General features: G+C 33.1%; 104 protein-coding genes and 1 other RNA gene (2 of these 105 only partly in view). 55 read left to right on the forward strand and 50 right to left on the reverse strand.

Translation table 11 applies throughout. The annotated features are described in order from the left end of the window. Together E5167_RS08925 and E5167_RS08930 are read left to right on the forward strand one after the other, a co-directional pair. Positions 1-578: the end of a DUF3471 domain-containing protein gene (locus E5167_RS08925; RefSeq protein WP_136843205.1), read on the forward strand. 607 nt of this gene lie to the left of the window's left edge; 578 of the gene's 1,185 nt are visible here — the last part of the coding sequence; its start codon lies beyond the left edge, outside the window; it ends in the stop codon at positions 576-578. Continuing rightward, complete coding sequence (locus tag E5167_RS08930; RefSeq protein WP_136843207.1) at positions 575-1,234, forward strand: SDR family NAD(P)-dependent oxidoreductase; 660 nt, start codon at positions 575-577, stop codon at positions 1,232-1,234. The genes E5167_RS08925 and E5167_RS08930 overlap by 4 nt, the downstream gene beginning before the upstream one ends. A gap of 7 nt (positions 1,235-1,241) precedes the next feature. Here the strand turns inward: E5167_RS08930 and E5167_RS08935 are convergent, their stop codons facing one another. The 10 genes from E5167_RS08935 to mnmE all read right to left on the reverse strand — a co-directional run bounded on the left by E5167_RS08935 (position 1,242) and on the right by mnmE (position 11,123). Continuing rightward, on the reverse strand, positions 1,242-1,817 hold the full coding sequence (locus tag E5167_RS08935; protein ID WP_136843209.1) for a Crp/Fnr family transcriptional regulator: 576 nt from the start codon (positions 1,815-1,817) through the stop codon (positions 1,242-1,244). 87 nt (positions 1,818-1,904) lie between these two features. Further along, positions 1,905-2,534, reverse strand: a complete 630-nt coding sequence (locus tag E5167_RS08940) for an NAD(P)H-dependent oxidoreductase (RefSeq protein WP_136843211.1) — start codon at positions 2,532-2,534, stop codon at positions 1,905-1,907. A 2-nt stretch (positions 2,535-2,536) separates the two neighbouring features. Further along, the gene (locus E5167_RS08945) at positions 2,537-3,271 is read right to left on the reverse strand and encodes a GNAT family N-acetyltransferase (protein ID WP_136843213.1); all 735 of its coding nucleotides are present in this window, start codon (positions 3,269-3,271) and stop codon (positions 2,537-2,539) included. A gap of 7 nt (positions 3,272-3,278) precedes the next feature. Continuing rightward, positions 3,279-3,728 (reverse strand): DMT family transporter, encoded by a 450-nt coding sequence (locus tag E5167_RS08950; protein ID WP_136843215.1) that lies wholly within the window; start codon positions 3,726-3,728, stop codon positions 3,279-3,281. 10 nt (positions 3,729-3,738) lie between these two features. Then, the gene (locus E5167_RS08955) at positions 3,739-4,140 is read right to left on the reverse strand and encodes a DoxX family protein (RefSeq protein WP_136843217.1); all 402 of its coding nucleotides are present in this window, start codon (positions 4,138-4,140) and stop codon (positions 3,739-3,741) included. 10 nt (positions 4,141-4,150) lie between these two features. Beyond that, on the reverse strand, positions 4,151-4,771 hold the full coding sequence (locus tag E5167_RS08960) for a hypothetical protein (protein WP_136843219.1): 621 nt from the start codon (positions 4,769-4,771) through the stop codon (positions 4,151-4,153). Between the two features lie 76 nt (positions 4,772-4,847). Next, positions 4,848-5,417, reverse strand: coding sequence for a Crp/Fnr family transcriptional regulator (locus E5167_RS08965; RefSeq protein ID WP_239021968.1), 570 nt, complete (start codon positions 5,415-5,417; stop codon positions 4,848-4,850). Between the two features lie 33 nt (positions 5,418-5,450). Then, positions 5,451-6,128, reverse strand: coding sequence for a VOC family protein (locus tag E5167_RS08970; RefSeq protein ID WP_136843223.1), 678 nt, complete (start codon positions 6,126-6,128; stop codon positions 5,451-5,453). Positions 6,129-6,533: 405 nt separating this feature from the next. Further along, complete coding sequence (locus tag E5167_RS08975; protein WP_239021969.1) at positions 6,534-9,560, reverse strand: WD40/YVTN/BNR-like repeat-containing protein; 3,027 nt, start codon at positions 9,558-9,560, stop codon at positions 6,534-6,536. Positions 9,561-9,731: 171 nt separating this feature from the next. Next, entirely contained in the window at positions 9,732-11,123 is a 1,392-nt protein-coding gene (gene mnmE / locus E5167_RS08980; protein ID WP_136843225.1) for a tRNA uridine-5-carboxymethylaminomethyl(34) synthesis GTPase MnmE, read from the reverse strand. A gap of 132 nt (positions 11,124-11,255) precedes the next feature. Between mnmE and E5167_RS08985 the strand changes: the two genes are divergently transcribed. Further along, positions 11,256-12,395, forward strand: coding sequence for a TlpA disulfide reductase family protein (locus E5167_RS08985; RefSeq protein WP_169301406.1), 1,140 nt, complete (start codon positions 11,256-11,258; stop codon positions 12,393-12,395). Positions 12,396-12,494: 99 nt separating this feature from the next. On the opposite strand, the gene E5167_RS08990 is transcribed toward E5167_RS08985, so the two are convergent. Continuing rightward, on the reverse strand, positions 12,495-13,145 hold the full coding sequence (locus E5167_RS08990; protein ID WP_136843229.1) for a rhomboid family intramembrane serine protease: 651 nt from the start codon (positions 13,143-13,145) through the stop codon (positions 12,495-12,497). 56 nt (positions 13,146-13,201) lie between these two features. Here E5167_RS08990 and E5167_RS08995 point away from each other — a divergent pair, with 56 nt between their 5' ends. Then, on the forward strand, positions 13,202-14,092 hold the full coding sequence (locus E5167_RS08995) for a lysophospholipid acyltransferase family protein (protein WP_136843231.1): 891 nt from the start codon (positions 13,202-13,204) through the stop codon (positions 14,090-14,092). A gap of 118 nt (positions 14,093-14,210) precedes the next feature. On the opposite strand, the gene E5167_RS09000 is transcribed toward E5167_RS08995, so the two are convergent. Both E5167_RS09000 and glmM read right to left on the reverse strand, forming a co-directional pair. Then, entirely contained in the window at positions 14,211-14,696 is a 486-nt protein-coding gene (locus tag E5167_RS09000; protein WP_136843233.1) for a hypothetical protein, read from the reverse strand. Between the two features lie 25 nt (positions 14,697-14,721). Continuing rightward, positions 14,722-16,113 (reverse strand): phosphoglucosamine mutase, encoded by a 1,392-nt coding sequence (gene glmM, locus E5167_RS09005; protein WP_136843235.1) that lies wholly within the window; start codon positions 16,111-16,113, stop codon positions 14,722-14,724. A 73-nt stretch (positions 16,114-16,186) separates the two neighbouring features. On the opposite strand from glmM, the gene E5167_RS09010 reads away from it, so the two are divergent. The 3 genes from E5167_RS09010 to E5167_RS09020 are packed head-to-tail and all read left to right on the forward strand — an operon-like array spanning position 16,187 to position 18,172. Next, entirely contained in the window at positions 16,187-16,789 is a 603-nt protein-coding gene (locus E5167_RS09010) for an acyl carrier protein phosphodiesterase (protein ID WP_136843237.1), read from the forward strand. Between the two features lie 3 nt (positions 16,790-16,792). Continuing rightward, positions 16,793-17,458: a DNA alkylation repair protein gene (locus E5167_RS09015; protein ID WP_136843238.1), complete on the forward strand. Its 666-nt coding sequence runs from the start codon at positions 16,793-16,795 to the stop codon at positions 17,456-17,458. Continuing rightward, on the forward strand, positions 17,459-18,172 hold the full coding sequence (locus tag E5167_RS09020; RefSeq protein WP_136843239.1) for a hypothetical protein: 714 nt from the start codon (positions 17,459-17,461) through the stop codon (positions 18,170-18,172). 143 nt (positions 18,173-18,315) lie between these two features. Here the strand turns inward: E5167_RS09020 and E5167_RS09025 are convergent, their stop codons facing one another. The 3 genes from E5167_RS09025 to E5167_RS09035 all read right to left on the reverse strand — a co-directional run bounded on the left by E5167_RS09025 (position 18,316) and on the right by E5167_RS09035 (position 21,063). Beyond that, positions 18,316-18,846: a hypothetical protein gene (locus E5167_RS09025; protein ID WP_136843241.1), complete on the reverse strand. Its 531-nt coding sequence runs from the start codon at positions 18,844-18,846 to the stop codon at positions 18,316-18,318. A 130-nt stretch (positions 18,847-18,976) separates the two neighbouring features. Further along, entirely contained in the window at positions 18,977-19,375 is a 399-nt protein-coding gene (locus E5167_RS09030; protein ID WP_136843242.1) for a hypothetical protein, read from the reverse strand. Between the two features lie 11 nt (positions 19,376-19,386). Next, positions 19,387-21,063: an amidohydrolase gene (locus tag E5167_RS09035; protein ID WP_211242142.1), complete on the reverse strand. Its 1,677-nt coding sequence runs from the start codon at positions 21,061-21,063 to the stop codon at positions 19,387-19,389. Positions 21,064-21,204: 141 nt separating this feature from the next. On the opposite strand from E5167_RS09035, the gene E5167_RS09040 reads away from it, so the two are divergent. Further along, positions 21,205-21,753 (forward strand): LemA family protein, encoded by a 549-nt coding sequence (locus E5167_RS09040; RefSeq protein ID WP_136843243.1) that lies wholly within the window; start codon positions 21,205-21,207, stop codon positions 21,751-21,753. A gap of 3 nt (positions 21,754-21,756) precedes the next feature. After that, positions 21,757-23,490: a DUF2207 domain-containing protein gene (locus E5167_RS09045; protein ID WP_136843246.1), complete on the forward strand. Its 1,734-nt coding sequence runs from the start codon at positions 21,757-21,759 to the stop codon at positions 23,488-23,490. Between the two features lie 16 nt (positions 23,491-23,506). Here E5167_RS09045 and E5167_RS09050 read toward each other — a convergent pair whose 3' ends face one another. From E5167_RS09050 to E5167_RS09070, 5 genes are all read right to left on the reverse strand, one after another. Continuing rightward, entirely contained in the window at positions 23,507-24,691 is a 1,185-nt protein-coding gene (locus tag E5167_RS09050; RefSeq protein ID WP_136843248.1) for a TlpA family protein disulfide reductase, read from the reverse strand. Positions 24,692-24,730: 39 nt separating this feature from the next. Then, positions 24,731-25,369 carry a YceI family protein gene (locus tag E5167_RS09055; RefSeq protein ID WP_136843250.1) on the reverse strand — a complete coding sequence of 213 codons (639 nt, stop codon included), beginning with the start codon at positions 25,367-25,369 and terminating at the stop codon, positions 24,731-24,733. Between the two features lie 285 nt (positions 25,370-25,654). Next, the gene (locus E5167_RS09060; RefSeq protein WP_169301407.1) at positions 25,655-26,194 is read right to left on the reverse strand and encodes an REP-associated tyrosine transposase; all 540 of its coding nucleotides are present in this window, start codon (positions 26,192-26,194) and stop codon (positions 25,655-25,657) included. Between the two features lie 102 nt (positions 26,195-26,296). Beyond that, complete coding sequence (locus E5167_RS09065; RefSeq protein ID WP_136843252.1) at positions 26,297-26,728, reverse strand: hypothetical protein; 432 nt, start codon at positions 26,726-26,728, stop codon at positions 26,297-26,299. A gap of 80 nt (positions 26,729-26,808) precedes the next feature. Further along, a complete protein-coding gene (locus E5167_RS09070; protein WP_136843254.1) occupies positions 26,809-27,891 on the reverse strand; it encodes an AbiH family protein in 1,083 nt (360 codons plus the stop codon). Between the two features lie 197 nt (positions 27,892-28,088). Between E5167_RS09070 and uvrA the strand changes: the two genes are divergently transcribed. The 7 genes from uvrA (at position 28,089) to E5167_RS09105 (ending at position 40,478) form a co-directional block, all read left to right on the forward strand. Beyond that, positions 28,089-30,920: an excinuclease ABC subunit UvrA gene (gene uvrA, locus E5167_RS09075; protein WP_136843256.1), complete on the forward strand. Its 2,832-nt coding sequence runs from the start codon at positions 28,089-28,091 to the stop codon at positions 30,918-30,920. A gap of 32 nt (positions 30,921-30,952) precedes the next feature. Continuing rightward, positions 30,953-31,642, forward strand: a complete 690-nt coding sequence (locus tag E5167_RS09080; protein ID WP_136843258.1) for an LOG family protein — start codon at positions 30,953-30,955, stop codon at positions 31,640-31,642. A gap of 25 nt (positions 31,643-31,667) precedes the next feature. After that, a complete protein-coding gene (locus E5167_RS09085; protein WP_136843260.1) occupies positions 31,668-32,918 on the forward strand; it encodes a T9SS type A sorting domain-containing protein in 1,251 nt (416 codons plus the stop codon). A gap of 1 nt (position 32,919) precedes the next feature. Continuing rightward, positions 32,920-35,754 carry a gluzincin family metallopeptidase gene (locus E5167_RS09090; protein WP_239021970.1) on the forward strand — a complete coding sequence of 945 codons (2,835 nt, stop codon included), beginning with the start codon at positions 32,920-32,922 and terminating at the stop codon, positions 35,752-35,754. A 162-nt stretch (positions 35,755-35,916) separates the two neighbouring features. Then, complete coding sequence (locus tag E5167_RS09095) at positions 35,917-38,328, forward strand: alpha-ketoacid dehydrogenase subunit alpha/beta (protein WP_136843262.1); 2,412 nt, start codon at positions 35,917-35,919, stop codon at positions 38,326-38,328. Positions 38,329-38,414: 86 nt separating this feature from the next. Next, positions 38,415-40,025, forward strand: coding sequence for a class I SAM-dependent methyltransferase (locus tag E5167_RS09100; RefSeq protein ID WP_136843264.1), 1,611 nt, complete (start codon positions 38,415-38,417; stop codon positions 40,023-40,025). 75 nt (positions 40,026-40,100) lie between these two features. After that, complete coding sequence (locus tag E5167_RS09105; protein ID WP_136843266.1) at positions 40,101-40,478, forward strand: DoxX family protein; 378 nt, start codon at positions 40,101-40,103, stop codon at positions 40,476-40,478. 1 nt (position 40,479) lies between these two features. On the opposite strand, the gene holA is transcribed toward E5167_RS09105, so the two are convergent. Next, on the reverse strand, positions 40,480-41,484 hold the full coding sequence (gene holA / locus E5167_RS09110; protein ID WP_136843268.1) for a DNA polymerase III subunit delta: 1,005 nt from the start codon (positions 41,482-41,484) through the stop codon (positions 40,480-40,482). A gap of 129 nt (positions 41,485-41,613) precedes the next feature. Here holA and E5167_RS09115 point away from each other — a divergent pair, with 129 nt between their 5' ends. From E5167_RS09115 to E5167_RS09125, 3 genes are all read left to right on the forward strand, one after another. Next, complete coding sequence (locus E5167_RS09115; protein ID WP_136843270.1) at positions 41,614-42,060, forward strand: type I restriction enzyme HsdR N-terminal domain-containing protein; 447 nt, start codon at positions 41,614-41,616, stop codon at positions 42,058-42,060. Continuing rightward, positions 42,057-43,046 carry a glycosyltransferase family 2 protein gene (locus E5167_RS09120; protein WP_136843273.1) on the forward strand — a complete coding sequence of 330 codons (990 nt, stop codon included), beginning with the start codon at positions 42,057-42,059 and terminating at the stop codon, positions 43,044-43,046. Before E5167_RS09115 ends, E5167_RS09120 begins: the two co-directional genes overlap by 4 nt. A gap of 97 nt (positions 43,047-43,143) precedes the next feature. After that, entirely contained in the window at positions 43,144-44,004 is an 861-nt protein-coding gene (locus E5167_RS09125) for an OmpA/MotB family protein (RefSeq protein WP_136843275.1), read from the forward strand. Positions 44,005-44,061: 57 nt separating this feature from the next. Here E5167_RS09125 and E5167_RS09130 read toward each other — a convergent pair whose 3' ends face one another. Both E5167_RS09130 and E5167_RS09135 read right to left on the reverse strand, forming a co-directional pair. Beyond that, positions 44,062-44,682, reverse strand: a complete 621-nt coding sequence (locus E5167_RS09130; RefSeq protein ID WP_136843277.1) for an L-threonylcarbamoyladenylate synthase — start codon at positions 44,680-44,682, stop codon at positions 44,062-44,064. Next, positions 44,682-47,015 carry an ATP-dependent helicase gene (locus E5167_RS09135; RefSeq protein ID WP_136843279.1) on the reverse strand — a complete coding sequence of 778 codons (2,334 nt, stop codon included), beginning with the start codon at positions 47,013-47,015 and terminating at the stop codon, positions 44,682-44,684. The genes E5167_RS09130 and E5167_RS09135 overlap by 1 nt, the downstream gene beginning before the upstream one ends. A gap of 139 nt (positions 47,016-47,154) precedes the next feature. Here E5167_RS09135 and E5167_RS09140 point away from each other — a divergent pair, with 139 nt between their 5' ends. The 4 genes from E5167_RS09140 (at position 47,155) to E5167_RS09155 (ending at position 51,152) form a co-directional block, all read left to right on the forward strand. Then, positions 47,155-47,697, forward strand: a complete 543-nt coding sequence (locus E5167_RS09140) for a DsrE family protein (protein ID WP_136843280.1) — start codon at positions 47,155-47,157, stop codon at positions 47,695-47,697. An 11-nt stretch (positions 47,698-47,708) separates the two neighbouring features. Further along, on the forward strand, positions 47,709-48,980 hold the full coding sequence (locus tag E5167_RS09145) for an amidohydrolase (protein ID WP_136843282.1): 1,272 nt from the start codon (positions 47,709-47,711) through the stop codon (positions 48,978-48,980). Between the two features lie 15 nt (positions 48,981-48,995). After that, the gene (locus E5167_RS09150) at positions 48,996-50,540 is read left to right on the forward strand and encodes an FMN-binding glutamate synthase family protein (protein ID WP_136843284.1); all 1,545 of its coding nucleotides are present in this window, start codon (positions 48,996-48,998) and stop codon (positions 50,538-50,540) included. A gap of 90 nt (positions 50,541-50,630) precedes the next feature. Further along, positions 50,631-51,152: a DUF7935 family protein gene (locus E5167_RS09155; RefSeq protein ID WP_136843286.1), complete on the forward strand. Its 522-nt coding sequence runs from the start codon at positions 50,631-50,633 to the stop codon at positions 51,150-51,152. Between the two features lie 152 nt (positions 51,153-51,304). Here the strand turns inward: E5167_RS09155 and E5167_RS09160 are convergent, their stop codons facing one another. Further along, a complete protein-coding gene (locus E5167_RS09160) occupies positions 51,305-52,210 on the reverse strand; it encodes a patatin-like phospholipase family protein (protein ID WP_136843288.1) in 906 nt (301 codons plus the stop codon). Positions 52,211-52,396: 186 nt separating this feature from the next. Here E5167_RS09160 and E5167_RS09165 point away from each other — a divergent pair, with 186 nt between their 5' ends. From E5167_RS09165 to E5167_RS09180, 4 genes are all read left to right on the forward strand, one after another. Then, the gene (locus E5167_RS09165; RefSeq protein WP_136843289.1) at positions 52,397-56,764 is read left to right on the forward strand and encodes a PKD domain-containing protein; all 4,368 of its coding nucleotides are present in this window, start codon (positions 52,397-52,399) and stop codon (positions 56,762-56,764) included. Between the two features lie 13 nt (positions 56,765-56,777). After that, the gene (locus E5167_RS09170) at positions 56,778-57,779 is read left to right on the forward strand and encodes a PorP/SprF family type IX secretion system membrane protein (RefSeq protein ID WP_136843291.1); all 1,002 of its coding nucleotides are present in this window, start codon (positions 56,778-56,780) and stop codon (positions 57,777-57,779) included. Between the two features lie 57 nt (positions 57,780-57,836). Then, the gene (recG, locus tag E5167_RS09175) at positions 57,837-59,966 is read left to right on the forward strand and encodes an ATP-dependent DNA helicase RecG (protein ID WP_136843293.1); all 2,130 of its coding nucleotides are present in this window, start codon (positions 57,837-57,839) and stop codon (positions 59,964-59,966) included. 412 nt (positions 59,967-60,378) lie between these two features. Continuing rightward, positions 60,379-60,924, forward strand: a complete 546-nt coding sequence (locus E5167_RS09180; protein WP_136843296.1) for a hypothetical protein — start codon at positions 60,379-60,381, stop codon at positions 60,922-60,924. A gap of 94 nt (positions 60,925-61,018) precedes the next feature. On the opposite strand, the gene E5167_RS09185 is transcribed toward E5167_RS09180, so the two are convergent. After that, positions 61,019-62,227 carry a peroxiredoxin family protein gene (locus tag E5167_RS09185; RefSeq protein WP_136843298.1) on the reverse strand — a complete coding sequence of 403 codons (1,209 nt, stop codon included), beginning with the start codon at positions 62,225-62,227 and terminating at the stop codon, positions 61,019-61,021. A 119-nt stretch (positions 62,228-62,346) separates the two neighbouring features. Here E5167_RS09185 and pheT point away from each other — a divergent pair, with 119 nt between their 5' ends. Together pheT and E5167_RS09195 are read left to right on the forward strand one after the other, a co-directional pair. Next, on the forward strand, positions 62,347-64,776 hold the full coding sequence (gene pheT, locus E5167_RS09190) for a phenylalanine--tRNA ligase subunit beta (RefSeq protein WP_136843300.1): 2,430 nt from the start codon (positions 62,347-62,349) through the stop codon (positions 64,774-64,776). A 1-nt stretch (position 64,777) separates the two neighbouring features. Next, complete coding sequence (locus E5167_RS09195) at positions 64,778-65,632, forward strand: phosphatase PAP2 family protein (RefSeq protein WP_136843303.1); 855 nt, start codon at positions 64,778-64,780, stop codon at positions 65,630-65,632. 226 nt (positions 65,633-65,858) lie between these two features. Here the strand turns inward: E5167_RS09195 and E5167_RS09200 are convergent, their stop codons facing one another. From E5167_RS09200 to E5167_RS09230, 7 genes are all read right to left on the reverse strand, one after another. Next, positions 65,859-66,332, reverse strand: coding sequence for a YHS domain-containing (seleno)protein (locus E5167_RS09200; protein WP_136843305.1), 474 nt, complete (start codon positions 66,330-66,332; stop codon positions 65,859-65,861). Positions 66,333-66,352: 20 nt separating this feature from the next. Continuing rightward, positions 66,353-66,706: an SPW repeat domain-containing protein gene (locus E5167_RS09205; protein WP_136843307.1), complete on the reverse strand. Its 354-nt coding sequence runs from the start codon at positions 66,704-66,706 to the stop codon at positions 66,353-66,355. A 1-nt stretch (position 66,707) separates the two neighbouring features. Then, positions 66,708-67,061 (reverse strand): hypothetical protein, encoded by a 354-nt coding sequence (locus tag E5167_RS09210; RefSeq protein WP_136843309.1) that lies wholly within the window; start codon positions 67,059-67,061, stop codon positions 66,708-66,710. A gap of 90 nt (positions 67,062-67,151) precedes the next feature. Continuing rightward, on the reverse strand, positions 67,152-68,204 hold the full coding sequence (locus E5167_RS09215) for a helix-turn-helix domain-containing protein (RefSeq protein ID WP_136843311.1): 1,053 nt from the start codon (positions 68,202-68,204) through the stop codon (positions 67,152-67,154). A 93-nt stretch (positions 68,205-68,297) separates the two neighbouring features. Continuing rightward, positions 68,298-69,029, reverse strand: coding sequence for a sulfite exporter TauE/SafE family protein (locus tag E5167_RS09220; protein ID WP_136843313.1), 732 nt, complete (start codon positions 69,027-69,029; stop codon positions 68,298-68,300). A gap of 14 nt (positions 69,030-69,043) precedes the next feature. Continuing rightward, on the reverse strand, positions 69,044-70,180 hold the full coding sequence (locus E5167_RS09225) for a DmpA family aminopeptidase (protein ID WP_136843315.1): 1,137 nt from the start codon (positions 70,178-70,180) through the stop codon (positions 69,044-69,046). 11 nt (positions 70,181-70,191) lie between these two features. Next, positions 70,192-71,634: a pyridoxal phosphate-dependent decarboxylase family protein gene (locus E5167_RS09230; protein WP_136843317.1), complete on the reverse strand. Its 1,443-nt coding sequence runs from the start codon at positions 71,632-71,634 to the stop codon at positions 70,192-70,194. Between the two features lie 122 nt (positions 71,635-71,756). Between E5167_RS09230 and E5167_RS09235 the strand changes: the two genes are divergently transcribed. Then, on the forward strand, positions 71,757-71,987 hold the full coding sequence (locus E5167_RS09235) for a putative signal transducing protein (RefSeq protein ID WP_136843318.1): 231 nt from the start codon (positions 71,757-71,759) through the stop codon (positions 71,985-71,987). A gap of 85 nt (positions 71,988-72,072) precedes the next feature. On the opposite strand, the gene E5167_RS09240 is transcribed toward E5167_RS09235, so the two are convergent. Continuing rightward, entirely contained in the window at positions 72,073-73,698 is a 1,626-nt protein-coding gene (locus tag E5167_RS09240) for an ABC-F family ATP-binding cassette domain-containing protein (RefSeq protein WP_136843320.1), read from the reverse strand. Positions 73,699-73,953: 255 nt separating this feature from the next. Here E5167_RS09240 and E5167_RS09245 point away from each other — a divergent pair, with 255 nt between their 5' ends. After that, the gene (locus E5167_RS09245) at positions 73,954-75,363 is read left to right on the forward strand and encodes a thioredoxin-like domain-containing protein (protein WP_136843323.1); all 1,410 of its coding nucleotides are present in this window, start codon (positions 73,954-73,956) and stop codon (positions 75,361-75,363) included. 46 nt (positions 75,364-75,409) lie between these two features. On the opposite strand, the gene fsa is transcribed toward E5167_RS09245, so the two are convergent. The 3 genes from fsa to ffs form a co-directional block, all read right to left on the reverse strand. Next, the gene (gene fsa, locus E5167_RS09250) at positions 75,410-76,063 is read right to left on the reverse strand and encodes a fructose-6-phosphate aldolase (protein ID WP_136843325.1); all 654 of its coding nucleotides are present in this window, start codon (positions 76,061-76,063) and stop codon (positions 75,410-75,412) included. Between the two features lie 116 nt (positions 76,064-76,179). Continuing rightward, positions 76,180-76,983, reverse strand: a complete 804-nt coding sequence (locus E5167_RS09255) for an SDR family oxidoreductase (RefSeq protein ID WP_136843327.1) — start codon at positions 76,981-76,983, stop codon at positions 76,180-76,182. Positions 76,984-77,033: 50 nt separating this feature from the next. Continuing rightward, an RNA gene (gene ffs / locus E5167_RS09260) (signal recognition particle sRNA small type) lies at positions 77,034-77,132 on the reverse strand. Positions 77,133-77,221: 89 nt separating this feature from the next. Between ffs and E5167_RS09265 the strand changes: the two genes are divergently transcribed. The 3 genes from E5167_RS09265 (at position 77,222) to E5167_RS09275 (ending at position 80,416) form a co-directional block, all read left to right on the forward strand. Next, positions 77,222-78,256 (forward strand): glutaminyl-peptide cyclotransferase, encoded by a 1,035-nt coding sequence (locus E5167_RS09265; RefSeq protein WP_136843329.1) that lies wholly within the window; start codon positions 77,222-77,224, stop codon positions 78,254-78,256. A gap of 49 nt (positions 78,257-78,305) precedes the next feature. Further along, positions 78,306-79,913: a hypothetical protein gene (locus E5167_RS09270; RefSeq protein WP_136843331.1), complete on the forward strand. Its 1,608-nt coding sequence runs from the start codon at positions 78,306-78,308 to the stop codon at positions 79,911-79,913. A 68-nt stretch (positions 79,914-79,981) separates the two neighbouring features. Next, positions 79,982-80,416 carry a nuclear transport factor 2 family protein gene (locus tag E5167_RS09275; protein ID WP_136843333.1) on the forward strand — a complete coding sequence of 145 codons (435 nt, stop codon included), beginning with the start codon at positions 79,982-79,984 and terminating at the stop codon, positions 80,414-80,416. Between the two features lie 130 nt (positions 80,417-80,546). On the opposite strand, the gene glyA is transcribed toward E5167_RS09275, so the two are convergent. Beyond that, positions 80,547-81,836, reverse strand: coding sequence for a serine hydroxymethyltransferase (gene glyA, locus E5167_RS09280; RefSeq protein WP_136843336.1), 1,290 nt, complete (start codon positions 81,834-81,836; stop codon positions 80,547-80,549). Positions 81,837-82,039: 203 nt separating this feature from the next. Here glyA and fahA point away from each other — a divergent pair, with 203 nt between their 5' ends. Further along, positions 82,040-83,332, forward strand: coding sequence for a fumarylacetoacetase (gene fahA / locus E5167_RS09285; RefSeq protein WP_136843339.1), 1,293 nt, complete (start codon positions 82,040-82,042; stop codon positions 83,330-83,332). A 112-nt stretch (positions 83,333-83,444) separates the two neighbouring features. Further along, complete coding sequence (locus E5167_RS09290; protein ID WP_136843341.1) at positions 83,445-84,626, forward strand: hypothetical protein; 1,182 nt, start codon at positions 83,445-83,447, stop codon at positions 84,624-84,626. Positions 84,627-84,685: 59 nt separating this feature from the next. On the opposite strand, the gene E5167_RS09295 is transcribed toward E5167_RS09290, so the two are convergent. The 3 genes from E5167_RS09295 to E5167_RS09305 form a co-directional block, all read right to left on the reverse strand. Beyond that, positions 84,686-85,822: a serine hydrolase domain-containing protein gene (locus E5167_RS09295; RefSeq protein WP_136843343.1), complete on the reverse strand. Its 1,137-nt coding sequence runs from the start codon at positions 85,820-85,822 to the stop codon at positions 84,686-84,688. A 36-nt stretch (positions 85,823-85,858) separates the two neighbouring features. Next, entirely contained in the window at positions 85,859-86,980 is a 1,122-nt protein-coding gene (locus E5167_RS09300; RefSeq protein WP_136843345.1) for an alpha/beta hydrolase-fold protein, read from the reverse strand. A gap of 185 nt (positions 86,981-87,165) precedes the next feature. Next, positions 87,166-87,849: an ArsR/SmtB family transcription factor gene (locus tag E5167_RS09305; RefSeq protein ID WP_136843347.1), complete on the reverse strand. Its 684-nt coding sequence runs from the start codon at positions 87,847-87,849 to the stop codon at positions 87,166-87,168. Between the two features lie 91 nt (positions 87,850-87,940). On the opposite strand from E5167_RS09305, the gene E5167_RS09310 reads away from it, so the two are divergent. Both E5167_RS09310 and E5167_RS09315 read left to right on the forward strand, forming a co-directional pair. Next, positions 87,941-88,948 carry an alpha/beta hydrolase gene (locus E5167_RS09310; RefSeq protein ID WP_136843349.1) on the forward strand — a complete coding sequence of 336 codons (1,008 nt, stop codon included), beginning with the start codon at positions 87,941-87,943 and terminating at the stop codon, positions 88,946-88,948. Continuing rightward, positions 88,945-89,307: an antibiotic biosynthesis monooxygenase family protein gene (locus tag E5167_RS09315; protein ID WP_136843351.1), complete on the forward strand. Its 363-nt coding sequence runs from the start codon at positions 88,945-88,947 to the stop codon at positions 89,305-89,307. Before E5167_RS09310 ends, E5167_RS09315 begins: the two co-directional genes overlap by 4 nt. Before the next feature lie 95 nt (positions 89,308-89,402). Here E5167_RS09315 and ytxJ read toward each other — a convergent pair whose 3' ends face one another. Then, entirely contained in the window at positions 89,403-89,840 is a 438-nt protein-coding gene (gene ytxJ, locus E5167_RS09320) for a bacillithiol system redox-active protein YtxJ (protein ID WP_317130377.1), read from the reverse strand. Between the two features lie 91 nt (positions 89,841-89,931). Here ytxJ and clpB point away from each other — a divergent pair, with 91 nt between their 5' ends. Then, on the forward strand, positions 89,932-92,535 hold the full coding sequence (gene clpB, locus E5167_RS09325; RefSeq protein ID WP_136843353.1) for an ATP-dependent chaperone ClpB: 2,604 nt from the start codon (positions 89,932-89,934) through the stop codon (positions 92,533-92,535). A gap of 426 nt (positions 92,536-92,961) precedes the next feature. Next, the gene (locus E5167_RS09330; protein WP_136843355.1) at positions 92,962-93,822 is read left to right on the forward strand and encodes a TraB/GumN family protein; all 861 of its coding nucleotides are present in this window, start codon (positions 92,962-92,964) and stop codon (positions 93,820-93,822) included. A 51-nt stretch (positions 93,823-93,873) separates the two neighbouring features. On the opposite strand, the gene E5167_RS09335 is transcribed toward E5167_RS09330, so the two are convergent. The 4 genes from E5167_RS09335 to deoC all read right to left on the reverse strand — a co-directional run bounded on the left by E5167_RS09335 (position 93,874) and on the right by deoC (position 98,748). After that, positions 93,874-94,488: an OmpW/AlkL family protein gene (locus tag E5167_RS09335; protein ID WP_136843357.1), complete on the reverse strand. Its 615-nt coding sequence runs from the start codon at positions 94,486-94,488 to the stop codon at positions 93,874-93,876. Positions 94,489-94,642: 154 nt separating this feature from the next. Next, complete coding sequence (deoD, locus tag E5167_RS09340; RefSeq protein WP_136843359.1) at positions 94,643-95,347, reverse strand: purine-nucleoside phosphorylase; 705 nt, start codon at positions 95,345-95,347, stop codon at positions 94,643-94,645. A gap of 19 nt (positions 95,348-95,366) precedes the next feature. Next, entirely contained in the window at positions 95,367-97,754 is a 2,388-nt protein-coding gene (locus E5167_RS09345) for an aldehyde dehydrogenase family protein (RefSeq protein WP_136843361.1), read from the reverse strand. Positions 97,755-97,764: 10 nt separating this feature from the next. After that, on the reverse strand, positions 97,765-98,748 hold the full coding sequence (gene deoC, locus E5167_RS09350) for a deoxyribose-phosphate aldolase (protein WP_239021971.1): 984 nt from the start codon (positions 98,746-98,748) through the stop codon (positions 97,765-97,767). Positions 98,749-98,923: 175 nt separating this feature from the next. Here deoC and E5167_RS09355 point away from each other — a divergent pair, with 175 nt between their 5' ends. Next, the gene (locus E5167_RS09355) at positions 98,924-99,391 is read left to right on the forward strand and encodes a VOC family protein (protein ID WP_136843363.1); all 468 of its coding nucleotides are present in this window, start codon (positions 98,924-98,926) and stop codon (positions 99,389-99,391) included. Positions 99,392-99,422: 31 nt separating this feature from the next. Further along, positions 99,423-99,938 (forward strand): SixA phosphatase family protein, encoded by a 516-nt coding sequence (locus E5167_RS09360; protein ID WP_136843365.1) that lies wholly within the window; start codon positions 99,423-99,425, stop codon positions 99,936-99,938. Here E5167_RS09360 and E5167_RS09365 read toward each other — a convergent pair whose 3' ends face one another. Then, positions 99,939-100,679, reverse strand: a complete 741-nt coding sequence (locus E5167_RS09365) for a DUF6503 family protein (protein ID WP_136843367.1) — start codon at positions 100,677-100,679, stop codon at positions 99,939-99,941. It lies immediately after the preceding gene. A gap of 85 nt (positions 100,680-100,764) precedes the next feature. Here E5167_RS09365 and smpB point away from each other — a divergent pair, with 85 nt between their 5' ends. From smpB to E5167_RS09385, 4 genes are all read left to right on the forward strand, one after another. After that, positions 100,765-101,223: an SsrA-binding protein SmpB gene (gene smpB, locus E5167_RS09370; RefSeq protein ID WP_136843369.1), complete on the forward strand. Its 459-nt coding sequence runs from the start codon at positions 100,765-100,767 to the stop codon at positions 101,221-101,223. 74 nt (positions 101,224-101,297) lie between these two features. After that, complete coding sequence (locus tag E5167_RS09375) at positions 101,298-101,828, forward strand: hypothetical protein (RefSeq protein WP_136843371.1); 531 nt, start codon at positions 101,298-101,300, stop codon at positions 101,826-101,828. 5 nt (positions 101,829-101,833) lie between these two features. Next, complete coding sequence (locus E5167_RS09380) at positions 101,834-103,738, forward strand: Xaa-Pro dipeptidyl-peptidase (protein WP_136843373.1); 1,905 nt, start codon at positions 101,834-101,836, stop codon at positions 103,736-103,738. Next, a complete protein-coding gene (locus E5167_RS09385) occupies positions 103,738-104,229 on the forward strand; it encodes a GNAT family N-acetyltransferase (protein WP_136843374.1) in 492 nt (163 codons plus the stop codon). Before E5167_RS09380 ends, E5167_RS09385 begins: the two co-directional genes overlap by 1 nt. Position 104,230: 1 nt before the next feature. Here E5167_RS09385 and E5167_RS09390 read toward each other — a convergent pair whose 3' ends face one another. Continuing rightward, on the reverse strand, positions 104,231-104,872 hold the full coding sequence (locus E5167_RS09390; protein WP_136843376.1) for a protein-L-isoaspartate(D-aspartate) O-methyltransferase: 642 nt from the start codon (positions 104,870-104,872) through the stop codon (positions 104,231-104,233). Positions 104,873-105,002: 130 nt separating this feature from the next. Between E5167_RS09390 and E5167_RS09395 the strand changes: the two genes are divergently transcribed. Genes E5167_RS09395 through E5167_RS09435 form a run of 9 tightly spaced genes read left to right on the forward strand, consistent with a single transcriptional unit; the run spans position 105,003 to position 114,434 of the window. After that, positions 105,003-105,971: a Gfo/Idh/MocA family oxidoreductase gene (locus tag E5167_RS09395; RefSeq protein WP_136843531.1), complete on the forward strand. Its 969-nt coding sequence runs from the start codon at positions 105,003-105,005 to the stop codon at positions 105,969-105,971. Between the two features lie 8 nt (positions 105,972-105,979). Continuing rightward, positions 105,980-106,867 carry a 3-hydroxyacyl-CoA dehydrogenase family protein gene (locus E5167_RS09400; RefSeq protein WP_136843378.1) on the forward strand — a complete coding sequence of 296 codons (888 nt, stop codon included), beginning with the start codon at positions 105,980-105,982 and terminating at the stop codon, positions 106,865-106,867. 6 nt (positions 106,868-106,873) lie between these two features. Next, positions 106,874-108,100, forward strand: coding sequence for a DUF1015 domain-containing protein (locus tag E5167_RS09405; protein WP_136843380.1), 1,227 nt, complete (start codon positions 106,874-106,876; stop codon positions 108,098-108,100). Position 108,101: 1 nt separating this feature from the next. Next, positions 108,102-108,773, forward strand: a complete 672-nt coding sequence (locus tag E5167_RS09410) for a YggS family pyridoxal phosphate-dependent enzyme (protein ID WP_136843533.1) — start codon at positions 108,102-108,104, stop codon at positions 108,771-108,773. Between the two features lie 12 nt (positions 108,774-108,785). Next, positions 108,786-110,174, forward strand: a complete 1,389-nt coding sequence (locus tag E5167_RS09415; RefSeq protein WP_136843382.1) for an exonuclease domain-containing protein — start codon at positions 108,786-108,788, stop codon at positions 110,172-110,174. Next, entirely contained in the window at positions 110,158-112,152 is a 1,995-nt protein-coding gene (locus E5167_RS09420; protein ID WP_169301408.1) for a DUF3857 domain-containing protein, read from the forward strand. Before E5167_RS09415 ends, E5167_RS09420 begins: the two co-directional genes overlap by 17 nt. Positions 112,153-112,188: 36 nt before the next feature. Continuing rightward, entirely contained in the window at positions 112,189-113,025 is an 837-nt protein-coding gene (locus E5167_RS09425; RefSeq protein ID WP_136843385.1) for an ion transporter, read from the forward strand. Further along, complete coding sequence (gene miaA, locus E5167_RS09430) at positions 113,018-113,932, forward strand: tRNA (adenosine(37)-N6)-dimethylallyltransferase MiaA (protein WP_136843387.1); 915 nt, start codon at positions 113,018-113,020, stop codon at positions 113,930-113,932. The genes E5167_RS09425 and miaA overlap by 8 nt, the downstream gene beginning before the upstream one ends. Further along, positions 113,919-114,434, forward strand: coding sequence for a nuclear transport factor 2 family protein (locus tag E5167_RS09435; protein ID WP_136843389.1), 516 nt, complete (start codon positions 113,919-113,921; stop codon positions 114,432-114,434). The genes miaA and E5167_RS09435 overlap by 14 nt, the downstream gene beginning before the upstream one ends. A gap of 76 nt (positions 114,435-114,510) precedes the next feature. On the opposite strand, the gene E5167_RS09440 is transcribed toward E5167_RS09435, so the two are convergent. Further along, a complete protein-coding gene (locus tag E5167_RS09440) occupies positions 114,511-115,224 on the reverse strand; it encodes a response regulator transcription factor (RefSeq protein ID WP_136843391.1) in 714 nt (237 codons plus the stop codon). A 7-nt stretch (positions 115,225-115,231) separates the two neighbouring features. Then, positions 115,232-115,343 carry the end of a sensor histidine kinase gene (locus tag E5167_RS09445; RefSeq protein WP_136843393.1) on the reverse strand. 1,454 nt of this gene lie beyond the right edge of the window, so the window shows 112 of its 1,566 coding nt (coding positions 1,455-1,566); its start codon lies off the right edge, out of view; the stop codon is at positions 115,232-115,234.

Here is a 115,343-nt window from a genome sequence, read left to right on the forward strand (position 1 = left end):
AACATACCATTATTGTCTCAGGAAACACATCAAAAAACCCTCGTTTCTATTTTGGTAATAAAGATCAACTTATCACAAATAAAAAGGTTTATATCGAATTTGCTAAACGTGTTGCCCAATTATATAAAAAAGGATTACCTGCAAACGAGATGTCGTTGGATACTAAACTGAATGATATCGTTATGGGTTTAGAGGCTTATCCTAATTTTAAGCCTTATTTAAAATACCAAATAGAAGAATTACTGGAAGTAGATTTTAGCAAAAGTTATAAATTAACACATGCCGAATTGATGGCTTATGTTGGGGTTTACAAATTAACAGATACGACTATAATTGAAATTGTTCTTGAAGATGGGAAACTATTTGCAAGACAGGAAGGCGCATTTTATTTTGAACTGAAACCCATCAATAAGAATACATTCGATTTTAAAGGACCAACTTCCAATGATTATTTAAAATTTAAGGTATCTTCAAGTGGAGAGATATTAGGCGTATCACCTATTTTAGAAAAGAATGGTTGGTGGTATAATGTGATAACTCAAGGAAATTATAAAAAAATTAATACAAAAAGCTTATGAAACATGGAATAGTCACAGGAAGCAGTAGAGGTATTGGTTTGGCAACGGTTGAGTTGTTGACAAAGCAGCCAAGTTTTAAGGTAATTGGCTCCTCCACCTCAGGAAATAATCCATTAGATAATTCTAATTTTAAATGCTTAAAACTCGATTTATCTAGTAGTAATTCTATTGACAATTTCGTTGAAAATTTAGGTGATGTAAAGCTTGATTTTTTAATAAACAATGCAGGGGTATTACTAGAAAAATGGGATGCTTCAGAAATCAATATGGAACAATTGAAAAAGACATTCAATATCAATGTTTTTGGCACTATTGAACTCACCGAAAAACTCCTTCCAAGATTAAATCCTTATGCACATATTATTAATATAACATCTGATTGGGGCTCCTTTAGTGAACAAAACTTTGATGCCTTTCAACCACATTACAAAATGTCTAAAGCGGCCTTAAACATGTACACAAAATTATTAGCAAAACGATTAGAGGAAAAGCATATTACCGTATCGTCTCTAGATCCTGGTTGGACACAGACCGATATGGGAGGAAAAATTGCACCTCGATTACCTAAAGATGTAGCTGCAGATATTTTAAATTTATTAGATACTGATGTTAAAAGTGGGAAGTTCTGGCATCAAGGAAAGATTAGAGATTGGTAAGAAACTACTACTTGTCTGCAATACGTTTTCTTATTCTACTTAAAGATTCAGGTTTAACACCCAAATAACTTGCCAAATGATACTGTGGAACTCTTTGTAGTAAATCAGGTCTGGTTTCTAAAAGGTTTTTATAACGTTCTTCAGGGCTAGACGTTATAAATTTTGCTAAGGCTTCTTGCTGTTCTCCAAAATCATTTTCCATAGACATCCTGCACAAAGCTTCATATTTTGGAACGCGTTTAAATAACTCCTGTTCTTTGTCATAGTTTAAAACCGCAAGCCTGCAATCTTCCACACATTCAAAATAGTGGTTGGCTGGTGTCCTGTTTTTGTAGCTTTGTAATGAAGCTACAGATTCGTCTTCAACATAAAACTCTGTGGTACGTTCTTCACCATCAATAATATAATACTTTCTAATACACCCTTTAATAACAAAATAAGAATCTCTTGAAACTTGTCCTTCTCTTAAAAGGATGTCGCCCTTTTTAAATGTCTTAATAGGAATACATTCAGCAAAAGCAAACGTTTCTTCACTAGTAAGTTCAAGGTATCTGGATATTAATGTTACAATCTCGTTTTCCATTAAGGAGGATAATACGTTAAAACGAGACTAAATTAAAAAAGGTTTGGAGACTTACCCAAACCTTTAAAATAAAAAATGCAAATAAATTTAAATTGTATCAAAAAGTAACTCCATAGGCTTACGTACTTTTTGTTGTTCAATAGTGTGGTCTTCATCATGTCTATAACCTATTGGTGCGATTACAGCTGCATTAAGTCCTTGTTTATCAAGACCTAGAATTTTATTATAGGCTTCAGGTTCAAAACCTTCCATAGGGCACGCATCTATTTTTAATTCGGCGCATGCATTTAGTAAATTACCTAATGCTAAATAGGTTTGCGATTTTAGCCAACTTGTTTTTTCTTCAGATGTTTTTTCGTTTAGTTTTTCTTTTATAAAATTGCCATACCCATTGAGTCTTTCTAAGTCAAGATTTCGAGTTTCTGCTGTTTGTTCGATAAAAGCGTCAATAGCTTCAGGAGTAGCCTCTGTATAATTACAGAAAACAAATAAATGAGAAGCATCCGTAATTTGACTTTGATTCCAAGACACAGGTTTTAATTGCTCTCTAATCTCTGAATTTTCAATAATTAAAACTTTGTACAATTGTAATCCATAAGACGAAACCGATAATTGTACTACTTCTTTTAACTTTTGAAGATCATTAGCTGATACTTTTTTTGAAGCATCAAATTTTTTTGTGGCATAACGCCATTTTAAATTTTCTATAAGTTCCATTTTTATTGTGTTTTGAGTTTAAAGTTTCTCATTATAAATTCCGTGGTAAAGCCCATTTTTTCGTACATGGATTTAGCCATTTTGGATGCTTGTAAAGTAGCTAGATTACATCCTTGTTGTAGTCCTTTATTAAGAAGATGATGCATTATTTGTGTTGCATATCCATTACCTCGCATATTGGGTAATATACCAAGACTATGAATGCCAATGGTTGAAGCTGTTTGATGACTAATAACAGTTCCTATAATGTTTTCTTGATCATATATTAGATAGTAGTTTATATGATGATAAGTTTTATTAATGGTTTCTTCAGAAACTTTATAACCAAAGGCTTTGTGAAATGTTTGACTCCATTTTTGAGAATCTTCAATGTTAGTAACCAATTTAAACTTTAATTGTTTTGAGATCTTTACTTTTTCAGAAAGCTTTAATGACATTCCAAATTGTATAGAGGCTTCGTCAAAATCATGATAATCGAAAACTATTTTGTTTTCCTCTTTATCATCTATATCAAAATAAGAAAAGGTAAGACCATCTAATTCTGATTTTAGAAGCAATTTAATTTCATTTAAAATAGTAATATCATGTTCTTTTTTTAACCATATTTTATTAGGCCATTGTGAGTTCGGCACGAAACAGTAACCAATATTTTTATCTTCGTTATAAGTGTTAAAAGGCTTAGTTGCACTTTTCCATAATGAAGTTAGGTTTATAATATTTGATTCTATTGTTGTCATTTTTTTATTATTTAATATTAATCAATATAATACCTGCCACCATTGCAATAGCTCCAACAAGTTTTTTGGTAGTAATTGGCTCTACAGGTAGATTAAGCCAACCATATTTTCCTGCAATTAATGAAAACACAAGTTGTCCACAAAGTCCGAGAGCAATCATTTTAGAGATTCCAATTTTTGGTATATTATAGAAGTATATGGCAATGCCTACAACACTAAACAAACCGCCAATAAACCATAAGTACCATGGTACTTGGGTTGTTGTAATGTTTTGAATGCTCTCTTTGCTTATTAATAACAATAGTAAGCACCCAAACACTACGCTACTAATTGAACTAGCAATCACAGCAAGAATAGGCTGTTTTAGAGTACTCCCTAACTGAGAATTAAATCCAGCTTGAACTGCTAAAAAAACGCCTCCTGCTAATCCTAATACTGATAGAAAAAATAGTCTCATAGCTATGGTATTAATCCCATTTGTTTTTGGTTGACAGCGCATACTTGCCAGCACCTGTAAAGAATAATGCAATGCCAAACATCATGTAGATGAATATTAAACCAATTGCCCATCCACCAGATTCATTAAGTTTAAAAAGGTTTGGTAGTTGTACCATTAAAATAGCTACAAAACAGTTAATAGCAAATACAAGTCCTACTAGTTTAGTTCTATATCCAATTATAATGAGGATAGGTGCCAAAATTTCACCAATAAAAACTCCATAAGCTATAAAGGATGGTAGTCCATATTGGTTAAGTAAACCAGTAATAAAGTCAATTCCAAAAATTAGTTTGGTAATCCCATAAACTAACATGGTTAATGCAATGCTTACTCTTAAAATAAAAAGTCCAATGTGTTGTTTTGTGTTCATAATATATTGTTTAAAAGTTGAATTTTATAAATACTCCAAAGTTTTCGAGTGTTTTTTCTGCTTTGGCAAACTGGTCTAGATTTATTGCTACTCCAGTAATAAGCTGTTCTTTTTTCACACCAATGCGTAGCTGTTGAATACCTCTATCGAGTTCTTTTAAATTTGTACTTACTACAGCAAATAAGCTTATATAGCCTTGGATTTTTTTTCTTAAGATTGGTGTATAGTTCAGTATTAAAGTCTGCTCTAGTGTAAACCCGTTTTGATAGGTACTACCAATAGCATAACTTAGTTTAAAGTTTTGTTTAGCATACTGATATTGAGATGTTAAGGTTGCAAATGCTCCAGGATTTTTTACACCTAATGCTACATTGGCCTTAAAATGCTTGTTGAGATTATAAGACAACATATTTCTGATGAAGAAAATATTGTTTTTGTCGTTACTGTATTCGCTATCAAACAGTGATACATTATTAAAAGACCACTTGTTATTAATTTTATATCCAATAACATGTTGATAGCCTGTAGAACGATTTCCCAGCACCATTTCTGGAGAGAAACTAACACTTTGAGCAGTTAATGTTAATTGCCCAAATGTGATATAAAATAAAAAGTATATAAATCGTAACATAACCCATTTGTTATTGTATGGGTCAAAACTACATAGAGGTTAAAAGAAAAAACTTAAGGTATCTTAAGAAGCGAATTTAGGAGTGCTTTTTTCGTAAATAACTCAAAAATTCTGGAGTCACACCAAGGTAAGATGCAATGATGTATTGCGGCACTCGTTGTTCGATATCTCGATATGCTTTTCTGAAGTTTTCATAACGTTCATAAGCATCATCACTCATACTGTCAATGACGCGTTCTTGAACAGCCACATAAGCGTTTTGTATTTTTATACGAAAGAAATGAGACATTTCAGGAACCTCAATGTATAGCTTCTCCAATTCAATTCTTGGTATTTGGATAAGCAAGGTTTTTTCTAGTGCTTGTACATACATTCTGGATTTCTTCCTACTTAAATAACTATATAAATCATTTATCCACCATTGTTCAATACCTAATTGTAAGGTGTGTTCTTGAGCATTTTTATCTAGATAATAACTACGCATACAGCCTTGAACAATAAAATTCATGGTATTAGCAGCTTCTCCAGGTTTTATTAAAAATTCTTTTTTATTTAATTCCTTAAATACTAAAATTGAAGATAATTTTTTAAGACCAACCTCATCAAGTGTCACATCTTTATTAATGTGATTAATAAATAATTGCATATGTTGTTGACTATTATCCACAGGTTCCTAAAACTATTTCTTTTTGATTATTATATCTTCATTTAAAAATTCAAAATCATATAAAACTCTATTACATTCAATAACCGCTTTAAAAGGAGATGGCTCTACACGTAAATTTGTTGGAAACCATTTGCCTCGCGTTTTGTAATTAGGCAATAAAAACAAACCCTCTTGTGTCCCATTGGTTCCAAAGTTTAATGTATCTCCTTTCCAAAAATACGATCCTAATTCTTTATCTAAAAAGGTACTAGTATCTTTAATTGATGTTGTTGGTAACCCAATTTCATTAACACAAATAACATCATCAATACTAAACGGTTTGTTTGTTTGGTTATTTAAATCGTGCCTCACAATAAATTCCGCAATATTTCCACTAGCATCAAAAAAGTAAAAAGACTCTGCATTCCAAGTTTCGAAACGCTGTGTTTTTCTACCACTTTCAATGTCTAAAACAGTGGTTCTGTGTTCCATCCATATTAATGCTTCTTCAAGTTTATTTGTAGGTATTAAAAAGCAATAATGGTATTTATAAACTTCGTGTGATTTTAAGAACGTTAGTTTACTCCAGCCAATATTTAAGCTAAAGCTATTGGCAGACTGTTTAGTTATATTGAAACCAAGTAAGTTAGAATAGAATTCTTTTTCTAATTCTAAGCTATTAGTAAATAACGTTAATTCTCTTATTTTCATTATTGCTGTTATCAATATCAAAAATAAGTATTTTTCGCTTTTCAATAAAGTTTATGAGACTAACGCTAACAGTAAAGTAAAAAAATAAACTCTTATTAGAATGGAACAGAAAGCCCTATTACTAATCTTCCTCCATCAGCTGAACCAAAGTAGGCAATATTTCCTGCCAAGTAACCCATAACATTTATGTAAACTCCTCCACCATAAGAGTCGTGCCAACGAGTAGATTGATCCTTTGGATACCCTACCCTACTATAATCGTAGCTGTTTTATTAAAAAGATTACGTCGTCGTTACACTCCTGTAATGACGTGAAATTGTGCGTTAGTAACTATATAATAATAATAATAATAATAATACTAACGTAATTGCGAAAGAAATGAAGCTATCTGTTTATTTTTAGCTTTTATTTAGCTATCTTTTTCCACCGATTTAATAACTCCTTTACACGAGCATCTAATACATTTACTGCTTCAGTTGTTTTTACAGTTGGCATTGTATCAGCACTTTGAAGTACCTCTATGAGATACAACAGTTTGGATTGAAGTCCAACCAAAGTTTCATCTTCTAAATCACTCGCTTGAATACTTCCGTAAAAAAAGCTGATGCTTCTTGGCTTACCATTACCTCTAAAATTATTTAAAGCTACTTGCGAGTTCTTGTTTAGACTTTGTGTAGCAATTTTGTTATCAATACTTTCTCTTATTGTTTGCAATTTGTTATAATTATCATAGCAAAGCAAAGAAAGTTGGGTTTGTAAATCTACTGCTTCTGAGCCTATTTGTGAACGAGGATCGAGTTTTACCGTAATGCTACGTTCTGTAGTTGCACCATTTACAATTAATTGCACTTTATAAGTTCCAGGTGCTACAAAAGGCCCAACAGGTCCACTTGGTGTATTGTATTGTACTGCAGCAATACCATAGCTTCTCTGAGCTCCTCTAGGAGATTGGTAGCGTAGGTTCCATACAAAGCGTTGGTGACCTTCTTGTGTTGATAGTTTTTGTTCTGGACGCGCCCAATACGTTGGGTGGCGCATGGTAGTGGAATCTATTTCTTCGGCTACATCATCGCTAGAAAACGTTGAAACCAATTGATTTTTTTGATCGAGAATATTTAACTGAACTTTATTAACAGCCTTTCCCAAATAATAATCAATTAATGCACCATCAGGCGGATTTTGTGCAGTAGGTTCTTCTGGTGGTAATGGTGTATCTGTAAACACATTATGGCGTACACGTATGGCATCACTTGGTTGAAATAAATAATTATTTTGTGATTGCAGTTTTGTCAATTCACGTAGTGGGCTAAAATCATCCAAAATCCAAATAGAACGTCCATGTGTACCAATAACCAAATCATTTTGATGAATCACCAAATCGCGAATCGAAGACGCTGGCATATTTAGTCGTAAGGATTCCCAAGAAGCGCCATCATTATTTGAAAAATAGACTTCACGCTCGGTTCCCGCAAACAGCAAGCCTTCCTGTTTATAATCTTCACGAACAGTATTTACAGGTCCCGAAGGATTCATACCAGACACAATTTTTGTCCACGTTTCACCAAAATCATGGGTTTTATAGACATGAGGTTTCATATCATCTTTCCTGATAGCATTTACCGCGATATAAGCAGTACCCTTATTAAAATGACCAGCATCAATTTGTGAAATTTTATCCCAAGATGTCAAAGTTGGAGGCGTCACATTTTTCCAAGTGGTACCACCATTGGTGGTGATATGTACTAAACCATCGTCGGTACCAGCCCAAATAATATTTTTATCGATTGTAGATGGTGCTAAAGCATAAACAATAGCACGTTGTGGCATCTTTTTATGGGCATCAGTTGTATAGTTACCTACACTTTTGGGTACTTCAGGATTCTTCTTCGTTAAATCGGGACTAATTTGCTGCCAGTTTTGACCTCCATCCAAGGTTTTCCAAACGACATTTGTACCAAAGAGCAACATATTATCATCCAACGGATGAAACATAAGCGGCATCGTTCTAAGAAATCTCACTTTACCAGAACGTAGAACTTCTGGTCCCACAAATTGATTTTGCCCTGTTCTTTTATCAAAACGTGTTACGCGACCTCCATAAATTATATTAGGATCTTTGGGATCAGGTGCTACATAGGCATATTCGTCTGCGCCAACACCTATAAATTCCCTAAAGGAAATTTGACCTCCATTACTCCTACTTGCTACAGCAATGGCTCCACTTTCTTGTTGACCTCCATAGACCCAATATGGATATTGATTATCGGTAGCAACATGATACAGCTGAGATGTAGGTTGGTTATACCAAGAGCTCCATGTTTTTCCTCCATTTACAGTAATTACAGCACCTTGATCTGCGGAAAACAACCTAATGTCGGGTTGTAATGGATTAATCCATAATCGCTGGTAATCATCACCTCCAGGCGCTCCTTTTATAGACGTCCAAGTTTTCCCACCATCATCAGATCGATACGAAGCTACATTAGCAATAAACACAACGTTTTCATTATTAGGATGTACTTGTATGTCTCGTCCCAAAAGGCGTCTGTTAGTATGTATCAAATTCCAGCTTTCGCCTGCATCGTCACTTTTATAAATTCCTGAATTATTTCTAGCACTAACCATGGCATACATTCGTTGAGAATTGCTTAATGCAGTTGTTACCCATACCCTACCCAAGCCATCACTTGCTCCTGGTAAACCTTTGGTTATTTTTTTCCAGGTTTCCCCACCATCAGTTGATTTGTATAACCCACTATTGGTTCCTGAGAATTTGGCATTTTCCCAAGGACCTTCTTGGTGTTCCCACAGAGTGGCAAATACAATTTGCGAATTGTTTGGGTCAAGTGCGACTTGAATAGCTCCTGTTTGTGCATTTATATATAACGCTTTTTTCCATGTTTCCCCTCCATCTATCGATTTAAAAACACCACGCTCTGTATTGGCTCCATAAGGATGCCCCATTCCAGCTACAAAAACAATATCTGGATTGGTTGGATGTATAATAACCCGACCAACTTGTTGGACGTCTCCCAATCCAATATGTTGCCAGTTTTTCCCACCATCGATAGATTTAAACATGCCATCACCAACAGATAAATCAGGTCTATGCATTCCTTCGCCAGTTCCTACATAGATAATATTTGGATTGCTAGGTGATACTGCCAAGTCGCCAATAGAACCTGTTGGAGCTTCATCAAAAATAGGATTCCATGTTCGACCATAATCGTCTGTTTTCCATACACCTCCATTGTTTACTCCAATATAAAACACATTGGGTTGTGTAGGAACACCCACAGCACCTACTGTCCTTCCTGCACGGAATGGACCAATCATCCTATAATTTAGTTCTTGGTATTGAGATGGATTGGTTTGAGAAAAAGTTAGGGAAATAGCAAAAATTGTAAAGAAGTAACAAACAAAGCTGCGCATAATTAAAAGTATTCTGGTTGGTTCTTTAAAAATACAATTTTTTTTGTTTGGTACTGCTCTGCATTAATGCCTTTTATAGCAAAATCAAAGAGAAGGTATTATAAAAAACAAATAACTTGATTTATTTTATAATGGATTTCCGGTTTATTATATTGATGTAGTTTGTGCTAGTTACTTTCCGATACAAAAATTAGCAAAAATATTCCCTAGCAAATCATCACTGGTGATCTCGCCTGTTATTTCACCAAAATGATATAAAGCTTGACGAATATCGATGGCGAGTAAGTCTCCTGATAAATTAGCATCCATCCCTTGTTGCACTTTTTGTATTTCTTCCAGTGCTTTTAAAAGCGCATCATAATGACGAGAGTTAGTAACAATAGTTTCATTATTTCGCAAGGCTCCTGTATTTATTAAACTAAGCAATTTATCAGTTAATTGCTCTACTCCAAACCCTGTTTTAGCTGATAGTAAAATAGCCTGAGGAATATTGTTGGTGAGTTCTGCCAATTGGATATCATCCAATTTATCAATTTTATTGGCAATGATGATTAATGGTTTTTGTGGGTGCTTGTTTTTGATTTTTTCTATTTCAACAAGTACAATTCCTAAATTAGACACACTGGTTTCAGCATCAAACAAATAAATCACTACTTGCGATTGTTCTATTTTCTCAAAGGTTTTTTTAATACCAATACTTTCAACCACATCTTGCGTGTCTCTAATACCAGCAGTATCAATAAACCGAAATCCAATACCTCCAATAGTTAATTCGTCTTCTATGGCATCTCTGGTGGTGCCTGCAATATCACTTACAATCGCTTTTTCTTCGTTAAGCAATGCATTAAGCAAGGTTGATTTACCTACATTTGGCTCACCAACAATAGCTACTGGTATGCCATTTTTAATCACATTACCTACAGCAAACGAATCTATTAAATGCTTCAATACTTTTGTAATACGCTCTATAAGATCTTTAAACTGGTCGCGATTAGCAAACTCTACATCTTCTTCGGCAAAATCAAGTTCTAGTTCAATTAAAGAGGCAAAATTCATTAGTTCATCGCGTAGCGCCTTAATTTCATTGCTAAATCCTCCACGCATTTGCTGTATAGCCACTTGATGTGATGCTTCATTATCACTTGCAATTAAATCTGCTACAGCTTCTGCTTGACTTAAATCCAGTTTACCATTTAAAAATGCTCTCAAGGTAAATTCTCCAGGATTTGCAATTCGACAACCATGCCTTAAAAACAACTGAATAATTTCTTGTTGAATATAAGGGCTGCCATGACAAGATATCTCCACCACATTTTCACCTGTATAAGAATTTGGATCTTTAAAAACTGATACCAGCACCTCATCTAGTTCTTTCCCATCTTTTAAAATATGTCCTAAATGAATGGTATGCGTTCTTTGGTTGCTAAGCGACTTTTGGCTTTTTACAGATTTAAAATGCGCATCACACATGGTAATGGCATTGTCACCAGAAATTCTAATTACAGCAATAGCTCCAGCACCTGAAGGGGTTGCCAACGCAATTATGGTATCGTTATTAGTCACGAATTTAAATTTTAGACAAAAATAGGAAATTGACGACGGACTTTATACATATTGTCTAATTATAGCGCATCTCATCTACATAAATATCCAAGAACATAAAAAGAATGTATATTTGATAAAAATTTAATGAAAATGAAAAAGACAATCCTACTTTTAGTCTTAGTAATATTAAATTACAGTTGTAAAACTAACGAACAAGAGCCTCTTCCTCAAAATACATACGAAATAGCAGGAACAGCTAAAGGCGTTGTTAATGGCTTAAGAGCATATATCCATTCGGTTGAAAATAATAGACAAGTTACTATTGACACTGCCATTATAATGAATGAAGCATTTGTTTTTAAAGGTAAAACGGCAAACCCTTCTATAAAGACTATTACTATTAACAGCATTAAAGGTAGTTTACCTTTTGTTTTAGAATCAGGTAGGATTAACATAAACGTCAAAAGAGATAGTTTATATTATTCTCCAGTAACAGGTTCAAAAAATAACGAAGATTATAATGGGTATAAAGCTGAATATAGAAAACGAAGCAGTGCTATTAATGGTCTAAATGAGGAGTATAAAAACGCAACTACTCAAGAAGAAAGAAACGAAATTATTGCTAGAGCCAGAAAAATAACCACTGAACTTGATGCGTTTGGTATGGATTTTATTTCAAATAACCCAGACTCAGGTTTTTCATTATTATTACTTGAAACTCAAATTACAAATCCAGATATCAATCTTGAAAAGTTAAAAAGTAACTTTAATGCTTTGCAACCTGTAATTAATAAAAATGCAGCCTATAAATCGATTGGTGCTAAAATACAAAGCGAAATTGCTATTATTGAAGCGAGTGCTAATTTAAACGTTGGAAAAATTGCACCTAACTTTACAGCACCTTCTATTGATGGTGAAATGATTTCTTTAAACGACATTAAAGGAAAGGCAACCATCGTAGAATTTTGGGCATCATGGTGTGGCCCTTGTCGAAGAGAAAACCCAAACATTGTTAGAGTTTATGAAAAATATAAAGACAAAGGCTTAGAAATTATTGGAGTGTCTTTAGATAGACCCGGACATAAAGAACGTTGGAAAAAAGCTATTGAAGATGATAACCTAAATTGGCATCATGTAGGCAGCTTACAATATTTTAATGACCCAGTTGCTAGACTATATGATGTACATTCTATTCCTGCATCATTTATACTTGATGAAGATGGTAAAATTGTTGCAAAAAAACTCCGAGGTAAAGCCCTTGAAGAACAAATTTCAAAAATGTTAGATTAAATATATCGGCATTGCGAGAGCTATCAGTATGAGCTAATCAAAGACAAAGGACTAGGCAATCTGCTTGTTTTTGTTGGGTTGGGTCGGTTAGGTTTCCTCTTATATTCTTCCTGTTTTACGCATAACATATAAAAGAGCTATTGGAATAGCTAGTAAAACCACCATTATTAAATGTTCTTTAAACAACCAAGGTGCTAAAATTAATGTGATAACGTAACCACCTATGGCACCACCAAAATGAGCATCATGACCAATATTACCTACACGACGCTTCATTCCGTAAATGGAATACAATAAATAACCAATTCCAAATAAATAAGCTGGGATTGGGATTGGGATAAAAAACATGTACAGTTTCATACTTGGGTTTAACAAAATAGCCGCATACAATATACCTGTAACAGCACCACTGGCTCCTACTGCACTATAATGGTACTCTTCTTTATGAAAGTAAAGTGACAACAAATTTCCAAATACTAAACTCCCAAAATAAACCAGCACAAAATTAAAAGTGCCTAAATGAGCAATTACAGGATTTGCAAAAAAATACAAGGTAAACATGTTAAAAAACAAATGCATTTCATCAACATGCAAAAATCCAGAGCTTAGCATTCTAACTTGCTCACCACGTCTAACTCCTCCAATATTAAACTTGTACTTTTCAAAAAAAGAAAAGTCGTTAAATCCCTTTAAAGAGACCAAAACATTAGCTCCTATAATAATAATTGTAATTAAATCTATGTTTCCCATACCGTGTAAACGTAAAAAGCCAAATATAGCATATATTTGCCAAAACAAATTAGCTTTTGCAACTACTTGCTTACATTATAGTATATCCCATTTTATGGATTATTTCCATACTACCATTTAGACTTTTATATATGTTGTCTGATATAGTTTATATTATATTATACTATCTAATTGGATATAGAAAAAAAGTAGTAAAAGACAACCTTAAATTGGTATTCCCAGAAAAAAGCGAGCAAGAAATAAATCACGTTTCAAAGAAATTCTACCATCATTTTTGCGATATGATGTTTGAGGCAATTAAGTCTTTAACCATTTCGGAAAAAGAAATATTGAGACGTTTTAAGATTACTAATATTGAAGAGCTTAAACAATATGAAACTTCCAAACAAAGTGTTGTCCTTATGTGTGGACATTATGCTAGTTGGGAATGGTCTATGAGCTTACAAAAACATATTGATTTTATAGGCTACGCTGTATATAAACGATTAAGAAATCCTTATTTTGACCGATTGGTTAAACGCGTAAGAGGTAAACATAATAGTTATTTAGTTTCAACAAAAGACATCATTCCAACACTTATTGAATCTAAAAAAAATAACAAACTTTTTTTATGTGGAATGGCAGCAGACCAATCTCCAAAACTAAAAAAAGCCTATCATTGGACGGAGTTTATGGGAGTTAAAGTGCCTTGTTATACAGGTTCTGAAATGCTTGCTAAACGACTGGATTTACCGATAGTATTTATGGCTATAAAAAAGATAAAACGAGGATTTTACGAAGCAACTTTTAGCACAATTACAAAAACACCAAAAGATTTTAAAGACTACGAATTAACTGATAAGTTCCATAAACTAGTAGAAAAACAAATTAAAACAGCGCCTGAATATTACTTATGGACACATAAGCGTTGGAAGCATAAGGATAAAGCTCCTGAACAATTTCAATAAATAGTGATTTCAAACTATCCACAGTTAGTCAAAACTTTAATTAATAAATTCTTTCCAATTCTTGAATCCCCTAATTCTATAAATATTGGTCAAATAAGTAATACGTTAAACCTTGTTATTAATTATCAATATATGCCTCAGATGTTTTTCCTAATTCAACTCCGTTAACTATAAATTTTATTTCCTTTTTTGATTTTGGAATTTGAACAATCAAAAATGGTGATAATTCTTTATCATCATTTTTTAAATTTGAATTAATGGTGTTATATTTAATTTCAAGAGTACTCTCGCTCTCTTTTATTCCAATAAGTTCAATTTTATCTAATCCATTTTTTTCTTTGTCAGAGTGAAAAATCTCAATCAGCATTTTCTTTTTGTACAATGATTTATCATTTAGATTATATTTTTCTCTGAATTCATCTGGTAAATAATCCTTATTGAAGTATTTATTAAAACAAACTATTTGCAATTCAGAAATAGGAGAGTCAGTCCCTTCCGCAATCATTTTAAATTGAACATCATTCTGTATATTGCTTTGGGAATAAGATTTTATTGATAATAAAACTCCGAAAAATATACAGTAAAATAATAAACTTTTTTTCATTTAATAATTTTAATAATTAAATACACTAATCTATACCAGCAATCTCCTTAATCTCACTCATAATTTTTATTGCTAAATCATCAGCTTCTTGTTGCGACTTGGCTTCGGTATAAATTCTAATAATGGGCTCTGTATTACTTTTACGTAGATGCACCCAATTATCTGGAAAATCAATTTTCACACCATCAATGGTTGTGATATTTTCATGTGAATAGCACTTTTCCATTTCTTTTAAAATACCATCAACATCTAAACCTGGTGTTAATTGTATTTTATTCTTACTCATAAAATACGAAGGATATGTACTGCGTAACTCGCTCACTTTTATTTTTTTGTCTGCCAACAAGCTTAAAAATAGTGCCACACCTACTAAAGCATCTCGACCATAATGCAATTCTGGGTAAATAATACCTCCATTGCCTTCGCCTCCAATAATGGCGTTGTTTTGTTTCATTAATTCTACGACATTCACCTCACCTACTGCACTGGCTTCATAAACACCTCCATGTTTCTCGGTCACATCACGAAGGGCTCGTGTGGAACTCATATTACTTACTGTATTTCCTGGTGTATTACTCAACACATAATCGGTACAAGCCACCAAGGTATATTCTTCACCAAACATTTCTCCATCCTCACTAACAAAGGCTAGTCTATCAACATCTGGATCCACCACAATACCAAAATCAGCATGTTCTTTAACCACTTTTTCAGATAAGTCAGTTAAGTGCTCCTTTAAAGGTTCTGGATTATGAGGGAAATGTCCTGTTGGGTCACAATATAATTTTACAGCATGCACACCTAATCGCTCTAACAATAAAGGAATTGCAATACCTCCAGTAGAGTTCACACCATCTACCACAACTTTAAACTTGGCTTTTTCAATCGCCTTTTTGTTGACTAACGGCAAATTCAATACCTCATCAATGTGCATATCGATATAGGCTTGGTTAATCGTAATTTTACCTAAACTATCTACATCACTAAATTCAATAGTATCAGACTCAGCTAACCTTAAAATTTCTTTGCCATCAGTGTCATTTAAAAATTCACCTTTATGATTTAATAACTTAAGTGCATTCCATTGCTTAGGGTTATGACTTGCTGTTAATATAATGCCTCCATCTGCATGTTCCATAGGCACAGCAACCTCAACAGTTGGCGTGGTTGACAAGCCTAAATCTACAACATGAATTCCCATACCAACAAGCGTGTTCATTACCAAACTTTGTATCATTTCACCAGAAATTCTCGCATCACGTCCAACCACAACTGTGTAGTCTTTTTTATTACGTTGTTGCTTGATCCACATACCATAAGCAGATGCAAATTTAACCGCATCAATAGGTGTTAAATTCTCGCCTACTTGTCCTCCAATAGTCCCTCTAATGCCTGATATAGATTTTATAAGTGTCATAGTTTGTTTTTATTTTGAACAAATATAATATTTCAAAACTGTATTCCTCGTCACGAATTTGTAAATTCGACCAATGAATTTTTTAGCACATATTTATCTTTCAGGTGATAACGATTTAGTAACCATTGGCAATTTTATGGCAGATGGCATTAAGGGGAAAAATTATCGGAAATACGATAGAGAACTCCAAATTGGTATTTTACTACATCGTGAAATCGATACTTTTACAGATGCTCACGAAACTGTTAGAAAAAGCACCAAACGATTACATGAAAAGTACAGCCATTATTCTGGTGTGATTGTAGATATATTGTATGATCATTTTTTAGCCAAAAACTGGGATAAATATTGTGATACTCCTTTAGATGAGTATGTCGAGCATTTTTATGATTCACTAGAAGAACATTTCGATATTTTGCCTTTACGTATTCAAAAAATGATGCCATACATGATTACCAATAACTGGTTATTGAGTTATGCTTCTGTAGAAGGTATTGCAAAGGTTTTAGAGGGTATGAACCGAAGAACTCATAACAGATCACAAATGAATTTAGCCGTAAACGAACTTGAAGAATTTTACGAAGAGTTTGAAACAGAATTCACCTCATTTTTTGAAGAGCTCATTGCCTTTGCTAAAGAAAAATTAGACTATTTATATGCTCAAAAAACATTGTAATATATGTTTATAGAAGACCTCACCAACCTGTATCGTAAGCATGCCAATGCTGAAAATGCATCTCATATGAAAAACTACATGAGAGGTCAGTTTGAGTTTTATGGTATAAAAACCAAAGAGCGTCGTACACTTTTAAAACAAGCTATTGAAAACAACAAAGAGGAAGTAATAACAAATATTCGTGAGCTTACGTTTCAATTATATAAATTACCACAACGAGAGTTTCATTTAACTGCCATTGAGATTTTTGATAAATACCTTCGTAAAAAATACGTTGAAAGTGATATTACCTTAATTGAAAAACGCATCAGTACTAACTCATGGTGGGACACGGTTGACTTTATTGCTAAATGGATTTTAGGCAACTATCTAACCTTATATCCAAATATGGTAAAAACTACCATAACTAAGTTTTCAAACGTAGATAATATGTGGTTACATAGAAGTACTATTATTTTTCAACTAGGCTATAAACACAATACAAATGAAAAATTGTTGTTTAATCAATGTATAGCTCATAAAGACTCTAACGAATTCTTTATACAAAAAGCTATTGGTTGGGCACTTCGAGAATATGGAAAAACTAACCCTCAATCCGTATTAAATTTTGTAAATTCCACCAGTTTAAAACCGTTGAGTCGAAAAGAAGCTATTAGGAATATTATATAAATGCAATTAAAAAAAACTATAAAGATTATTGCTGGTGTAGTAGTGTTTTTTACATTACCTACCTTGCTCTTTATAGGCTACATTTATTTTAAATATAATGAAGATGTACCTGTTGGTATTCAAGATGAAGCTGCTGATGCCTTAGCTGATAAGATGCTAGATGTGCTAAACTTTGAAGCTTATAAAAAAACAGAGTATATTGAGTGGACCTACCAAAACAAACGTCGTTACGAATGGGATAAAGCCAATAACTTGTGTACTGTTCGTTGGAAAGAATATAAAGTAGATTTACATCTTGGCTTTCCTGAGCGTAGTAAAGCCTATGTACATAGTTTTAATATTATTGGCAAACAAAGAGATCAACTTGTTAACACAGCTATAAATTACTTTAATAATGACTCTTTTTGGCTAGTAGCTCCTTACAAAGTCTATGACGATGGTGTGAAACGTAGCCTTGTAAAACGAGATGGCAAAGATGCTTTGCTTGTCACTTATACACAAGGAGGCACAACTCCAGGCGATTCGTATTTATGGTCGTTTGATGCTTCTGGAAAACCAGTAAAGTTTAAAATGTGGACAGACCTTTTACCAATGGATGGCTTAGAAGCTTCTTGGAGTGATTGGACAACTACCACCACAGGAGCACAACTCCCAACGTTTCATAAAGTATTGTTCTTTGGTTTTGAAATAAACCATATTAAAACGACACGATAATGTTTATCCTCATTACGAGGAGAAAATCGACGAAGTAATCTTCTTAATCAGAATTAAAAACTAAACAGATTGCTTCACTGTGTTCGCCATGACGTTAGTGATATACAGATTGCCACGTCCTTTGTCCTCGCAATGACAATGTTTTACTTACTACTCTGTCCTGAAAACTGTTGCGTTTTTTGTTTAAACAATACATTAAATGTGGTTAAACTACCATAACATCTAGTAATGTATTGTTGCAAATCGATCTTTTCTTGTTCGTCAAGGTTTTTACTGGAATTTATTTTTTGCTCCATCACACGCAGTCTGTCACGAACCATCACTATTTTATGAAAAAATGTATCAATAGGTATTTCTTTACCTTGTAGCGCTGTATCTCCTGGTTCTAAAATAAGCTGCCCACCTTTCCATTTATCTGCAATAGGTACTACTTCACTCGCATCGCTCCATTTTTTAAGGATATCAACTAAACTACTTTCTACATCAAATAAGCTTACAGTATCTACATCGTCTGCATTTGCGCGTTCTATCACTTCAAACTCACTGTCTAGTTCTATGGTTTCTAAACCATTATCAATAAATGTTACCCAATAATGTCTTGAAGTAACATTGGTAACCACGCCTTTACCATAATCTGGATGGTTAATTCTGGAGCCTATGCCTAATAATCTCATTTTAAATTTATTTAAAGCTCCCACGAAAGTGGGAATCTATTGTAATCACTTCACAAGTATATTGATTTTTTAATTTATAGCAATTAAAAAATTTAAAAGACATTTAAAACTATAAATAGTGCTTTATAGATTATGCTTCTCTGTTAACATTTTGTTTCTTAAAAATTTGTTGCAAACAATTACTGTGATCGTCTAAAAACTCTTCTATCTCCTCTATAAAAGTTTCTTTTGGTTGCTGCCTGTTAATTGTTAAATGAATAATTACAGCCTCAGGATCTGGATTAAATCCTGTAGTAATGGTCCACGTTAAAGCATTAGGACATTCTAACAATGCAAAACGCAGTCCTCCTCTAATGTTATTTCTAGTTAAAGTAAATTCACCCCAAATACCACCAATGCTAGCTTCTGATTCGTTATTAGCATCAATAACAATCATTTCATTAGTCATTGACTCTAGATTTTCAAGCGTCAATACCTCTTGAATATCTTCACTTTGTGTCTCTACTTTTACAATTCTAAAAAACTCCATCTAAATCTTTTTTAATTATTTGAGTAGTCGTAAACTTTTTTACCTCCTACATAAGTCTCTAATATTTTTAAGTCCTTGATATTATTAGGGTTTACTGTTGTTAGATCGCCATTAATAATTACAAAATCTGCCAATTTCCCTGATTCAAGCGTGCCTTTTATATTTTCCTCAAATGAGCTATAGGCAGCATTTTTAGTATAAGCTGTAAGTGCTTGCTCTACTGTTATTTTTTGTTCAGCCACCCAACCTTCAGGGTTTTTATCATCTAAAGTTCTACGGGTTACTGCGGCATATATACCCATTAATGGTGTTGGTGGCGCTACAAACCAATCACTACCAAAGGCTAATTTTGCTTCAGCATCTAATAATGATTTAAAAGCATAAGTGGTTTTAATTCGCTCTGCACCTATTAATTTTTCTGCCCACCTACCATCGTCAATTGCATGATAAGGTTGCATGCTAGGTATGACATTAAGTTCTGAAAATCGCTTAAAATCATCTGGTGATATATGTTGTGCATGCTCTATTCTAAACCTTCTGTCTCTTTCTCCATTTTCTTCTTGAACGGTTTCAAAAGTATTAAGCAGATTATTAATTGCCTTGTCACCAATAGCATGTATCATCACTTGCAGTTCTGCTTTATCAGCTGCCTTTACATGTTTATAAATCGTATCGATTGGCATCACAAAAAACCCATTATCTGAAGGATTATCAGTATAAGGCTCAAAAAATGCAGCAGTATGCGACCCTAACGATCCATCTACAAATCCTTTTAAACCTCCAACCTTTAACCAATTATCGCCTGCTCCATTAGCATCTATTTCACTCTTTAAACGATTCCAATCTGTAAGAGGATACATGGCATAAATACGTGTTATTAGTTCATTTTTTGCTTTTACTTTTTTAAGCACATTGTAATGTCCTGCTGCAGACATATGATGTACCGAGGTTACACCGTTGGAAGCTAAGTAAGTCATTGCTGCCTGTAATGCTTTTTCATATTCTTCTTCAGTAGGCTCAGTCACAGAAGGCCAAACCAAATTTGCAGCATTGTCTTTTAACAACCCTGTAACATCTCCATTTTCAGCTCTAACAATATCGCCGCCTTCAACATCTAATGTTTTGTTTGTTACACCTGCCAACTCTAAGGCAACTGAGTTTGCTAACGACATATGTCCATCTAATCGTGTAATAAAAACAGGATGGTCTTTAGTAATATCATCAATCCATTCTTTGGTTGGTAATTCACCTCCCCAATTTTCATGATCCCAATCACCTCCTAGTATCCACGACCCTTTTGGAACTGTTTTAGCAAAGGCCTCAATCCTTTTTATAAACGCTTCAGGTGTTTTAGCATCTCTTAGCTGTACCGAATTTAAATTAAACCCTCCTGTTAATAAATGTACATGACTATCAATAAAACCAGGTGTTACAAACTTTCCGTTGGCGTCTTTAATTTTGGTGTTTTCTCCTATAAACTTCGACACGTCTTCATGGCTTCCTACAAAAAGAATGGTATCTCCAGATATAGCCATAGACTCGGCTATAGGCTGATTGTCGTTACCTGTCCATATAGTTGCATTGGTAATGACTAAATCTGCTTTTTGTACCTCATCTTGACACGAAATGCTAATTAAGGCTAACATGAAAAATGTAAACAATCGAGTAGCTCTATCTAATAATCTCATTTTTAGTTTGTTTAAAGTTTTAATTGCTACTACAAGTATATCAAATATTTTTGGGATAACGATTTACTGTTTCTTTTTGTTACAGCATTTTTCATTATTTTTTTTAATATCTTTAGTTCTTAAATATTAATAACAATAATTATGGTTTACGCATTAATTGGTTTTATAATTCTTGTAGTTTTTTATGGAATTGGAATTTACAACAGATTAGTAAAACTAAATACACTTGTAGCTGAAGCTTGGAGTGGTATAGACGTACAATTAAAAAAACGTTATAATTTAATTCCAAACTTAGTAGAAACGGTAAAAGGGTATGCAAGTCACGAGAAAGAAACCTTTGAAAATGTGACAAAGGCTAGAAACCAAGCACAAAGTGCCACAACCGTTGAAGGACAACAAGCCGCTGAAAATCAATTAAATAAATCTCTATTAAATTTGTTTGCAGTAGCAGAGCAATATCCTGAGTTAAAAGCCAATGAGAACTTTTTAAGCTTGCAAGATGAATTGTCTGTGATTGAATCTGACATTGAAAAATCCAGAAGATACTATAATGGAACCACGCGAGATTATAATATTTTAATAGACTCGTTTCCTTCAAACCTTATTGCTGGATTAACAAAATTTACTAAAGCTGCATTTTTTGAAATTGACACTGACGCAGAAAGACAAAATCCACAAGTTAAATTTTAAGCGTTGAAACAACTCTTTTTTATTATACTATTAGTTACGAGCTCTTTTTCTTTGTTTTCGCAAAGTGAAAGAGTTCTTTCTTTTCATTCAGATATAGAAGTAGATACCTCAAGTACCATTACTGTAAAAGAATCTATTAAAGTATATGCCAACGGAACTATTTTTAAAAGAGGCATTACACGTACTATCCCAACTGTAATGGTAGATAGTTCAGGCAATCGAGTAAAACTGGATTATAAAATAGTATCTGTGGAAAGAGATGGTAGCAAATCTAAATACCATACCGAAAAAAGCAGTAACAACATGACCATTTATGTTGGTGAAAGTGATGTATTTTTAAGCGAAGGCGAATACCATTATACCATTACCTATAGTATGAGTGGACAAATTCGTTTTTTTGATACTTACGACGAAATTTATTGGAATGTTAATGGTTTTGATTGGGCTTTACCTTTTGGTCAGGTGTCTAGTAAAATTACACTTCCTGATGGCGGAAACATTATTCAAAATGCCTGCTATACTGGAAGCTATGGTAGTAATAGTTCTAATTGTAACTCAACGACGCTCTCTAAGAATATCATAAGCTTTACAGCCGATAATTTAAGAGCTGGTGAAAACTTAACCATAGCTGTAGGTTTTAATAAAGGCATCGTTAATCAACCGCCGCCACCTCCACCTCCAACGTTTCTTCAAAAGTTTGGTGCACTAATTTTAAGTGGCTTCATTAGTTTAGCACTCCTGTTTTATTACGGATTTACTTGGTTAAAATTTGGTATCGACCCACCTAAGCCAACAGTATATCCACAGTTTGAAGTTCCAAACAACATGACACCTGCCTCTATAGGTATGCTAGATAAGTTCCGTTATCATGGCGATTTAATTACAGGTTCCATTTTAAATTTAGCAGTAAAAGGCTATCTTAAAATTGAAGAAGATAATGAAGACTATGTGTTTGGCTTGTTTAAAAGCAAACAGTTTACCATTCGCAAAGTAAAGGACGACTCTGGAGAACTTAACGATGAAGAGCGTATATTATTTAAAAAGTTGTTTTCAAGTGCATCTACGTTAGTATTAGATGGTAAGTACAATTCCAAAGTACAAAGTGCTGTGTCTGCGTTTAAATCCTCATTAAGAAAGCAACATAAAAGCTTAATTTATCAAGGTTTTAATTTTAAGTTTTGGCTAGTGCCTATTTTAACCATATTCGCTTATATCTTCATATTTATCTTTCTTACGACACAATACTTTCAAGGTGAACATGATGTATTAGTGCTCATTGTATTTCTGGTTGTTAATTTTACATTTTTCTTGATTTATCAATATTTAATTAGAAAACCTAGTGTTGAAAAACTGAAGCTCAAATCGTTGATCGATGGCTTTAAAATGTATATGAGTGCCGCCGAAGAAAAACAAATTGCCCATTTTAATCCACCTCATTTAACGCCTGAAATTTTTGAAACATTATTGCCTTACGCTGTAGTATTAGGTGCTGAAGATGTTTGGGGAGAAAAATTCCAAAATTTAATCGATAAATCGCTTATAGACCAAAGCTATCAACCAACATGGTACTCTGGAGGTCGTATTGGTAATTTCGCAGCCTTTAACCATACACTAAACTCATCGTTATCTAATTCCATTAGCAAATCTGCTACACCACCATCAAGTAGTGGCAGCGGTTCTGGTGGTGGTGGCTTCTCTGGCGGAGGCGGCGGAGGCGGCGGAGGTGGTGGCTGGTAATAGCCCACATGTTATTTTAATTCTGCATATAACTTTTTACCAAATCCACTAACGCTTTTCCGTGAATATTTTTGGCTATAACCACACCTTTATCGTCAAGAATAAAGTTGGCTGGAATGGTTTGAATGCGAATTTTTTTCAAGAAGGGTGCATCATCCCCTTGTAACTCCGATGCTTGTATCCAGCGGTCTGCTCCATCTCGCTCAACAGCGGTTTTCCATGCAGAGGCATCACTTTCTAGACTGTAAGCTATAATTTGCAATCCTTGGTCATGATAATCATCCCAAAGAGGGACTAAAATCTCACGGTTTTCGATTCGGCAAGGTGCACACCACGATGCCCACAAGTCTATAATAGTAAGCTTATTGCCCAATTGGTTGTTCACCAAAAGAGTGTCTTTGTTGATTGTGGGAAGCTCTAGGTTTGGGAATGTATTTCCTACCAATACTGGCAAATTAGAGAGTTCACTTTGTTTACAAAGCTGTTCTACCCAAGGATGTTCTGGTTGTTGCTTCCACTTTGTGCATTGTTCCACTAAAAATTCTGGTACACGTTCATAATCATTCACTGGGCTTACCCATCTTAAAGCCACTAGTGCTGGCATAAGGTACTTTGTGCTATCTGCAAACGTTATCAACTCATTTCGGTACTGTAATACAGCCTGTTCTTTTTCTAACAATTCCTTACCATCTTCTAATTGCCACTCCTTTCCAGCAAGATGGGTTTGGTAGGCATTCTGGTTGATATCTCTTAAATCTAGCAACGCTTTATTAACCTCAGAAGGTTGTTGTATAGACAAACTTTTTTGAAAACTCTCTAATTTAGCTGTCACATACAATGGCTCACCCAATTGCCATAATAGTGGCATGTAATTAGAGCTTGTTGGGTCGTCTGTTTGCTTATAGTTAGGTGTTTTTCCAGATGTTTGTATGACCAACTCCAGTAACATAGGATTTTTAGATGTTGGCAAGTTGCGGAACTCAAAGCTGCCATCAGGATATACTACAGCCGAATCTATAACCCGACCAAAATAGGAAGCAGCCACCTCGTTCAAAAGGTCTGGTTCAATGAGGTACAGCTTTACATCTTTTGTTATGCTACCTTCTATATGTCCTGATATATAGGCAGGAGAATGACAAGAAACCAGAGTTACTATCAATAAAGCAATACTTGTGATACTTTTTACAGAGAGGGTTCTCATATATTTATCGAGACATAGCCTATGGCTTCATTTAACTATTTAAAGTCTTTTAAGTAAAATATCGACATGTAAAGCCACTTCACTCCAAGTTTTACTAACACCATCTTCACCTGTATGTAATAGTTCGCAAGCTTTATGCAATGAAGCAAGTGCCTCCATGGCATCCCATTTTTCTAAATGCATAACACCATCAAAAGAAAGGTTGGTATCGCTAGAAGCGGTATATGTTAGTGGAATAGTCTCAGTGTTTCCATTTAACGTAACATCTATCGAGCAGGTATTATTGTCTGCTACCTTAAACACACCTGAAATAAATTCAGGGTCATTCATAACATTAAAAAAGAACTCCAAAATTTTAGGGTCCCTTGTATTGGTAATATCATTGGTAAATAAACTACTTACAGGAATACTGAATTTAGCTCCATTAAGGGCTTCTAAAGCCGTTTCGCCATTACCAATATTGGTGATGTTTACTTTTTTAAATTCACCACCAATAGCTATTTTATCCGTGGTTTTATAAGCGGTAAACTTTACTTTTGTAGAATCTTTTACCAAACTAAATGTGTTTTCTGAAGTTTGAGCTTCTTGTGTTTTAGTAGCATCATTTTTTTTAGACTCCTTGCATGCTAATACTGCTATAAGTAGAAAGCTTAAAGCAACTAATTTTAAATTTTTCATGTAACGTTGTTTTATTAAAACGGACTGTAAATTTACATATAAATACAACGCATTGCTAAATACATTGTTAAAGATTTTAGGTTTCGTTTAAGCACCCAAACCGCTATTTTTTATAATACTGTTGGAAAATCATTATTTATTCATCGATAGTCCAAGCCTTAACTATTTTAGGTAACCTTGTAATAACTTCTTTTCCAAAAATCACCTCAGTTACTAGTCAAATGTTACCGCGCGAATCTTTCGCGTGGTATTAACCCTTAAAATTCTGAAAGACACAAACATTATCTAACAATCCTTTTTCTCCAGCATAATCTGCCGCACTACTGCACTACTGTATTTATAATCTTCTGCTTTAAAAACAATGCCTTCCTTAACTGGATTATTATGAATGTAATTTATTTTTTGTTGAATAACCCCATTGCTCCATAGTTCAATAGGCTTATTGTCATGACGCCAGAATTGAAAATTAGTGGTATTTGAACTCTTTTGAGCTTCCTTTTTAAAACAAGCCAATAAAAACTCTTTCCTGCTTTCTCTTGGGTTTTCTTGAATGGCTTTAATAACAGATTTACTTGTAAATCGTTTAAAATCTCCTAATAATAATTCTGGTTTTTGATGTTCAATACTTCTAAAAATTAAATGAACATGGTTGGTCATGATGCACCAAGCATGTATTTCCATTCCTTTGTTTTTTTGGCAATAACTTAAGCTTTCTAAAAGTAAATCTTTGTATTGGTGCCTTGTAAAAACATCTAACCAACCTACTACAGCAAAACTCACAAAATACAAACCTTCTGGATTACGAAATTTATAATTTCTGCTCACTTATTTTAGCTTTGTTTAAAAATAGTAAAGCTTTTTAAATAGGAACTGGATTAAAAAAATTAAAAATCCACGCGAAAGATTCGCGCGGGAACAGGGGATAGCCTAGAGGATTAAGTTTTCAAGAATTTTTAATTCTGATGTTTCTAAATTTTTAGTTGGCAAGTACAGCTCTTGTTTAGAGGAAAGACTTAATTTATAATAGGCCTTTCTTTTATGAGCCTTATCAATTTCAGAGTAATCAACTTCCGATTTTATTTTCCCTTTTTGCAAAAGCAGTTTATCAGCTTGAATAGAAACCTCAACATCAAAATTATTGTACCAACTTTTTAAATAAAGCAACACAATAAATGGCTTAAGCATATAATAAACACCAAAGAAAATCATAAACCCTGCATAACCAATTCCTGCTTTTGTATTTCCGTTAGTATATTGGTTAATTCCCATAATGAGTATTAATGGTCCTGCTGAAAGTCTTAATATCATATAAGGGATACCATAGCCAAAGTAATACTCATTTAAGAATATTTTTGTCATTTCAATTTTAGATAGTTGTTGATTTTTCAAAGGTTCACACTTGTTTCTTTAAACTCAGTTCTTTGTTAGCAATAGTTAATCTATGGGAAAAATGTGCTCTCCTCATAGTTTTTGAGTTTTACTCTTAAATCTTTTTCATTATCAATTATTCGACTAATTGAATATATCTGCTTATTAAATGCTTCTCTAATATTGGATAAATCATTCTTTAAATCACTTCTTTTAAAAAGGTGAATTCTATTACACTTTTGATTATTTAGAATTTCTTTTAACAAGGTTTTATCTGTTTGTGCTAATGAGTGGCCAATAATTACAACATCATATTCGTCGAAATATTCAAGTGCATCTTCATAAACTGAATTATATTTGTTGTTATTGAGATATTCAAAAGTTTTGAAAAAACGCAGGAATTCGTCTATTTCAGTAGCTTTGATGTCTTTATAATTAGGATGCTGATCATTTCCATATCCAAAAATTATGTCTTTGGAATCAATGTCGCCATGTATGTAATTTATTTTTATTTTGTCAGATTGCTCTATATAGTTTTCAATTGAAATGGTGTAATTGAAATTTATAACATAAACATTTTGGAAAGAATCTATATTAATTGAATTAAAAAACTTCTTTACATATCTGTTAGGTTCAGTTTTTATGGTTTTTAAGTATTCAAAAAGAGTTTCTTTTATCTCAATAAGATTATTATTTAACTCTACAATTTCTTTTGTTTTTTGTGCTTTAGAATTAGTTGTTTTAAAAATTGAAATTAATTCAAAAAAATAAGCATTTTCTATATCAAACCAATTTTCGAACTGGTTGCCAAATAGTTTACCTAAAAACCTATTATTGAGTATTTGTTTTAATTGACTTGAAAATAAATTAAGTGTATCTGGTAATTTTTCAGGAGTTTTAAGAATTTTGTGAGCTGTCAGACGTTGAATGAAATTTCCATTTTCATTAAAAAGATGATTTCGATTAATTTCATTTAAAAAGCTTTTAAAGATAAATTTTGACTCTTTTACTGAAGATCCGAATTCCATTATTTCGGCAGAGAGTTTTTTATCAATAATGTGATTTGCAAAGTCATTATACGATGTCTTATAGTTGTGAGCTAGGTCAAAACCATTTCCTATGATAAGTATTAAATTTTCTGATTTAAAATTCACTGATTAATTATTGCCAACGGTTAAGATAAATTCAGCTTTAATTACAGTTTATCAACTGTCAAACGAAAGTAGTTATTTTTAGTAAGAAAATCAATACGTACTTCTACGTATATAAGCCTCATTTATCAACAATACCCTGTTAGTATGTTACTTCCTATTTACCTATAAAATCTGTACCTTTGCAACTTTGCCATGTTATGACCAATTTCGAAGAAAACATAGACGTACAAGGAGCACGAGTTCACAACCTTAAAAACATAGATGTGACCATCCCTAGAGAAAAACTAGTGGTTATTACAGGCTTGTCCGGGAGTGGTAAATCATCCTTGGCGTTCGATACGATTTATGCCGAAGGGCAACGACGCTATATTGAAACGTTTTCGGCCTATGCGCGACAGTTTTTAGGTGGCTTGGAACGTCCTGATGTCGATAAAATTGATGGCCTCTCGCCTGTGATTGCCATAGAGCAAAAAACCACGAGTAAGTCACCACGATCAACCGTTGGTACCATTACCGAAATTTATGATTTTTTACGTCTGCTGTACGCTCGTGCGAGTGATGCATACAGCTACAATACAGGCGAAAAAATGGTAAGCTATAGCGACGAGCAAATAAAAACGCTGATTATTGAGAGTTTCGCTGGTAAACGCATCAATATTTTAGCACCTGTGATTCGTTCTAGAAAAGGGCATTATCGCGAACTGTTTGAGCAAATTGCCAAACAAGGCTTTGTAAAAGTACGTACCGATGGCGAGGTTAAAGACCTTGTAAAAGGCATGAAGCTGGATCGTTACAAAACTCACGATATAGAGATTGTGATTGACAGACTTAAAATTGACGAGACTGTCGATAACGATAAACGCCTTACAGAAAGCATTAACACAGCTATGTATCATGGTGATAATGTGCTTATGGTGATTGATAACGACACCAACGACGTGCGCTATTTTAGTAGAAATTTAATGTGTCCTTCGTCTGGGATTTCGTATCCAAATCCTGAGCCAAATAATTTTTCGTTCAACTCGCCAAAAGGCGCTTGTAGTAAGTGTAATGGTATAGGTACGTTATACCAAGTAAATGAAGATAAGATAATTCCAGACCCAAATATATCCATAAAACATGGTGGTTTAGCACCGCAAGGCCCACAAAAAAACTCTTGGATTTTCAAACAATTAGAAGCCATAGCTATACGCTTTAAGTTTGATTTGGCAGACCCAATTAGCAAAATTCCAAAGGACGCCTTAGAGATGATTTTGTATGGTGGCAACGAAAAATTTACTGTGGATAGCAAAACGCTTGGTGTATCGCGTAACTATAACATCGATTTTGAAGGGATTGCTAATTTTATTGAAAGTCAGTATAAAAATGCCGAATCTACGTCCATAAAACGTTGGGCAAAAGACTATATGGATAAGGTAGTGTGTTCGGAATGCGAAGGCTCTCGATTAAAAAAAGAATCGTTGTACTTTAAAGTTAATGGTAAAAACATTTCGGAATTAGCCAATTTGGATATTGTTGATTTAGCAGCATGGTTTAAAGATTTAGACACCCATTTATCGGACAAGCAAAAAACCATTTCCGAAGAAATTATCAAAGAAATAAAAGCACGTATTCAGTTTTTATTGGATGTTGGCTTAACATACTTAACTTTAGATAGGAGCTCAAAATCCTTATCTGGTGGTGAAGCACAGCGTATTCGTTTAGCAACTCAAATAGGGTCGCAATTGGTTGGCGTGCTCTATATTCTAGATGAGCCAAGTATTGGCTTGCATCAGCGTGATAACGAAAAGTTGATAAATTCGTTAATCTCTTTGAGAGATATTGGTAATTCAGTCATTGTGGTAGAGCATGACAAAGACATGATTGAGCGTGCAGACCACGTGATCGATATTGGTCCTTTTGCAGGAAAACATGGTGGCGAAATTATTAGTGAAGGCACACCTGATGAGCTTAAAGCGCATCATACACTTACAGCCGATTACTTAAACGGCACCAAAGAAATTGAAATTCCAAAAAAACGTCGTAAAGGCAATGGGAAAACAATGACTCTAACTGGTTGTACAGGAAACAACTTAAAAAATGTATCTGTAAAATTTCCTTTAGGAAAAATGATTGGTGTGACTGGTGTGTCTGGGAGTGGGAAATCGACGTTAATTAACGAAACGCTCTACCCTATTTTAAACAACTATTACTTTAATGGTGTAAAAACACCAATGCCATATAAAAAGATTACTGGCTTAAAGCATATTGATAAAGTGATTGATATTAATCAGTCGCCAATTGGACGTACGCCACGAAGTAATCCTGCTACTTATACAGGTGTGTTTAGTGAAATACGTAGCCTGTTTGCTAAAATTCCTGAAGCAATGATTAGAGGTTATAAACCTGGTCGTTTTAGCTTTAATGTTGCTGGTGGACGTTGTGAAACCTGTAAAGGTGGTGGTTTGCGTGTTATAGAAATGAATTTTCTACCAGATGTGTATGTAGAATGTGAAACCTGTCAGGGTAAACGCTTTAATCGTGAAACTTTGGAAATTCGTTACAAAGGAAAATCGATTAGCGATGTATTAAACATGACGATTGACGAAGCAGTCCCATTTTTTGAACACATCCCAAAAATATACCGAAAACTAAAAACCATACAAGATGTTGGTTTGGGCTACATCTCGTTAGGACAACAAAGCACAACCCTTTCTGGTGGTGAAGCACAACGCATTAAACTAGCTACCGAATTAAGCAAACGCGACACAGGAAACACCTTCTATATTTTGGATGAACCAACTACTGGATTGCATTTTGAGGACATTCGCGTACTCATGCTAGTACTCAATAAGTTAGTTGACAAAGGCAATACGGTATTGATTATTGAACACAATATGGATGTTATTAAAACAGTAGATCATATTATTGATATTGGTTATGAAGGTGGAAAAGGTGGTGGACAAATAGTAGTTGAAGGCACTCCAGAAGCTGTCGCTAAGCACCCTAAGAGCTATACAGCTAAGTTCCTAAAAAAAGAACTAAATTAGCGTTTGGTATAAAATAAAATTGAAGCGAAAAGATGAATAAAAGTTTACATCCAAAAGGTTGGAATGAAATAAAAACAAACGACTCCTGGGCAATTTTTAAAATTATGGGTGAGTTTGTAAACGGTTTTGAAAAAATGAGTCGCATAGGACCTTGTATTTCCATATTTGGTTCAGCAAGAACAAAACCTGATAACAAATATTACAAATTAGCACAAAGCATTGCTAAAGAAATTGTGGAAGCTGGCTATGGTGTTATTACTGGTGGTGGACCAGGAATTATGGAAGCTGGTAATAAAGGCGCGCATTTAGGCGGAGGAACTTCGGTAGGTTTAAATATAGATTTGCCTTTCGAGCAACATGACAACCCATATATTGATAGTGACAAAAGTCTTGATTTTGATTATTTCTTTGTTAGAAAAGTAATGTTTGTAAAGTATTCACAAGGCTTTGTAGTGATGCCTGGAGGCTTTGGTACGTTAGACGAATTATTTGAAGCTATCACACTTATTCAAACCAATAAAATTGAAAAGTTTCCAATTATATTAGTAGGAACAGAGTTTTGGAGTGGCGTGATAAATTGGATTAAGGATACATTACTTGATAAATTTGGAAATATTAGCGCAACCGATTTAGATCTAATCAACCTAGTAGATACAGAAGCTGAAGTTATCGAGATTCTAGACTCGTTCTATAAAAAGTACGAATTGAGTCCTAATTTTTAATAAACCTAATTCTTTCTCCCTAAGAATGGTAAAAAAATATGTAGTAGCAATAGTAATGCTTACTAGCCTTTTTGGGTATTCGCAAGAAACCTTTAAGGCCATGTTTTACAATGTGCTAAATTTTCCTTTACAGGAACCAGTAAGTAGGATTCAGTATTTAGATGTTATTTTAAATGATTATTTACCAGATGTATTTATGATTTGCGAATTAAACAACGAAGACGGTGCCGATGATATTTTAAGGCTCATGCAAGATATAAACCCAAACTATCAAAGAGCCTTGTTTGTTGAAAACACTTCAGATGATACTATTGGGGATCAAAACGATTTACAGAATATGATTTTTTATGATAGTTCCAAGTTTATTCTAGAATCTCAAGCAGAAGTTACTACTATATATCGAGATTTTAATCATTACAAATTAAAATTAAACACTATAGACCAAGCCAGTAAACCAGTATATTTAGATGTGTTTGTAACACATTTAAAATCTTCCAGCGGTACAGATAATAAAAATTTACGTAAACAAATGGTCGATGCTTTTGTAGCCTATTTAAGCACCATGCCAAATGATAGTAATGTGCTTCTTGCAGGAGATTTAAACCTATATACTTCTTCTGAGCCAGCTTTTCAAGAACTAATTGACCAAACAAACAATATCACCTTGATGGATCCTGCGAATCGTATTGGAAGTTGGAGCAATAACACAAGCTATTTAGATGTGTTTACGCAGTCAACAAGAACAACAAGTGCTCTTGGAGGTGCTGGTGGTGGTTTTGACGATAGGTTTGATTTTATTATGACTTCCGAAAACATGGCTACAAACCCTGATATTTCGTTTGTTTCTGGTACATACCAAGCTTATGGCAATAACAACAATAGTAGCTGTTATAATGAAAATATTAATTCAGTAAATTGTAGTGGTCCAACATTTAGTCAATCTATTAGAGATGCACTTTATTATTTTAGCGACCATTTACCAGTAACTTTAACACTAGAAACTAACGAAACGCTAAGCAATAAAACATTAGAACCAGAATATGGCATAACCATTGAAGGAAGTAATTTAATAAGAGATAATATTACTGTGAAAATTCATCCACAACTAAACATTACTACATTGCGCATATATAATGTTTTAGGACAAAAAATGGAAGAATATAAAGTTGTTGATAGGAATTTTATTAACTTAAATGTTTCATACTTGTCAAGTGGCATGTATTATATTATAACAGATAAAAATATAACAGAGCCCTTAAAATTTATCAAGCACTAATTTGAGATATCGAATTCTACATATATTTATTGTTGCTTTAACATCAACAAGCTTGTTTTGTCAAGATAAAATTGATATTAAAGCTACATTTAATATAGATTTTGATCAAATACAAATCAACCAATTCATTTCATATAAAAACACATCAAACGATACATTAAGTACTATTTACTTAAACGATTGGAGTAATAGTTATTCTACAAAAAGCACACCGCTTGCAAAACGTTTTTCAGAAGAGTACGATGGTAAATTTCATTTTGCTAAAAGTGAAGAAAGAGGCTTTACAACAGTTACATCTATAATTAATCAATCAAACAATAGTTTGAGTTTTGAACGCCTAAAAGCACATCCAGATATTATAAAAGTAACTCTAGAAATGCCAATAGCTCCAAGCGAAAGCTACGAGATTACCTTAAAATATATAGTTAAAATTCCTAGTACGAAGTTTACCGATTATGGTGTTACGCCTTTAAAAGATTATAATTTAAAGTATTGGTATATTACACCTACTATTTATGATGGTAAATGGCACTATTACAGCAACAAAAATTTAGATGATCTTTTTGTACCGAAAGCTGATATTACGCTTCAAGTTGAATTTCCAAGAAACTATTTACTTACCTCTGAGCTCGATTTAGTAAACACAACACAAAACACTAATTCTCAAACTGCGCTTTTAAAAGGAAATAACAGAGTGGATTCTAGACTTTTTTTACAGAAACTACCTGTTTACAGAACCATTCAAACCGATAAATTTTCTATTGTTTCAAACTACACCGAAAAAGATTTGGAACCTTCTAAAAAAGCTGTTATTACCGATAAAGTTGTACAGTTTGTAACCAAGCACTTGGGATCTTATCCTCATAAAAAACTTATTGTTTCTAATATAGACACCAAAAAAGATCCTGTGTATGGATTAAATCAATTACCAGATTTTATTAGACCTTTTCCTAAAAATTTTCAGTTTGAATTACAACTATTAAAAAACACGCTTGGGAATTATTTAGATAATACGCTACTTATAAATCCGCGTAAAGAACAATGGTTAAAAGATGGTATTCAAATTTATTTTCTCATAAAATATATTGAAGAAAATTATCCAGATATGAAATTAGCTGGTTCTTTAGCTGATATTTGGGGACTTAGAGCGTTTCATGCTGCCTCTTTAAAATTTAACGAACAGTACAGTTTCGTGTATATGCATATGGCCAGAACTAATAGAGATCAGCCTTTAACTACCTCAAAAGATTCGCTTTTAAGATTCAATAGCGATTTAGCTAACAAATACAAGGCAGGTGTCGGATTAAAGTATTTAGATGATTATATAAATGCTCAAACTTTAGAAAATACCTTAAAAGAATTTTTAAAAACGTATGCTCTTAAAAACACAGACACAAATGCCTTTGAAACCTTATTAAAGTCTAAAACAGATAAAAATCTGGATTGGTTTTTTAAGGACTATGTTAATACCAATAAAAAAATTGATTTTAAAATAAAGAGCTTAAAAAAAACAGACGATTCTATTACATTAACCATAAAAAACAAAAGGCAAAACAGTATGCCTGTGTCTTTATTCACACTTAAAAATGATACAGTAACCTCAAAAATATGGATAGAAAATATTAAGAATAATAAAACCCTAACCATACCTAGGTTTGATACCAACAAACTTGTACTAAATTATGACAATTCAATCCCCGAATATAATTTAAGAGATAATTGGAAATCATTAAATGGGTTTCTTGCAAACAACAAACCTCTACAGTTAAGACTGTTTAAAGATGTAGAAGACCCTTCTAAAACACAAGTGTTTTTAATGCCTCTTATAGAGTATAGAAATATATATGATGGACTCGTTATTGGAAGTAAGTTTTATAATAAAACTTTATTGCGTCGTGGTTTTAACTATAAATTTGCTCCTAGCTATGGAACTAAGTCTAAATCGTTTACATTTTCAGCATCCATAAATTACACTCAAAATATCGAGAATAAAGACTTATACGGTATTACTTATGGTATGTCAGGAAAGTATTCGTCTTTTGGTCCAAACTTGTTTGCAAGAGTTATTACACCATATTTAAGATTCAATTTTAGAGATCACACCGATTATAGGTCTAACAAATTTCAATCGTTAAATTTTAGATATATAGATATTAATAAAGACGAAGATGTAAATAATATTACCAGTAATATCGATCCTAATTATAGTGTTTTTAACGCTCGTTATATAAACACAAACCCTGGTCTTATAGATTATTACAAATGGTTTACCGATTTTCAGCTTGCTAAAAATTTTGGTAAGCTCTCATTTAACTATGAGTATAGAAAATTATTTGAAAGCAACAGACAAATAAATTTACGTTTTTTCACAGGAGTATTTTTATATAACAAAAACCCATCAGACTTTGATTACTTTAGTTTTGCTTTAGATAGACCTACTGATTACTTATTTGACTACAATTATTTAGGACGCTCTGAAGCTTCAGGAATTTTTAGCCAGCAAATCATTATTGCTGAAGGAGGCTTTAAATCTAAATTAAACACACCTTTTGCCAATAGATGGATGAGTACTGTTAATTTTAGTACGACACTTTGGAAATACATTCAAGCTTATACCGATTTTGGTTTGGTAAAAAATGCATTGACTCCAGTTAAATTTCAATATGATACAGGTTTAAGAGTAAATTTAGTAACCGATTACTTTGAAGTGTACTTCCCTATTTATTCAAATCTTGGTTGGGAAATAGGGCAACCAAACTACGATCAAAAAATACGTTTTGTGTTTACAGTCGATCCTAAATCGCTACTTGGTTTGTTTAGGAGAAAATGGTATTAGTATATTTAATTATTCTTAATCAAAAATTGATTATTTAAGTTTTTTTGAATAATTGTTAATAATATTTGTTTTTTGTTGAGAATTTGTTAGTTTATTAACAACACACACCATTGCGCAACATACAAATATTTGCTAAATTTGCAGCAACTTAATCCTTATCAAATGCAAACAAATTCCGAGCTTACCAAGAACATGTCTTTTGATGATTTTAAAAGCGAAATCATTAGTGATTATACTATTGCAGTAACAAGCAGAGAGTGCAGTTTACTTGGTCGTCGTGAAGTTTTAACTGGAAAAGCAAAATTCGGAATCTTTGGTGATGGGAAAGAAATACCTCAATTAGCTTGGGCAAAAGCATTTAGAAATGGTGATTTTAGGTCTGGTTACTACAGAGACCAAACGTTTATGATGGCTATTGGGCAGCTAACAATTGAGCAATTTTTTGCAGGCTTATATGCACACACAAGCATTGAAGCTGACCCAATGAGTGCAGGAAGACAAATGGGAGGTCATTTTGGAACCCATAGTTTAGACGACAACTATAACTGGAAAGATCTTACCAAACAAAAAAACTCAAGTGCCGACATCTCTCCTACTGCAGGGCAAATGCCGAGGCTATTAGGATTAGCTCAAGCATCTAAAATTTATAGAAACGTAGAAGGTATTGATAGCTCAAATTTTTCAGTTAAAGGAAATGAAGTTGCTTGGGGAACCATAGGAAACGCTAGTACTAGCGAAGGGTTGTTTTTTGAAACTATTAATGCTGCAGGTGTTTTACAAGTCCCGATGGTTATAAGCGTTTGGGATGATGAATATGGTATTTCGGTACACGCAAAACATCAAACTACTAAAGAAAACATTTCAGAAATCCTTAAAGGGTTTCAACGAGACAAAAAAGGTAATGGTTACGAAATTATTAGAGCAAAAGGCTGGGATTACCCTAGCTTAGTAAATGCCTTTGAAGAAGCTTCAAAAATTGCCAGAGAAGAGCATGTTCCTGTGTTGTTACATATTGATGAACTAACACAACCACAAGGCCATTCTACTTCTGGTTCTCATGAGAGATATAAAAGTCCTGAAAGACTAACATGGGAAAAAGAGCATGATTGCATTGCAAAAATGCGTGAGTGGATGATTAGCAATAGCATCATCACCAATGAGGAAGCCACACAGTTAGAAAAGGATATTAAAAAGAAGGTTAGAGACGGTAAGAAAGCCGCTTGGAATGCCTTTATTTCGCCAATTTTAAATGAAAGAGCTGAACTTAATACACTTCTTGAAAAAGTAGCTCCTACAAGCCCTAATAAAGTATTTATTCAAAAAATCACAAACGACCTAAATGCTATTGATGAGCCTACTAGAAAAGATGTTATTTCGGCCGCAAGAAAAGTTTTAAGATATATCACTTTTGATGATTCTAAAGAAAAAACTGAATTGCAAAATTGGATAAATAGCTATTTCGATATCAATCAGCCAAAATACAGTTCACACTTATACAGCCAATCAAAACTAAGAGCCACAAACATTTCTGAAGTTACTCCAACATATGATGAAAGTCCAGAAATGGTTGATGGCAGAATTATCATAAGAGATAATTTTGATGCCATTTTCAGCAAATATCCTGAAGCCTTAATCTTTGGAGAAGACTCAGGGAATATTGGTGATGTAAACCAAGGGTTAGAAGGTTTACAAGAAAAGTATGGTGAATTAAGAGTTGCAGATGTAGGTATTCGAGAAGCTACCATTTTAGGACAAGGTATTGGAATGGCTATGAGAGGGTTACGTCCTATTGCCGAAATTCAGTATTTGGATTACATCATGTATGCACTTCAAATAATAAGTGATGATCTAGCTACTTTACATTACCGAACCTTAGGAAAGCAAAAAGCACCCATGATTGTGAGAACAAGAGGTCATAGACTGGAAGGTATTTGGCATTCGGGTTCACAAATGGGCGGTATTTTAAACTTAGTGAGAGGCATGTATGTTTTAGTACCTAGAAACATGACTAAAGCAGCAGGTTTTTATAATACTATGCTAGAAAGTGATCAGCCAGCACTTATAGTTGAGTGTTTAAATGGTTATAGATTAAAAGAAAAAATGCCAAGTAATATTGGTGAATTTAAAACTCCTGTAGGTGTTATCGAAACCGTAAAAGAAGGTAGCGATATTACGTTAGTTTCTTACGGTTCTACCTTACGAATGGTAGAGCAAACTGCCAAAGAATTATTGGAAGTTGGTATTGATGCCGAAGTAATTGATGTGCAATCACTAATTCCATTCGATATTAACCATGATATTGCAAAAAGCTTAGAAAAAACAAACCGTTTAATGATTATTGACGAAGATGTTCCTGGTGGTGCTTCGGCTTATATTCTAGATGAGATTATGAATACTCAAAAAGGGTATTTACATCTTGATAGTCAACCGCAAACATTAACCGCAAAAGAACACAGACCAGCCTATGGAACCGATGGTGATTATTTCTCAAAACCATCTTTGGAAGATATTTTTGAAGCGGTTTACAACGTAATGCTTGAGGTAAACCCAGAGGATTACCCAAAATTGCGTTAGTAACATAACCCTTATAATTTTATTAATACTCAAAAGCTCTATCAACTAGAGCTTTTTTTATATATTTAAGACACAACATCTTAAATATGCTCACCAAAAAAGACAAAGCACAACTTAGAAGTATTATTTTTCGTCATTTAGATGGTCTTGCTGTTGCTACAACCGCCTTTTGCTTACATAAAAAAGGTGTCACCAAGTATTTAATTGATAATCAAGAAACAAGTTTAAGCGAGCTTACAAAATCGTTTAACGCAAACGAAGGCTACTTAAATGTTGCCCTAAGAATACTATGCTCTCAGGGTTGGTTGGATAGAATTATTGATAACAAGACCAGTGAAATTTATTATTCAACAAATAAAAACAGCAACAAAGCTTTCCTCTTAATTCCATTGTATGAAGAAGCTGTTAACCTTATCTCCTATTCCATCAAATTTCCTGATGAACGTATTGGACCAGATGCTTTTAGTGTTTTAGAAAAAATATTCAAACAATATGAAGGTGATTTTGGCTTAAAAAATGTCAAAAAAGAGACTATTGAACATCAAGTACTCATGCACATTGAAGGCGTCATTATTGCGCCGATTATTGTGCTGCTTGGTGTAAATGGGCTGTTTCATAAGTATTTTATGGAAGCTTCTTTTAGAGCTCAAGAATATCACAAAAACCCAGAAAGTTTTAAAAAAATACTAGATTTCTTCACTTATTTAGGATGGTTTCATAAAAAGAATGACACCTATAGGTTTACTGACAAAGGTCTATTTTTTGCAAAACGTGCCAGTGCTTATGGTGTTACTGTTTCCTATTTACCTACATTTTTTAATCTGGATAAGCTTATTTTTGGAAATCCACTAATACTTAAAACAAAATCTCCAAATGACACCGAAAAACATGTACATCGAGAAATGAATGTTTGGGGAAGTGGTGGAGCACATTCAACATACTTTAAAATAGTAGATAAAATTATTATTGAGTTATTCAACAAACCAATAGACGAACAACCAAAAGGCATTTTAGATATGGGTTGTGGTAATGGTGCCTTTATTCAGCATATTTTTGATGTGATTGAACACCAAACACTAAGAGGAAAGCTACTTGAAGAACACCCTTTGCTGCTCGTTGGAGCCGATTTTAATCAAGCTGCTTTAAAAGTAACCAGAGCAAACCTTATTAAAGCAGATATTTGGGCAAAAGTAATTTGGGGCGATATTGGCAGACCCGATTTACTGGCAAACGATTTAAAAGAAGATTATAATATCGATCTAAAAGATTTACTGAATGTTAGAACCTTTCTAGATCATAACCGTATTTGGGAACCTCCAAAAAAAGCAACCAAAAGAACAAGTAAATCCTCAGGTGCCTATGCTTTTGAAGGAAACAGGCTTAGCAATAACTTAGTAGAATCTTCTTTAAAAGAGCATTTGGAAAAGTGGAAGCCTTATGTTGAAAAATTTGGATTGTTGATTATTGAGTTACACACTGTGAATCCTGAGCTTGTTGCAACCAACTTAGGAAAAACTGCAGCGACAGCCTATGATGCTACACATGGTTACTCCGACCAATACATATTGGAAGTCGATGTGTTTAACACTATTGCCAAAGACGCTGGTTTATATCCAGATGAACGTTACTTCACTAAGTTTCCAAATAGTGAGTTGGCCACTGTTAGCATTAACCTATTAAGAGGAAAAGAAAAATGAATAACTTAGTAGAAAATACAATTCTAATTAACAAACCTATAAATCAGATTTTTTAAAATCATTAAACTAACTAGCATGTTCACAAAAAACTACAACGACTTAGCCTTAGCCATTTTAAGAATTGGCACTTCAGCCATGATGCTTACTCATGGCATCCCAAAAATCAGTCGCTTATTTGCTGATGAAGTACAATTCATGGATTTTCTAGGTTTAGGAGCTACAACCTCTTTAACGATGGCTTTAATTGGCGAAGTTATAGCTCCAATATTTATCATTTTTGGGTTTAGAACAAAATTGGCCGCGATATTCCCAATAGCGACTATGTTAGTAGCGTTCTTTTTTGTGCATTTAGATGACCCTTTTGGAAAGCAAGAAAAAGCATTGTTGTTTTTAATGACTTATTTAGTGATATTTCTAGCTGGTCCTGGGAAGTTTTCGATAGATAGTAAATAAATTACCCCATAATCCTCACCATCAACTCTTTTAATAAATCGCCTTGCGGTACAGCATTGGCACCAACACCTTTACTCTTAACATCAAACTCACGTAAGGTAGCAATGACGCTACTTACTTTTTTCATTGGGTAATTTCTAGCAGCATTGGTGTATTCATTTACAAAATAAGGATTTACTCTAAGTTTAGAAGCAATATTTCTCGGCGATTTATCATTCAAACCATGTAAATGTAATAGTTGCGAAAAGAAATTAAATAACAACGACACTGTAACCACCATTGGGTTATCCTTTGGGTTATCAGCAAAATAATTAATTATTTGATGTACTTTAACTACGTTCTTCTCTCCTATCGCTTTTCGTAATTCAAAATTATTGTAATCCTTAGAAATGCCTATATTCTCTTCAATAAGCTCAGGAGAAATTTGAGTCTCTTTAGGTATGATTAACTGAAGTTTTTCCAGTTCATTGTTTATTTTACTTAAATCGGTTCCTAAAAACTCCACCAACATTTGAGCGGCTTTTGGCGAAATACTATAACCTTTTAGCGACAATACACGACGTATCCAATCGGCTACCTGATTTTCGTAAAGTTTCTTGCTTTCATAAACAACACCAACTTTTTTAATAGCTTTATACAAGGCTTTGCGCTTATCAATTTTTTTGTATTTGTAATTTACAACTAAGACTGTTGTTGGTTGCGGATTATCGGCATATACAGCTAGCTTTTCAATGGTTCGTGATAAATCTTGTGCTTCTTTTACAATAACCACCTGCTTTTCGGCCATCATTGGATAACGTTTAGCGTTACTAGCAATATCATCAATCGATACATCACGACCATACAACACCATTTGATTAAAGCCTTTTTCTTCTTCAGCTAATACATTAGCTTCAATAAAATCAGAAATCTTATCAATGTAATAAGGTTCCTCACCCATTAAAAAATAAATAGGTCTAATATTACCGCTTTTAATATCATTTACTAGTTGTTTAACTTCGTCCAAAACAATTAATGTTAGTGCGTTAAGTCAGTTCGAGTTAAGCTCGAAATCTCGAGCGAAATATCGAGAACTTCTCGATAAAATTTTCTTTAAAAATCACTCAAAGTGACATTATAATTATAAATTTGTGTTGTGCAAAAATTACATTTTCCTACATATACCTTTCGATTCAAAAATAGCGAAAATAAACCTTATATTTTTGATGAAATTCGCAAAAAATTTGTGGTTTTACAACCTGAAGAATGGGTACGCCAACATTGTGTACACTACCTTATTAATGAAAAAAAATATCCAAAATCATTAATTAACGTTGAGAAGGAGCTAAAAATTAACAACTTAAAAAAACGTTACGATATTGTAATATTTAATAGTGATGGCTCCATACATTTAATTGTAGAATGTAAAGCACCAAAAGTAACGATTAATCAAAATACATTCGATCAAATAGCACGTTATAATTTAGCTTTAAACGCAACGTATTTAATGGTTACTAACGGATTAAATCATTATTATTGCAATATTGATTTTGAAGAAGAACGCTATCAATTTTTAAAAGATATTCCTGAATACCAACTGTGAAAATAGCCATTATCATATTAAACTGGAACGGAAAAGCTTTGTTAGAGCAATTTTTACCATCGGTTGTATCGTTTTCTAAAGACGCTGATATTTATGTAGCTGATAATGCTTCTAGCGATGACTCAGTATCATTTTTAAAAGCACATTTCCCTCAGGTAAACATAATTCAAAACAGTGTAAATGGCGGTTATGCGAAAGGCTATAACGATGCATTAAAACATGTTAAGGCAGATGTTTATTGTTTATTAAACAGTGATGTAGAAGTCACAGAAAACTGGTTACTACCAATTCACCAAATTTTCTCAAACGAACTAAATACTGCTATCGTTCAACCAAAAATTCTAGACCAAAAGCAAAAAGATTACTTTGAGTATGCAGGAGCAGCTGGCGGATTTGTAGATAAATTTGGTTATCCGTATTGTCGTGGTCGTGTTTTTAATACCATTGAAAAAGACGAAGGTCAATATAATGATATAGTAGACATTTTCTGGGCTTCTGGAGCTTGTTTATTTGTAAGAAGTAGCGTTTATAAAACTTTAGAGGGTTTTGATGAAGCCTTTTTTGCTCATATGGAAGAAATAGATTTTTGCTGGCAAACAAAAAATCTAGGATATGATATTAAATATGTAGGCACCTCAACAGTATATCATGTTGGAGGCGCTACATTAAGTAATACAAGTCCCAGAAAAACCCATTTAAACTTTAGAAACAGCCTCTATACTCTTGTGAAAAATGCCTCAGGAAATATACTGTATTTAGTTTTTATGAGACTTGTGCTAGATGGAGTAGCTGGTGTAAAGTTTTTGTTAGAATTAAAACCGTGGCATACATTTGCCATCATTAAATCTCACTTTGCTTTTTACAGTCATTTAAAAACACTTCTTAAACAAAGAAGAACTCAAAACAAACTACCAAAATACTATACTTTAAAAAGTATTGTTTGGGCTTATTTTATTGCTAAAAAGAGATATTTTAATAGTTTATAAAATAGTTACTAAAAGTTTTGTTAATACTACACTTATTTAACGTTTTTTATATAGTTTTGTATCATTCGTCGAATAATTAATTAATTAACAACACATCATGAAGAGAATTTTATTGTTAAGCCTATCAGCTATGCTTGTTTTAAGCTCGTGCGTATCTAAAAAAGAATATGCAGCACTTGAGGCAAAACAACAAGAAACACAAGACTTATTAAACTCTGCAACAGTTAAATTAAACTCTTGCTTAGCAGATGCTGCAGCCGCAAATGCACGTGCTGAAACATTAAAAGATCAGCTTGCTGATATGCGTAAAAACCACGAAAGTCTTATTCAACAAAATAAAGATTTAACGATGCTTACTGCAAAAGGAGCAGATAATGTTGAAAGAACATTAGAAAGTATTAAAGAAAAAGATCTTAAAATTACTCGCTTACAAGATGCTATTAATAAAAAAGATAGTGTAACATTAGCCCTAGTAACTAGCTTAAAACGTGAAGTTGGAATAAACGACCCAGACATTGAAGTAAATGTTGAAAAAGGCGTTGTGTTTATTTCTATTTCTGATAAGTTATTATTTAGAAGCGGTAGTTATGTAGTAACATCAAACGCTAAAAATGTATTAGCTAAGGTTGCTAAAGTTGTAAACGACAAGCCAGATTTTGAATGTATGGTTGAAGGACATACTGATAGTCAATCTTACCAAAAAGGTGTGTTATTAGATAACTGGGATTTAAGTGTAAAACGCTCAACATCAATCATTAGAGTTTTAGAAGATTTAGGTGTAAGCTCAACACGTTTAATTGCAGCAGGAAGAAGCTACCACGTACCATTAGTTGATAATGATACTGCTGAAAACAGAGCAAAAAACAGACGTACGCGTATTGTTATTATGCCAAAAATCGATCAGTTCTATGACATGATTGAAAAAGAAATGAAAAATTTATCTGCTGGAGGAAACTAAAATCCAAAAAAGATAACCTTATAAAAAAAGCTCAACTAATTGTTGAGCTTTTTTATTTTAAAATATTTCTAAGCTTCCTTTACCTTGCCTTATAACCTCTGGTTCATCACCAGAAAAATCGATAATGGTTGATGGCTCATTATCGCCATAACCACCATCAATAACCAAATCTACGAGTTTATCCCATTTTTCTAAAATTAACTCTGGATCTGTAGTATATTCTAAAACCTCATCTTCATCATAAATTGATGTTGAAATAATCGGATTCCCTAATTGCTTAACAATTTCTAAGGCAATACTATTATCAGGAACCCTAATACCTACTGTTTTTTTCTTTTTAAAAGCATTTGGTAAACTTTTAGATCCTGGAAGCACAAACGTATAAGGCCCTGGAAGTGCTCTCTTTAAAACTTTAAAAGTAGAAGTGTCTATTTGCTTTACATAATCACTTAAATTACTCAAATCATGACAAACAAACGAAAAGTTAGCTTTATCTAACTTAACACCTTTTATTCTTGCAACACGTTCTAGGGCTTTTGTATTAGTAATGTCACAACCTAAACCATACACAGTATCTGTAGGGTAAATTATTAACCCTCCTTTTTTTAAAACCGAAACAACTTTTGCAATTTCTTTTGGGTTTGGGTTATCTTCGTAAATCTTAATAAATTCTGCCATTAACCAATTATTTTAAGTTTTGCAAAACGTAAAAGTAACTTTTTAGAGCCTCCATTTTCAAAATTTATTTCAGCTTTCATATCTGCACCTTTACCTTCAATTTTTATGATTTTTCCTTTTCCAAATCGCAAATGTTCCACCACATTACCAACCGTTAATTTACTGTCAAATAAATTGGTGTTCCCATTAGTATTAGATACTTTTTTAAGATGCTTAGGAGGCGTTATTTTAATACCTTCAGGTTTTGTTTTTGGAGCTCCTTTTTTTCGAGTATCACGAGATTTAGGAGGCTTAAATCTAATTTTATTTTGAGGAACGTCACCAAAAATATCAGGATCTAACATCGGATTAAAACGTCGTTCTTCTGGAGGCGTTACGATGTCTAAATATTGATCGTCTATTTCCTCTATAAATCTACTAGGTTCTGCATCAATTAATTTTCCCCATCGGTAGCGTGTTAAAGCATACGTTAAATAGGCTTGCTTTTCGGCTCTGGTTAAGGCTACGTAAAATAAGCGTCGCTCTTCCTCAAGTTCACTGCGTGTATTCATGCTCATTGCACTTGGAAACAAATCTTCCTCTAACCCTACAATATAGACATAAGAAAACTCTAATCCTTTAGCCAAATGTATCGTCATTAAAGCCACTTTATTATCATCTCCTTTGTCATTATCTAAATCGGTTGCTAAAGCAACATCTTCTAGATATTCAGCTAAGGATCCTGTTGCATCTGCAACTTCTATTTGTCCATCTACAAAATCTTTCATTCCGTTTAAGAGCTCTTCGATGTTTTCCATTCTCGTTACACCTTCTGGTGTACCATCTTTTTTAAATTCTCTAATTAATCCACTTGCTTTAGTGACATGGTCTGTCAGCTCAAAAACATTAGCAGTTTGATTCATTACTTGAAAGCTTTCTATTAGTGTTACAAAGTTTTGAAGCTTATTTTTTGTGCCTGAATTAATATTTACCTCTACTTTATCGAGGTTTTTTAAAACCTCAAAAATAGAACGATTGTAGCCATTAGCAGCCACAATTAACCTATCAATAGTGGTTTGACCAATGCCACGTGCTGGAAAATTAATAATTCGCTTTAAAGCTTCTTCATCTGCTGGATTAATAACCAAACGCAAATACGCCAACACATCTTTAATTTCCTTTCGTTGGTAAAACGACAAGCCTCCAAAAATTCTATACGGAATATCTCTCTTGCGTAAAGCATCCTCAATAGCTCTAGATTGTGCGTTGGTGCGATATAACACAGCAAAATCGCTATTCTGCAGTTGATTTTGCATTTTGTTTTCGAAAATAGAACTCGCAACGTAACGACCCTCGTCTCCATCGTTTATAGAACGGTGTACCTTTATCTTCGCACCTTCTTCATTTGCTGTCCAAACGACCTTATCTAACTTGGTTTGGTTTTTATCTATAATAGAATTGGCTGCATTTACAATGGTTTTAGTTGAGCGATAATTCTGCTCAAGCCTAAACACTTTAACATCATCATAATCACGCTGAAAGTTTAAAATATTATTGATATTAGCACCTCTAAACGCATAAATACTTTGTGCGTCGTCACCAACGACACAAATGTTCTGGAATTTATCGGACAAAGCCCTAACAATTAAATACTGTGAGTGATTGGTATCTTGATACTCATCTACCAAAATATACTTAAATCTGTTTTGATACTTTGCCAATACCTCTGGAAAACGCGTAAGCAACTCATTGGTTTTTAAAAGCAAATCATCAAAATCCATAGCTCCTGCTTTAAAGCACCTATCTACATATTCTTTATAAATATCACCAAGTCTAGGTCGTCGCGCCATAGTATCAGCTTCGATAAGCTCAGGGTTTTGAAAATAAGCTTTTACAGTAATTAAACTGTTTTTATAAGATGAAATTCTGGAATAGATTTGCTTATACTTATACACCTCTTTATCAAGTCCCATTTCCTTAATAATGGCAGAAATAAGTCGTTGAGAGTCTTGTGTATCGTAAATAGTAAAATTGCTAGGGTAACCCAATTTATCGGCCTCAAATCGTAAAATTTTAGCAAAAATCGAGTGAAACGTTCCCATCCATAAATTTTTGGCTTCACTATCGCCAACAATTGTGGCAATTCTGCTTTTCATTTCACGAGCAGCTTTATTGGTAAATGTGAGTGCTAAAATGTTAAATGGGTCAATTCCTTGACTCATTAAATAAGCAATTCTAAACGTAAGTACACGTGTTTTTCCTGATCCTGCTCCAGCAATGACAATCATGGGACCATCTTTTTGCAAAGTTGGTGCTAATTGCGCTTCATTTAATTGACTTAAATACTTATCCAAATCTGTGATTTTTAAAGCGTGAATTTAGCCAATGTTATGGTGATTTCTTAATGATATTACTAATAATTATAAACAATTATAATTGGAGTTATAGTTTTAGTAAAAATTAAATACCTTTAAGGCTCTTAATTTATTTTTTATGAAAAAAACTGAACTTTTCTTATCTATTTTCATGCTGAGTGTATTTATAGTGTTTGCACAAGATAATCGTGAAAAAGGACTCATTGTTAAAAATTTTGGTGAAACCTTTAAAGTAGAACACCAAGACATAAAAACAGACACGTCTGCCGAGTTTAAAGTGATTTTTGATGTCTCTCAATCATCTGCCGACAAAAGTGTTGTAAATAAATATATTGTAACCGCAGCTAGGTTTTTAAATATGCACGCTAGCGAAGGCATGAAAAAAGAGCAACTAAAAGTTGCCATGACCATTCATGGAGGCGCGTGGCAAGACGTATTAAATAACGAAGTTTACAAAGAAAAATACGGTGTTGACAACCCAAACTTTAAGTTAATAAACGAACTTACCGAAGCTGGAGCAGATATTATTATTTGTGGTCAAACAGCAGGATTTAGAGGCATTACAAAAGATAACGCTAACCCAAATGTTAAATTTGCTTTATCCGCAATGACAGCGTTATTACAATACCAAAGCGAAGGCTATACTTTTATTAAATTCTAAAAATGCATCACATGAAAAAATTAATACTATCTCTTTTGCTATTACAAAGTTTTATAGGATTCTCACAACACGGTTTAGACAAAGAGGTAACAGCTATAGAATCTAAGGTTATAGAATGGCGTCGTTATTTTCATCAAAATCCTGAATTATCAAATAGAGAATTTAAAACTGCTGAAAAAATTACTGAACACCTAAGGTCGTTAGGTTTAGAGGTTCAAACTGACGTTGCACATACAGGTGTTGTTGCCATACTAAAAGGAAAAAAACCTGGAAAAGTATTAGCACTTAGAGCAGATATTGATGGATTACCAGTTCCTGAACGTGCTGATTTACCTTTTAAATCGACTGCAAAAGGAGAATATAATGGCGAAGAAGTTCCTGTAATGCATGCTTGCGGACATGATACTCACATAGCAATTTTAATGGGTGTTGCTGAAATTTTAACCAATCACAAAGATAAAATTAATGGTACTATTAAGTTTATTTTTCAACCTGCTGAAGAAGGTGCTCCAACTGGAGAAGAAGGTGGTGCTAAACTCATGGTTAAAGAAGGTGTTTTAAAAAATCCTGATGTAGATGCCATTTTTGGACTTCACATTAGTTCTGGTCAAGCTGTAAACACCATAGGCTACAAACCTGGTGGCAGTATGGCTGCTGTAAACAGCTTTGTTATCAATGTAAAAGGAAAACAAACACATGGCTCCATGCCTTGGGGAGGAATTGACCCTATTATGGTAAGTGCTAAAATAATTGATGGATTACAAACACTTGTGAGTCGTGAAATGCCTCTTACTGAAGAAGCCGTAGTATTATCTATTGGCAAAATAACCAGTGGTGTACGTAGTAATATTATTCCTGAATCAGCTGAAATGGTAGGAACTCTACGTACCCTCGATACTAATATGCAATCTCACATCCATAAGCGTATGCGAGAAATGGTTACAGACATAGCTAAAGCTTATCGTGCCGAAGCAACCATTGATATTGATGAAGGCTACCCTATTACCTATAACGATCCAGCACTGACTTCAAAAATGCTACCTTCATTAGAAAAAGCAGCTGGAAAAGACAACGTAATACTTATGAAAGCTATTACTGGAGCTGAAGACTTTTCTTTCTTCCAACAAGAAGTTCCAGGACTATACTTCTTTTTAGGTGGTATGACTCCTGGTAACACGCAACCATATCCACACCATACTCCAGATTTCTTTATCGATGAAAGCGGAATGATTCTAGGCGTTAAAACCTTTATTCAATTATCATTAGATTATTTAAAAAAATAGCGAAACTCTAAATAAATGACCTTTATCTCTCAAATAACGTGGTGGATGTGGATACTTATTATACTAATTATATTAGCTATTCGCGATATTTTACAACGCAAACATACCATAAGTCATAATTACCCAATAGTAGGCCATTTACGCTATTTATTTGAGAAAATTGGCCCAGAAATACGTCAGTATTTTGTAGCTAACAATCGTGAAGAGCTTCCTTTCAATAGAATTGAACGTGGTTGGATTTATGCTTCAGCTAAAAAAGAAAATAACTACGAAGGCTTTGGAACTGATAGAGATATTTACCAACACCAGCATATCTTTATCAATAATGCAATGATGCCTTTTAGAATAGATAAAGATCATCCAAATACTATAGATAAGTGCTTTTTACCGTGTGCTAAAATTATTGGAGCATACAACAAACGCAAAAAACCTTATCGTCCAGCGTCTATCATTAATGTATCCGCAATGAGCTTTGGCTCGCTTTCTGCAAAAGCAATAGAATCATTAAACAAAGGTGTTAAAATTGCAGGTGCTTATCATAATACAGGAGAAGGTGGTTTGTCTCCTTATCATAGTAATGGTGGTGATGTTGTATTCCATTTTGGAACCGGTTATTTTGGAGTAAGAGATAAAGACGGTAATTTTTCTATGGAAAAATTAAAGCAACTCGTACAAGACAATCCATTTATTAGAGCTATTGAAATTAAGTTATCGCAAGGTGCTAAACCTGGAAAAGGAGGTGTGCTTCCTGGTGCAAAAATTTCCAAAGAAATTGCTAAAATACGTGGTGTAGAAGTCGGTAAAGACGTGCTATCCCCACCTAGCCATTCGGCTTTTTCAAATGTAAAGGAATTACTAGATTTTATAGAAGCTATTGCCGAAAACACAGGACTTCCTGTTGGTATTAAAGCCGCCATAGGTAAACTAGACGAGTGGGAAGAACTCGCAGATTTAATGTTGATTTCCAATAAAGGCCCTGATTTTATTACTGTTGATGGTGGCGAAGGTGGTACAGGTGCTGCTCCTCCAAGTTTTGCGGATCATGTGTCATTACCTTGGGTTTACGGATTTAGTGATTTATATAAAGTATTTCAAAAGCGAAAACTAGCAGAGCGCATTGTATTTATTGGAAGTGGCAAGTTAGGGTTTCCTGCAAAAGCAGCCATGGCATTTGCTATGGGAGCAGACTGTATAAATGTAGCTAGAGAAGCTATGATGAGTATTGGCTGTATTCAAGCACAAGTTTGTCACACCAATCGTTGTCCTAGTGGTGTAGCTACGCAAAATAAATGGCTACAAAACGGAATTGATGTTCCGCTTAAATCAGTAAGGTTAGCACAATACTTTAAAACCTTTAGAAAAGAATTAATAGAGATTACACATGCAGCAGGCTATGAGCATCCATGTCAATTTAATATGAAAGATATTGATGTTAATGTTGATGATCATAATCTATCGGAAGAATTAAACAAAACTTACAACTACGAAAAACACCCTGTACCATTTAATAATATGCAAGAATTAAAAGAATGTATATATTTGGGTGGAAAGAGTCAGTAAGCAGTGTTCAGTTACAGTATTCAGTTTAAAAAGTTATAGTATTTTTATAACCAAAACCAAACGATTAATAAACGCCTAAACTAATAACCTATGGAAATTGAAAAAATTTTTGAAGCAATACTATATGCTGTTCCTGCTTTAATTACTGGAATGATTGCCTATTACTTTTTTAAAGAGCACACTAAGAATGAAGATGGTCGCAGACGCTTTTTATTACATAAAGACATACAAGTAAATACGCTTCCAATCCGCTTACAAGCCTACGAACGCATGGCTTTATTTTTAGAGCGCATTACACCATCAAAACTACTAATTAGAGTAAGTCCAACTAGTTCAGATGAAAATACTTATGAATCATTACTTGTAGCAACCATTGAACAAGAGTTTGAGCACAATTTATCACAACAAATTTATGTAAGTGACGAATGCTGGAACATAATTGTAGCTGCAAAAAATGCTACAATTCAACTTATTAGAAAAGCTGGTTTGTTAGAAAAAACCGGAACAGCCGATAAGCTTAGAGAGGTTATTTTAACCGAAATGATGGAAAAAAGAGCGCCAAGTGACGCTGCTTTATCTTTTATAAAAAATGAGGTTGGCGAATTATGGTAGTTTAAATGTTACTTCGAGTGAAATTTTATCAAAATTTTGCATCGAGAAGTGAATTTTATATTTTGAGATTTTCTTGTTTTGATACTTTCTAACAACAAAAGCCAGCACACTCAAAATGACGACAACTCTTTATTAGCTATTTTTTTAAAACATTATTTCAACTCATTCGACAAAGGATCTAAATGTTTCTTTTTTGCATAATCATAACCTTGTTGCCACCAATTTACCATTAAGCGTTTGCTAAAAATCAAGGAGTTTTCGGTTAAGCTCGTTGGCGTATAATACAAATTAAGCTCTACATTATTATTTTTAGCTGCTAATTTCCCTATGGTAATATCGTTTTTTTCAACCTGATTTAATAAATGACCAAACAATCCCAACATTAATGAAAATGGATTTTTTCCCAATACTTTTTTCTTTTCCAAGCTTTCAGCTTCCAACACAATAGCATCTACCTCTGTAGCACCTCTTAAAATAGCTTCACGTATTGGTATTACACAGCCTAAACCTCCATCAGCATACTCAAAACCATCAACTGTAGCAAGCGACATAAACGGAATGTAATTACATGAAATCCATATCCAATCACAAAATTCTTCATAAGTACAATCTTTAATAGACTTATACTCTACCCTGTTTTTAGACAGGTTAGACACTGTTACCACCACATCTTCTTTCGTTGCTAGAATAGTTTTAAATTCATCTCTTGTAAAATTACGTCTGATATTTCTCTTTAAGTGCTTACTCTCTCCAAAGGTTCGTTTCATTCTAATAAATTGCCATAGTGAATTTATAAAGTCAATAGACACAAATTCGCGATCTCCTTTTTTACGCTGCACAAAAGGGCTAACGCTAAATATGTCACGCTGTGTAACATTGGTAAATAACTCATAAACCTTATCTATCTTGTTTAATGATAGATGCGGAATCAACAAACTACCTGTTGAAGTTCCTAAAAACATATCGTATTCCCTACCAAGGTCTTGCATTAAATATTGCGCAACACCTCCAGCAAAAGCGCCTTTACTTCCTCCTCCTGATATAACTAGTGCTTTCATAAATATTTACTATAATACAATTTATTAACAAAAAAACTACTACATAAAACACCTTAAAACCTAACCTACCTAACAACAGAGTTTTATAGGTTATTCTTTAGAATTTTATGCTATAATTTACTTATAAAATTTGTTGATTAAAAATTTTACTTATTTTCGTGTAAGAATTAACCTAAATATAATTTAATGAGTAAGAATAAAACCCATGTTTTTACTGCTTTATTTTTCTTAATTATAGTTATATCTATTTTTGGGCTTAGCAAAAAGAACTTAACCGACCATTTAAAAGCACTCAACTCTCACTTTAAAGTTTTTGCTCCTGTTGTTGATTTTAATTTTAATAATGATGGTGCTTGCTCTGGAACACCTATCACATTTACACCTAACGTTGTTGGTGACGCACCATTTATCTACGATTGGGATTTCGGAAACGCAAATACCTCAACCGAGAGCAACCCTAGTCACACTTTTGAAGCCTTAGGATGCGGCACCCTAAACCAAAATGTCACTCTTACTGTTACAGACTCAAACGGATTAAGTGCTTCTGTAACCAAATCCATTTCTATTCAAGAGAAGCCTGATTTAGCCTTTACAAATTTAAATGCTCCTGGAGGATCCTCAGCTCCTTTTGAAAAATGTGGAGACAACAACTTTGATTTAGAATACACTATCAATGTTGACAACGTCTCTAATTCTACTGCTTGTATCACTTCCTATAACATTGACTGGGGAGATGGCAGCACTGAAACAAACATCGCTTTTCCTATTGCGCACACATACACACAATTAGGTTCTTTTAATATGACGATTACTGGGATTGGTGCTAATTGCAACAACTCCATAACCTATGTTGTAAAAAATTCCAACAACCCTATTGGAGCTTTAGTAACACCTGGAAATACAACAAATTTATGTCTCCCTGTCGCACCTATGGAATTTGCTATTGGATCATGGGCTTTAAATCCTTCAGACACGAATTACCGTGTAGATTATGGCGACGGAACAGTAGTAAATTATTCGCAAGCTCAATTAGAAAGTTCAATATATTACAATTCATCAAACCCACCAGCTTCTCAAGATTTTCCAATACCTCATACTTTTACAAGTTTTAATTGTCCTAGTGGAGATATAGTCACTTTAACAATTACAACTTCTTGTGGTCAATCTGTTTTAACTGCTGGCCCAATAATTATATTAGATGCGCCTATCACTAATTTTAGCGTAACAAACATTGCGTGCGCTAATACTCCTGTTTACTTTAACAACACCACTATTGCAGGCTACACCAACGACTGTAGTACTGTTGATGTATATACTTGGGACTTTGGTGATGGTAGCCCTACATCAAACGCAGTAAATCCAAGTCATGTTTATACTACTCCAGGAACCTATACTGCTACTTTATCTTCTGTAACACCCTGTGGTATTGGAGCAACAGTTTCAAGAACTATTTGCGTAGAACCAATTTTAGAACCAAATTTCACCTTTGATAATGCATGTGTCTCCGAAGTATTTCAAATTACCAACACCACAGACACAAGTCAAAGCTGCGGAACAGAAACCTATAGATGGGAAATGATTTCCTATTCAGAAGCCTATTGTGGCGAAGAACCCGAACGATGGTATTTTACCAATGGCACAAATAGCTACTCAAGAGAGCCTGCTATTAACTTTATAACTCCAGGCATTTATTACCTTAGGTTAACTACTAGAAATTCTTGCGGGATTGACAGACACATTACAAAGAGGATTGATGTAAAGAAAAAGCCAGTAATTTCATTAGAACCTATATCAAATTTTTGCGAATCAGCTACCATCTATCCAGTAGGAAGAATTGAAGAAACCTGCTCTCCTAGTTCAGAAATAACATACTCTTGGAGCTTTCCAGGTGGCTCACCTTCAACATCAAACCAATTAGATCCAGGACAAATCAACTACTCTTCTAGCGGCAATTACACTGTAACATTTAGTGTATCTAACAGTTGCGGCACTACAACTGTAAGCGATACATTTTCGGTAGATTTAGATTTATCTCCAATTATTTCAGATAAATCCATCGAAATTTGTAGCGGAGAGACTTTTGTTGTAAATCCTAACAACTCAGGCACAGATAATGTTCCTGCAGGAACAAGATACACATGGTCCACTCCAGTTGTATCTCCGGCTGGAGCTGTTAGTGGTGCTTCAGCACAGTCAACTCCAAGATCTAATATTAGCCAAACATTAATTAACAATACAAATTTTCCTGCTACAGTAACATATACCGTATCACCTGTTTCAGGCGCTTGTCTTGGTCCAGATTTTACAATAACCGTTACTGTAAACCCTACAATAAATGTAGATTCTACCATAATTAATAATTCTTGCTTTGAATCAGACGACGCTTCAATAAACATTACAATATCTGGTGGCATACCTTTTAGTACAGGAAATCCATATAATATTACATGGACTGGCCCAAATGGATTTACAAGCACAAATGAATACATCACTAATTTAGAGCCCGGAAACTACACACTCTCTATTACCGATGATGGCAATTGTCCATTTACCACAACTTACACTATCACAGAACCAGGGTTATTTAGGTTCACAGGAAACAAAACAGACATTTCGTGTTTTGGAGCAAATGATGGCAGAATTAATTTAAATGTGTATGGCGGCGTTCCTGCATATACTTATTCTTGGACAAAAGATGGCAATCCGTATGCTATCTCTGAGGATTTGAACAATCTTGGTCCTGGAGTATATGAAGTCACAATTACTGAAACCAATAATTGTGGCATTTTAACCGAAGCATACACGATAATTGAACCTCCTTTACTTCAAGCTAGCTTAGTAAATCAAGTTAATATTGAATGCTATGGTGCTTTTACAGGCGAAATCTCTGTAGAAGTTACAGGAGGCAGAGCCACAGAAATAACTCCAGGAGTTTTTAATTATAGATATTTATGGACTGGTCCAAACGGCTTTACCAGTTCTAACGAGGACTTAATAAATGTTGAAGCTGGCACTTACAACTTAACAGTAACCGATAATTCTGGCTGTACAGACACACTGCAAGTTACATTATTACAAAATCCAGAAATCCAAATAGATTATACCATCACAGAAATTATATGTTATAATGATGACAGCGGAGGCATTACTATTAACAATATTACAGGAGGTGTTCCTCCATACGAACCAGTACAATGGAGCAACCTAGGAACTGGAATGTCTCAACAAAACCTTTCAGCTGGCACTTATACAATCACCATTACTGATGCCTTAGGCTGTATTAGGGTTTTCCCAATTACAATAGACAATGCTCCTGTTTTTGAAATAAACCCTGATGTCAGACAAATTTCTTGTTACGGTGAAAACGACGGAAGCATCAAACTAAATCTTATAGGAGGTGCCACTCCTGTAACTTTAGTTTGGGATGATAATTCTACCGCAGGAGACGAACGAAATAATATTGGTCCTGGCACCTATACAGCAACTATTACAGACGCCTTAAACTGTGAAATAACAGAAACATTTACCATTAGCGAGCCTGATGAGTTAGAAATGTCTGCGAGCATTACTGATGCACTAGATTGCGATGATGTAAATTCTGGAGCTATAGATTTATCAGTAACAGGAGGCACACTACCTTTATCCATAAGATGGTCAAATAATGCCACTACCGAAGACCTCACAAACACACCACCTGGAAACTATACAGTAACAATTACAGATGCTAATGGCTGTGAAATTACCGAAACCTTTGAGGTAAAACGTTTTGATCCGCTTGATGCACCTATAGAAGTTATCACCAATTTTGATTGTGATACACGTTACGTAGATCAAACATTTATTGCACATCCTGAAGGAGGAGTACCTCCATACCAATTAAGTTGGTCTAGCGGAACTATAACAGGAGCCAATAATGAAATTATGAATACCGATGAAAATGGCTTAGTAATCCTTACCATAGTCGATAGCCTTGGATGTAGTAGAGATATCTCTGTTCAAGTTGACACTCCTGTTCTGGGTGACGCAGATTTTGAAACAAGCTCTATTGGCTATAGCGTTTATGGATTATACGCTATTCAAGACCCTATACAATTTACAAATTTGGCTACAGGAGATTTTGTCAGTGTTATTTGGGATTTTGGTGATGGGAATTTTTCAGATGAAGAGAATCCTGTTCACTCTTATGTTAATGTTGGCACTTATACCGTTTTACAAACTGTAACCTACCCTTTTGGATGCACCTATTCTCGAACCATAACACTAGACGTTGAAAAAGGATACAGCTTAATAATGCCTAATGCTTTCACGCCAAACAACGATGGGGTAAACGACTACTTCACTCCTTCTTTTCTAGGCTTAAGCGATATGACACTAAATATTTATGATACTTGGGGAGGCGTAATATATTCTGAATCAGGAGAAGATATTAGAGGCTGGAATGGCAAAGTAAACGACCTAGATAGTGAAAACGGAAACTACTATTACAAATTTATCGCTAAAACCTTCTATGGAGCTACCGTAACTAAAGAAGGTCCAATAGTATTAATCAAATAAAGACAACTAAAAAATGAAAATAAAAAGCATTATCATACTAGTCTTTCTTTGTCTTTTTATTAAAGCGAATGCTCAAGACCCTGTTTTTACACAATATTTTTTAATTCCAGAAACCTTAAACCCTGGGTTTTCTGGATTTATGGAAACCACATATGGAGGCGTTATACACAGAGAACAATGGCCTGATTTAAACTTGAAAATAGATACCGACTATGCTTTTATTAACACCTGGAATGAAGGCATGAATACAGGTATTGGCCTAAGTTTTTTAAGTCAAAGAGAAAATATTACCAACTACAATTTCACTCAAATTAATGCCAATTATGCTTATAGAGTACGCATAAGCGACAATTGGTATTTTAGACCAGCCATAGAAGCTGGATTTGGATTTAAGTCTTATGCATTTCAAAACTTAGTCTTAGAAGATCAAATTAACATCTACACAGGAGTCATCAACACTAGTTCTATGGATCCTATTTTACTTAACAACAAAGTAAGCTTTTTTGATATTTCGGCTGGAATGGTGTTTAATACAGATAATTTTTGGTTTGGACTCTCAATGAAACACCTTAATAAACCCAATATTTCTTTTACAGATAATGGAAATGTTCCATTAGATACTTTTTTCTCTGCAAGTTCTGGATACGAATTTCATTTAGCAGATTTTATAGATGTTAGTTGGTTTCCGTACGAAACAAAAATGCTTGTTGCCACAAATTACATGCAACAAGGGCGTCATAGCCGATTAGATTTAGGAGCCTCAATATTGTTCGAAAAAATGTTTTTAGGAGCTTCATTAGTTACAAGCCCATCAAAAAATGGTCCTTACAACCACTTAATCTCCTCTGTTAATTTATACACAGGCTTACAGTATGAAAACTTAAGATTTGGTGTTTCCTATGATTTAAATACATCTAAAATTGGAAAAACAGGAGGCATTTATGAATTATCTTTAACATATCAGTTTGATTTAGATGTAAAATGCTTTGCTTGTCCGAACTATACTGGCAGATAAAATTTTAAACGCACTATTTAACACTCAATATTTACTGTAAATAACTATTTTAGTTTTATGAATGGTAATATTCTACAAACTCCAATAGATTATTTAAAAGGTGTTGGTCCAAATCGCGCAGATTTACTGCGCAAGGAGCTTGGTATTCACACCTATCAGGACTTAATTAACCTGTTTCCCAATCGGTATATAGACAGAACGCAGTATTACAAAATCAATCAACTACAACAAAACGCTTCCGAAGTTCAAGTTGTGGGTAAAATTACCAATTTAAAAGAAGTCGCTCAAAAAAGAGGCAAACGCTTAGTGGCAACGTTTCAAGATGACACTGGAACCATGGAATTTGTATGGTTTAGAGGTCATAAATGGATTCGCGACAGCATTAAACTAAACACACCTTATGTGGCTTTTGGTAAAGTTAATTGGTTTAATGGACGATTCAGCATACCTCATCCAGAACTGGAGTTAGTAGCTGAGCATGAGAAAAATTTACGTTCGGCTATGCAAGCGGTTTATCCATCAACAGAAAAGTTATCTAATAAAGGCATTACCAATCGTGTGATTATAAAAATCATACAGCAATTATTTTTAGAAACGAAAGGAAAATTTACCGAAACGCTTTCTAAAGATTTAATTGAAGAACAAAAATTATTATCAAAATCTGAAGCACTTTTCAATGTGCATTTTCCAAAGTCACAATCACTTTTAGCACATGCACAATTTCGATTAAAATTTGAAGAATTATTTTACATTCAACTACAATTAATTTTAAAAAACCTCATCCATAAATCAAAAATAAAAGGCTTTCCTTTTAAAAAAGTAGGCAACCATTTTAACACCTTTTTTAAAGACCATTTACCTTTCGAATTAACCAATGCACAAAAGCGAGTTATTAAAGAAATTCGACACGATTTAGGAAGTAATGCTCAAATGAATCGATTATTACAAGGAGATGTAGGTTCTGGAAAGACCATAGTTGCGTTAATGTCAATGTTAATCGCTATTGACAACGGTTTTCAAGCGTGCTTAATGGCGCCAACTGAAATTTTGTCAGTCCAACACTACAACAATTTAAAAGAACAATGTAAAAAACTGAATATCAGCATTAAACTATTAACTGGTTCAACTAAAACTTTAGAAAGACGAAAAATTCACGAATCTTTAGAAAATGGCAAATTAAACATCTTAATTGGCACACATGCTCTACTTGAAGATAAGGTGAAATTTAAGAATTTAGGACTCGCCATTATCGACGAACAACATCGTTTTGGAGTCGCTCAAAGAAGTAAACTTTGGAAAAAAGGCCCTACCTCTAGGGAGGTTGGTGGGGCTGTTCCTCCACACATCTTGGTGATGACTGCTACACCAATTCCAAGAACCTTGGCAATGTCTGTTTATGGTGATCTCGATATCTCCATAATTGACGAATTACCACCAGGCAGAAAGGAGATAAAAACCGTACATCGATTTGATAAAAACCGTCTGCAAGTTTTCAGGTTTATACGAGATGAAATAAAAAAAGGCAGACAAGTCTATATTGTTTATCCATTAATTCAAGAAAGCTCAGCTATGGATTATAAAGACCTCATGGATGGCTATGAGAGTATCTCCAGAGATTTTCCAATGCCAGAATACCAAATCTCCATTGTGCACGGAAAAATGAAAGCTGCAGATAAAGATTACGAAATGCAGCGTTTTGCCAAAGGAGAAACACAAATTATGGTAGCCACCACAGTGATTGAGGTTGGTGTAAACGTGCCAAATGCTTCGGTTATGATTATAGAAAGTGCCGAACGTTTTGGTTTATCGCAGTTACACCAATTACGTGGTCGTGTTGGTCGTGGTGCCGAACAGAGTTATTGCATCCTCATGACTGGACATAAATTGAGCAACGATAGCAGAACGAGATTAGAAACCATGGTGAGCACCAACGATGGCTTTGAAATAGCTGAAGTCGATTTAAAACTTCGTGGTCCTGGAGATATTATGGGAACACAACAAAGTGGCGTACTCAACCTTAAAATAGCCGACATCGTTAAGGATAAAGATATTTTACAGCAAGCGCGCTTTTACGCTAAACGTGTTTTAAGCCAAGACCCTACTCTATCTAGTACAGACAATAAAGTAATTTTAAACACTTACAAACAGCTTAGTAAGTACAAAAATATTTGGAATTATATTAGCTAGTCGCGTTTGTCATTGCGAGACCAAAGGTCGTGGCAATCTTATTATTAGAAACTCCTTTTTAAAAGATTACTTCAGTCGTACCTCCTTCGTAATGACAGAATAAAAAAAACTCAAAGCCTCAACCAACCAAGAGTGCTTTGAGTTATAAACTGACATTAATAAATGTTCGTTTTTTAATTGATCTTACTAACCAAACTAAAGTTACAATCTTAACCTATGCAAGTTGTTAGCATACTGTTAATTAACGAATTTTTAAGACGCCTTATTGTTAATAATTAGTTTCGAGAAGTGTTTATCTTTGTAGAAATTTCTTATAACTTCGCTTATGGATGCTGAATTTGCTTCAGTATCGGTTGATAACATCAATTAAAACTGAGTTTATTTTGACCATTGACAGCATTTTGAAAAAAATATGATTAAAGAAAACCTGAATTCAATATTAATTGGAATTATATCAAGTATATTAGCTTCTATCTTGATATATTTCATAGTTCCGCTTTTAAGAAAATTAGGAAAGAAAATCGTCCTTAAAATTAGTGAGCGAAATAAAAAATTTAGAGAAAAAATAATTTCACGAATGGCAAGGAAACAATCCACACATTTAAAAGATATTTATCTCTTGACCCTTATGAATGTGATTATTGTTGTTGCTATCATAATGATTATTGGTGAAAATCTAGATTTTTCTACTAATTATTTCAGCGAAACAACTGAAATAGTTTTCTTATTTTCAATTATGTTTATCCTTTATGTTGGATTTTTATTCAGAATGTTTACGACTGAATTAATAGTTGACCGAATAAGAAAATTTGAATTTGAAATAACTATGCTTGACGTTCATTTGAATAAAAAAGAAATCAAACTATTCAAATCAGAATGGGTTAAAATGAAAACCGAAAATGACTATTCTAAATTAAATAATAAAATATACAAGTTGTTAGCAAAATATGAATGTTAGAAACGTTATCAAACAACATGTATAGCTTATTGTAATTCATTATCTTTCTGTTACAGCAGAAAACCATGCACAAATCCGATAATCTGAACAAAAATCACTCACCCAACAAACTCTCCATAAACACATTAAATTCTTTTTGGAATTCTACATATTTCTCACCAGTAGCAGGTCCATTAAAGCCTGTATGTATTTTACGCACCTTTCCTGTTCTGTCTAAATAAATGGTGGTTGGGTACGACATGACCTTATTTAGCATGGGTAGTTTTTCACTCGCCTTACCTTTATCGTTCGTACCAATTTGTGCAATGAGTATTTCATAGTTTAAGCCAACACGTTCTTTCATTCTGGTTAAGCCGTTAATAGCTTTCTCTTTGGTTTTTGCATTTTCAAAAGCCAAAGCCACAATCTCTAAGCCTTTATCTTTATTAGCTTCATAGAATTTTGAATAAAACTTAGTTTCATCTAAACAATTAGGACAATAAGAACCCATAAGCTGTACCAATACTACTTTGTTTTTAAAACGTTCGTCACTTAGCGATACCTTGTTTCCTTCTAAATCTGGAAAGGAAAAATTAAAAGTATCGTAACCTTCCTTTAAAAAGGTGAGTGTATAGGCATCCATCATTTCAAAATCTGCATTTCGCTTCCCTACAAAGGTTTCTAAAGAATGGTTTCCTGAGTAAAACTTACCAACCATACTAGAATCAGTTATATGTGCTTTAAATAAAAAAGCATGAGCGCCATCAAAGGTTGAAATCTTCAACGTATCGACCGTTACAACACCTTCTAAAAAACGATAGTCACCTGTTGGTGTTCTAATATTTCCTGTAACCTTGTTGCCATTTTGTTCTAAAACCGCTTTTGCAAGATATATGTTTCCGTAGTCGTTAAATTCCATTTCCCAAACACCAGACACATCGGCATCTTTATTACTTGGCTTATCATCAAATCGATGGTTAACACCATATTCCGAGTAAAACTCTACATACCTATCTCTGTCGGCATCAATCCACTGTCCTTTAATATTCTTACCATCAAATTTGCCGTTAATTACGGTTCTAAAAAATGGTAATTTTATAAACACAGAATCATTTCTATAAGTAATTTCATCAACCTCAACAACCTCATCAGCATTGTATATCTTTAAAGTAGTACTAGACGTCACTTCAAACATAAATGGCATGTCTTGGTTTTCTTGACCAATTATGTTTCCTCTGTAAGTACCTATTTCTAATGTTTTCTGTTCTTTTTCTTGACAAGACAAGACTAACAATAACACCAATACCAATAAACTTTGTCGCATACCTGAATAATTTGTTAAAAGTTCGAAATAACAACAAATTATGCATATAAAAAAATAAGCTTACACTATAGTTAAAAGTGAAGTATTAGTATATTTGTCGCTTGTAAAGACACGAACAAATGAAGATTTCATACAATTGGTTAAAGCAATTCATTAACTTAGATTGGAATGCCGAAAAAACTGGCGAACTGTTAACAGATTTAGGACTGGAAATAGAAGGTATAGATACCTATCAATCGGTTAAAGGTGGTTTAGAAGGCGTTGTTATTGGCGAAGTATTAACTTGCGAACAACACTCAAATGCAGATAGATTAAAAGTAACAACCGTTAATATTGGCACTGATACTCCTTTACACATTGTATGTGGTGCACCTAATGTTGCCGCTGGACAAAAAGTACCTGTAGCCACCATTGGCACGACATTATACACACCTGAAGGTGAAGCTTGGACCATTAAAAAAGGGAAGATTCGTGGTGAAGTTAGCGAAGGTATGATCTGTGCCGAAGACGAACTAGGATTAGGTACATCACACGATGGCATTATGATTCTTGATAACGATATTGCTGTTGGCACGCTAGCGGCTGATATTTTTGACATTGAAAACGATCAGGTTTTTGAAATTGGTTTAACACCAAACAGAGCTGATGCTATGAGCCATTTTGGTGTCGCTCGCGATTTAAAGGCTGGATTGATTCAGCAAGATGTTAACTTAGAATTAATTACACCTTCGGTAAGTGCCTTTCATGTTGATAATCGTTCTCTTAAGATTGATGTTGATGTTCAGGATAAACAAAGAGCACCAAGGTATTGTGGTGTAACCATTTCTGGGCTAAAAGTTTCAGCATCTCCAGCTTGGTTACAACATCGCTTAAAAGCCATTGGCTTATCACCAATAAACAATGTGGTAGATGCTACCAATTATGTATTACACGAATTAGGACAACCTTTACACGCCTTTGATGCCGATAAAATTGCAGGAAAAAAGATTATTGTAAAAACACTTCCAGCAGGCACTAAATTTGTAACGCTTGACGACGTTGAACGCGAACTACACGAGGAAGATTTAATGATTTGTGATGGTAAAGAAAAGCCAATATGTATTGCTGGTGTATTTGGTGGTATGCATTCTGGAGTGACTGAAGAAACCACAAGCATCTTTTTAGAAAGTGCTTATTTTGATCCTGTATCTATTAGAAAATCGGCTAAACGTCATGCCTTAAATACTGATGCATCTTTTAGATTTGAAAGAGGCATCGACCCAAATATTACGGAGTATGCTTTAAAACGTGCTGTATTATTAATTACTGAAATTGCTGGAGGAGAAATTACTAGTGATGTGATTGATGAATATCCTGTAAAAATTGAAGATTTTCAGGTGCGTTTAAGCTTTGAAAATGCTAAGAATTTAATTGGTGAAGACATTCCAAGAGAAATCATCAAGCGTATTTTAATGTCGTTAGATATTAAAATTAATAATGTTACCGAAACTGGTTTAGGCTTAACTGTTCCTGCTTATAGAAACGACGTGCAACGTGAAGCTGATATAATTGAAGAAATTTTACGTGTATATGGTTATAATAATGTTGGTACTACCGAAAAACTAAACGCCTCTATCTCAAATTCTTCAAGATATGAAGATCATAAAGTGCAAGATGTTATTGGCAACCAATTAGTATCACAAGGGTTTTACGAAATCATGGCTAATTCTTTAACCACTCCAGACTATACAAAGCTAAGTGAGCAGTTAAAAGAGGAGCACAATGTAGTAATGCTAAATCCTTTAAGTAATGATTTATCTGTACTAAGGCAGTCGTTATTGTTTTCTGGGTTAGAAGCCATTGCTCATAATATTAACCGACGCCAAACTAGCTTAAAACTATTTGAATTTGGTAAAACGTATCACAATTATAATGAAGCTCGTGAGGAGCATAAACATTTATCGTTGTTGTTAACTGGAAACAAAAACACCGAACGTTGGAACACAGAGAACAAAGCAAGCGACTTCTTCTACTTAAAAGGAAGTGTAGATGCTATTTTAAGCAGATTAGCAATTTCTAGAGCCAGAACTTCACCAATAAAAAATGATGTGTTTAGTGAAGGTTTAAGTATTGGACTTGGCAAAACCAAATTAGTGGACTTTGGAATTGTAAAGAAATCTATTTTAAAGGCGTTTGGAATTTCACAAGACGTTTTATTTGCAGATTTTAATTGGGACAACATCCTTGAAGTAGCAAGGCGTAACAAAATTACCTTTACTGATATTCCTAAATATCCTGAGGTACGTCGTGATTTTGCCTTATTATTAGATCAATCTGTGCAGTTTGAAGATATTCATAAAATTGCAAAACAAACTGAAAAGCAATTACTTAAAAATGTAAATTTGTTTGACGTTTACGAAGGTAAGAACTTGCCAAAAGGTAAAAAGAGTTATGCGGTGAGTTTTACGTTGCAAGACACACACAAAACACTTACTGACAAGCAGATTGACAAAATAATGAGCAAACTACAAGCAAATTTCGAGAGGCAGCTTGGTGCAGAATTGAGATAACATGAAAAGGCATTTTTTAATATTGTATGTATTATTTTTAGGCTACTGCTCAATAAGTGTAGCTCAAGATGAAACGGCAATATCTAATGCTAATGATAGTTTAAACACCTGGCAAACTTTTAAATACGATACTAATGCTTCTTGGCGCAGTATAAAACATGCCGTTACCAGACCGTTACACTGGAAAGGTAAAGACTATGCAACATTTGGTGGAATGGTATTAGGCACTGTGATAATTTCTGCTGCTGACAGAGAAACCAGTGATTTTTTTAGAAGACAGGATGATAGTTTTCCACAACCTATTCAAGAATTTGGATTTTATTTTGCTGCACCTCAAAATTACTTAATGGCAAATGCTGGTTTGTACGGTTTTGGCTTACTAACAAAAAACGAACAAATAAGAAAAACAAGTGTTTTAATTATTTCGTCTTCAATAACTGCTGGCTATTTACAAATTTTAGCAAGAACTGCCTTTGGTCGTGCTCGCCCTTTTTCAGGAAAAGATCCTTATACTTTTAAGCCTTTTAATGGAAATGAAGATTACCTGTCTTTTCCTTCAGGACATACTGTGCTTGGAGTTACCATGGCACATTCTATTGCTAAACAATTTGATAATACTTGGACAAAAATTGGAATTTATTCTATTGGAAGTATTCCTGCTTTATCGCGTTTAATAGATGGTGCACATTGGCTAAGTGATATTGTTTTTGGAGCAGCTTTATCAATAGTTGTAGTAGATAGTATAGATAAATTTTTATTTAATTCCAATACTTATAATTACCCTAAAAAGAAAAAACTTATGTCTTGGAACTTTAGATTTAGTGGCAATCAAGTAGGCCTAGTAGGTACTTTTTAGAAAAAGGCACCTTGTTTGTTCATAAACAAAAAGAACAGAATAGAACAGAACAAAGCACCTTAATCAATTATAAACCTAATAAACTAAACACTTTCAACTATTGGAAAATCAATGGGCACTTTGGCAACACTCCCATTTTACTCTTGATATTACCAAATATTACTTTCGATTTGGCATTAACTTGGTCTCGTCTCTTATTGGAACTTGTATTTCTTTCATAGCAATATTAATTATGAGTTTTACTAAGTTTTGACCAGTTTTTATTTGCTACAGACACTAATTTATTATGGTTGTTTTCTGCCAACCAAAGTTGTTGGGCATCCAATTCTAAATTATATAAATACAAAAAGTACTTGCCATCTTTTACAATAAACTTGTTTGGGTCTGGTCTAAACTTTGCTCCTGCATACACACCAAAAGCACAGAATCCACCATATTGAGGTATATAACGCTCAGGATTTTTTTCAAAAGCTGCTTTTTGTTCAGCAGATGTAAAGTAATATGTTATTTTTTTATGTTCAGATTTGTATTGCTTTAATCCCTTTTGAGCGATACCTAAATCTAAATAAGACACAGGACTATAGCCTTGTAATGCTATATTACTATTATCTATATTATTAGCTTTATTATCTTGTGAAAAGCCTGTTGTTGTTGCTAAAAACGCTAATGCAAGCGCAATTATTTTTATTGAATTTTTCATTTTAATTTAATTTTAATTTATTAATAATCGTTTTCGCTTAATGATACTACTGTAAATACTACAGCTGCATTAAACAAGTAGTAATTTGCTTCCATTCCTGTAAAACCCAGTGCAAACGGAAGTATCATAAATGCTATAGCTACTACTAAATCTATAGCAAGATGCCCTTGAAAAGGTATTCGTCTAAATGCTCCTAATTTGTAATTGGTTAAAAGACTAACTGCTAAAACCGCTATTCCTGTAACTACAGAAATCCAATGAGATGCAGTATTTACGCTTCCCAACCCTAATACAAAAGGTGCTAAAATAAGTCCAACTCCAGCAGAATAATCTGCAACTCCATGAAGTGTTGGGGAAATAAATCGGAATTTCATGTTAGTTGGCATTAAAATATTCTTCTTGAATAACTTTTCCTTCATAGTTCCAAATTCGACGAATAACTTCGTGCCAATAAATATGGCTACCATCTTTCATGTTGAAGTCGAAAGTAAATTCTGAAGCTGATATATTACCATCTACAATAGTGTGATGATGTGTAATGCCATTTACTTGAGCTATTGCTCCTGCAAAGCCTTCCATTTTTTCTACCATCTGGTTTTTATTTGAAGTTTTAACGCCTCCAAAATCTGACGTGGTAGCATCGTTAGCAAAAAATTGTTTCACAGCATCTACTATTGCACCTTGTGCAACCACACTGTCCATTTCTGTAACTAATTCTTTAATATTCATTCTTTTATTTTTAATGATTAAACAATATATGTTTGTAATTACATTGCAAATATGAGAATGGAATACAGGTTAAGACCTATAAAAAAAACGCTAAAAGTTGTACTTTTTATTTTGAAATTGAGATGGTGTTTCTCCGGAATATTTTTTAAAAAACGTAGAAAAATGGTTAGGTTCTTCAAAACCCAACTGATATGCAGTATTGGTAATACTAACTCCTTCCGACAATAATCGTTTTGCAGTGTTAGTAAGCTCTAACCTTATTAATTGCCCTAATGATATATTAGTCTTATCTTTTACTTTTTTAGATAATGCTTTTATGGAAAGGTTCATCTTGTTGGCATAAAACCCGAGAGATTGTTCTTGAGCATGATAGTTATGGATTAGTTCAAAAATATTTTGAGCAAAAGAATCTCTCTGTTGAAAATCGAAATCAGACCTAAACTGTTTTGGTGTTTTTCCTGTATGAGCTTTAAAAACACGGTTAAAGTATGCAGCATCCTTATAACCCAATTCATATGATATTTCTTGCACACTCTTATCAGTAAACGCTATTTCTTTTTTGCTTTCTAATAACCGCTTATTTCCTAGAAGGTTTTTTAAAGAAATTCCAACTTTATCTTTGATAAGTGCCTGCGCTTGATACCCATTATCGCTTACTATTTCAGCCAATTCATTATTAGTAAGATGATTTTTATACTCTTCATCAATGACATCTTTAACATCAAAAATTAAGTGGTATTCTTCTTTATTTGCATGAAATGGATTTTGCCAAAACCATTGCTTGGAGGATATATCAACAATATCTGCAGTTTTACTGGAAAAAACTGTGTTTTGAAGATATTTCTGGCAGTCTTCACATTCATTGAAATTTATATAACCCAAAGAAATTAAGTGCTTAAAAAGCACTCTTACATCTTTGTTTTTAAAAATTGCCTCTTCATTAAAAACTATCTGCCTAACCTCAAAATCATCAGATAAAAACTTTATATACTGTCCCTTTTCTAAATAAATGATTTTGTCTTGCCAATTCAAATACGCTTTAAAATCTACTTCTATACTTCCATGACCCGAAAGTATTTGAAAAAGTGAGTATTGGTTTATAAAGTAAACCTTATTAATTTCTGGAGAAAATTTACTAACCATTATTAAGATTGTTAGATTATTAGTGTCACTTAATTAAAAAACCTAACAATGAGTAATTAATGTTTATCAACAATAGTTTATCTTAAAATGCTATTAACAATATAGAGCACTAAATAGTGTGGCTAATCCTATCATCAGGATTAAATACAAAGACATTCTTTTAAAAGTGTCTTGTGATATTCTTCTTAGTAAGAGTTTACCCAAATAAGTACCTATAATACTTATCACTATTAAAAAAGGAATATAAATTAGAATTTCTTTGGTGATAAACCCATTAAAGAAATACACAATAGTTCTACTAAAATCTACAAAGAAATCAATTATAGCAGAGGTTGCTATAAAAACGTTTTTTTCAAGGTTAAAAGCAGCCATGGTTAAACCTCTAATAGCGCCTCCTGTTCCTAAAACACCAGCAAACAACCCAGAAAATGCTCCTCCTAAAAATGCTTCTCTCTTATTTGCTTTAATAATTAGGTTCTTTTTAATGAGAAACAGTAAGCTTAGACCAATTAAGAAAATTCCAAGAATTATTTCTAGTAAATACTCATTTAAATGTTTGGCAATAATTCCTCCTATAATCACAAAAATTACTGCTGGAATTCCTAAATAAGCTATTAATCTTTTATCAATGCCTTTTTTGAACATGGCAATCTTACTTAAATTACTTGCCACATGAAACAATGCAGTAATACCCAAAACCGTTTGAAAATCGAAATAAAAATTGGCAACAGGCACAAAAAACACAGACGACCCAAAACCACCAACAGTACCAATAATTTCAGCAAATAAAGCTAATAGTAAAAAAAGGTATTCTAGGTTTTTCAATTGATACTATTAAGTTAATTCTTGACTTTATTATACTTGTGCATTAGTTCTAACACCTTATCTATTGGTAAAGAATTAACTGCATGTCCATCACGCCCAGTTATGGTTTTAGCGGCGAATAGTGAGTTTAAAATAGCTTCTTCAGTAGATTCTATGGTTGCCAAAAACAAAGGTGACATATCATCATTTCTCACTTCTTTTTTTTCGTTAAACATAGATTTGCTTTGATACGGAATTAGATTTTCATTTGCTGTAGAAACTGCAATCACATAATCACCACTTCCATTTGAGGCAATGCCTCCTGTTTTACCAAGTCCTATCATAGCACGTTTTGCTATACGTTCTAAGTTTCGAGCATTTAATGGTGCATTAGTCATAACAACTATCATACAAGAACCATCAGCATCATTCAAAATTTTATCTCTATAAGGATATTTTTGCAGTTCTTTGGCAATTGGCACGCCATTAATCTCTAACACACCACCAAAATTTGTTTGTACTAACACACCAACTGTATAGCCTCCTAAAGATTCAGGAAGCACTCTAGAAGACGTTCCAATACCTCCTTTATAACCAAAACAAATAGTTCCAGTCCCAGCACCTACATTACCTTCTTCTACGCTTCCGCTTTTAGCATTTGCGATAGCATTTAATATATGTTGTTCAGTAACATGGCGTCCACGAATATCATTTAACCAACCATCGTTGGTTTCGCCGACTACCGAGTTAACTGAACTTACATTTTTGTTTTCTTCTTGATTTAACGTATAACTTATTAAACCCTCCATTCCTGGAGCCACGCTCAGAGTATTCGTTAGGATTATTGGTGTTTCAATATTACCAAGTTCCTTAACTTGACTATAACCAGCAAGTTTTCCAAAACCATTACCAATATAAATGGCAGCAGGCACTTTGTTTTGAAAAACATTCCCTTGATGTGGTATAATAGCAGTGACTCCAGTTCTAACATTATCGCCTTCAATGATGGTTTCGTGACCAACGGTTACGCCTTCAACATCTGTTATGGCATTAAGTTTTCCTGTTTTTAAAACACCTATTTCAATGCCGTAATCTCTAAGTCGTTTGTTTTGTGCGTCCATAGTTGCTGATAATATTAAAGCAATTATTAGAAAGTAATATGTAGTTTTCATCAATTTATATTTTATACTGATTGGTTTAGTTTGCTTAATCCTCTTTGTATCATAGAAATTGCTTTGTCTATAGTATCTAATTTAGTTCTAAAAGACAATATAGCCATTCGAATTACAAATTTTCCATTTATTAGAGTTGAACTTAAAAATATCTCACCATCGTTGTGAAGTTCTTTTAAGAGTTTCTCATTGAATGCATTTTCATTACCATCAATAGTTGGATACCAAAAATAGCTCACTGACAAATCTGGGTCTGGACCAACTTTAAACCCAATTTTTATTAATTCTTCTCTAAAATACTGGGTTAAAAGTAGTTTTTCTTCAAGACAAGCAACAAATGGTTCTATTCCGTGTAGCTGCAAAGGCAACCACATACGTAAACTCCTAAAGTGTTTTGTTAATTCTGGTGACACATCAGCTGGATTTACAGGCATAGCATCATCAATAGCATCTTGCATATAGTTGGCTCGATAATGGTTTGAATGATACACTGCTTCTTTGTCTTTCACAAGCACTGCTCCTAATCCGTAAGGGAGAAACAATCCTTTGTGTGGATCAATTACTAACGAATCTGCCATTTCTATACCATTAAAACGGTGTTTAACCTTGTCAATCAGAATAAAAAATCCTCCATAAGCGCCATCAATATGATACCAAAGGTTATTTGCTTTTGCTATATTTCCTATATCCTTTAATGGGTCTATTGCTCCAGTATCGGTAGTTCCAGCAGATGCTATAACTACAAATGGATTAAGTCCGTGTTTTTTATCAGCTTTAATTTTTTCTTCTAAATCAGACGCTACAATTCTTGAATTTGCATCTAACTCTAAATACCTAATCTGCACATCTTCTAAACCAATAATCCGTAACGCTTTTTGAATACAATGATGCACTTGAGGGCTCATATAGATAACACTTTTTTCAATGACAGCGTTTTTAATACCGTGTTTATCTCTAGCAGCTGTTAGAGCTATTAAATTAGCAATAGAACCTCCAGACGTTAAATTTCCAATAGCAGATTCAGGAAAACTAAACAACGATTTCATCCAGTTTAATAATTCATACTCTATAGCTACACCACCTGGACATGAAAAATGCATACCAACATATTCGTTGGTAACGTCCGCTAAATAATCTGCTATAGACGATGTGTAAATACCTCCTCCTGGAATATAACCCAAGTGTCCACCTGATGCTGCATTAATACCTTTAGCTGCCACCTCATTAGCATACAATTCTAAAATATCTTCTATAGGTTTTGTTTTATTAGTGATTTTAAACACATGAGGTGTTTCTTTCTCTCCACAAAATGCCTTAGTTGTTTCTATTGAATTGAGAAATGAATTGGCATAAGCATTTACCTTATTTAAATATGCATTTCTTTGAGCTTCGTTTGGTTCAAGAGGTTGAGATTTGGATTGTAAATCTAAAATTTGTTGCTTTAATTGGTTCACTAAAATTGTTTTAAAAAATCAATTCTACATTTCTGTAAGAATTAGTAACATTTATAGCTCTAAAAGTACGGAAATTGATTTGTTTTTTTGTATCTTTAATAGACATCTTAAACTTATTAATTATGGAATCACATTATAAGAGAATATATACAGGAAGCATGATAATTGTACAATTATTAACATCGAAATTAGAAGATATTGGCATTACACCTGTGATTAAGGAGCAAAATGAATCTGGTCTTGACCCAAAAATTTATGGTGGCCACATGTTACAAGAAGTTTTTGTTCATGAAGACGAGTTAGATAAAGCTGTTCCAATTATTCAGGCTGCTTTGGCTGATATGGAAGCCTAAATTAGTACTCGGTAACCAGTTTTATATAAAACAAAAGAGCCAAAAAAATTAAATTTTTGGCTCTTTTATATTTTGAAACTTATAATTACGCAGTTACTGAGTACATTTTTTCGCGTAATTCTTTAATTTTTGGATTTTGCATATACTCGTCAAATGTGGTGTAACGATCTATAATGCCATTAGGCGTTAATTCAATTACTCTGTTTGCCACTGTTTGCGCAAATTCGTGGTCATGTGTTGTAAATAATACTGTTCCTTTGAAATTCTTTAATGAATTATTAAAAGCGGTAATACTTTCCAAATCTAAGTGGTTAGTAGGCTCATCCAACATTAATACATTGGCTCTAAGCATCATCATTCTAGACAACATACAACGCACTTTTTCTCCTCCAGATAATACATCGGCTGTTTTTAAAGCTTCCTCGCCACTAAAAATCATTTTTCCTAAAAAGCCTCTTACATAGACTTCTTCATGTTCTTCTTCGGTTGTTGCCCATTGACGTAGCCAATCTACTAACGTTAATTTGTTATCAAAAAAAGCACTATTATCTAATGGTAAATATGACTGTGTAGTGGTAACTCCCCAAGCATATTTTCCTGCATCTGCTTTTTCATTCCCTGAAATAATCTGATAAAAAGCTGTTGTAGCTCTTGAATCCTTAGAGTACACAACTACTTTATCGCCTTTTGCTAGATTTAAGTCGATATTATTAAACAATGTTTCTCCATCTATGGATGCTGACAACCCTTCAATATTTAATATTTGGTCACCTGCTTCTCTATCTCTTTCAAAAATAATTGCAGGATAACGACGACTAGATGGTTTAATTTCGGAAACGTTTAGTTTCTCTATCATTTTTTTTCTACTCGTTGCTTGTTTAGATTTAGCAACGTTTGCCGAAAATCGTCTAATAAATTCTTCTAATTCTTTTTTCTTGTCTTCCGCTTTTTTGTTTTGTTGTGCTCTTTGTTTTGCAGCTAGCTGAGAAGATTCGTACCAAAATGAATAGTTTCCAGAATAGTGGTTTATTTTTCCGAAATCAATATCAGAAATATGTGTACATACTGCATCTAAAAAGTGTCTGTCGTGAGAGACCACAATGACACAATTATCATAATTTGCCAAAAAATTCTCTAACCAAGAAATGGTTTCGTAATCAAGGTCGTTAGTAGGCTCATCCATAATTAGCACGTCTGGATTTCCAAATAAGGCTTGTGCTAATAATACACGTACTTTTTGTTTTCCATCTAAATCCTTCATTAAGGTATAGTGCAAATCTTCTTTAATACCTAAATTGGATAATAATGCAGCTGCCAAACTATCGGCATTCCAACCATCCATTTCCTCAAATTGCACTTGAAGTTCTCCTATTTTCTCTGCATTTTCATCCGAATAATCTGCATACAAAGCATCTATTTCTGATTTTATCTTAAACAAAGGCTTATTTCCTCTTAGTACTGTTTCTAACACAGGAAACTCATCGTATAAACTATGATCCTGCTCTAAAACAGACATACGTTTTCCTGGTTCTAAATGCACATGTCCAGACGTAGGTTCTTGTTTACCAGATAATATTTTTAAAAAGGTAGATTTTCCTGCGCCATTGGCTCCAATAATTCCATAACAATTACCATTGTTAAAAGTAGTATTTACCTCATCAAAAAGGACACGTTTACCAAACTGCACAGATAAGTTAGAAACTGATAACATTTTTTAGCTTTTTAATTTTACTCAGATGATTAATAATTGAAAAATACACCTTATTAAACCTACAAATTAAAGCATTTCACTCCTTGACATAAAGCGCTTTGTAAGTTTGCGGCAAAAGTAACAAAATCAATTCATCAAAGCAATTAAATAGCAGGTATAATAACATTTAACAACGCCTTAACACCAGTTTTAGTATGCAAAACATACTTTTGTATTGAAATATAAAAATCTCTGTATCGAGATTATAGGTTAACCATGAAGCAACTAATTGTTTTTTTATTAGTAATTATAACTCTTTTTAGCTGCAATACCAATGAAAACACTTGTGGTAAAGCATTTATTGGTGGTGAAATTATTAACCCAAATAATAACTATGTTACACTATATAGAGATGCTTCTCCTATAGATACTGTGTATCTTGATAAAAACAATCGCTTTTCTTATCAAATTGAAACACTTAATCCTGGATTACACTCATTTAGGCATGATGGTGAATATCAAGTTGTAATTATTGAACCTAATGATAGTATTATGATTAGGTTAAATACTATTGATTTTGATGAGTCCTTAGTATTTTCTGGAAAAGGTTCTAAAAAGAACAACTACCTCATAAACATGTTCTTAAAACTTGAAGATGAAGAGTCGTTTATTTATCAATTTTCTAAATTAAACCCAGAGAAGTTTCTTGCAAAACTCGATTCTATTAAAAATGAAAAGTACCAGTCTCTAACTAAGTTTAAGGAGAAATATAATCCAACTGATTATTTTACTGATGTTGCCGAAATTGGCATTGATTACAGCTATTATAGAGATAAAGAGATTTATGCTTATAGATATTTTGGTATTAACGACCCCTTACCATTAGATTCTTTACCTAAAGATTACTTTGATTTTAGAAGTGATATAGATTATAATCGAGAAGAGCTAAAAGAGTTTTACCCATACTTTAATTTCCTTTTCCCTCATTTTAATAATTTGGCAATGGAAAAGTATTTTAAAGATAATAATGAAGAACAATTAAAACGCACAAACATTGAGTATCATTTAAACAAACTTGAGTTAATTGATGATATGGTTAAAAGTGAAACAATGAAAAATATTCTTTTAAAGTTTCCAACCATAAACTTTTTAAACTACTCTAACTCTTTTAAAGATTCCGATGCTATGTATAATTCGTTTTTAGAAAAGAATAGCAATGAGCAAAACAAAATATACATAACAAACCTCCATAAAACTCTCAATAGATTACGTCCTGGAAACAACCTTCCAGATATTGAATTGCTCAACTTTAAAAATGAAACTGCAACGTTAAATAATATTACTAAAAGACCATCGGTTCTATACTTTTGGACAAGTGCAAATAAATATCATTTTAAGAATAGTCATGCAAAAGTAAAAGAGTTAAAAGCGTTATACCCAAAAATTGATTTTATTTCAATAAATATTAACTCTAATAACGAGTCTAATTGGAAACTTATACTGAAGCAAAACAATATAGATACTACCAACGAATACCGCTTTAGAAACCCTGATGTTGCAAAAAGGTTGTTGGCAATTCGCTATATTAATAAAGTGATAGTTGTTGATAAAAATGATAATATTCTCTCATCAAACTCCAATTTGTTTGGAAGCGAGTTTAAAAAATTACTCAATGAGATAAAATAAAAAAAAGCTACTCTAGGGTAGCTTTTTTATTTATATAAGTAGAATATTAGTTTCCTTTTTTATAATCTTCCAAGAATTTAGCTAAGCCAATATCTGTTAGTGGATGTTTTAATAAACCTTCAATAGAACTTAAAGGCCCTGTCATTACATCGGCTCCTAATTTGGCACAATCTATTACGTGCATGGTATGACGCACCGAAGCTGCTAAAATTTGTGTTTCAAAAGCATAGTTATCAAATATATGGCGAATCTCACCTATAAGGTTTAAACCATCGGTTGAAATGTCGTCTAGTCGTCCAATAAAAGGGGACACATACGTTGCGCCAGCTTTTGCTGCTAATAATGCTTGTCCAGGAGAAAACACAAGGGTAACGTTGGTTTTTATACCTCTTTCTGAAAAATATTTGCAAGCTTTAACACCATCCTTAATCATTGGTAATTTAATAACAATTTGGTCGTGTAATTCTGCTAAAGCCTCACCTTCTCTTACCATGCCTTCAAAATCGGTTGAAATAACCTCAGCACTTACGTCGCCATCAACAATATTACAAATATCCACATAGTGCTTTAAAATATTATCGTGACCTGTAATACCTTCTTTAGCCATTAATGATGGATTTGTTGTTACACCATCAAGTACTCCAAGGTCTTGAGCCTCTTTTATCTGATCTAAATTTGCTGTATCAATAAAAAATTTCATGTTTGTAAACGTCGTTTAAAGTTCTGTTAAATTTCGATGCGAATTTACAATATTAGGCGAGCTCCTAATTATTTTTTAATTAAAACATATTAACAACTTAGCAAAACTTTTCAATGCTATAATTTGTAATGCTTCATCAAGAGTTTTTCATAAACCTTATCTGGAAGAACTCGTTTTAAAACAATAGAGAATTTCTGCATAAACTCTCCTACTTTATAATGTACTTTTGGGTGTTTTACATTAATTACCTTAAATATAGCTTTTGCCATTAATAATGGATCTTGGCCACTATCAACATGTGCATTCATAAGTTCTAAGGTATTACCATATTGCTCTTTATAAGGGGAATTTTCTAAAACTGGCGCATGGTAGCGTCCAGCGGCTATATTTGTTGCAAAATCGCCTGGAGCTATATTAGTCATATGTATATTAAAGCCTTTTATTTCCATTCTAAATGCTTCGGTAATAAGTTCTAAAGCACCTTTACTTGCACTATATACACCACGATAAGGCAATCCCATATAACCAGCAATAGAAGTTACATTAATAATGAGTCCTGAGTTTTGCTTACGCATGTGTGGTAATACAGCCTTAATGACGTTAATTGGTCCAAAAAAATTAGTATCAAAGTTTCGTTTAATTTCTACTTCAGGAATCTCTTCTATTGGGCCTGTAATTCCAGCTCCTGCATTATTTATTAGCACATCTATCTTTCCTTCTTTACTAATAACTTCTTCTACACAATTAAGAATCGTATTATTATCTGTAACGTCTAAGGCAACAATTGGAAACTGACTGTTAGGATAGTTTTGTGGATTTCTACTTGTACCGTAAACTGTAAACCCTTTGTCTTTTAAAAATTCTCCAACAGATTTTCCTATTCCAGAGGATCCTCCTGTGATTAAAACAACTTTAGACATGAAATATTTAAGATTAGTTTAGCCAAAAGTAAGAAACTTTAAGGCACAAAAAAAGGCAAGCTACCTACATCACACCGCTACGACCATTTACCTTTGCTGCGTTCCCGCCCTGGAGGATTCAACAGGAGCTGGTTGTGTAGGACTTGCCTCGTGCAAAGATACAATCTTTTAATAGTTGCGCAATGATTTTTTTTACTGAATTTAAATAAATAAATTGCTCCAAATTACAATTAAAAAAATGCGACTATTTAAACTTCTTACAATCATACTTTTACCTATGTTTATGATTGCCTGTGGTAGTAATTCTGAAAAAAAATCGAAAAATTTTTCAATCACAACTAATGCTAAGAAAAATACTATTAGCAAAAGTGAAACATTGAAACTGTCTATTGATAATAAAAAAGGGCTTGCTATTGATTCGGTAGTTTATAAATTTAATAATTCAAAAATTGCAAACACTCTAGATTTGAGTTCTTCTAAACTTGGTGTACAAACAATAGAAGCTTCTGTTTTCTACAACGCTACAAAGGAAACTATTTCAACAAGTATCATTGTTTTAAATAATGAAGCTCCTAAAATTTACAGTTTTAATATTATAAATGAATATCCTCATGATATCACATCTTATACACAAGGCTTAGAGTTTTATAATGGCGAATTATATGAAAGCACAGGTCAACTAGGAAAATCTAAACTTAGAAAAGTAGATTATAAAACTGGAGAAGTACTTAAAAATATTGATTTAGCCAAAGAATACTTTGGAGAAGGGCTTACTGTTTTAAATGACAACATTTATCAACTTACATGGCAAAGCAGTATTGGTTTTGTTTATGACGTCAATACTTTTGAAAAAAAGAGCAACTTTAAATACGGTAAAAGCAAAGAAGGTTGGGGAATTTGTAACGATGGCAACGTGCTTTATAAAAGTGATGGTACCGAGCGTATTTGGCTTTTAAATCCTGATACCTTAGCTGAAATAGACCATTTTCAAGCCTATACAAATAAAGGAAAAATTAGCAACCTAAATGAGTTGGAATGGATAAATGGCAAAATATACGCTAACCGTTATCAAAAAAATGGCGTAGCCATTATTAACCCTGAAAATGGTGCTATTGAAGGTGTTATAGATTTTTCGTCTCTAAAAAATAAGGTAAAACAACACCCTACACTTGATGTTTTAAATGGCATTGCTTATAACCCAGATACTAGAACAATATTTGTAACAGGAAAACATTGGGACACACTTTTTGAAGTAGAAATTGTTGAAAAATAATTCAACTATTCTAATGTTATTTATAAACATGAAAGTTTACTTTTACAAAATGAAGCGTCTATCTTATTTTATTCTTAGCCTAACCATTCTCTTATTTTGGAGTTCATGCCGTAAAGATTTTGAATTTTCAGCAAGTACAGGCACCCTAGAATTTTCTAAAGACACTGTTTATCTAGATACCGTTTTTACAAATATTGGTTCAAGTACCTACAATCTAAAGGTGTATAATAACAGTAATAACGATATTATAATTCCTTCAATCAAACTTAGCGAAGGTTATAATTCGTACTACCGAATGACCATTGATGGTACAACAGGTATTGGTGGTGCACCAAACGAACCTATTGGCAAAGTCTTCGAAAACATAGAAATGCTCGCCAAAGACAGTATGTATATCTTCATTGAAACAACTGTTGACATACAAGATTTGGCAGCATCGCAAACACAATTTTTATATACTGATGCTATTGAGTTTGATTCTGGAGAAAATCTACAAAAAGTAGAATTGGTAACCTTGGTGAAAGATGCTCATTTTATTTATCCAGACCGTTCTACAACTATAGACTCTGAAACTGGAGAAGAAATTCACGTTATTGAAACCTTGACCTTTGATGTTGATGGTGATGGAATGGAAGATGAAACCACCATTCAAGGACGTTTTTTAGCTGATAATGAATTGACATTTACTAACGAAAAACCTTATGTAATATATGGTTATGCTGCGGTTGCAGATAGCAAAACCTTAACGATTGACGCTGGCGCAAGAGTCCATTTTCATGCTAAATCTGGATTACTTATTACTGGTGGAGCATCTTTAAAAGTTAATGGAGTACCTAGTACAGACCAAGAACTTCTAGAAGGCGAAGTAATTTTTGAAGGTGATAGATTGGAACCTAATTTTGCAGATGTTCCTGGACAATGGCAAACCATTTGGCTATTTAACAATAGTGTAGATAATGTTATGAATCATGCTACCATAAAAAATGGAACTATTGGCATTTTAAGTGATGGTAATCAAGATGACCCAACAAAACTAACTATTACAAATTCACAAATTTATAATTCTAGTAATTTTGGAATTTTAGGAAGAGGCACCTCAATTGATGGTGAAAATGTGGTGGTAAACAATAGCGGACAATCTTCATTTGCAGGAACTTATGGAGGTTCGTATAATTTTGTACATACCACCTTTGCTAATTATTGGAATAACAGTTTTAGGCAATTTCCTTCAGTTTTATTAAATAATTTCATCATTGATGAGGATAATACAGTTTTTACAAATCCGTTAGATGCTGCAAATTTCACCAACTGCATTATTTACGGAAATGATAATCCAGAACTAATTCTGGAAAAAGATCCTTCAGATGATTTTAATTTTAAATTTACCAATAGCTTAATCAAGTTCGATAATTCTAGTAATAATTTTACTGGTGATGTGTATGACTTCAGCAACAGTTTGCTATATGAAAATGTAATTTTTAATCAAGATCCAGAATTTCTAGATCCAAACAATAATCAACTAAATATTCCAAATGGCTCTCCATCTGATAATTTTGGTATTATATTTGGAAATTTATCATCAGATATTTTAAACACTCCTAGAAGTGCCACACCAGATTTAGGTGCTTATGAAAGTGTTGAGTTTGAAGATAATTAACGTCTTTTTAACTATATCACATCATGCTTTTATTTACTTTAAAGCATTAAAAATCAAAACAAAAAACTATGAAGCGCTTAATTACCGTATTGCTATGCGTACTAGCACTTAACTTAACACAAGCACAAACAAACAAAGCTGGTGTTGAAAAAGCCTGTATGAATTACATTGAAGGATTTTACGAAGGTGACACTGCCAAACTTAAAGAAAGCTTACAACCTAGTTTAAATAAATTTGGGTTCTGGAAAAACAAAGATGGAAATTATGACCAACAAGATTACATGTCTTTTGAGAAAGCTTTAGCTTATGCAACAAACGTAAAAGAGAAAAAACAATTTGCAAAGCCTGATGCTCCAAAAGTTGTTGAAGTTTTAGGTATTGGCAACTCAATTGCTGCAGCAAAAGTTACTGCTTGGTGGGGAATTGATTATATTTTGCTTTCTAAACGTGGTGATAAATGGATGATAGAACAAGTAATTTGGGAAGGACCATTAGAAAAGTAATTTAAACACTTGCTGCAAAATTAAATTAAAAAGCGTCATTACGAGGAACAAAGCAATCTGTTAAATTGTAATAATATCAATAGATTACTTCACTACGTTCGTAATGACGTTTACTTTGTTAGTCTTGTTTTTACGATTGATACTCGTTTTGAGCAAATAGCGGTCTGTGAGCCATCATAGCATACACCTTTTCTTTAACACCTTCTAAAACCGCATCATTTTCGTAATTCATAATTACCTCATCAATGAGCTCAACAATTGGCGCCATATCTTCCTCTTTCATACCTCTAGTTGTAATTGCAGGAGTACCAATTCTAATTCCTGATGTTACAAATGGCGATTTATCATCAAAAGGCACCATATTTTTATTCACAGTAATATCTGCTTTCACTAACGCTTGTTCAGCATCTTTACCTGTAATTTTTTTATTTCTTAAATCAATAAGCATCATGTGGTTATCTGTTCCATCAGAAATAATATGATAGTCTTTATCTACTAAAGCTTTTGCCATGGCATCAGCATTCTTTTTTACTTGCAACGTATAATGCATAAAATCATCCGTTAAAGCTTCTCCAAATGCAATGGCTTTTGCTGCTATAATATGCTCTAATGGACCTCCTTGATTTCCAGGAAACACAGCGGAGTTTAAAAGTGACGACATCATTTTTGGCTTTCCAGATTTTAAAGTTTCTCCAAATGGGTTTTCAAAATCTTTTCCCATCATAATCAAACCTCCTCTTGGCCCTCTTAAGGTTTTATGAGTAGTAGTTGTTACAACATGACAATGAGGCAAAGGATCATTTAAAATACCTTTCGCAATTAATCCTGCTGGATGCGAAATATCGGCCATTAAAATTGCTCCAACCTTATCGGCTATCTCTCTAAAACGCTTAAAATCCATATCACGTGAGTAAGCTGATGCTCCAGCAATAATCAATTTTGGTTGCTCTTCCTTTGCAATTGCCTCCATTTTATCATAATCTATACGACCTGTTTCTTTATCTACTCCGTAAAACACTGGATTGTATAGTTTTCCTGAAAAATTCACAGGAGAACCGTGAGTTAAATGCCCACCATGCGATAAATCGAACCCTAGTATTTTATCACCTGGATTTAAGCATGCAAAAAATACTGCAGTGTTTGCTTGACTTCCTGAATGTGGTTGTACGTTTACATATTCTGCTCCAAATAAAGTTTTTGCTCTATCTATAGCAATTTGCTCTACTTCATCTACTATTTCACAGCCTCCATAATAACGTTTACCTGGATATCCTTCGGCATATTTATTTGTTAAAACTGATCCTGCTGCTTCCATTACTTGGTCGCTAACAAAATTCTCTGAAGCTATTAATTCTATACCATGTAATTGGCGTTCTTTTTCGGCTTGTACCAATTCAAAGATTTGTTCGTCGCGTTGCATAAATGATAATTATGTTGTTATTAACTTCAAAAATAGTAAATACATTAGTTTAATTGTACAAAAAACATATATTTACTATGTTATTTATTAACTAATTTATTAAGTGTTAATGAACCTACATTTTTAACTTAATAATCACATGAAATACTAAAAAATTATGTAGGTTTGAACTAACATTTAACAAAAACCAATCAATATATATTATGTCTATATCAGCAAACAATCCAAATAGAACTTCATGGTTGTACGTCAATAAGCATTCTGATTTTCCAATACAAAACATCCCTTTTGGAGTGTTTCTTACAAGAGAAGATGTCATTACAATTGGCACTAGAATTGGAGATACAGCTATAGATTTAGGTGCCTTACACCAATTAGGCTATTTTGATGGTATCCCATTAACCGATGATATTTTTCTTCAAGATACTTTAAATGATTTTATTGCTGACGGAAGACAAACCTGGAGAGCTGTTAGAAATCGTATAGCCGACATTTTTGATGCCAATAACGAAACCTTAAAAAACAATACAAAGCATAAAGAAATTGTATGCTTTAGGTTAGATGAAATTGAAATGCAAATGCCTGTATTGGTTGGTGATTATACTGATTTTTATGCGAGCAAAGAACATGCAACAAATGTAGGCACTATGTTTAGAGGTGAAGATAATGCACTAATGCCTAACTGGTTACATTTACCTGTTGGTTATCATGGTAGAAGTTCTTCAATAATTACAACACATATACCAATTAATAGGCCACAAGGACAAACCTTACCTGAAGGTGCAAGCAAACCTATTTTTGGCCCAAGCAAATTAGTAGATTTTGAGTTAGAAATGGCCTTTATCACTACTGATGCCAACGATTTTGGAGAGCCTATTCCTATTGAAGAAGCCGAAGACTATATTTTTGGATTAGTACTTTTTAATGATTGGAGTGCTCGTGATATTCAAAAATGGGAATATGTACCATTAGGACCTTTCTTAGGAAAAAGTTTTGCTTCAACCATATCACCTTGGATTGTAACACTTGATGCTTTAGAACCATTTAGAGTAGAATCTCCTAAGCAAAATCCAAAACCATTACCTTATTTGCGAACTAAAGGAAAAAAGAGTTTCGATATTAATTTAGAAGCTGCGATAAAACCTAAAGGTGCAAAAGAAACTGTTGTATCTCGTACAAACTTTAAATATATGTATTGGAATATGGCGCAACAATTAACACATCACACTAGTAATGGATGTCCTGTTAATTCTGGCGATATGATGGGAAGTGGCACCATTTCTGGACCTACTGAAGATTCATATGGTTCTATGCTTGAACTTACTTGGAAAGGTGAAAAGCCAATAAAAATGAAAGATGGTACAACACGTAAATTTATAAATGACCATGATACTGTAATTATGCGAGCCTATTGTGAAAATGATGATGTTAGAATTGGTTTTGGTCAAGTAAAAAACGAACTGCTTCCGGTTTTCAATCCAAAGAAGAAAAAATAACAACAAACTATAAAACAATTATTTACAACCCTCAAGAAGTTAATTATTGAGGGTTGTTTTTTATTTGGCATTATAATTGAAAAACAGCTATAAATATCTAAATATTGAGTTTATGAAAAAATTACTACTCTTATCAATATTACTTTTAGTACTCATATCATGCAGTGGAAGAAAGCAAGTAGAAAAAGCAGTGAATTCTGGCAATTACGACCAAGCAATTGCTAATGCTTTAAAGAAATTAGAAACTAATAAAAACAAAAAGCGTAAGCAAGACTATATTTTTATGCTACGTGACGCTTATAACAAAGCCGTAGAACGTGATTTAAATACGATAAAGCATTTAAAAAAAGATAATAATCCAGAGCTTTACAGAAAAATATATGAGCTCTATTTAGATTTAAATACTCGTCAAGAATCCATAAAACCCGTATTACCGCTAGTTGTAAATGGAAAAAATATAAAATTTAAGTTTAACGATTACAGTAGTAATATTGCACAATCACGAAACAATACTGCCGATTATTTATACGAAAAAGGTCTCGACTTAATAGATTCAGATAATAAATCAAACATAAGAGAAGCTTACAATATTTATAGATACATAGAGCAAATTCATCCTAATTACGAAGATGCTAAAGAACTAATGGAAGAAGCACACGAATTAGGTACTAATTACGTAATTGTTAGCATAGAAAATCATACTCAACAAATAATACCTCAACAATTGGAAGACGATTTACTAAATTTTGATACCTATGGTTTAAACAAATTTTGGACGACTTATCATGCAAATCCTGATATTACTATAAATTATGATTTTGCAATGCAATTACAATTGCAACAAATTAATATTTCGCCAGAAAGAATTAAAGAACGTCAGTTTATTAGAGAAAAAGATGTGGTTGACGGTTGGGAGTATAAACTTGATAGTGATGGCAATGTTGCTAAAGATACCTTAGGCAATGATATTAAAGTTGATAAAATTTTTACAGCAAAAGCTAAGTATAATGAGTTTATCCAAACAAAATCATCACAGGTTATTGCCAAAGTAGTTTATACCGATTTGGTATCAAACCAAACATTAGATGAGTTTCCAATAGATAGTGGCTTTGTTTTTGAAAACCTGTTTGCAAGATACAGAGGAGATAAAAGAGCACTAACTAAAAAAGATTTAAAACTTGTAAAAAGCAAACGCATACCATTTCCATCAAACGAACAAATGGTATATGATACAGGAGAAGACCTTAAACTAAAATTAAAAGATATTATTAATTCTTACAGTTTGAGTTATTAAATTAGAAACTCCCAAATATATTTGGGAGTTTCTTTATTATACTAAATGAGTAAAACATATCATTTGTCTATAACCTCAATAATTACGCTACCTAAGGTTGGAAGTTGTCTCATAATAGACATTTTCGTTCTATCTGATGTATTAATTTGGTAACAAACAGCAAATTTATACTTAGCATAATACATCATATTAGTAACATATCCAGGCATAAAACCTCTATGACCATAAATCTTTCCATTTGGTGTATCACGAATGTGTACACCTAAGCCCCAAGTTCCTCCCATGTTTCCAGCGCTAACACCTTTAAAGTATTCTTTAAGCAAAGAAGCATTAAACATCTTGCCTTCATAAATTTTCTTTCCAAGTATAGCTAAATCATGTGTGGTAATCACTAGACCTCCTCCAGCCCATTCAAACTGCAAATTATAGTTGCTTTTACCGTTTTTATTAAATTGTAGACCAGGGTAAAAAGGGTCACTATCAGCATTATAGCCTTGAGCAATATTATTGTAAGTTCTAGATGTTTGCGGTACCACATTCTTTAATCCTGCTTTATCTAATACTCTTTTCTGAACTTCTTCATATATATAGTTTCCTGTTACTTTTTCAATAAGCATGCATAATATTATGTAGTTGGTGTCGGAATAAGCAAAGTTTTTACCAACTTCAAACTCTGGTTTTGCATCAAAAACATACGATAGCAATTCTTCAGGTTTCCAAACTTTATCAACATCTTTTAAAACATCTGTTTGAAATTTTTCACTAAACACATATCTAGGAATTCCTGTTTCATGTCTCATTAAAGAACGAACTGTTAGTTGGTTTGCATTAGGTATTTTGTCAAACCAAGAGTACTCAGACATAACATTATAGATTGGTTCATCTAGTTTTAACTTCCCTTCTTCAATTAATTGAAGTGCTACAACCGAATAAAAAACCTTTCCAGTACTACCTCCTAACATTTTTGTCTTTGCTGACATTTTGATTTTCTTTTCAACATTTGCATAACCTCTGGTAAATGTTTTTGCTTCACCATTTGGAAATACAACTGATATAGATATTCCTGGAGCGTTGGACTCTTCCCAAATAGCATCTAACTTTTCATTAATAATCCCACTTAATTCGTCATTCTTACTTTCTTGAGCAGTTATTGAAATTGTAAAAAGAACACTTAATATTAAAAGAATTTTTTTCATGGATTTTATATTAATTTTAATTTGTTGTTAGCTAATTTAGTTTTTATTTGTTGCTTTTTCTAAACCTTCTTTCATATCAGAATCAAATGAGGTATTTGGATATTTCGATAGACCAGTTTCAAAAAACTTGATGGCATTTTTATAGTCTTTATGTTTTAAATAAAATTGGCCTAACCTATTTTGCCAATAGGCCGAGGCATATCTTGGCGTAGATAAAACATCTTTAAATTCTTCCATAAAAAAACTGAAATATTTATAATTATCTCTATTCCAAGCTAGCCAAATCAATCCGTTTTTAGTTTTATCATCAATCTCACCTTCTCCTCCAAAGCGTTTAGCTCTTTCTTTAAAAAATGACTTTACATTCTGTAAACCGCCTAAATCTTCATAGGCTTTAATACTCTCAAAAACTAATGAATCGTAATTATGATAATAATATTTAATTCCTTTATACATAGCCAAATGTGGCATTGATTGGTGCACTTCATCATTAAACAATTCGTATTTCCAAATTAAATTCTTTGGATTTTGTTTAATTAAAATTTCATTAAACGCGTCAGTTGAACCAACGTAGTAGATATCTTTTTTAGAATTAGCCATATACAAATACACATCTGTATTAGAGTTAAATTCTTTAACAATGTCTTCAGAAGCATAACCTCCATCCGTAATGATAGCTCCAGAAAATAAGTCTTCTTCTTTTAAAACCATTTCGCTTATATAATAGGCAGCTGCTTCCCAACCAAAAATAACACGTTCTTTAGTTGTTCTATAATTAGAATCTATAAATTTAATGACTTCGTCTTTTAAAAAAGAAGTGAATTTATCGCTATCATCTCCATATAAAGTACGTCGTAAAGACCTACTGCTATTAATACCAACAATAATCATTTCTGGAAGTGCAGTAGGTGCCATCAAAGACTTTTGAATAGCAACACCATTCGTAAAAAACCTTTGACCATCTAAAATATATAATACAGGATATTCGGCATTAGAAGAAGTATAACTATCTGGAAGATAGATTTGAATATTTCTATCTTGGTTTAAGATCTTTGATGAAATAACATAATTAGTTCCAATACTAACTTCATCACCTCTTACTTGAGAATTAACTGTTAGTGAACATATTAAAAAAGCTATAAGAGCAATTTTTTTCATAATGGATGACTTTTTTATAATACACCAAAAATAGAAATTCCAAATACTTATTCTTAATTATGTATATACTTTACCAATTATTTAACTTTAATAGTCTTTCAAGTTTAAACCATTAATAGCACCATGACCATCATAGATTACCATAACTCTATTTAACTAATATTTATGGAAACTCAAACAGCGTTCTAGATCATTATTTTTAATTTTTCGGATAGCATGCTTTCTCCTAAAGATGTTACTATAACTTCACGTGTATTTTGTTTTCGTCTTATCCAATCTTTTTCAAGGAAGTTCTTTAAAATTGCGGCTCCTAATGCACCAGCAATATGGTGTCTTCTTTCTGTCCAATCCAAGCATTTATGAGCAAATGAACGTTTTTCATTTTTTAAACTTTCAACATTTATCCCTAATTCTACAAACCAATCCTTGCCGTAATCAGTAATCTCAAAAGAGTTATCATTTAAAGTAATAATTTTCTGTTCCATTAAAGAGGTTACAATTTCAACAGAAAGTTTACCTGCTAAATGGTCATAACACGTTCTGGCAAAAGCAAGCTTTTTAGCTTCAGCACTTTTTTTAATTTCTATTTTCTCATCAAGAATTAAACTAGCCATAGACTCAATTACCTGTGCAACCTTTTCATTAGCTAACCGAAAATAACGATGCCTTCCCTGTTTTTCAACCAATATCAATTTAGCTTCCATAAGTTTAGATAAGTGATTACTTGCAGATTGTCGTGTAATATTAGCAGAAACTGCTAATTCTGTTGCAGTATATGCTTTTCCATCTAATAAAGACCATAGCATTATAGAACGAGTTTTGTCACCAATGAGTGATGCTATTTTAGAAAATTGATTTTCCACTTCCATATTGCAAAGATAGATGCAATAATATTTTATAATTCATTCTACACTGAACTATTTTGTTTTTTCTGCTCATACTTTTGAAAAAAAATAAAATATGAGAACAGTAGGATTATATTTTTTACTTATGATAATAACTATTAAGCCATTTTTAATTATGGCGCAGCAGGAGGATATAAAAATAAACAGTAGAGTTGATGGGAAAATGCTAAATATTACACATCTGAAGCCAAAACACGATAGTTTTAATGAGGCTATTTTGTTTATTCACGGTGCTTCATTTCCATCAGAGTTAGCTTCAGGGTTTAAGATGAACGGAGTTTCTTGGACTGGCAATCTCTCAGAAGCTGGATACAATGCTTTTTCCTTAGATTTTTTGGGATATGGCAAGTCAGACAGATACAATTATATGTCTGACAAAGGTACTGAATTTGCCAATAATAGTGGTGGAATAGATGTCATTGAAGATATAGATATTGCTATAGACTTCATTCTGAAGAAACTTCAAATTAACAAAGTACATCTTATTGGTCATTCCTGGGGAGCCGCAGTTTCGGGCTATTATTCGACTATACATCCTGAAAAAATTGATAAGCTCGTATTATTTGCTCCTGTTGCTCAAAGAATTGGACCTACATCTTGGAGCAAGCCAATAGTATCTTATATAGATTTAACGCCAAAAGAAAGGATAGAACAATTTATAAGTGGAATTCCAGAAGGAAAGCAAATGACCTTGGAAGATGAGATATTTACTAAATGGAAAATTGATTGGCTTAAAAGTGATCCAACAGCAACCAACAGAAATCCAGCTTCAATTAGGTATCCTTCAGCTTGGAAGAAAGACCTATATAATTGTTGGAACGGTAAATGTTTTTTTGAGGCATCCAAAATCAAGAATTCTACTTTATTAATTCGTGGAGAGTGGGACACCGTATTAAATAAAGAAGATGCAAACAAAATTTTTATGGAAATGAAAAAGACTCCTTTCAAAAAATATATTATTATTAAAAAGGGTACACATGTTATGCATCTCGAGAAAAGTCGTCATCAATTATATGCTGAAACACTCTTCTTCCTAAAAACCAAAATAAATATAAAAAAATGAACAGACATACAATTGCCGTGATATTTGAAGTTATACTCGAGAACAGTTATAAAAATGAGTATTTAGATATTGCCCTACATCTTAAACCAGAACTTGAAAAAATTGAGGGGTTTATTTCTATTGAGAGGTTTCAGAGTATTTACCATCCTAAAAAACTGTTATCCTTATCCTTTTGGGAAAATGAAGAAGCTATACAGAGGTGGAGACGTCTAGAAATACATAGAAGTGCTCAATTAAAAGGAAGGAAATATATTTTTAAAGATTATCATTTACGAGTTGCGCAAATTGTAAGAGATTACGGGATGTTTGACAGAATCAAAGCTCCAACAGATAGTAAGTCTTATCATGAGGAAAAGTAATTTTTTTTATAAAAATATACATTACGCAGTAAATATAAGTTAACTTTTACATATAAAATCAAGAGTAGTAATCATCTATAAACTATAAAAGACCTTTAAACAAACTGGCTTAAATCTAAACCATTAACAGCACCATGACTAGCATGAGCAACCACTACACCTTTTTTAATTACTAATATTTGAGGTGATTCGTGTATGACCTGAAACTTATAACTAACTTCATTAGAAACATTTCGATAACTTAACAAGTCCAAATAGTATAAATCTATATCTGTATCAATATCATAAGCACTAATAAATTGATTCATTACCATTCGGCTTATACCACATCGTGTTGAGTACTTAAAAACAACTTGTGCTTTGTTTTTAGATTGTTGTTCTATAGACTGTAATTGCTCAATAGAATGCAAAGCAATCCAAGGCAATTGTTTTTCCTCTTTAGACTTAGAAGCCTTAAAAATATTCTTAAATAATCCCATAATTAATAGTAGGTCGCTTAAAAACCCTAACCTTACAAACTGACGAAAAGTCACATTAATTCTGCTTTACACAGACAAATTGTCGTTCAAAATGTATTGGTAAGGTTATTGAACAAAACTACTCAGAAAAGAAAAATACAACCTTATGAACTTAAATAATTTTACCATAAAATCGCAAGAAGCCATACAGCAAGCGCAACAAATTGCTCAAGGCTTTGGCCATCAACAAATAGAAAATGAGCATGTTTTTAAGGCCATTTTTGAAGTTGATGAAAACGTGTTGCCATTCATTTTAAAAAAGTTGAATGTAAACGTACCACTGCTTCAACAAGCTTTAGACAAACAACTAGAAAGCTTTGCAAAAGTTTCTGGTGGCGATATTATGCTATCTAGAGACGCAGGAACTGCTCTAAACGAAGCATCGATCATTGCAAAGAAAATGAAAGATGACTTTGTATCTATAGAGCATCTTATTTTAGCTGTGTTTAAATCTAAAAGTAAAATAGCACAAATGCTAAAAGATCAAGGTATTACCGAAAAAGATCTACAAGCTGCTATTGATGAATTAAGAAAAGGAGATAGAGTAACCTCACAAAGTCAGGAAGAAACCTATAACTCTTTAAATAAATATGCTAAAAATCTCAATCAATTAGCAAAAGATGGGAAGTTAGATCCTGTTATTGGTCGTGATGAAGAAATACGTAGAATCCTTCAAATTTTATCACGTCGCACCAAAAACAATCCTATTCTTGTTGGAGAACCTGGAACTGGTAAAACAGCCATTGCAGAAGGTTTAGCGCACAGAATTATTGATGGAGACATTCCTGAAAACCTAAAAAATAAGCAAATTTTTGCACTTGACATGGGAGCATTAATCGCTGGCGCCAAATATAAAGGTGAATTTGAAGAACGCTTAAAAGCAGTTATCAAAGAAGTAACTACTAGTGATGGAGACATAGTATTGTTTATAGACGAAATCCATACGCTTGTTGGCGCTGGTGGTGGTCAAGGTGCCATGGATGCTGCAAATATTTTAAAACCAGCATTAGCACGTGGTGAACTTCGCGCCATTGGAGCTACTACTTTAGATGAGTATCAAAAATACTTTGAAAAAGACAAAGCATTAGAGCGTCGTTTCCAAAAAGTGATGGTTGATGAACCAGACACGGAAAGTGCCATTTCTATTCTACGTGGTATTAAAGAAAAATACGAGACACACCACAAAGTTCGTATTAAAGACGATGCTATTATTGGTGCTGTTGAGTTATCAAACAGGTATATCACAAATCGCTTTTTGCCAGATAAAGCCATTGATTTAATGGACGAAGCAGCTTCTAAATTGCGTATGGAAATCAATTCAAAGCCAGAAGAATTAGATGTGTTGGATAGAAAAATTATGCAGTTAGAAATTGAAATTGAAGCCATTAAACGTGAAAAAGATGAGTCGAAACTTAAATCGCTTAGATCAGATTTAGCTAACCTTAAAGACACTCGTAATGACTTAAATGCGAAGTGGAAAAGTGAAAAAGAAGTAGTTGAAAACATCCAAAACACAAAACAAGAGATTGAAAACTACAAACTTGAAGCCGAACGTGCCGAACGTGATGGTGATTATGGAAAAGTAGCAGAATTACGTTATGGAAAAATTAAAGAAGCTCAAGAACAATTAGAGGTTTTTCAAAAAAAATTACAAGAACAAGCTGAAAATTCTTTAATAAAAGAAGAAGTAACTTATGAAGATATTGCTGAAGTAGTAGCAAAATGGACAGGAATTCCTGTAACTAAAATGCTGCAATCAGATCGTGAAAAATTATTGAAGCTAGAAGACGAGCTTCACAAACGTGTTGTAGGTCAAGAGGAAGCCATAATTGCTGTAAGTGATGCTGTAAGACGCAGTAGAGCAGGTTTACAAAATCCGCAAAAACCTATTGGTACTTTCCTGTTTCTAGGAACAACAGGCGTTGGTAAAACCGAACTTGCCAAAGCCTTAGCCGAATACTTATTTGACGATGAAAACGCCATGACCAGAATAGATATGAGCGAATACCAAGAGCGTCATGCTGTAAGCAGATTGGTTGGTGCGCCTCCTGGATATGTTGGTTATGATGAAGGCGGACAACTTACCGAAGCTGTTCGTAGAAAACCTTACTCAGTTGTGTTATTAGATGAAATTGAAAAAGCGCATCCAGATACATTCAATATTTTACTTCAAGTGTTGGATGAAGGTCGCCTAACAGATAATAAAGGTCGTATTGCCGATTTTAAAAATACCATCATTATCATGACCTCGAATATGGGAAGTCATATCATACAAGAGCGTTTTGAAGCCACAAAAGATATAGACTCTGCCATGGAAGCTGCAAAAGTTGATGTATTGGCTTTATTAAAACAAAGTGTACGCCCTGAGTTTTTAAACAGAATTGACGATACCATTATGTTTACGCCTTTAACAAAAGAAAATATTGTTGATATTGTTGGACTACAGTTAAAGTCTGTTACCAAAATGGTGGCACAACAAGGCATTACATTTGATGCAACCCAAGAAGCAATTCAATATCTAGCAGAAAAAGGATATAATCCAGAATATGGCGCTAGACCAGTAAAACGGGTTATTCAAAAAGAAGTTTTAAATGCGTTGAGTAAAGAAATTCTAGCAGGAACAGTAAGTACTGATAGCATTATACTACTAGATGCCTTTGACGACAAATTAGTATTTAGAAATCAAAATGATTTGGTTGAAGAAATTTAATCAATGGTCATATAAATTTTCATAAGTAGGTTGGTTGGTTAGTAAAAAAAGCAACATGATTCATAAAAATGATGATTGTTGCTTTTTTTTAAACGTCATTAGACTCTTAAATAAAGCTTAAATAGTATCTATAAATAATCTTTACTTAAAAACACAACGTATATAAACTAAAAGCAAAAAAGCTAATAAAATTGGTGTTGCAAACACTAAAACACTTATAAAGTAAACAGTGCAAAAGTAAATGGACGTTTAACTTTTTTAAATATTTCATTAATCATATTACATCGTGTAACAATTTGATTTAAATACAGTCTTATAATTGGTTGGTTAGTTGAAAAGCAGCATGATTCGTAAAAATGATGATTGTTGCTTTTCTTTTTGTAACAAATTCTCAAATTGTGCTACCAATACTTAAATTATACTACCATGAAACACATATCATCTCTATTACTTTTAGTATTTATCATTACTTTTTCGATGAATGCACAACAACTAGAAAACTCAACGCTTTGGAAAATATCAGGAAATGGCTTAGAAAAACCATCTTATCTATTTGGGACTATTCATATTACCTGTGATGCTTCACTAGATAATGATATAAAAAAAGCGCTTGATGAAACCACACAATTGGTTTTAGAGCTTGATATGGACGACCCTAAAATGCAATCTCAATTAATGAAAGGCATGTATATGACAGATGGAAAGACCCTAAAAGATCTGGTCTCAGAAGAAGAATTTACTGCTATTGATTCACTATTTATTAAGCAAGCTGGAATGTCTATTGGCTTAATTCAAAATATGAAACCTTTCTTTTTAACATCAATGCTCTATCCTAAAATGATAGATTGCCAAATGGAATCGTTTGAATTGGAATTAATGAAAGTAACCAAAGAGCAAAATGAAGACGTATATGGTCTAGAAACAATAAAAGAACAATTACAAGTGTTTGAAAGCATCCCTTATAAAGATCAAGTCGCAGATTTAATACGTATGGCAAAAGATAATCTAGAATACGACAAAGCTACATTTGCCGAAATATTAGAAGTATATAAATCTAAAAACATCACCGAAATGTTAAATATGATGGATAACGAAAACAATGAAATGACTGCAAAACACCAAGATGTTTTATTAAAAGACAGAAACATAAACTGGATTCCAAAAATTGAAGTCTATGCTAAGCAACAACCTACTTTTTTTGGAGTTGGTGCTGGACATTTAGCTGGCGAAAATGGTGTAATTAAACTCCTTAGAAAAGCAGGTTATTCTGTAAGTGCTGTATTGTAATAAAAAAAGAGCCTAGTTGAAACTAGGCTCTTTTTTTATTACAATACATATTTAAAACTTCATTCCAACTCCAATACCTATTACCAATGGATTTACATCAACATCTACTGGTAAAATACCTTCTCCAGTATCAACATTAACATCGGTAGAAAGCAATATTTTTTTAACGTCAAGGTTTAAAAACCACTTATCGCTTAAAATGTAATCCAATCCAGCTTGGAAAGAAAAACCAAAAGTGTTGTCATAATCCATATCTGCTGCATCACCTGATTTTATACCATAAAAAATAGTGTAATTTACACCAGCTCCTACATAGGGTTTAACTTCTCCACCAGCAAAATGATATTGTAAACTTAACGTAGGAGGCAATAACCAAACACGTCCAAGGTCAGTGCCTTCTACGTCAACTTCATGCTTAGAGGTTGCTAGAATTAATTCGGCTGCCCAGTTTTTGTCAAAAAAATAGGTGAAATCCAATTCAGGAATATATGACGTAGAGATATCCACATCGGCTCCTTCTATATCATCTCCTGGAGAAGGCGTTATTGCCAATACTCTAAAGCGCATTTGCCATTTATTTGTATTTGTATCATCTGCTTTATCTTGAGCGTTAAGGTTAACTAGACATAATAAGGCAATTACTAAACTAAATATTGTTTTTTTCATAATTAAATTGGTTTATATTTTGAGCAAAAATAAACCCGAAATAATCCTTAAAAACTGACAGAAGTCATTGTTAGCACTTTTTTATGCTTGTGCGAAATTTTTAATAAAAAGCAAATTAACTGTTGTGTATTCCAGTTTAGTTTAAGAAGAATAATTAGGCCAATTCTAAAGCTATTTTCATCATATCGTTAAACGATTGTTCACGCTCTTTTGAGCTTGTTGCCTCACCTGTAATAATGTTATCGCTTACCGTAAGTATCGACAGCGCTTTTACACCAAATCTTTTAGCAAGAGTAAACAGCATTTGTGTTTCCATTTCTACACCTAAAATACCGTGTTTTTGCCATTTTTTCCATCTGTTTTGTATGTCATCATCGTAAAACGTATTTGTACTAAAGACAGAACCTTTATATGTTTTAATATTAAGTCGTTGGGCAGCCTTGTATGCTTTTAATAATAAATCAAAATCAGCTGTTGCTGCATAATGCATGCCTTCAAAATATAAGTTATTGGCATCAGAATCTCCAGAAGCACTCATAGCTAATAATACTTGACCTAAATTGATCTCCTTTTGTATTGCACCACAAGTTCCTACTCTAATTAAGTTTTTAGCATTATAGGTGTTTATTAATTCATGAATATAAATAGCAGCACTTCCCATTCCCATTCCTGTACCTTGAACTGATACTTTTTTTCCTTTATAATACCCTGTAAAACCAAACATGTTTCTTACCGTATTATAACATACTGCATCTTCTAAAAACGTTTCTGCTACATGCTTTGCTCTTAATGGATCTCCAGGAAGTAACACAGTTTCTGCAATATCTCCAACTTTAGCTTCTATATGAATACTACTCATGTCTTGTTTTCTTTTTTGTTTATTCTCCGTAAGGAATCCAAATATTTTTAATTTGACTAGCTTGTCTTAAAAACATTGTTCCTTCACCCTGAGTTTTGTCTAACCAATTTCTGTACTTTCCATAGTTTACCCAAGTTCTTTTCATATTATCTGCCGATAATAGCTCAACATTTTTAGAACCTTCTTTAGTGCCAAAATACCAAATACCATCTACATCGTCGTGTTTTGCTAACACTTCTGCTAACTCCTCTTTTGAGCCAGTAACGATGTTTACAGTGCCCGCAGGCACATCAGATGTTTCAAGAATTTGATAAAAATCGGTAGCAGAAAATGGCATGCTTTCAGAAGGAATTACCACCACATTATTACCCATTGTTATTACAGGAATAACAGTCGAAATAAAACCTAACAATGGTGATTCGTTAGGACAAACAATTCCCATTACACCAATGGCTTCAGGCATTGCTAAAGTTACATTACTGTGAATGGTGTGATGTACTTTCCCATCGTATTTGTCTGCCATAGCTGCATAATAGTAAATTCTATCTATTGATATATCTACTTCTTCTAGAGCTGAAGATTTACTTTGATTGGTCATTTGCACAATTCTATTGGCAAACTCATCTCTTCTAATCGCAAGGTTTTCTGCTATATAATACAGTACTTGAGCCTTTGCATGTCCAGTTTTTCCTTCCCAACTAGTATTTGAGTGGGCCGCCTCTACGGCATTTCTAATATCTTTTCTATTACCTTTTGAAACTTCACCTACATAATCGCCATTGGAGCTTTTTACAACAGTACTATAGCCACCATCTGGTCGTGTTTGCTTACCACCAATGTACATTTTGGAGGTTCTATCAATTCCAACTGATTGACCATTACTCATGGCTTTACTTGCAGATTTTTTAGCAACTTTTATAGGCTCTCCAGAAAGTAGCTCATCCGCTTTTGGTTTCAAGTATTCATACAACCCTTCAATACCGCCTTCTCTACCAAAACCAGATTCACGATAGCCTCCAAATCCAGCAGCTGCATCAAACACATTAGTACAGTTTATCCAAGCAGTTCCTGCTTTTATTTGAGGTGCTATATCTAAAGCTAAGTTGATGTTTTCTGTCCAAATACTACAAGCCAAACCATAACGTGTATTATTTGCCAACTTAACAGCTTCTTTATGAGACCTAAAACTCATAGCCACTAAAACTGGTCCAAATATTTCTTCTTGTGCAATGGTTGACGATGGTGTAACATCGGTAAATAAGGTTGGTGGATAATAATAACCATCTTTAGGGCATGACCATGATGGTTGCCAAAGTGTACTACCTTCATCAATTCCTTGTTTTACTAGATCTGTAATCGTCTTTAATTGTATTGGTGCGACTACAGCTCCCATATCAATACTTTTATCAAGTGCATTTCCCATGCGTAAGGTTTCCATTCTAGCCTTAACCTTCTTGTAAAGCTTATCAGCAATACTTTCTTGCACTAATAGTCTTGAACCTGCACAACAAACCTGACCTTGATTAAACCATATAGCATCAACAACACCTTCTACAACACTATCTAAATCGGCATCCTCAAAAACAATAAAAGGTGACTTCCCTCCTAGTTCCAATGATAACTTTTTGCTAGTTCCTGCTGTGGCTCTACGTATAATTTTACCAACTTCTGTAGAACCAGTAAAAGCAATTTTATTAACTTCTTTATGATCTACAAGTGTTGCTCCAGTCTTACCATGACCTGTAATAATATTAATCACACCATTTGGCAAGCCAATTTGTTGACAAATTTCAGCAAACAACAATGCTGTTAAAGGTGTAAACTCTGCAGGTTTTAATACTACAGTATTTCCCATAGCTATGGCAGGAGCGATTTTCCAAGCCAACATCATTAATGGAAAATTCCAAGGAATGATTTGACCAATAACCCCTACTTCTTTATAATCTTTTAACTCGCTATCTTTTAATTGTGCCCAACCAGCGTGATGGTAAAAATGTCTTGCCACGATAGGAACATCAACATCTCTAGTTTCTCTTATAGGCTTACCATTATCTAAAGATTCTAAAACAGCAAAAAGTCGGGAGTGCTTTTGTATTTGTCTAGCTAATGCATATAAATATCTTGCTCTTTTATGAGCACCAATGTTTACCCATTCTGGCAATGCTTTTTTTGCAGCTGTAACAGCTTTGTTTACATCAGCTTCATTAGCTTCAGGTATTTTTGCTAACACTTCCTTAGTACAAGGGTTAATCGTCTCAAAATACTCATTGGAAGAGGGTTTTGTCCACTTTCCATTAATAAACAGCTTAAATTTTTTGTTATGTGAATCTAAAAACTGAATCACTTCGTCGGCACTTTCAGGTGCAGGACCATAACTCATCGTTTCGTATATCTCTTTAATCTTCATTGTATAAATTTTATGCCATTGGGTGTCTAAACGCTGCCGAATAACGTCCAGTCACATAATGCTCTAACTGACGTTCTATATCTCCTAATAGACTACTAGCTCCAAAACGGAATAACTCTGGATTGAGCCATTCGTTTCCTAATTCTTCTTTTATTAAAATCAACCAATTTAAGGCTTGTTTTGCTTTACTGATTCCTCCTGCAGGTTTAAAGCCTACTTTATAACCTGTTAGTTCGTGATACTCTCTAATAGCTCTAATCATGACAAGACTTATAGGAATGGTTGCATTAACACTTTCTTTTCCAGTACTTGTTTTTATAAAATCTGAGCCTGCCATCATACTTACCCAACTTGCTTTTGCTACTTTAGAATAGGTAGGAATTTCGCCAGTTGCTAAAATAGTTTTCATGTGTGCTTCACCACACGCTTTTCTACATGCCGCTACCTCATCGTATAATGCATTCCAGTTAGATTCCAACACTAGATTTCTACTGATAACGATATCAATTTCTGAAGCTCCAGCAGCTACAGACAATTCTATTTGCTTAATCTTCTCTTTTAAAGGAATATTACCAGCAGGAAAACCAGTTGATACTGCCGCAATTGGAATGTTACTATCTCCTAACGCTTCAACCGCATCAGCAATTAAGTTGTGATATACGCATACAGCAGCTACTGTTATATTAGCATTGTCCATTTCCATAGCCTTTAGCAAGTCATGTCTCACTGGTGACATAGCTTTAGCACACAATCTGTGTACATTACTCTTAGTATCATCACCTGCAAGGGTTGTTAAATCTATGCAACTTAATGCTTTAAGCAACCAAGCAGCTTGCCATTGTTTTTTAACTGAGCGTCTTCCACTTAAAGTAGCAGCACGCCTTTCTACAGCACTTTTATTAATATTAATATCCTTAAATAAATTGGCATCAAACGGAATACCTTCATTACGCTTGAGATGCGAATTTGTTTTATTTGAATTGGCTTTGTTCACTTTAATCTTTTTCTAACCTTAAAAATAACTAATTCAATAATAACTTCCTTAAAGAAATAAGCATTAATCTTGTTTTATTTGTTTTGAGAAGATAAATTTAAAATCCGTTACTTATTTTTTAGTTTGAGCAACATCTGTACTATTTAAGTATCTTTAGGAAAAATTATACTGAAATTTGAAAAATAAAATACTTTTATTCCTTTTTTTAACATGCAACTTATATGCTTGTAATTCTCAATCAGAAACACTGGATTTAAGTAGTGGATTTGCTGCTTTTGTTGTGAAAGATATAAACTCATCAATTGATTGGTACTCAAGTAAATTAAATTTTAAACTTGTAAATCAAACACATCTAGAAGAAAGAGGTATTAAGCAAGCTAATTTAAAACTTGGAAATACAAAAATAGAGCTTATTGAAAGCAAATCTTCTATTAATCCAACCCAAAGCAATACAAAGAAAGGGTTGATTCTAGGTATTTTTAAAGTTGGATTTATCACATCAAGTTTTGATAATTGGTCTAAACACCTTATTGAATTAGAAATGATTACAGAGAAAGATATTGTTATAAACCCAATAGACAACAAACGCATGCTCATTATTAAAGATCCAGATGGAAATCGTATTCAACTATTTGAGAAATAATATTACCTTTAAACTCAATAAAAAAATAGCAATGAAATATTACTTAATCTTACTTTTAGCAATTACATTTTCTTTACCATCACTTGCACAAGACACATCAAACAATCAAGAAACAACCACTTATTACTTTATTCGTCATGCCGAAAAAGATAGAAGTGACAAAACCAACAAAGATCCAAACCTAAAACAAGAAGGAATTTTAAGAGCTGCTAAGTGGAGTTTAGTATTTGAAAATATAACATTTGACGCTGTGTATTCAACTAATTATAATCGTACTAAACAAACAGCACAACCAACTGCAGAGAAAAAAGGATTAGAGGTAACTATTTATGATCCTAGACAATTGTTTTCGGAAGAATTTGCTAATAACACCAAAGGGAAAACGGTGCTAGTGGTTGGACACAGCAATACGACGCCTGCTTTTGTGAATGCTGTACTAGGTAAAAAAAAATATGATAATATTGACGACAATAATAATGCTAACCTGTATATAGTAACTATTTCTCCAAGCGGTGAAAAATCGGATACCGTATTGGTTATTGATTAGTTACTCCACCTCAATATTTACATTCTCTATTTTTGAGAGCAACTTTAGTTTTCCTGATTCAAAGAGTGAATCTAAAGCTATTAAATCCAAGATACCATCTTCTGGTTTATAATTCTTGTAATCCACAAAGCGTAACCCATTTACATAACGTTCGTTATAAGCTTCTCTAAATCGTAAACCTAATTCAGTAGGACTATCCATGTATGAGTATGCTAAGTAATCTATTTTAAAATCTTCTTTATTAATCCAATACATAAAGACATCTTCAAAATCATCTCCTCCACCTTCTTGGTTAAAGTGTACTTTTATTTTATAATAGCCTTTGTTTTTTATAGTAGCGTCTCCAATATATTCTTTATTTACTGCAGCATCATTAAGTCCAAAAGGCAACACCACAAAATAGTGTACAGAATTTACCGATCGCGTATATTTTGCAGCCATAGAGTCCACTACTTTCACCTGCTTTTCATTAATAAACCTCTTAAACCCATCATTAGAAAGCACATCGTTAATTTTACCAAGTGAATCATTAAAAACACGCTCGTATTGATACATGCCATTATTTCTAATAGCTTTGTAATGTATGTCCCTAAAGTCAAAAGATATGGTTGATGCTTTATATTTTTCTCCACCAGAAACTTCAATAGCTTTATCAACAATCTCTTGAGCTGTTAATGCCTTTTCTTGCTTACACGAAGTAACAACAACCATTAAAATAAGACTATATAAAATATGTTTCATTTATAGTATTTTTAATATGTTTTGTCGCAAAAATAGCCAATTAATAACATTAATATAATTAATAAAATATGTAGTTTTGAACTCCATGCAGAAAAAAATAAACATACTTAATAAAAAAGCGCGTTTTGAATACGAAATTCTAGACAAATACACTGCTGGAATTGTGTTGACTGGTACCGAAATAAAATCTATCAGAAACAGTAAAGCTTCTATTGCTGAGAGTTTTTGTGAATTTAACGATCGTGGTGAACTGTTTGTAGTTAATATGACTATTGAAGAGTATGCCTATGGCAACTATATAAACCACAAACCAAAGGCTACTAGAAAACTACTGTTAAATAAACGTGAGTTAAAAAAGCTAGAAAAAGAAGTGAAAAATGTTGGACTTACCATCGTTCCTTTACGTTTGTTTATTAATGATAAAGGTTTTGCTAAATTGGATATTGGCTTAGCTAAAGGAAAAAAATTGTACGACAAACGTGATACTATAAAAGATAGAGATAACAAGCGTAACTTAGATCGTATCAAGAAAAACTTCAGTTAATTAAAAGTTTTCGGTTATCTTACTATCTTTAAAAGAATTTTTAGTAAAATTCGAATAATTAAAACATAATTACAATGAAAAAATTTATCATTTTTGTAACTATTTTATGCTTCAGCATGTCCCTTACAGCACAACAAAGCAATGATAAATATGCTAAAAAAGTTAAAAACTTAGATAGCACCCTCGAAACTTTATATGCAGTAATTTCAGGTGAAAAAGGAGAAGCAAGAGATTGGGATTTATTTAGATTTTTATTTCATCCTGACGCTAAATTAATTCCTTCTGGAAAAAACAGAGAAGGTAACATAAATGCTCGTTTTATGACACCTGATGATTATGTAAATACTTCAGGTAATTATCTAGTTGAAAATGGGTTTTACGAAATCGAACTACAGCGAGAAGTAGATACGTTTGGTAATATCACCCAAGTATTCAGCACATACGAGTCTTACAGAAGCAAACATGATAAAGAACCTTTTATGAGAGGTATTAATAGTATTCAGTTATTAAACGATGGTAATAGATGGTGGATACTAAATATTTATTGGATGCAAGAGTCCGAAGAAAACCCTATTCCTAAACAATATCTTCCTAATAAAAACTAATAACAATGAAATTGACTTTTAATAAAAATTTATATGCCTTTTTATTAATGCTATCAGTTGTTTTTACAGCTTTTGCACAAGAAAAAGTGAAGCCAATTATTAAAGATGGCGAAGCACAAATTGTGGAAGCTTTTAACAATCCTGATGAATGGATACGTCATGACCTTTGGGTAGAAACCTCATTTGACACAGATGGCGATGGCAAACTAGACAGAATGCATGTGGCTGTAACAAGACCAAAACAAACCGAAACAGAAGGTTTAAAATTACCTGTAGTTTATGAATCTAGTCCTTATTATGCAGGAACTGCTGGCTTTAGCGAAGGCACCTTTTGGAATGTAAAACAAGAATTAGGAGAAACTCCAAAACCACGAATACATCCAGAAGTAACGAGAACAGGAAAGCGCCCTATTATTTCTAATTCCCAAATAAAAACATGGGTTCCTAGAGGCTATATTGTTGTACACTCATCTTCACCAGGAACAGGATTATCGCAAGGCTCACCAACCGTTGGTGGTGATAATGAAAGTTTGGCACCAAAAGCAGTTGTAGAATGGCTATGTGGTCGCGCAAAAGGATACACCACACCTTATGGTAACGAAACAGTTAAAGCCTATTGGTCCACAGGAAAAGTAGGAATGACTGGTACTTCGTATAACGGAACTATCCCTTTAGCTGCTGCTACAACTGGCGTTGAAGGTTTAGAAGCCATTATTCCAATTGCTCCTAACACATCGTATTATCACTATTATCGTTCCAACGGATTGGTACGTTCTCCTGGTGGTTATCTTGGAGAAGATATTGATGTGCTTTACGACTTTATTCATAGTGGTGGTGAAGAACCACTTACGCCTATGAAAAACACTAAGGTTAACGATGCAAATCTACCTAATCAACTATTCAAATCTAAAAGAGAATATAGCAATGCCATGGTGAGAGATACCGAAATGAAAAATGGTATGGATAGAGAAACTGGCGATTATAATGATTTTTGGGCAGGACGTGATTATTTAAATGATATGGCACCAATGAAAGCCGCATTGTTAATGTCGCACGGTTTTAACGATTGGAATGTAATGCCTGAACATAGCTACAGAATTTACAAAAGAGCTAAAGAAATGGGCTTACCAACGCAGATATTTTACCATCAAAACGGTCATGGAGGTCCACCACCTATAACTATGATGAATCGTTGGTTTACACGTTACCTCCATGGTGTAAACAATGGTGTTGAAAACGATGCTCGTGCATGGATAGTTCGTGAAGATGACCCTAGAGACAAACCAACCGCTTATGAAGATTATCCAAACCCAAACGCTTCAAATGTAAGTTTATACTTAAGTCCTGGTGCACCTAAAAAAGGAGGTTTAAGCACCAAAAAGATCACTACTAACAAAAGCGAAACTTTAGTAGATAATTATTCTTTTACTGGTTCTGGTTTAGCACAAGCAGATATTACTAATCACCGTTTATTATATGTGACGCCTAAGCTAACTAAAGATGTACACATTTCTGGAGTTCCAAAAATCACAGTAACGTTGTCAAGCAACAAACCAGCAGCAAACTTATCTATATGGTTGGTATCACTACCTTGGCAAGAAGGAAGAAGAGCTAAAATAACCGATAACATCATTAATCGCGGTTGGGCAGACCCTCAAAATCATAAATCTATCAGAGAAAGTGAACCTTTAGAAAAAGGAAAGTTTTATACAATTACTTTTGATTTAAACCCTGATGACCAAGTCATTAAAAAAGGACAGCAAATAGGTTTAATGATTTTTTCAAGTGATAAAGAATTTACATTACAACCAGAACCAGGAACTGAACTTACAATTAAGTTAGACGAAACCTCATTAACGCTACCAATTGTTGGAGGAGCATCTGCGTTAACTTCAGCATTTAAAAATTAATGACAGACTTTGTTTTAGCAATATCTAAAGAACATTTTAATGTAATTGCCAAACTAGCTAGTATAGTTTGGCATGAACATTATACATCTATTATTGGAAAAGCTCAAGTAGAATATATGATTGCCAAGTTTCAAACGTCTGAAGCCATGCAACAACAAGCTAAAGAAGGTTACCAATACTATATTATTAAGTACGAAAATGAAAATGTTGGCTACCTATCTATTAAAAAAAATAATGACGATTTATTTTTAAGTAAAATTTATCTTTTAAAAGATTATAGAGGAAAAAAAATAGGAAAGACAGCTTTTAATTTTATCGAAGAAAAAGCCAAAGAACACCAATGCAAAACTATATCATTAACAGTAAACAAAAATAACAAAGACGCTATTAAAGCCTATGAAAAAATAGGTTTTAAAAATGTTGAAGCTTTTGTTATCGATATTGGTAATGGTTTTGTAATGGATGATTACAAAATGGTAAAAACTTTTTAATTTAATTTTTATCTTCCAAAAGCGGTACAAATCTAAAATCACCTAATTCATGCTTTTCAAATTCTTTAGCACCTTTTCTAATAAACAAGGTCATTATTTGTACATCGTCTCCAACAGGAATTACTAACCTTCCTCCTATTTTTAATTGAGCCAACAAAGGCTTAGGCACAAAAGGTGCTCCAGCAGTAACAATAATACCATCAAAAGGAGCTTCTTCAGGTAAACCTTTATAACCATCGCCAAAAATGAGTTTTTTTGGCCTGTATCCTAATTTTGGTAAAAACTTACTTGTTTTTTTAAAAAGTTCTTGCTGGCGTTCAATACTATACACTTTAGCGCCCAACTCACAAAGTACAGCGGCTTGGTACCCACTTCCAGTACCAATTTCTAGAATTTTATCTCCTTTTTTTACGTGCAATAACTCCGTTTGAAACGCTACTGTATAAGGTTGCGAAATAGTTTGGTCGGCAGCAATAGGAAACGCTTTATCTTGATATGCATGATCTAAAAATCCAGAGTCCATAAATAAATGCCTCGGTATGTTTCCAATAGCTTCAAGCACATTTTCGTCTTTTATGCCTTTAGATTTTACTATTTCTACTAGTTTTTGTCGGAGTCCTTTATGCTTAAATGTATCTTTCAAGAGTTGTTAATTAGCTTGCTAAAATTAGCCAAAATCTTAATGATAAAAAACAAGATTTACATTAAATTTTAAATAAAAAATCAGTCCAAAAAAAGCATAAAAAATCTTATTTTTGTTGAAAACGATAAACATGCTAAAAGCTGGTGTACTTGGTGCAGGCCACCTTGGAAAAATTCATTTACGACTTTTAAATCAATCTGACAAATATGAACTTGTAGGTTTTTACGATGCAGATGAAACCAATGCAAAAAATGTTGAGGCTGAATTTGGTTACAAATACTTCAATTCTATTGATGCACTAATAGAAGCTGTTGACATGGTAGATATTGTAACGCCTACACTATCACATTACGATTGTGCACTTAAAGCCATTGCTAATGGCAAGCATGTGTTTATTGAAAAACCCATTACGAATACAGTTGAAGAAGCCGAAGATATTCGTGAACTTTTAGCTAAACATAACTTAAGAGGTCAAGTTGGGCACGTAGAGCGATTTAATCCTGCGTTTATAGGAGTTAAAGATCAAATAATAAACCCAATGTTTATTGAAACACATCGTTTAGCAGAATTCAATCCTCGAGGAACTGATGTTCCTGTGGTGTTAGATTTAATGATTCATGATATTGATATTATTCTTAGCGTTGTAAATTCTAAAGTGAAGCATGTGTCTGCAAGTGGTGTCTCTGTTATTAGTGAAACACCAGATATTGCTAATGCTAGAATTGAATTTGAAAATGGTTGTGTGGCAAACCTTACAGCTAGTAGAATATCATTAAAAAACATGAGAAAATCTCGATTTTTTCAAAAGGACGCTTATATTTCAGTAGATTTTTTAGAAAAGAAATGTGAAGTCGTAAAAATGAAAGATGCACCTGAAAATCCAGGAGATTTCGATATGATACTTCAAAACGCTGAAGGTATAAAAAAGCAAATCTATTTTGACAATCCTCAAATTTCTAACAATAATGCCATCTTAGACGAGCTTGAAACTTTTGCTCACGCTATTAACACCAACACCACACCTGTTGTAACATTGAATGACGGAACCGAAGCGTTACGTGTAGCTACACAAATAATAAATTGTTTTAACCAAAAATAGATAGATTAATGAAAAATGTTGCAGTCATTGGAGCTGGAACCATGGGAAATGGTATTGCTCATACATTTGCACAAAGCGGATTTAAAGTACAATTAATAGATATAAGCGATGCTGCTCTAAAAAAAGGAATAGATACTATTACCAAGAATTTAGACAGAATGGTCGCTAAAGAAAGAATTACTGAAGCGCAAAAAGAAGAAACGCTCTCTAATATTACAACCTATACAAGCATCAATGAAGGTGTTGAATATGCTAGTTTAGTAGTTGAAGCTGCTACCGAAAATATTGATTTAAAACTAAATATATTTAAGCAGCTAGATGAAGCTTGTCCTGAAGACACCATACTTGCAACCAATACATCCTCAATTTCAATCACACAAATTGCAGCTGTAACTTCAAGACCAGACATGGTCATTGGTATGCACTTTATGAATCCTGTACCAATCATGAAATTGGTAGAAATAATTCGTGGTTATAATACTAGCGATGAAGTCACGAAGCTAATTATGGATATGTCAACTACGCTAGGTAAAATTCCTGTTGAAGTAAATGATTATCCAGGTTTTGTGGCTAACAGAATTTTAATGCCAATGCTTAACGAATCTATTGAAACACTATACAATGGTGTTGCAGGCGTGCAAGAAATTGATACCGTAATGAAACTTGGAATGGCGCATCCAATGGGACCCTTACAACTAGCCGATTTTATTGGCTTAGATGTATGTTTTTCGATTCTTAATGTAATGTACGACGGGTTTAAAAATCCAAAATATGCACCTTGCCCACTATTAGTAAATATGGTACGTGCAGGAAAATTAGGCATAAAATCTGGTGAGGGGTTTTATGATTATTCTGAAAGTAGAAAAGCCGAAAAAGTAGCTAAACAATTTTCGTAAACTATTTTGGCTAGCATAATTCCTTTTAAAGCAGTTCGTCCTACACGAGATAAAGTAAGTCTTGTGGCTTCACGTTCATACCAAACCTATACACAAGCCGAACGTGAAGCAAGATTAGATTATAATCCGTTTTCGTTTTTACATATTGTAAACCCAGGATATAAATATGATTTGGAGTTGAAAGGAGAAGATCGCTATAAACTCGTTAAAAATAGGTATTTAGAGTTTAAAGAAGATGCTATTTTTATGCAAGATAACTTACCATCTTTTTATGTATATAAAATTGTAAATCGTGAAGGGAATGAGTTTAATGGCATCGTTGCTGCAGCCAGTATAGATGATTACGAAAAAGATGTTATAAAAAAACATGAAGACACCATCGAGTATAGAGAAGTAGTATTTAAAGAATATTTAAAAACAGTAGGCTTCAATGCCGAACCTGTTCTACTTACCTATCCTGATAATGACAAACTATCTTCAATTATTAGTGACACTCAAAAAGAACGTCCTGAGTACGAATTTACCACAACCTATAGAGATACACACTATTTATGGGTTATTAATGATGCAGAAAAACTTGAAGTAATTAGCTCCGAGTTTTCAAAAATAAATAGACTTTATATCGCTGATGGTCATCATAGATCTGCCTCTTCAGTTCTTTTATCAAAAGAGTTTGAAGAGCAAAGTTTAAATAACTCCTATAATTATTTTATGAGTTATTTAATTCCAGAATCTGAGCTACTTATTCACGAATTTAATAGATTGGTTAAAGACTTAAACGGAATGAGTAAAGAGGCTTTTTTAATAAAGCTGGATGCAATGTTTAGAATTGAAAATAGAGGAGCAATACTTTATAAACCATCAAAAAAGCATCATTTTAGTATGTATTTAGATGGTGAATTTTACTCGCTGTATCTTAGAAAAGCAAACTACAACATTAGCAATGCCTTAGATGCTTTAGACACACAAATTCTTTACAAAACTATATTACAGCCAATTTTAGGGATTTCAGACATGCGTAATGATAAACGGTTAGATTATTCGCATGGAAAAAGCGATTTAGTAACTATAAAAAGTAAAGTAGATAGTGGCGAATTTAAAGTTGGCTTTGGTCTTGTACCTGTTTCTATTGATGAGTTAAAATCTATTGCCGACGAACACTTAATAATGCCTCCTAAAAGCACTTTCATTGAACCAAAATTACGCAGTGGTGTAACAATTTATGAATTTTAACATGAGTATTCAAAACAATCTTAACGACATAAAATCTCAACTTCCAGAACACGTTACCTTGGTAGCTGTATCTAAAACCAAACCTGTAAGCAACCTTTTGGAAGCCTATAATGCTGGTCAACGTATTTTTGGTGAAAATAAAATTCAGGAGATGGTTGAGAAATATGAACAAATGCCAAAAGATATACAGTGGCATATGATTGGCCATGTTCAGCGAAATAAAGTAAAATACATGGCTTCGTTCGTATCTTTAATTCATGGGGTTGATAACTTTAAACTCTTAAAAGAAATTAACAAGCAAGCAAAAAAACACAATAGAATTATTAATTGCTTATTACAAATTAAAATAGCCAGTGAAGAGTCTAAGTTTGGAATGACTTTAAATGAAGCAGAAGACATTTTGAATTCTGCTGATTTTTCAGAACTTAAAAACATAAAAGTAGTTGGCTTGATGGGAATGGCAACATTTACTGAGGATCTAAATCAAATTGAAAAAGAATTCAAGTTATTAAAAACCTCTTTTGATAGATTAAAAATACTGCAAACTGCAAACTGCAAACTGCAAACTGTTTCCATGGGAATGAGTGGTGATTATAAACTTGCTATAGATTGTGGAAGTAACATGGTAAGAATAGGAAGTAGTATATTTGGAACTCGTAACTATTCTAATTAAAAAAGCAATACTATATATTCAATCTTAGACATAGAGACTACTGGTGGAAAGTACAACGAAGAAGGTATTACCGAAATTGCAATCTATAAGTTTGATGGCCATGAGGTTGTTGATCAATTTATTTCTCTCATAAACCCAGAAAGAGAAATTCAACCTTTTGTGGTAAACCTTACTGGCATTAATAGTAATATGTTGCGAAATGCTCCTAAATTTTATGAAGTAGCAAAACGTATTGTCGAAATTACCGAAGGCACTATTTTAGTAGCACATAATGCGCAATTTGATTATCGCATATTGCGTACCGAGTTTAGACGATTAGGCTTTGATTTTAGTAAAAAAAGTCTTTGTACAGTTGAATTAGCTAAAGATTTAATTCCAAATGAAGATTCTTACAGCTTAGGTAAATTAACAAGATCCCTAGGCATTCCTGTAAGTGATAGACATAGAGCTGCTGGTGATGCACAAGCAACAGTAAAGCTGTTTAAAATGCTACTTGCCAAAGATTTAGAGAAGAATATTATTAAGGAATCCATAAGGTTAGAACCAAAATACCAGATGGAACCTAAACTGTTGGATATTATTGATTCTCTTCCCTCAATAACTGGCGTCTATTATATGCACAATAAAAATGGTGATATTATTTATATTGGCAAAAGTAAAAACATTAGAAAACGTGTTAATCAGCATTTTACAAGTAGTAATCCAAAGTCAAAAAAAATGCAATTGCAAGTAGCTGCAGTAACCTACGAAGACACAGGAAGCGAACTTGTGGCATTACTTAAAGAAAGCGAAGAAATAAAGCGAAACAAACCATTTTTTAATAGCGCTTTAAAGCGCTCTATTTTTTCTCACGGTTTATATAGCTATACTGATGAAAATGGATATTTAAACTTAAAAGTATCACACGTTAATAGAAAGGGGACACCAATTATTACGTTTTCTAATATGCGCAGTGCAAAAAGCTTTATTACTAAATTGGTAGATGAACACAACTTATGTCAAAAACTTTCAGGATTACACTATACGAGTAGTAACTGTTTTAATTACACAATCAAACAATGTCAAGGAGCTTGTATTGATGAAGAACACTATGAAAACTATAACAAAAGAGTATTAAGCATAGTTAATTATTACAAGTTTAATAATCAAAGTATGGTTATTGTAGATCGTGGTAGAGCTGTTGACGAACGTAGTGCTGTATTAATAGAAAATGGTATGTTTAAAGGTGTTGGGTTTTATAATTTGAATTACCAAATTAATAATTTGGATGTATTACAAAACATTATTACACCAATGGAGCATAATAGAGACGCTCAACATATTATTCAAACCTATTTAAGAAGAAAGCAACATAAATTAAAAATCGTTAACCTAAATGATCAACATGAAACAAATTCTTAACTTACTCTGCATTCTATTTCTAATTCAATTAAATGCTCAAAGTAATTTCAACACATCAAGTTTCGAAGTCACTATGGGTGATTTACAAACTAACATTTACGCCAAAGATACTACTGCAAATGCCTTAGTTATTTACGAAAAAGGGAATAGTTATGTGCATAAAGAAACTTATAAGTTAGTTACTGAAATTGAGAGAAAGGTAAAGATTTTAAATAAAGAAGGTGAAAACGAATCAACAGTTGAAATTTACTTATATAATAGTGATGACAAAAAGCGCGAAGAAAAGATAAGTAAAATAGTTGCTAAGACCTATAATTTAGAAAATGGAAGTATTAGAAAGACTTCTATTAGAGATAATGAAGTATTTAAAGAGGTTTATGATAAAAACAATACAATTGTAAAATTCACATTACCTAAAATTGCCTCAGGAAGTGTAATCACATATAGTTATAGATTAGAATCACCATTTATGTATAACTATAAAGAGTGGGAATTTCAAGAAGACATTCCAAAACTATATAGTGAATATAATACGAGTATTCCTGGTAACTATGAGTACAATATCAAGTTAGTTGGAGGGTTATCATTTTCAAAAAATGAAAGTGTTATCGAAAAAAAATGTTTGTCTGCAAATAGCAAGGTTACAGGAATGCAATCAGCTAGTGTGCCTTATGCAGATTGCGTTAACACAATTTATGCAATGGAAGATATTCCTGCCTTTATTGAAGAAAATTATATGACCTCAAGTAAAAATTATCTATCAAAAATGGATTATGAGCTAAAAACAGTAACAAGCTTTAATGGTAGCAAAGATAGAATATCTCGTACTTGGAAAGAAGTTGATAAAGAATTAAAAGGCTACTCTAGTTTAGGTAGGCAGCTAAAAAAAGGGAATTTGATAAAAGATTTACTTGGAACTTCAATTACTGATGAACCTAACCAATTAAATAAAGCAAAAAAAATATATGATTTTGTACAAAAAAATTACACTTGGAATGAAGAGTATTTAAGACTAAGAGAAGCTCCTTTAAAAGATTTAATAAAAAACAAATCCGGAAATGTTTCGCAAATAAATTTGCTTTTACACAATCTTTTTATTGAAAACGATATCAAATCTACACCTATCCTTTTATCGACTAGAGCCAACGGTTTTGCTACTAAATTATTTCCTGTAATATCAGAATTTAATTACTTAATTACACAAGTAGAAATAGATAATAAAACATTTTTACTAGATGCTACTGATAGCTACCTAACTTTTGGACAGCTTCCTTTTAGATGTTTAAATGACTATGGAAGGCTTTTAGATTTAAAAAAAGGAAGCTCTTGGCTTGATATAACAAAAACTACACCATCAATAATACAACACCAAGTAAATTTAAAATTTGACGACCAAGGAGCCTTAAAAGGAGTCGTTAATTCTAGATACACAGAATATTTTGCTTTAAATAAGAAAAAAGCATATTATACTAATCCAGAAGATTATTTAGAAGACTTTGAAAACAATTATTTAGACATTGAAGTAATTTCACATAAAGTGAAAAATCAAAATAATAATAGTGATAAATTTCAAGAATCTTATGAAATAAATTTTTCTGATTTAGACACATCGTCTAATATATTGTACTTAAACCCTTTTATAAATAAGTTTATTTCAACTAATCCATTTAAGTTACAACAAAGAACTTACCCTATCGATTTCGGTTATAAAATGATCTATATGTATAATTTTCAATTAGATTTAGGAGAAAATTATGAAATAGCAGAGCTTCCAGAAAGCAAAAGAATAAAGCTACCTAATAATACTGGTGATTATACTTTTGCTATTAATACAATTGGGAATAAAGTAAATATTTCTTTAAAAATAAATACAAATGAAACCAGATACGCACCTGAATACTACCCTGCTTTAAAAGAGTTTATAAGCAATATTATAAATACACAAACAAATACATTGCTAACACTCAAGAAAAAGTAATTAAACTTTTACTACATTTATAAAAAAATAACATTCTTGACTCAAGAAAAAACAAATAGTAAGTGGAGACATAAGCTTCATGAGATACTTTATGAGGCCGACACACCTTATGGAAGAGTCTTTAACATAGGTCTTTTTATAACTATCATTGCTAGCATCATTTTTGTAATGCTAGAAAGTATACAAAGTATAGACTCACAATACCATGACTTTTTAAATGCCGCAGAGTGGGTTATTACAATACTATTTTCGTTAGAATATATTGCCAGAGTTATCACAGTAAAAAAACCTCTTAAATATATTTTTAGCTTTTTTGGAGTCATCGATTTATTATCAACTATCCCTAAGTATTTATCATTTTTCTTAGTTGGTGGTGCACACTCACTTGTAGCCTTAAGAGCCTTACGGTTATTAAGAGTGTTTAGAATTCTAAAATTAGCTAGATACATTGGTGAATCAACTAATCTAACACGAGCTTTAAAAGCAAGTCGCGCCAAAATTTCGGTATTTATTTTGTTTGTTTTTATTTTATGCGTTATTCTAGGTACCATTATGTATCTCATAGAAAGCGGTCAGGATAGTGGCTTTACAAGCATTCCGAGAAGTGTGTATTGGGCTATCGTAACGCTTACTACTGTAGGTTATGGAGATATTGCTCCTGTTTCTGCTTTAGGTCAATTAATATCATCATTTATTATGTTAATGGGTTATGCCATTTTAGCGGTGCCAACTGGAATAGTTTCGGCTGAAGTTGTTAGAATGAATAAACATAATGTACACACTAACACACAGGCATGTCCATATTGCATGGAAGAAAAACACCGTGATGATGCTGAGTATTGCTATAGCTGTGGAAATAAATTAAATGAATAATTATCTTATTTCAATTATAGGTCCAACTGCCATCGGTAAAACCTCTTTAAGTATTAAATTGGCTAATCATTTTAATACAGAAATTATTTCAGCCGATTCTAGGCAGTTTTTTAAAGAAATGTTCATTGGTACTGCTGCTCCTACCAATGAAGAATTAAACCAAGCTAAGCATCATTTTATTCATCATAAATCAATACATGATAATTACAGTGTTGGTGCCTTTGAAAAAGACGCTGTAAACACCTTAAACACCTTATTTAAAAAACATAACATAGTGATTATGGTTGGTGGCTCAGGATTGTATGTTGATGCTATTACAAAAGGGTTAGACTATTTTCCAGAGGTAGATACTTCTATACGAGAACAACTCAACAAAAAGCTTAAACAAGATGGTTTACAAGCACTACAAAAACAATTAAATAAATTAGATTCTGAAGCTTATAAAACTATTGCTATTAAAAATCCTCATCGTGTAATTAGAGCTTTAGAAATTTGTATTGGTACTGGCAAACCATACTCCTCCTTTTTGAATAAAGAAAAAATACCACGAAACTTTAAAACTATATCTATTGGCTTATTTGCAGAACGAGACATTATTTATAAACGCATAAACCAACGTGTTGATATAATGATGAAAGAAGGCTTATTAAATGAAGTAAAAAACCTTGAAAAGCACAAACACTTAAACGCTCTTAACACTGTAGGCTATAAAGAATTATTTAGATATTTAAATGGTGAACACGATTTAGAATTTGCTGTGTCTGAAATTAAAAAAAATACACGACGCTTTGCAAAGCGCCAACTAACCTGGTTTAAAAAGAATAAAGATGCATTATGGTTTGATTACCAAACAGATATTGATTATATTATTGGTGAAATAAAATCAAAAATAAATGAAAGTGTTTAAACTATTATTTCTACTTTTCTTCTTTTGTATAAGCTATCAATTACAAGCTCAAGATTATAAGTGTTTAAAAGCCATAAATAATCAAATATGGTCAAATTTCACTAAAGCTTTTGAAACTTTTGATCATGATCTATTTGCAAGTTTACACTCCAAAGATTTAGTAAGGGTTAGTGGAAATTCAAAATTACTTAGAAATAAAGAAGATTATATTAATGGCTATGCCTCTCGTTGGGCAACTAACAAAACTCTTCAAACCATTTCATTTAGATTTGTAGAACGCATTTGTAATGATAATAAAGCATCAGAGCGTGGGATTTATAAACTTACAATAAATAAAGATTTACCCAATGAGCAATCGTATTATGGTAAATTTCATGTAATTATGATAAAAGAAAATAACCAATGGAAACTATTGGTAGATTACGATTCTAGTGAGGGTAATACTATAAACCAAAAAACTTACAACAATGCCTTTGCTATTGACGATCTTAAAAAATACTAAACAAATACTAAACACAAAAAAGCCAACTAACTAAAGTTGACTTTTTTATTATTTGTGTCACGTCCTGAAAAAATTACTAAGCATTATTTTGGTTGACTACAAGTCTAAATCCTTCTCCATGAATGTTTAAAATTTCAACATTTTCGTCAACTTTTAAATATTTACGAAGCTTAGCAATATACACATCCATACTTCTAGACGTAAAATAATTATCATCTCTCCATATTTTAGTTAAAGCTAATTCGCGAGGCATTAAATCGTTTTCATGTAATGCCAATAAACGCAATAACTCATTTTCTTTAGGTGATAATTTTACTGGATCACCATCTTTATATTTTAAAAAGCGAAGTTTTGAGTTTAAATGAAACTTACCTATTTGAAACTCAAATTGTTTACTGTCTGCAACACTATCAGTAGCCTTACGTTGTATGATTGCTTTTATTTTCATTAATAGCACTTCACTATCAAAAGGTTTGTTTAAATAATCGTCGGCTCCAACTTTATACCCTTTCAAAACATCTTCTTTCATTGCCTTAGCGGTTAAGAAAATAATTGGAACATCAGTATTTTTTTCTCGTATCTCTTTTGCTAACGTGAAGCCATCTTTATACGGCATCATCACGTCTAAGATGCATAAATCGTAATCGTCTTTTTTAAATTTTTCAAATCCTTCCATACCATTTTTAGCATGAACAACATCATAATCGTTCATGTTTAAATAGTCTTTTAATACTGTTCCAAAATTTGGATCATCTTCTACTAAAAGTATTTTCTTGTTTTGCTCTTCCATAACTATTTTATGATATTAATGGTAATTTTATTATAAAGGTACTACCCTTTCCTTTTTCACTTTCTACTGATACATAACCTTGATGGTCATCTACTATTCTCTTTACATATGCAAGTCCT

Origin of the sequence: Pontimicrobium aquaticum, assembly GCF_005047595.1 — a bacterium.
GTDB lineage: Bacteria > Bacteroidota > Bacteroidia > Flavobacteriales > Flavobacteriaceae > Pontimicrobium > Pontimicrobium aquaticum.

Bases quoted from the DNA above. Each gene is read 5' to 3' on its own strand.
- E5167_RS08930 (WP_136843207.1), top strand. From the start codon at position 575: ATGAAACATGGAATAGTCACAGGAAGCAGTAGAGGTATTGGTTTGGCA.
- E5167_RS08935 (WP_136843209.1), bottom strand. From the start codon at position 1,817: ATGGAAAACGAGATTGTAACATTAATATCCAGATACCTTGAACTTACT.
- E5167_RS08940 (WP_136843211.1), bottom strand. From the start codon at position 2,534: ATGGAACTTATAGAAAATTTAAAATGGCGTTATGCCACAAAAAAATTT.
- E5167_RS08945 (WP_136843213.1), bottom strand. From the start codon at position 3,271: ATGACAACAATAGAATCAAATATTATAAACCTAACTTCATTATGGAAA.
- E5167_RS08950 (WP_136843215.1), bottom strand. From the start codon at position 3,728: ATGAGACTATTTTTTCTATCAGTATTAGGATTAGCAGGAGGCGTTTTT.
- E5167_RS08955 (WP_136843217.1), bottom strand. From the start codon at position 4,140: ATGAACACAAAACAACACATTGGACTTTTTATTTTAAGAGTAAGCATT.
- E5167_RS08960 (WP_136843219.1), bottom strand. From the start codon at position 4,771: ATGTTACGATTTATATACTTTTTATTTTATATCACATTTGGGCAATTA.
- E5167_RS08965 (WP_239021968.1), bottom strand. From the start codon at position 5,417: ATGCAATTATTTATTAATCACATTAATAAAGATGTGACACTTGATGAG.
- E5167_RS08970 (WP_136843223.1), bottom strand. From the start codon at position 6,128: ATGAAAATAAGAGAATTAACGTTATTTACTAATAGCTTAGAATTAGAA.
- E5167_RS08975 (WP_239021969.1), bottom strand. From the start codon at position 9,560: ATGCGCAGCTTTGTTTGTTACTTCTTTACAATTTTTGCTATTTCCCTA.
- E5167_RS08985 (WP_169301406.1), top strand. From the start codon at position 11,256: ATGAAAAAGACAATCCTACTTTTAGTCTTAGTAATATTAAATTACAGT.
- E5167_RS08990 (WP_136843229.1), bottom strand. From the start codon at position 13,145: ATGGGAAACATAGATTTAATTACAATTATTATTATAGGAGCTAATGTT.
- E5167_RS09000 (WP_136843233.1), bottom strand. From the start codon at position 14,696: ATGAAAAAAAGTTTATTATTTTACTGTATATTTTTCGGAGTTTTATTA.
- glmM (WP_136843235.1), bottom strand. From the start codon at position 16,113: ATGACACTTATAAAATCTATATCAGGCATTAGAGGGACTATTGGAGGA.
- E5167_RS09010 (WP_136843237.1), top strand. From the start codon at position 16,187: ATGAATTTTTTAGCACATATTTATCTTTCAGGTGATAACGATTTAGTA.
- E5167_RS09015 (WP_136843238.1), top strand. From the start codon at position 16,793: ATGTTTATAGAAGACCTCACCAACCTGTATCGTAAGCATGCCAATGCT.
- E5167_RS09020 (WP_136843239.1), top strand. From the start codon at position 17,459: ATGCAATTAAAAAAAACTATAAAGATTATTGCTGGTGTAGTAGTGTTT.
- E5167_RS09025 (WP_136843241.1), bottom strand. From the start codon at position 18,846: ATGAGATTATTAGGCATAGGCTCCAGAATTAACCATCCAGATTATGGT.
- E5167_RS09030 (WP_136843242.1), bottom strand. From the start codon at position 19,375: ATGGAGTTTTTTAGAATTGTAAAAGTAGAGACACAAAGTGAAGATATT.
- E5167_RS09035 (WP_211242142.1), bottom strand. From the start codon at position 21,063: ATGAGATTATTAGATAGAGCTACTCGATTGTTTACATTTTTCATGTTA.
- E5167_RS09040 (WP_136843243.1), top strand. From the start codon at position 21,205: ATGGTTTACGCATTAATTGGTTTTATAATTCTTGTAGTTTTTTATGGA.
- E5167_RS09050 (WP_136843248.1), bottom strand. From the start codon at position 24,691: ATGAGAACCCTCTCTGTAAAAAGTATCACAAGTATTGCTTTATTGATA.
- E5167_RS09055 (WP_136843250.1), bottom strand. From the start codon at position 25,369: ATGAAAAATTTAAAATTAGTTGCTTTAAGCTTTCTACTTATAGCAGTA.
- E5167_RS09065 (WP_136843252.1), bottom strand. From the start codon at position 26,728: ATGACAAAAATATTCTTAAATGAGTATTACTTTGGCTATGGTATCCCT.
- uvrA (WP_136843256.1), top strand. From the start codon at position 28,089: ATGACCAATTTCGAAGAAAACATAGACGTACAAGGAGCACGAGTTCAC.
- E5167_RS09080 (WP_136843258.1), top strand. From the start codon at position 30,953: ATGAATAAAAGTTTACATCCAAAAGGTTGGAATGAAATAAAAACAAAC.
- E5167_RS09085 (WP_136843260.1), top strand. From the start codon at position 31,668: ATGGTAAAAAAATATGTAGTAGCAATAGTAATGCTTACTAGCCTTTTT.
- E5167_RS09095 (WP_136843262.1), top strand. From the start codon at position 35,917: ATGCAAACAAATTCCGAGCTTACCAAGAACATGTCTTTTGATGATTTT.
- E5167_RS09100 (WP_136843264.1), top strand. From the start codon at position 38,415: ATGCTCACCAAAAAAGACAAAGCACAACTTAGAAGTATTATTTTTCGT.
- E5167_RS09105 (WP_136843266.1), top strand. From the start codon at position 40,101: ATGTTCACAAAAAACTACAACGACTTAGCCTTAGCCATTTTAAGAATT.
- E5167_RS09125 (WP_136843275.1), top strand. From the start codon at position 43,144: ATGAAGAGAATTTTATTGTTAAGCCTATCAGCTATGCTTGTTTTAAGC.
- E5167_RS09130 (WP_136843277.1), bottom strand. From the start codon at position 44,682: ATGGCAGAATTTATTAAGATTTACGAAGATAACCCAAACCCAAAAGAA.
- E5167_RS09140 (WP_136843280.1), top strand. From the start codon at position 47,155: ATGAAAAAAACTGAACTTTTCTTATCTATTTTCATGCTGAGTGTATTT.
- E5167_RS09145 (WP_136843282.1), top strand. From the start codon at position 47,709: ATGAAAAAATTAATACTATCTCTTTTGCTATTACAAAGTTTTATAGGA.
- E5167_RS09150 (WP_136843284.1), top strand. From the start codon at position 48,996: ATGACCTTTATCTCTCAAATAACGTGGTGGATGTGGATACTTATTATA.
- E5167_RS09155 (WP_136843286.1), top strand. From the start codon at position 50,631: ATGGAAATTGAAAAAATTTTTGAAGCAATACTATATGCTGTTCCTGCT.
- E5167_RS09160 (WP_136843288.1), bottom strand. From the start codon at position 52,210: ATGAAAGCACTAGTTATATCAGGAGGAGGAAGTAAAGGCGCTTTTGCT.
- E5167_RS09165 (WP_136843289.1), top strand. From the start codon at position 52,397: ATGAGTAAGAATAAAACCCATGTTTTTACTGCTTTATTTTTCTTAATT.
- E5167_RS09170 (WP_136843291.1), top strand. From the start codon at position 56,778: ATGAAAATAAAAAGCATTATCATACTAGTCTTTCTTTGTCTTTTTATT.
- recG (WP_136843293.1), top strand. From the start codon at position 57,837: ATGAATGGTAATATTCTACAAACTCCAATAGATTATTTAAAAGGTGTT.
- E5167_RS09180 (WP_136843296.1), top strand. From the start codon at position 60,379: ATGATTAAAGAAAACCTGAATTCAATATTAATTGGAATTATATCAAGT.
- E5167_RS09185 (WP_136843298.1), bottom strand. From the start codon at position 62,227: ATGCGACAAAGTTTATTGGTATTGGTGTTATTGTTAGTCTTGTCTTGT.
- pheT (WP_136843300.1), top strand. From the start codon at position 62,347: ATGAAGATTTCATACAATTGGTTAAAGCAATTCATTAACTTAGATTGG.
- E5167_RS09195 (WP_136843303.1), top strand. From the start codon at position 64,778: ATGAAAAGGCATTTTTTAATATTGTATGTATTATTTTTAGGCTACTGC.
- E5167_RS09200 (WP_136843305.1), bottom strand. From the start codon at position 66,332: ATGAAAAATTCAATAAAAATAATTGCGCTTGCATTAGCGTTTTTAGCA.
- E5167_RS09205 (WP_136843307.1), bottom strand. From the start codon at position 66,706: ATGAAATTCCGATTTATTTCCCCAACACTTCATGGAGTTGCAGATTAT.
- E5167_RS09210 (WP_136843309.1), bottom strand. From the start codon at position 67,061: ATGAATATTAAAGAATTAGTTACAGAAATGGACAGTGTGGTTGCACAA.
- E5167_RS09215 (WP_136843311.1), bottom strand. From the start codon at position 68,204: ATGGTTAGTAAATTTTCTCCAGAAATTAATAAGGTTTACTTTATAAAC.
- E5167_RS09225 (WP_136843315.1), bottom strand. From the start codon at position 70,180: ATGAAAACTACATATTACTTTCTAATAATTGCTTTAATATTATCAGCA.
- E5167_RS09235 (WP_136843318.1), top strand. From the start codon at position 71,757: ATGGAATCACATTATAAGAGAATATATACAGGAAGCATGATAATTGTA.
- E5167_RS09240 (WP_136843320.1), bottom strand. From the start codon at position 73,698: ATGTTATCAGTTTCTAACTTATCTGTGCAGTTTGGTAAACGTGTCCTT.
- E5167_RS09245 (WP_136843323.1), top strand. From the start codon at position 73,954: ATGAAGCAACTAATTGTTTTTTTATTAGTAATTATAACTCTTTTTAGC.
- fsa (WP_136843325.1), bottom strand. From the start codon at position 76,063: ATGAAATTTTTTATTGATACAGCAAATTTAGATCAGATAAAAGAGGCT.
- E5167_RS09255 (WP_136843327.1), bottom strand. From the start codon at position 76,983: ATGTCTAAAGTTGTTTTAATCACAGGAGGATCCTCTGGAATAGGAAAA.
- E5167_RS09265 (WP_136843329.1), top strand. From the start codon at position 77,222: ATGCGACTATTTAAACTTCTTACAATCATACTTTTACCTATGTTTATG.
- E5167_RS09270 (WP_136843331.1), top strand. From the start codon at position 78,306: ATGAAGCGTCTATCTTATTTTATTCTTAGCCTAACCATTCTCTTATTT.
- E5167_RS09275 (WP_136843333.1), top strand. From the start codon at position 79,982: ATGAAGCGCTTAATTACCGTATTGCTATGCGTACTAGCACTTAACTTA.
- glyA (WP_136843336.1), bottom strand. From the start codon at position 81,836: ATGCAACGCGACGAACAAATCTTTGAATTGGTACAAGCCGAAAAAGAA.
- fahA (WP_136843339.1), top strand. From the start codon at position 82,040: ATGTCTATATCAGCAAACAATCCAAATAGAACTTCATGGTTGTACGTC.
- E5167_RS09290 (WP_136843341.1), top strand. From the start codon at position 83,445: ATGAAAAAATTACTACTCTTATCAATATTACTTTTAGTACTCATATCA.
- E5167_RS09295 (WP_136843343.1), bottom strand. From the start codon at position 85,822: ATGAAAAAAATTCTTTTAATATTAAGTGTTCTTTTTACAATTTCAATA.
- E5167_RS09300 (WP_136843345.1), bottom strand. From the start codon at position 86,980: ATGAAAAAAATTGCTCTTATAGCTTTTTTAATATGTTCACTAACAGTT.
- E5167_RS09305 (WP_136843347.1), bottom strand. From the start codon at position 87,849: ATGGAAGTGGAAAATCAATTTTCTAAAATAGCATCACTCATTGGTGAC.
- E5167_RS09310 (WP_136843349.1), top strand. From the start codon at position 87,941: ATGAGAACAGTAGGATTATATTTTTTACTTATGATAATAACTATTAAG.
- E5167_RS09315 (WP_136843351.1), top strand. From the start codon at position 88,945: ATGAACAGACATACAATTGCCGTGATATTTGAAGTTATACTCGAGAAC.
- clpB (WP_136843353.1), top strand. From the start codon at position 89,932: ATGAACTTAAATAATTTTACCATAAAATCGCAAGAAGCCATACAGCAA.
- E5167_RS09330 (WP_136843355.1), top strand. From the start codon at position 92,962: ATGAAACACATATCATCTCTATTACTTTTAGTATTTATCATTACTTTT.
- E5167_RS09335 (WP_136843357.1), bottom strand. From the start codon at position 94,488: ATGAAAAAAACAATATTTAGTTTAGTAATTGCCTTATTATGTCTAGTT.
- deoD (WP_136843359.1), bottom strand. From the start codon at position 95,347: ATGAGTAGTATTCATATAGAAGCTAAAGTTGGAGATATTGCAGAAACT.
- E5167_RS09345 (WP_136843361.1), bottom strand. From the start codon at position 97,754: ATGAAGATTAAAGAGATATACGAAACGATGAGTTATGGTCCTGCACCT.
- E5167_RS09360 (WP_136843365.1), top strand. From the start codon at position 99,423: ATGAAATATTACTTAATCTTACTTTTAGCAATTACATTTTCTTTACCA.
- E5167_RS09365 (WP_136843367.1), bottom strand. From the start codon at position 100,679: ATGAAACATATTTTATATAGTCTTATTTTAATGGTTGTTGTTACTTCG.
- smpB (WP_136843369.1), top strand. From the start codon at position 100,765: ATGCAGAAAAAAATAAACATACTTAATAAAAAAGCGCGTTTTGAATAC.
- E5167_RS09375 (WP_136843371.1), top strand. From the start codon at position 101,298: ATGAAAAAATTTATCATTTTTGTAACTATTTTATGCTTCAGCATGTCC.
- E5167_RS09380 (WP_136843373.1), top strand. From the start codon at position 101,834: ATGAAATTGACTTTTAATAAAAATTTATATGCCTTTTTATTAATGCTA.
- E5167_RS09385 (WP_136843374.1), top strand. From the start codon at position 103,738: ATGACAGACTTTGTTTTAGCAATATCTAAAGAACATTTTAATGTAATT.
- E5167_RS09395 (WP_136843531.1), top strand. From the start codon at position 105,003: ATGCTAAAAGCTGGTGTACTTGGTGCAGGCCACCTTGGAAAAATTCAT.
- E5167_RS09400 (WP_136843378.1), top strand. From the start codon at position 105,980: ATGAAAAATGTTGCAGTCATTGGAGCTGGAACCATGGGAAATGGTATT.
- E5167_RS09410 (WP_136843533.1), top strand. From the start codon at position 108,102: ATGAGTATTCAAAACAATCTTAACGACATAAAATCTCAACTTCCAGAA.
- E5167_RS09420 (WP_169301408.1), top strand. From the start codon at position 110,158: ATGAAACAAATTCTTAACTTACTCTGCATTCTATTTCTAATTCAATTA.
- miaA (WP_136843387.1), top strand. From the start codon at position 113,018: ATGAATAATTATCTTATTTCAATTATAGGTCCAACTGCCATCGGTAAA.
- E5167_RS09435 (WP_136843389.1), top strand. From the start codon at position 113,919: ATGAAAGTGTTTAAACTATTATTTCTACTTTTCTTCTTTTGTATAAGC.
- E5167_RS09440 (WP_136843391.1), bottom strand. From the start codon at position 115,224: ATGGAAGAGCAAAACAAGAAAATACTTTTAGTAGAAGATGATCCAAAT.